Below are 115,343 nucleotides of genomic sequence, written 5' to 3' on the forward strand. Positions count from 1 at the left end.
GGGATTAAATTTATATGCCTATGTTCCAAACCCGCTGACGTGGATAGATCCGCTGGGGTTGAGTTGTAAAACAATAAAAACCAATAGTCGAAATGATGCGTTAAACCGTGCTCAACAACATGCACAAGTTCCAAGAATTTCTCGTGGCGGGCAAGATTTTAGTTTGAATGATTTAAATCCAACCAGCCGTGGAAATGGTTGGGGAAAAATGAAAGCTGATGGTGCTCAGAAATTAGGTCGCCATAATCCTAATGGGAAAAATTCCTGGTTTGAACATCCAGATGGGCATCCAGCAGATGCTGGGAAACTAAATATACCAGACCATCATTCAAATGGGCATGTTCATGCGATTAACACTAAAGGGGAAGAGGTTATATTTACATGGTAGCGAATGAAAGGTTAATAAAATTCCCAGTACCTGACTGGAATAGGGTCATTAGTTCAGACCTTGATTCAATAGCGTATTGTTTATGCTATCAATATGATTTTGGCCCAAATAACTTTGGGCCTTATGGGTTTAATACTGATAAATCATCTAAGATTATTCATGATCTCTTCCCTAATTTGTTTTTTTATAGAAAGAATGCCGAAAGTGATACAACTCGGTTAATTAGCACGGGGACGATCAATAGCAAAGGTATTTATCTATATGGTGACACTGAGAAAATCAATTTGTTGCAGATAGAATTAGATAAGTATTATTTATCCAAAAAGAAAAATGAGATGAGGCTGAAAAAAAACCTCAACCCTGAGCCTCTACCTTCTGAACCTGTATTATTGGGCCTGGAAAAAAAAAGTGAATATCGAAGCGATAGTATAAGGGCGGTAATTAACTCAGGGTGTGGTTTGTTTATACATCATCATTATATTCCTGAAGCAGGTGATAGTATTATACTATTCGATTGTTACCTCGAATCTTCTATAAAGAACACTGTATTAAACTATGATGTCGATTTTTTAGAAGTGGACTCAATCGATACTTTAAAAGCATGGTGAAATGTAAAAGCCGGAAAAATATCTCGATTTTCTCGGCATACTTTATGCGTTTAGTGTATTAAACACTCATCCTCCGGAGCGCCGCTTGCGCGGCGATCTTCATCTCCCGGCAAGCCAGTTTAACATCCCGCAACTGGCTTCGCAGGGCTTCCCTCTCATGTTTTAGTCCTCCAATTCGTAGCAGTCCAGAGCCAGCATAATACAGCCATCGGTTATTTTAACGGTGATATGTGCGCCCGTCTCAACCCCCTCCTTACGCAGACAATTACCCATAGGATTAATATTATGCCCCGGTTGGGCACATAGCTAACAAGGTGGGAAACGATAGCCTGAATCCTGAGCAGAACGCTGAACAGGTAAATCTAGCATGCGTAATATCGCCTCACCGGCCATGACGATATCTCCGCCGAACCGCAGTTCTATCGTTACAATCCGGCCTCCAAACTGCTGGATAGCGCGAAACGATACATCCTTAAATACATCATCGAGTACAACAACATCGGATGACCTCTTACTCATCATGGTGGATTTTCACCCAACGAATAAAGGTCCTCCGCTTACAGGGGAACTTTTACCAGACCGAATCATTAAATATTTACTTATTCCCAGTCTGTATTCTCCGCTCCACCGCAACCTTCCTCCCCGGACTCAGTACCAGCCATACCGCCAGACAGATCAGCACCCCACCTGCAAAAAATCCTTCAGACAGCGTTTCGTTAAGCAGCAGATATCCCCACAAAATCCCGAACGGTGGGATTAGAAATGTGACGGTCATGGTACGCAGCGGGCCGATGTCGGCTATCAGCCGGAAATACAAAATGTACGCCCATGCAGTGCAGACGAAGCCCACTGCCAGTACGCAGAGCCAGATCAGCGGTTGTGCCCACATCACCGGGGCTTCAGTCGCCGAGGTATAGAGGAAAAACGGCAGCAGGAACAACGTGGCACCAAGCTGGCTGCCGGTCGCCACCAGTTTGGGATCCAGACCGCCGCGCTCGGTTATCCAGCGGCGGGTCAGGAATCCGGCAATCGCATAACATCCGGTCGCCACCAGACAGGCGATCACTCCCGCCAGTAAATGTGTCAGCGATTCGGCGCTGCCGGTGGTGGTCAACAGCGTAATCCCCAGCAGTCCGAGCAGAACGCCGAGCGCTTTTTTAAACGTCACCGCTTCATGGAAAAACAGACCGCCGATGAGCACGCCCATCAGCGGCGTAGTGGCGTTGAGGATCGCCGAGTATCCGGCGGGCAACCAGCGTGCTGCCAGACAATACATCAGAAACGGCAGACCGGAGTTGATCACACCGAGCAGCAGCGAACTGCCGAATTTCTGCTGATAATTACGCGGCGTTCTTAGCACGGTAAGGATCACCGCCAGCCCGATGAACCCGAAGAGCACCCGCAGAAACGCCGTATTAATCGCCCCGAAAGCTGGTGCGGCGATGCGCATAAATAAAAAGCTGCCGCCCCAGATCGCCGCCAGCAATAACAAACGGCCATAATCACCACTTTTCATTCAGTTCCCCTGTTTAACATTGGCTAAAGCCTTATTTTTGATGGCGTGATGGACAGCATTTCCGGTTCAAAATCCCGCTGTTCAGTGTAGTTAAACCTGCTAATTGAGAACCCTCTTTTTCTTGCTTTATCATTCAGGAAAGCCCAAAGGCTGAAAAGGAATGTTCAACGTCACAATAAGTAATATTTTGGCATACCGCTCTTTTTGCCCCTCCCCGGATCTATAACCCGGCCAAAGGTGTGTGATAGGTTTATTACTTATCATCTAACTTTTCATTTTGCCGTTTTTCAGGACACACACCATGAGCCAAAGTAAACCGGATGTCGCACAACATCCGTCGAAGGACAGTGCAGCCAGTTCAGGGATCTCCGTCATTGCTTTACTGGTCGCCGCGGCTTTCTTCATGGAATTTATCGATGGCACGGTGATCGCCACCGCGCTGCCGCAGATGGCGTTGTCGTTTGGCGTTTCAGCGGTAGATCTCAATGCCGGGATGAGCGCTTACATGCTGACCCTGGCGGTGCTGATCCCGGCCAGCGGCTGGGCAGCGGAGCGCTTCGGAGCGCGTAACGTGTTTACCTTCGCGCTGGGCGTATTTACGCTGGCCTCCCTGTTTTGTGCGATGGCGTCAAGCGTCAGCGAATTTATCATCTTACGCATTATTCAGGGGATCGGCGGCGCACTTATGGTGCCCGTCGGACGTCTGACCGTGCTGAAAACAACGCCCAAACCTCAGCTGATCAAAGCCATTGCCACACTCACCTGGCCCGCGCTGGTTGCCCCCATTCTGGGGCCGCCGCTGGGCGGATTTATCACCCACTACGCATCATGGCACTGGATTTTCTACATCAACGTTCCGCTGGGAATTATTGCGATGATCCTCGCGTGGCGGCTTTTTCCGCAGGCACGTCCGCCGGAGCCGAAGCATTTTGATAAGCGCGGATTTTTGCTGACCGGCGTCGCGATGCTGTCACTGGTCACAGGTCTCGAGTTATTGAGTCAGGATCACATTCTGTGGATGACGGCCACGCTGTTGCTGGCGTTGGGCGTAGTGGTCTGCGTGCTGGCGATAAGACATTTGTATCGCGCTTCTGCGCCGATGGTGCATCTGGGAGCGCTGGTCATTCCGACCTTCCGGGTCAGCATGGGCGGCGGTTCGTTGTTTCGCGTCACCATCAGCGCCGTGCCATTTTTGCTGCCGCTGATGTTGCAGGTCGGGTTTGGGATGGATCCGTTCCACGCCGGGCTTTTGGTGCTGGCGGTTTTCGCCGGGAATCTGGCAATGAAACCGGCGACCACGCCGTTGATCCGGCGTTATGGATTCCGGCCAGTGCTGGTGGTAAACGGATTGCTGAGCGTTTTCTCACTGCTGTTCTGCGCCTTCCTGACGCCCGGCACGCCGGACTGGCTGGTGATGCTGCTGCTGTTTCTCGGCGGCCTGAGCCGGTCGATGCAATTTACTGGCATCAGCACGCTGGCCTTCTCTGACGTTCCCGCAAAACAGATGGCTGATGCTAACACCCTGTTCAGCACGGTCTTGCAGCTGTCGGTCGGACTGGGTATTACAGTGGGCGCGTTGGGTACGCGGCTCGGTGAGCAACTGGTGAATCATATGCAATGGCAGGCCGTGCCGGGCATGAGTTTTAAAATCGCGTTCGTGGTGATCGCCCTGCTGACGCTGATCGGCTGGCTGGATATGCTGCGATTAAAACCGGATGCGGGGGCGGCAGTGTCTGGTAAAGCATAAGGGAATTGTGAAGTTAATATGAACAGAACTTGATTTATTGAGTAGGTTTATATGACCACCCGGAATCCATTCACTTAACAAATACCTCATTATTTCAATGAGTTGATCATTTATTTTTTGTGGGTTTGTTCTCGTTTTTTGATTTATCTTCTCTTAATAAATTTTCCTGGAATTATCATGGATTGATGTTGAGTAAATTTACTCAACATCATGAAATATTTTTAATTTGATTTAAAATAATTCTACAAGGAGAGAATAATTATGCCATACGGTGACGAACGTCAGGGATTGATGCGCAGAGTCCAGCTGGAACAAAAAATATTGCAAAGTAGCCGGTTCTCAATCTACGCTCAGGCAGTCTATTGTGTTAATAAAATGTTGCACCATGCTAACGTAGGGATTTCTGAACAGGCATATGAGAGCATTTCGCGAAACATCAATGCCGTAGCTGAAGGGAGGCTTTTTGAAACCTCGGCTTCACTTTCGGAAGCCAGAGTATTCTCACGTGATACCGTGAATGCGTTAAAAGTCGGTGATTATAAATCTGCAGCCATCACGGCCAGCGGCGTAGTGGTAAATACGCTGGGCGGGCCGTTGTTTTTCGGAAATTACGATCGTAATAAACTGACCGCCATTGAACGCCATCTCTACGATAGTTTTCATTTGTAATCTGACGCGCATGAGTTTCTGATTAAACTCAGGATGACGGTAAAAATTCCGTCATCCTCTATTCCCCATCCCACGCCACAAACAGCCACCCTTTTAACCGCTTATTCCGCCGTTTGATTTCCCTTAAATCACTCAGAATGCTCGCATCATGCACCTTTTCTATGTGCACTTTTTGCAGACCAAAACCAACAAGGGTTACTCAGGCGTGGCAAAATCATTTTTACGCAGTGGCAGTCTCAACGACATCCTTGCGCTGGGCGAAAACGGGCAACCGGTTTATGCATCAGCCCTGCAATTACGGGAAACCTTACGCCTGCGTAAACAACCGTCGATTGCCGATTGTCTGGCTATTCCTCAACTGAATGAATCGGGCGATCGTCTCGACTGGTACTCTCCCCGCGAAGGCAAAGTGATTTCCTGGGCAGCGGCGACGGATGCGGCGCGAGCGTCGGCATTGCGTCATCTGGAAAACTGCCTCGACGGCGTCGCGCAAATCAGCAGTGCAGCCAAAGCCTCTGAAAAATCGGCCCTGCAGTTTTTCGGCGCGTTACTCGAAAAAGCCTTCCGTTTCCCGGATCAAAATCACGTCTATCTGGTCGGCGGCCAGCCGGTACTGACGTTCTGGGGCTTTGTCAGCCTCGATAACAGCAGCAATACCGACGCGTTCGCCTGCCTGCGCGAGACTTTGAAAGCCGAAGAACCGCTTCCTGCGTTCGCGATGACCGCAGAAACCGCGCCGATGGAAACGCCAGTTACGCCGCCTGCCGGGCCGGTTAACGGGGTGAAAACCATCGAGGCCCGCGCCGCCGAAATGGATGTGCCCGCGCCGGAGCCCGTGGTCGTTCGCCGTAAAGTCTCGCCACTGCTGTGGGCGTTACCGGTGTGCGCGCTGGTGTTGGCCGGTGCTGCCGCAGGCTGGATGTATTCGCGTACGCCTGCGCCGCAACCTGTCGTCGTGAAGGCTGAACCGAAACCTGAGCCGGAAGTCATCGCACCTAAGGCGATTGCAGCCGAACCCGAAGCGAAAGCCTCTGAAAACCCGGCACCACAAGTGAAATCTCCTGAAACGGTTCCTCTGCCAGTTGCGCCTGCGGCCGTGGTGGTGCCTTCGCCAGAACCGGTCGCCGAGGCCGAGAAAAATCCGGTGGTTGCAGAACCGGCTCCCACACCGGCGCCTGTCAGTAAAAACGCGCTGGTGATGCCGCCGGACGCTGTGAAAATCGGCTCGACGAAATTCCTCAACGGTAACTGGAATGTGATCGTGGATATCAAAGATCCGGTGACCGGCAAGCCCCCGGTGTTGCGTTATCAAATTAAAGAAGGTCAGGGTACGGTGAAAATCAGCTATGGCGCAGGGATCACCTGTCGCGCGGCAATCAACGCCGGGCTGATGCAGTCTGGCAATCTGGTGATCAACAGCCGATACCGCGCGAAATGCAGCGACGGTTCCCGCTATCAGATGCCGGAAATCAGCTGTACCCAGGGCGCGACCGGCGCTGCCGTGTGTCAGGGCCGTTACAACGGTGACACCGTGTATCCCATGACGATAAAGCGCGAAGGTAAATAACCCATGCTGGCAACCATTACTGATTTTAAACAAAAAATTACCCTGATTCAGGACAGCGGGATCCAGTTCCTCGACTTCGCGTTAAAACCGGTCTGGGACGATGCACTGCCCGCTAAGTTCGTGCGCAAAAGCGCCAACGGCCCGCTGCTGCGTCTGGATTACAACGCGCAAAGCGGTCGCCATTTCCTGCCGGGTCTCGACGGCGCTGCGCCTGAAGTGGTTCGCCCGGAGTTCAGTTTTTCGCTTGAGCAATCCCTAGCGTTGCTTGATCAGATCTGGCTTCCGCTGCCGTTTCTGCGCTTCAACCCACCGCGCACCTTCATGGCCGGGCCGGACAACTGGGCACGGGTGCAAATCCGTGCGCTGGATGTGCCCGAAGCCGATGGAAGCACGCACCGCGTGGTGATCGCGTTTGATACCCGCGTGGTGGCAGGCGATGACGAGCAGACGCAGCTGGCACCGACGCCGGATGACGTCAAAAACGGCATCAACTTTGCGCTGGCGTGGCATAACGAAGAGCTGCCCGATTTTCTCGATCAGACCTGGGTAGACGGCTGGTTGCGTGAAGTCTTCACCGAGCAGGCGGCGATCCGCGAACTGCGCGAAGTCCGCAACATCAAAGTGGCGCTGCGCGAATTTGAATATCAGGCGCATTACCTGAACGTGCTGGGGATGCTCGGCAGTCAGCTGGGCATTCCTGAGCTGAAGATCAACGGCGCGACCTTGCAGGAGCCGTCGATCAACGTCGATCTGATTCTGGACGTCGGCAATTCGCACACCTGCGGCATTCTGGTGGAAGACCACGTCGGCGAAACCGACGGCCTGAAACAAACCAGCGAGCTGCAACTGCGCGATCTCTCCCAGTCGCATTTTCTTTATAACGAACTGTTCGAAAGCCGCGTGGAGTTCTCGCAGGCACGCTTCGGCAAACCAAACTTCTCCGTGGAAAGCGGCCGTGATGATGCCTTTATCTGGCCGTCGATTCTGCGTGCCGGGCGCGAAGCCAGCCGTCTGGCGCAGTTGCGCGAAGGCACGGAAGGATCCACCGGCCTCTCCAGCCCGCGCCGCTACTTGTGGGATGAGGACAGCTACACGCCGGGCTGGCGTTTCAGTCAGGGCGGTCACGGCGCGGTGCAGGAACCGGTCGCCGCCGCGATGCCGCTGACGTTTCTGATTAATGATGAAGGCCAGCCGCTGTCAGATCTCGCGCCGGAAGATCGTCTGCCGGTGTTTTCCGCGCACTACAGCCGCAGTTCAGTGATGACGCTGATGCTGTCCGAACTGCTGGCCCAGGCGCTGATGCAAATCAACAGCCCCGCCCAGCGCGCCAAAATGCTGCGCTCTTCCGCGCCGCGCCAGCTGCGTAACATCATTCTGACCTTGCCTTCGGCGATGCCGAAACCGGAGCGTGAGATTTTCCGCCGCCGGATGCAGGAAGCGATTGGTCTGGTGTGGAAATCCATGGGCTGGCATCCGTCGGACGACGGTTTTAAAACGCAGGCCGACAAAGCTAAAAGCCGTATGCCGGTGCCGGATGTGCAGATGGAGTGGGACGAAGCCACCTGCGGGCAGATGGTGTACCTGTACAACGAAACGCAGGTGAATTTTGGCGGTCATACCGGCGAATTTTTTGCCAGCATGGCGCGCCCGGATCGCCAGCTGGCTGACGATGAACCTGTTGGCAAAACCCTGCGTATCGCTTCGATTGATATCGGCGGCGGCACGACCGATCTGGCTATCACGCAATACTGGCTCGACGACGGCATGGGCAATAACGTCAAAATTACTCCACGCCTCCTGTTCCGTGAAGGCTTTAAAGTGGCGGGTGACGATATTCTGCTCGATGTCATCCAGCTGTATATTTTGCCTGCCCTGCACGCCACGCTGAAAAAAGCCGGTCTGGCCAATCCTGACGGCCTGATGACCCGCCTGTTCGGCAGCGAAGGTCGGATGGACGGTCACGCGACGCTGCGCCAGCAAAGCACTTTGCAGATTTTCATTCCTCTGGCGCACGCGGTACTGGAAGTGTACGAACGTTTCGACCCGCTCGATACCCACGCAGAAATCGACGCCCCTTTCGGCGAGTTGCTTGAACAACGTCCGACACAAAAAGTCCTCGACTATCTGCACGGCGAGATCCAGCGCACGCTGCCCGCCGGTTCGCCGGTGTTCGACATTTTGCAGGCCCCGCTGGTGCTGAAACTCAGTAAGCTGCACAGCGAGTTTTTGTCCAACCGCATGAGCATCACGCAAAACCTGCGTTCGCTGTGCGAAGTGGTCTCGTTGCATGACTGCGACGTATTGCTGCTGACCGGTCGCCCTTCGCGCTTCCCCGGTATTCAGGCGCTGTTCCGCCACCTGCAACCGCTGCCGATCAACCGTATGCTGTCGCTGGATGGCTATCACACCAGCGGCTGGTATCCGTTCAATAAACTGGGGCGTATTGATAACCCGAAATCTACCGCCGCCGTCGGCGCGATGCTGTGTCTGCTGGCGCTGGATCTGCGGCTGCCGGGCTTCTACTTCAAAGCCGGTGATTTTCAACCGTATTCCACCGTGCGCTATCTCGGCATGCTCGATGGCAATCAGGCGCTGACCGATGACAACGTCTGTTACAGCGATATCGATCTGGACGCGCATGATTACAAACTCGACGGCGCGGCCAGTTTCCGTATTCGCGGCGCGATTTGTCTGGGCTTCCGCCAGCTGGAAAACGAACGCTGGCCGGCGTCGCCGCTGTACACCCTGTCCATTGCCGAGCCGGAACTGGCGCGTAAAGTGGCAGGCGACAGCGTGCTGCGCGTGAAACTGGCGGTAAAAAAGGGGGAAGATCACCCGACGCCGGAGTATTTCGACATCGCCAGCGCAGTGCTGGATAACGGCACCAAAGTGCCGTCTCATCACCTGCGACTTCGGCTGAACACACTGGGCGAGAGCCATTACTGGATCGACAGTGGGAGCGTATTCGTCTCATGACTTTAACCAACACGACCTCAGAAAATCTGAATGCCGGCCTGCTGGAACAGCAATTTACACAGATTGATGACACCATCGGTGATGCGCTGGAATGGGTGGAACTGACCCGCGTTCAGGCACCGCGTCTGGATCTGGAAGCCGATCGCCTGAATCTGCAACTTCAACGCTGCCGCGATAAAGCGCGCCGCCTGACGCAGGCGGCAAAACTCACGCAAACTCTGGGCTTTTACGGCCATTCACAGGCAGGCAAATCCTACCTGATTTGTGCGCTGGCGGCCGGTAACTATGGCCGTCTTGAAACCCGGCTCGGCGGCGTGACGCTCGATTACCTGACACAGATTAATACTGGCAACCGCGCCGCGCGTCTTGCGACCCGCTTCACCCGTCAGACCGAGCTGAAAGACCGCGCCTATCCGGTTCGCGTGTTGCTGCTCAATGAAGCCGATTTGGCGCGCATTATGGTTCGTGCCTTCCAGCCGGATGCGTTGTATCACGTGCCGGATACCCGGCAGATCACCGAGCATCTGAATACACTGGCGATGCATCGTCAGCCTTTACCGGTGCCGGGATTCAGTAGTGAGGAGATGATGGGATTGTGGGATTCCATGATTCGCCTCGACGCCCGCCGTTTCCGTCATCTGAATGCGCATTACTGGCCGGTCGCCGTGAAGCTCGCACCCTATCTGAACATCGACGACCGTGCGCGTCTGTTCTCTCTTTTGTGGGGCAATGTGCCTGCGCTGACCACGGCATATCGTCATTACGCCCACACGCTGCAACATCTGGGTGGCGCACAAAGTCTTCTCGCGCCGCTGGGCGTTCTGGTTGATGATGCTATGCAACCGGCTGACGGAATTTTCAGCCAGTCACCGGCCTATGATATTGAAATTTCGGTATGTCCTGAATTTAACGATCAAAGCGCTGCGCCAGTGACGTTGTCACTTGAAGAACTGACGATGCTGGCCGCTGAAGTGCAAATTCCCCTGCTTTCTCCCCCGCGTGAAGCATTGTTTGAAGAGATCGACTTATTGGATTTACCTGGCTACGGCGCGGCAGATGAAGAAATTGACGGCGAAGACGACATCACTCCGTTGTTCCGCGCCAAGATCGCCTATTTACCGGAGCGTTATACCGATCGCCATGAGATGAACATGCTGATGGTGTGCACCGCCGCCGATAAACGTGAGGACGTGGTGGCCGTGGGCCGCACGCTGGAGCACTGGGTCAAAGAGATGCACGGCGAAAACCCGCAGGTGCGCAGCCGCCGCAAACCGGGTCTGGTGTGGGTGCTGACGCCGTTTGACCGCCGTATGACCGAGTCAGTGCATTACGACGAGGCCGTGCAGCGCCACGTGGGTAATCCGGGCGATGCCTGGGGGGCGCTGCTGGCCATGGACGATCGCGGTTTACAACGCATGGCCGATTATCTGGTAGCGGAAATCCGTCCGGAAATTCGCCTTAACCGTCTGGCGGAACAGCGTGACGAACTACGTCGTGAACTGGGCGATAATCTGCTGGGCAGCTGGTATCAGGAAGGTGAAACTGCCGATCCGGCGCAGAAACAGCGTACCGTGCAGACGGTGATCAAAGCGCTGCAAACCCGCACCGGCGTTCACGGTGAGCTGCTGGAAAAACTGCTCCCGAGCCGCGACGAGCTGCACCGCATCTATCACGAACTGTCGGCACAGCCCGATGACACCCGCGTGCAGGATGACGCTGGCATCGAAAGTTTTGGCATCGGCATCAATATCGACCTGTTCGCCGAACAGCAGGACACGCAGGTCTGGCAGGAACAAACCGACGACGGCACAGCGTTTGCGCGTCAGGTACAACGATACTGGATCAACCATTTACGCAGCCTGCCGGAAAACGAACCGCTGATTGCACTGCTCGGCGTCGCCAAGCCTACCGTTGAATTACTGATGGAGGAGCTGATTACCGCCAGCTTCCGTCTGGAAATGGGCGAATCGCTGACCCGCTCGCTCGGCGGCGCACTTCCTGTGGGAACGCGTGAGCATGAACATCACGCTGACCGTCAGGTCTCGCGCGCGCTGACCGTGCTGGGTGATTTCGTGGCGTGGCTGGGCTTTGAGAAACAGAATGAGGCAGACAGACCGGATAGCCGCATTAATAAGGGGAATAAGATTTTTGCCAAACCGCAGAAAAGCGTCGCCAGCTGGAAATCCACCCAGCGACTGACCAAACTCTCCGCCACACCGACCAATTCCACGGCGTTTTACATCTACGACTGGCTGGTCGGCTTGCAGGAAAGCATCATGCGCAACGCCGGTTACGCCGCAGGCGGCGAAATCCCCGGCGCGCAGCGTGAACGGCTGGTGCAGATGCTGCGAGAGCTGAAAGCTTAAGACCTTAGTTCTACAAAGAAGAAGCCGGAGTTGAAAACTTCGGCTTTTTTTGCTCCCTCTTCCCGCACCGCGACTTAAGATATCTCCCTGGCGTTTCCCCTGTAATTGTTGAATGGATACAGACATCCGCAAACCCAAAATGCCGGACAATAAGATCGCCTAAACGGCTACAAAAAATCCTAAATATTCTGTAACTTTGGCCGATAGATTTCTCTTTCGGCCTTTTTTCAGTTTATTTGGGGAGTGATACGGATGTTGATAGGGATCGATTTAGGCACTTCAAACAGTGCGGTGTCCATCTGGCAGGACGGTCAGGCCGTGCTGATACCCAATGCCTACGGGCATAATCTGACGCCTTCGGTTGTCGGCCTCGATGATGACGGACACATGCTGACCGGTGCACCCGCCCACGCCCGCCTGTTCACACATCCCGATTTAACCCTTTCCAGTTTCAAACGTTTCATGGGCACCGACCATCAGTTCAGGCTCGGCAACCAGTATTTTCGCGCCGAAGAACTCTCCGCGCTTTTATTACGCAGCCTGAAGGCCGATGCCGAACAACATTGCGGCTGCAACGTTGAGCGCGCCATTATCACTGTTCCGGCCTATTTCAATGACATCCAGCGTAAAGCGGTCAAAACCGCCGGAGAAATGGCTGGCCTGCACGTTGAGCGGCTGCTGAACGAACCGACAGCCGCGTCGCTGGCGTACGGACTGGCGAATCAGCAGGAGCAAAAGTTTCTGGTGTTCGATCTGGGCGGCGGCACTTTTGATGTCTCTATTATCGATATGTTTGAAGGCGTGTTTGAAGTGCGCGCCAGCAGCGGCGACGTGTTCCTCGGCGGCGATGATTTCACCCGCAGCCTGGTCAGCTGGATGCTGGTACAGCATCCGCAACTCGATAAAGAGGATAGCGGGTTGCAGGGACGGCTGACGACGCTGGCGGAAAGAGCCAAACGCCAGCTGACGGCGCAGGATAGCGTCGACGTCAGCTATCAGCACGAGGGCGCGGCACTGAACTGGACAATCACCGCCGATATTCTGGCGCAGTGCTGCGAAAGCGCGCTGGAGCGGATGAAAAAACCGGTCATTCAGGCGTTGCGCGATGCCAAATTCTCTCCGGATCAGGTCGATCATATCGTACTGGTGGGCGGTGCAACGCGGATGCCATTGGTGCGTCAGGCCGTCGCGCGATTATTTGGCCGATTCCCTCGTTGTGACCTTCAACCCGATGAAGCTGTGGCAATAGGGGCAGGCATTCAGGCGGGGCTGGCAATGCAGGATCAGGCGCTCGATGATATCGTTCTGACCGATGTGATGCCATTTACGCTGGGGATCGAAATCGCACGCCGTAAAGGCGAAGGCTATGAAAGCGGGCATTTCCTGCCGCTGATCGAGCGCAACAGCTTTGTGCCGGTCAGCCGTGTGGAATCCATTGTCACAATCACCCCTCAGCAAAAAGTCATTGAGCTCGCTATTTATCAGGGGGAAGCCCGCCGGGTGACCGACAACATTCTGCTCGGTTCATTATCCGTGGATGTGCCGCCACGCCCTGCGGGAGAAATCACCGCAGATGTGCGTTTCACCTATACGCTCGACGGCATTCTGGAAGTGGAATGCAAAGTCGACAATACCGGTGAGATGCAAAAACTGGTGATCGAAAAATCCCCCGGTTCGCTGACGCCGGAGCAAATCTCCGCCAGCCTGCTGCGGCTGGAAAATATCAAACAGCATCCGCGCGAGCAACTGGTCAACCGCCACTTAGTCGCCGAAACGAATGCGTTTTATGAACAAAGTCTCGGCGACCAGCGTCGGTATATCGCCGATCATTTGTACCGCTTCGAAAGCGTGCTCGATACGCAGGATGCAAGACTGATTGCCGAAGCGCGCAAGGAGATTGAAGGCTTGCTTGAGTATCTGCGCAAGGAATGGGAGTAACGGCATGAGTATCTGGTCCGTTTTAGGCATCGACCCTACTGACGATCTTAGCGATATCAAACGCGCTTATGCCCGCAAATTGAAAACCACACGGCCTGATCGGGATCCTCAGGGATATCAGCGACTGAGAGAAGCGTTTGAAGAGGCGAAAAAATCGCTTTTTAAAGCTGATTTTTGTAGCAGTGCTGCTGATTTTGAAAACCCGCAATACGTCGACTGCTTTCAAACTACCAAATCTGAAAACACCTCCAGCTTATCGAAACAGGATATCGTCAGGCAGGTCGATGAAATCGTTACCTTGTTACTCACTGATGCGGTAGCCGGTTTTCAACGCCTTTATACTTGTGTATCTGGCGATCTGCAGGAAAATATCACGGCCCACGAGATGTTTAATCATTTACTCGCTGAGACGATGGGGAAAAGCGAAGGCATAACTTCTCATTTGCTGAAAAATGTTGCAGCTATGCTGGGCTGGGAAATCGATAACGTCCGTCCTGAGGGTATAACAAATGTTCAGTTACTGGCTATTTATGCCCAGATCGAGAAGACAGAAGCGGAACTATACTGGGATTCTCTTGCAACCCAGTCAGTGGTGACGAAACAAGAAAGCGAACGATTTAGGCTATTAAGTGTTGAGGGTGAAAAACTGTCATTTCGGGTAAGGCTCATTCCTGACTATGTCGGCAAGTTATATCAGGTTGTCGAGGAAATCAGTGCTCATCATCCCGTGTTGCTGCCGCGAATAAACTCGCAACTTATTCAGGATCTTTCCGGTCGCTGTTTTATGCTGGACTGGAGAAAGACATTTTTTATCGCGTTCTGGAGCATGGTGATCGCCATCGGGATGCGCCATGATGCGCATGTACTGCGTGACGCACCGATTATCGTCGCCATTCTGCTCATCTGCACAGTATGTAAAAGCCAAATAAAGCGAAGCTTCCCGCAAGCCCCCGCCCTCGTTCAAATATATGAAGCCCTTCTTTCACTGCTTATTTTAGCCACATTTGCTAAGATTTTCAGCGGACTGTATAACGAGTTGCATTTCATGAACGACGATCCGAGTCGCGGCCCCGTGCTATTTGCCATGCTCACTGCATTTTCACTATTTTGCATTTGGGCGATTTGTCCTCGCTACTGGCGTTGGTACAACCTCATCAGTAACAGCCTGATTGCCCTTGTCACATTTCCATGGAGGCAGGTAAAGAAACCTGGTTGGTTTTGGCGAATCGCCGTGTGCGGGATAATGCTCTATCTCTATTCTTGGTTAGTTACATGGGCGGTGGCATGAGTATCTGGTCCGTTTTAGGCATCGACCCTACTGACGATCTTAGCGATATCAAACGCGCTTATGCCCGCAAATTGAAAACCACACGGCCTGATCGGGATCCTCAGGGATATCAGCGACTGAGAGAAGCGTTTGAAGAGGCTAAACTGGCGGCGGAGATTTCTGCACAGAATGATTTTATCGAGGAATTTGAGGCTACCGAAGACGCCAGTTCTTCGCCGTGGAACATGCAGATTCACGTTGGGCCTCTTACGGAGAATACGCCGGTTATCGATACGTCGCTGGCGCAGGAAATACGCCTGACGGATACCGTAACGGACATTATTAATGGACTGATGGATGATGAAACCGAAGGCCTGAAACGCCTGCGGTCCACGCTTTCCGGCGAGGTATTGCAAAATCTGCGGCTGCTTGAAGTGTTCAGTCAGGCGCTGGCGGCTCAGCTGTGTGAGCGCGAAGGATTGTATTCGGCGCTGCTGATGAAAGTGTCCGAGGTGATGGGCTGGGATATTGACCACTATCAGCCTGAAGGGATTTCATCACAGCGTCTTGCTGCGCTTAATTATCAGATTGAGAAAACGGGCGCGAACTATTACTGGTCGCAGCTGGGAAAAAAGTATCAGGGTTCGGCACTGGACCGCCAGCGTTCACGGCTGCTGACCGTGGAAGGGGCGACCCTGCCGTGGTGGGCTAAGTGGATGCCGGATTTTCTTACGCCGCTCAATAAAGAGCTGAGCCACATCCGTATGCATTTCCCATCCCTTTTGCCACGTGTCAATTCTCAGCTGGTTAACAGCCTGGCTGAAACCCGGCTGGCGCTGACCTGGGGAACTGTGTTTCTGACCGGGTTCTGGCTTTTGTTGATCGTGCTGGGCACCCGCGACGATCCCAACAGATGGCGTGACCGCATAGCGCTGATTTTACTGGTCGGTATTTTTATACAGGGTTACACCTTGCTGGAACAGCGACTGCGCTATCGTCCGGGCATTATGGTGATGATTGAAAGCGGCTTTTCACTGCTGGCGATGGTAGTTCTGGTCAGAATACTGTTGGGCTTTTTCGAGACGTTCAAACCGGACGTTGGCAATCTTCAAATGGCGGTGACAAATTACGGCGTGCTGAGTCTGGTCGGTTTTTTTGTGCTGTGGATGATGGCGCCGAAAAAATGGAAGTGGTATGCAGTGCCGCTCAACGCGATGGTTATGCTGGTGACCTTCCCGTGGTACTTGATGGCTAGAGCAAGCGGTATGGCGGGCGTAGTGGCATTTGTACTGCTGCTTGGGATGTATTCACTGCTGATTGCTTTTGGTATCCGCTGACTAAACGGCAGGCTGATATTCTCGTCCGCCTGCCGTTGGTGTTACTCCGCTAAAATCCAAACACTCACACTGCCCGCTTCGCAGAAGAATTGCGCCGTGCCGTGCTCGTCGGTTTCGATGATGTCTTCACGATGTTCCAGCACATCCCGCCATTTCCTGTGTGCGAGATTTTCACCCAGTTCAATGGATTTCTCTCCCGCTTCGCTGTTGGACATCACTACCACGCAGCCCGGATGCTCTTCGGTTCCGCTGCGGCTGAACGCAATGCAGTTCGGATGATCAAAATAGTCCGTTTGCACGCCCCACGCATGGGTCTGTCGTGCCTTGATTAACGTCTCGAGCCCAGGAATGGCAGGCATATCGATGGTGTAATTATTGCCGTCATCGCCTTCATCTTCATAGGTGGCGCCCAATAAGTCGGGATAGAAAACGATTGGCACACCCTGTTCACGCAACAGTATCAGCGCATAGGCCAGCGGTTTGAACCACGGCTCGATGGGTGCTTCCAGCGACTGCAAAGGCTGCGTGTCATGGTTAGCGACCAGCGTCACGGCGTGCGCCGGATCGGCGGCCACCAGCGTGTTGTCGAAGATCTGCGTGAAGTCGAAATCCGCCCCCTGCTTTGACGCATGGTGGAAATTCAGCTGCAAGGGTGCGTCGAAGAGCATCGTTTTACCCTCGACCTGATCGATATAATTTTGCAGCGTCGGGACATCGTGCGACCAGTATTCGGCCACAATATACATGGGCTGCTCAGCTTGTGCCTGAATATGGTCGATCCAGTCTTTATAAAACCAGGCCGGAATGTGCTTGACCGCATCAAGACGAAAGCCGGTGCATTGCGTCTGATCGATTAACCAGCGCGCCCAATATTTCAGCTCCTCATTGACCGCGTTGTTACGGAAATCGACGTTGGCACCCATCAGGTAATCGTAATTACCGAACTCGTCATCAACCTGATCGTTCCAGCCACCGGCGGTATAATCGTTGACGATTTTGAAGATGCCGTTTTCGTCCGGATTTTCGATGTGATCAACGCCACTGAAGCAGTGGAAATCCCAGATAAATTTGGAGTACTGACCGTTGCGTACGGGGAATGTGAAACGCGTCCAGGCATCCGCTTCAATGACGTCATCGCTGATGTCTTCGCGGTTATCAATATTGACGCGGTTAACCTGCACGCGTTCTTTTTCGTCTGCACCCATTTTGTGATTAAGCACCACATCGAGGATAACGCCGAGCTGATGTTGTTTCAGCGCAGCAATGGCCGCCAGCAAGCCGTCTTTATCGCCATACTTGGTGGCGCGTGAACCCTTTTGATCGAACTCGCCAAGATCAAACAAATCATAGGTGTCATAACCGACCGAATATCCGCCGGAATCGCCCTTATATGCAGGCGGCAACCAGGCCGCAGTGATACCAATTTCTGCCAGCCACGCGGCTTTCTCCGCCACTTCCGGCCACAGCTTTCCGCCTTCCGGGTAATACCAGTGAAAAAACTGAAACAACGTAGGATTCTGCATTCATGCTTTCCATTCAGATGACCGGGAAATGAAGTATGGAGCAGGATTTGGAAAAATGCGGCGCAAGGCAAAAAAAAGCCGGTCAGTAAGGCTGACCGGCTTCATTTACTTCATCAAAAAATCATCCGTTGATTTCAGGATGCTGGTCGATCAGGTTCTTTCTTTTGGCCTGAAGTTCAGCAATCTGCGTATCAATATCTTCGATTTTCTGTTCGATATTGTCGTGATGCTCTTGCAGGATTTCCTTCGCTTCAGCACGGTCAGAAGCTGCCGGGGTAGCGCCTTTCAGCGGACGGTTGGCAGTTTCTTTCATGAAGACACCGGTGACCAGACCAATGACCGCGACCACCATCAGGTAGTAGGCAGGCATATACAAGTTCCCGGTCGATTCCACCAGCCACGCGGCGATGGTTGGCGTCAGGCCAGCAATCAGCACTGAAACGTTAAAGGCAATCGCCAGCGCGCTGTAACGGATATGGGTCGGGAACATCGCCGGTAAGGTCGAGGCCATCACGCCGATGAAGCAGTTGAGCAACACAGCGAGGATCAGAAGCCCAGCGAAAATAAGCCCGACCACGCCGCTGTTGATCAGAATGAAGCACGGGATCGCCAGAATAAACAGCCCCACGCTGCCGATCAGAATGAACGGCTTACGGCCAAAGCGGTCGCTCAGCAAGCCCATAAACGGCTGGACGAACAGCATACCGACCATGATGGCGATAATGATCAATACACCATGGTCTTCAGAGTAATGCAGGCTGTGCGACAGGTAGCTCGGCATATACGTCAGCAACATGTAGTAGGTGACGTTAGTCGCAATCACCATACCGACGCAGACGATCAGCGGTTTCCACTGTTTGGTCAGTATTTCGCGGAAAGAGACTCTCGGTGGCTCTGCAATGTCTTTACGGGAATCGCTGTCGATTTTATCGACGTGCTGCTGGAACGTCGGGGTCTCTTCCAGCGCATGACGCAGGTAGATACCGATCAGGCCCAGCGGTGCAGCGATGAAGAACGGAATACGCCAGCCCCACTCGAGGAAGTTCGCTTCACCGACGATGCTGGAAATCAGGACAACCACGCCCGCACCGAGGATAAAACCGGCGATGGAGCCGAAGTCCAGCCAGCTGCCGAGGAAGCCTCGTTTTCTGTCCGGAGAATATTCCGCAACGAAAATCGCGGCACCGGTGTATTCACCGCCAACCGAGAAGCCCTGCGCCAGTTTTGCCAGTAACAGCAAAATCGGTGCCCAGATGCCGATGGTGGCGTATCCGGGTATCAGTCCAATACAGAACGTACTGACTGACATGATAATAATGGTGACAGATAACACTTTCTGCCGGCCAAACTTATCACCCAGTGCACCAAAGAACAGACCGCCCAGAGGCCTGACGAGGAATGGCACGGAGAATGTTGCCAGTGCGGCAATCATCTGAATACCCGGATCTGCGCCAGGGAAAAACACCTGACCCAGCGCGAAGGCGACAAAACCGTACACCCCAAAGTCAAACCACTCCATCGCATTACCGAGCGCAGCAGCGGTGATCGCCTTCTTCAGCTTGGAATCGTCGATGATAGTAATGTCGTTAATTTGCATCGGTTTGACGCGTTTCTTTCTCAATCTGATCATGTACATCCCTTTTCTAAAATAACTCCACTGTGTAAAGCGTGAGGTATTTGTTCTGTACCCTTAATGTATTTCAGGCATCAATTGTTATTTACGAAACCATGACATTATAGAATGTTTTTTACAGAAGGGAAAAATGTGATCAACATTACATTTCTGGCAGCCTCTGCCTTCAGGGTGCCGCAGTAAGTGGTAATGTGTTTTCAATTTAATGAAATTACATTTCAATTAATAAATGAAAGCCAAAGAAAGGCTGATTTTATTGCCATTTATGAGGTGAATCATGGCGAAAGGTTCTCAGATTCAATTCAGTTTCCACACCGTTTCGGACCCGCAAACCGGTGCGCACGTCACTCGTCTGACGCCGCCCGATGTGCTCTGTCATCGCAACTATTTTTATCAAAAATGTTTTACCCGTGATGGCAGTAAGGTTTTGTTTGCAGGGGAATTTGACGGCAATCGCAACTATTACTTGCTGGATCTGAGCACCCAAAAAGCGGTGCAGCTGACCGAAGGTCATGGCGATAACACCTTTGGCGGATTCCTGTCTCCGGACGATCAATACCTTTACTACGTCAAAAATGAGCGTCGTCTGCAACGGGTAAAACTGGCGGATTTCAGCGAAGCAACGGTATATCAGGTCCCTGAAGAATGGGTCGGTTACGGCACATGGGTGGCGAACAGTGAATGCACCAGTCTGGTTGGCATTGAGATCCGCCGTGAAGACTGGACGCCGCTCTCAGACTGGAAAATCTTCCAGGCGTTTTACCACAGCAATCCGCACTGCCGCCTGCTGAAGGTGGAGCTGCTGAGCGGAAAATCCACCGTCATTCATGAGAAAAATGAATGGCTCGGCCATCCTATCTATCGCCCTTATGATGACAGCACCGTCGCGTTTTGCCACGAAGGCCCGCACGATCTGGTCGATGCGCGCATGTGGCTGGTCAATGAAGACGGCACCAATGTGCGCAAAGTGAAAGAACATGCGCCTGGCGAGAGCTGCACGCACGAGTTCTGGGTGCCGGACGGCTCCGCGCTGATGTATGTTTCCTATCTGAAAGGTCAGCACGATCGCCATATCCGCCGTTTCGATCCGCAAACCGGCGAAGATATCAGCCTGATGACCATGCCTGCGTGTTCCCATCTGATGAGTAACGAGACCGGCTCGCTGCTGGTCGGCGACGGTTCCGGTACGCCGGTGGATGTGAAAGACACCGCAAGCCATACGATTGAAAACGATCCGTGGCTATACATTTTTGATGCTAACACCCGGCAGTACGCCCAGCTGGTGACGCATAACAGTTCGTGGCGCGTGCTCGACGGCGACCGTCAGGTGACGCATCCACACCCTTCTTTCTCGCCAGACGATCGTCATGTTCTGTTCACTACGGATTACGAAGGATTACCCGCGCTGTACCTGGCGGAAATCCCCGACGCCCTGCTCAACTCATTACGTAAGGACTAACCGATGTTTATCTTTAAGAAAGACATTCCGTTGCAAGACCTGGGCGCCGGTGTCAGCCGTCGCGTTCTGGCACATGACGGCACCCTGATGGCGGTCGAAGTGTATTTTGAAGAAGGCGCGGTCGGCCCGATGCATAACCATGTGCACGAGCAGTTGACGTACGTGCTGTCCGGACGCTTCAAATTCACCATTGGTGAAGAGACTCGGGAAGTCTCGGCGGGCGATACGCTGTATAAAAAACCGTACATCATGCACGGCTGCGTCTGTCTGGAGAAAGGCGTACTGCTCGATACCTTTACGCCGCAGCGACAAGATTTTCTCTAATAGCTTGTCATTGCCCAAATAGCTTGTCATTGCTCAGTTTTGTTCGTAAAAAAAACCGCAACGTGGTTCCGCTGCGGTTTTTTCAGTTTGATAGACGTGAAAAGCACCTCATGGAGACGCTTTGGCAGCTCAAACTATGTCGTTAACTTATTTATCAGAGCGTACCGGTACCGCCGTCGGAACACCACACCTGACCTGAGGTATAACTGCTTTCATTCGAGGCTAATGCCACGTACATCCCAGCAATCTCAGCCGGTTGTCCCGGACGGCCCAGCGGTGCCTGCTCACCAAATTTCTCAACTTTCTCCTGCGGCTGGCCGCCTGAGGTTTGCAAAACAGTCCAGTATGGACCCGGTGCCACCGAGTTCACGCGGATGCCTTCCGGTGCCAGTTGTTTAGCGAGACCTTTGGTAAATGCCACAATTGAGGCTTTGGTTTGCGAATAATCGAGCAGATTATCACTGGGTAAAAATGCCTGTACTGAAGAAGTATTGATGATTGAGCTTCCGCGCGGCAAATAATCCAGTGCGGCTTTAGTGATCCAGAACATCGCATAAACATTGGTTTTAAACGTCGCGTCAAAGGCTTCGGTGGTCAGATCTTTGATCGAATTACAGTACTGCTGGCGACCTGCGTTATTCACCAGCACATCCAGCCCGCCGAGCTGCTCAGCGGCGTCTTTCACCAGACGCTGACAGAATTTCTCATCGCGAATATCACCGGGGATCGCCACAATCTTATGGCCTTCTTTACTCAACAGATTCACCACATCTTGCGCGTCCGGCTCTTCATCCGGCAGATAGTTGATGGCGACATCCGCGCCTTCACGAGCAAAAGCTATCGCCACCGCCCTGCCGATACCGGAATCTCCGCCGGTGACCAGCGCTTTACGCCCCTTCAGACGTCCACTCCCTTTATACGACGTTTCACCGTGATCGGGCACCGGGATCATCTTACTGACCAGCCCGGGGAACGGCTGTTTCTGCTGTTCAAAGGGCGGTTTAGGAAAGGTGTCGACGTGGGGATCGTTAAGGGAAACGGGGATCGTTTTATTGCTGTTCATACACAAGCTCCTTGTCTTAAAAACGTATGAAGGAACCCTAAGGGTAGGACAGAATCTTCCACGCGAGATGCATTAAGGATATTTCTGAGTTGGAAGGCCCGTTAGCCCGCCGGGAGGGAAACCCTTTCAATCATTTGCATTTCGACACAATTAATCGCCCCTCATATCAGGCCTTTTCTCGTTATCATCCTGACCTATCTGAAAAGAACAGGCTTCGTTGCAATAACAATGGAATGGCAGCGGGCGTTATGTTGATGGTTTTGAACGGGATACATTATGCGTCATTCTAAAATTATTATGTTGTCAGCTCTGGTCTTCTCCTCCGTGATGATGTTTACGCACACCGCTACTGCGGCGACCACGTCACATGAGATTAAGTCATTCTTCGACGACTCTACTGAATACAAAATTGGTGACGCCGTACCTGGCTTGTACCGCACCAAGCCGTATGAAATTGTGGACTGGCAGCAGCGTCACCTGCCAGCGCCGGATGCCGGCAGCCACTGGACATACATCGGCGGCAACTACGCCATGATTACCGACACCGACGGTAAAATCCTTAAAGCTGAATCCGGCGATATCTACTTCCAGTAATACGATTTCCGGTCATACAAAAAAGGCGCTTCCCGCAAGGTAAGCGCCTTTTTTTTTCTGCGATCTCAGGGTTTATCAGCTCAGAGTTCAGCAGCGCCGGGGTTATCGAACCCGACACGGCCAATGAAGGGTAAGCGCAGCGCGGGAGATTTAATATCCACGCCGAGATTCAGCCCCAGCACATTCACCTCAACGCCCTCTTCTACGCCCAGTGTGACACCCAGCAGCCCCAGTACGGATACCTGCACACCGCGCCCCGACGGCGGTAAACCTATCGGATTAGTTATCCCGCGGTAATCTTTGCCGATGGCATTCGATGGCAAGTCCAGCTGGAGATCCGGCACTTCGCGGCCAATGTGCGCCATAAAAGTGTTGCTGTTCGGGCCCGGCCACGCGTGATACGTCTGCGGGTAAGGGTAACGTTTAATGGCGGCTTCTATCTGCGGGATCATCGCCTGTGCTTCAGCCCCCCGGTGATCAACAAGTTTTCTCGGGCGCGAGCCAAACCAGTAGCCGTCAGGGATCGCGTAATCACGACGCACCACATTTTTACTGCCCCAGCTGATCACGTCGTAACGCGTGAACCGGGTTTCACCTTCACGTTTGAAGATAATCCACGGATGTACCGCCACCAGTCCGCGCCAGCCGTAAGTCGGCGCAGCGTAGATCTGCACAATGGCGGTACTTTTAAATTTCATCGGATCCGGCGCAATGCCGGCCGAATCACGTCGCGCCGTCGACCAGTTTTGCGCAGGCGCTTCTTTGGTCTGCGTCGCTTTGGCATAACTGTAGCCAAACGACAGCAGCAAAATGCAGACAAACGCGAGGCTGAACCATTTAAGGGTGATCATGCTTTATTCACCTGAGGGATTTGAGAGAAACCACAACATTACGCATTGCACATGGGGGTGGCAATGTGAAAATCGGGGGTGAGAGTTTACCAATGGTCAGGAACGATGGTTTGGCATAATTCGGGTCGGTCGACATAATAGACTGCAAATTTTTTCTCATGGCAAGATGTATAAGATGAAAACATGAATATTACGCTTAGCAATAAAACAACAATATAACCCAAAAAAAAGGACAGCAGGCTAAAAACCAACCAAAAACATAACACATCTTATATAAAAACCATTTTTTAAAGGTAGGTTTCTCTAAGTTTATTTTACGATGCACGTTCATATTTACACCTTTAATCTCAACTAAAATCAGATAAGCGAGGGTTAGGTTTCATAATATTCACTAAGTTTTTATTCTTCCTTGAATGACTGTGAAAAATTAGGGATTATGGTCACACAGCGTTGAGGATCAATTACATAATAACGCTTAAGGTTTTCTTGTGGGCAGTGAGTATAGGATGAGGATAACAATAAAAAATAAAAAACCCACATACCGATATAAGATATAACAACAGTAATTACACTAAAAATGAGAAATATAAAACCAATAACAGTTTGTTTTTTCGGGGGTATGAAACCTTTAGAGAAAAGGCCACGAAGTGAAAAGAAGAAACCATAGATAAAAAGTGGTACGCCTCCCACAATCACAACACTTTGACGTTCAAATTTTATAATATCAGACTGTCTGAAAAATGATCTGATCTGATAAACCTCATCACCAAATATTACGGAGATAATAAAACCAGCTGATAGCAAGGCCAGTAAAAACAAACACGATTTGTATAAAACCCAGCCTTTCACATTATACTTTACCATTTGCTTTACTCATAAAAATAATTCGTTAATTAATGAATTCGCGTGTTTAAAATTCCATTCAGTTATCTTTTGATACTCGATATATGTTTTTCGTAACTGTTTTTTAAGAGAAACTGATAATCCAAAATCGTCATCTTTTTCGTTTAATTTTTTGTTTAAGTAAAAACCAGCAACGATAACAACAGTTACAGTAAAAACTACTGGCGCACTGACTAATGTACATATTCCAGCTACAACCCCAATAACTACACTCGCCACCACAATCTTTGCCGCGTCCATGGTGATATCGCCGAGAAAATCCACCAGATCATAGTCGGATTTAAATATCAGTTCGATGGCACGCCACGCCAGCGAGGCAAAGATACAGAATTTTGTCCCTTTCATCAGGGCACTGCCCAGCCCGCGTATGCCGATCCCCATTTCCAGCATCTGCGGGTTATTGACGGCGTATCGGGTGCCTTCCAAAATCCGGCGTAGTCCGGGATGGCCAGTAATTTTTATGTAGGATTTGCCTTTGAAAGTGTATTCAATTGCCCTGATCCCCGCCGACTTCAGGCGAAACACAATATCACCTGCCGAGTTTCGAAAGGTCATCAAAAGCCCGATACTGCGCGTCCCCTCCAAAATGTCCTTGATATTACCCGGTGCAGCAATGTAACTAAAAAATGTGTCTGCACGCCCGAAAAGCTCATCGGTGACTTGCTGCGCTTCTTCTAATGTCAGCAACATGATGTAACGGTTTTCGGTAATAAAGCTGCCATTCATGGCAGCCATATCCCGTTGCATTGGATTCACACTTGGGAAAGAATTGAAAGATTCCTCACCCTGCAAAATCCGCTTGCCTTCATTTACCCGCCGCCAGTATTTCTTATCTCTGAGTTCTGACATATTTTCATCCCTGATTATAAAACCCGTTCATTCCATAAACTGTACGCGCTGGTGCCCGCAATACAGTGTTCCCAGGTGATCGTTTCATAGCTGAAACTAACTCTTTCCTGTGGTTCGGCCTCACCCTCGAGAATGCTGTGTGGAACAATAAAATCGATATTGGTGATCCGGGCACCCGTTAATTTCACCTTGAAATAGGCTTCGTTCATCCCTGTTTTGTTGGTGCGGTGCATTTCTAAATCACAAGTCAGAAGCTCATTCTCTGAAATGGCTTTTCCCAGCAGTGGTGTAGATTTATCTATCGGCTTCAGAATAGTGAGTTCGTGATGATTAACGTTCTGAGCGCGGGATAAGGTATGTTTAAGGCTGTAAACCATGATTTGGTTAATATGTCCAATTTGGGCTTTATTACCAATAGAGTCCATTGATGAACAACCGCCAGAGATCAATCCCTGCGTTTGTCCATTGAGCGTGAGATAAGTCAGGCTGGCCATGTAAGTCCCTTACAAGTGATGAGTGATAACATTTCAACTATGCAATCCGGACTTAATTTTGTTCCTGCCTTTTTGATAATGCAATGACTTTATTATTCTGCAAACCTGAGTATTTAAAAATATTCATGACATCAATAATGCATTCGACAAAGATATAATTTATCACTTTTAACTAACAGTGACGGATATATGATTATTTAGAAGGTAAATGGAAAGAGTAATGAAGAAAAGCCTGAACCCCCGATCGTTGATATCACTGGGGAATCAGGCTGTAAATCCGTGTGATCTGGTCGATTACAGAAATAACGATGTCGAATGATCGATAATCTGCATCTGTTCTTTATTCTTAGCACTCCTTTGCCCGTATTACCCGGCGGAATTCTGTAACCAATATGCGTAAGGCACTGGCAGTACCGATTCCGGCTGGCTGATGTTCAGTTCACGCGCGGCAAGGAATGGCCAGTGTGGATGAGTCAGCAGCGTGCGCGCGATTTTCCAGCGTCCCGCCGTATTCATCGGTACGTATATTGGTGTGAGGTGAGAGGAAGCTCTGGGCCAAAAAACCATGAGCGAAATGCAATTCCAGCCATTGAAAACCTGCGTCAACTGCGCGACGTGCCGCACTGGCAAAATTCTGTTGGGTTTGCTGAATATCTTCATGCGTCATTGCCCGAGGCACGTAGGCATCGCCGTGAATAAAAGGGATCGCACTTGGCGCAACCGGCACCCAGGCCTGCGGATCGTTTCTCTCCAGCGGCGCACCGCCCTGCCACGGCGGGGTGCAACCGGCTTTGCGCCCGGCGTGTCCGAGTTGGATGCCAGGTACTGCGCCCGCTTGCTTTATTGCAGATGCGGTTTTAGCAAAACCGTCAATGTGGGCGTCGCTCCACAAACCGGCGTCTCCCGGCGTGATACGCCCTTCCGGCGATACAGCCGTGGCTTCGACCACCAGCAGCCCAACGCCGCCGCGCGCCAGCATGGTGTAATGTGTGTGGTGCCAGTCATTAAGTAAACCGTCCTGCGCCTGATACTGACACATCGGCGATGCGGCGATCCGGTTACGGAGGGTGACGTCTTTTAGCGTAAAGGGTGTGAATAAAGTCGGCATAACGTTCTCTGCTTATCGGGAAGAAGTAAGAAACAGTATCGACTTTTTATCCGCCGGATATCTTGTCAGATCCGCCGGGATAATTGCCTGAAATGATGAATATCCAGAAGGACGTCGCAAACTCACTCTCGTGATGATAAGTTCTGTTCATCCTTCATTCTGCAATGTAAAGGCGGAAAAGTGTCAGATTTACGCCATAATATTGAAACTTCACCACTCGATTCATTATCAGCTGCAATAGGCAATATTGCCCAAAACGACGGTGACTTTACTACGGCTATCGGTGCTTTATCGTTGCATCGTCGCAATACACCGACGTCGCCGGTGCACTGTATTTATCAGATGGGGCTGGGCGTGGTCGCGCAGGGCGCGAAGCAGATCATGCTGGCCGGTAAACCGACCTGCTACCGTGCCGGAGAGTCATTGCTGACGGCTGTGGATTTGCCGGTAGTTTCGCATGTCACGCAGGCAAGTGCGGAGCAGCCTTTTCTCGGTCTGATGCTGGTTTTGGACCCTCAAACGGTGGCCCAGATGGCCGCCGTCATTCCCCCTGCGCTAGCTGTACGGGAAGCGCCAGTTACGCCTTTGTTGGTCGAACCGCTGGATCAGGCGCTGGCCGATGCCCTGCTGCGACTGGTTAATTTACTGGCTGAACCGACGCTGATTGCGCATGTTGCCCCGCTTATCCAGCAGGAGATTATCGTGCGCTTACTGACCGGCCCCTACAGCAGCCAAATGCGCCAAATGGCGACGAAGGGCACGTCGGGTCAGCAGATGATGAATAAAAATCTGGATGCCAGCAGCGCCGCGTTGTTTGTTGGCTATGAAAGCGCCTCGCAGTTCAGCCGCGAGTACAGCCGTGAGTTTGGGGAATCGCCGCTGCGGGATATCCGTCGCTTGCGTACGGAAGGGGAAAGCTGAACGCCATAAAAAAGGGGAGATATCACTATCTCCCCTTTGTAATTCACTGACTTAATGATTAATGACGCTGATGCGTGAACACCGGTTCAGGTTGAGTACGACGACCCAACATGCCCATTGCACCGGCCAGAACGGCTTCGACGATCAACATAAAGAAGGTGAACCAGCTGGCTTTAGCGGTCGCGGCAGCCGCTTTTTCACCGGCTTCACGGGCTTTCTGCTCAGCCTGCTTTTTCAGTTCTTCGTATTTCGCACGTGCCTGCTGATAGGTTTGTTCAGCCTGGCTCACAATCTGATCGACTTCCTGATCGCTTTTACCCGTACGTGCTTTGATGATATTTTTCAGCGCATCGCGGTCAGCTGCCTGGAATGTCGCTTCATTGCGCGAGATCAGACCTTTAATAAAGTTAGTCAGATCGGCATCAGCGGTTTGTGGATGGTTCGCGGTATCATTGGCCTGAGTCTGCGCATTATTCGCCTCACCTTCGGCTTTATTTTGCAAATTCTCTGGCTGTAATTCCGGCTTACCGGTCTGACGCAGCGTAGTTTCAAGTTCGTTCTGCAAACTGTCGAGATTAATATTATTCTCGCCCAGTTTCTCTTTTACCATCTGAGTCACCGGCGGCGCGGCGGCGGATATTCCGCTACCTAACGTTTGCAACCCGGAACCCACCACGCTCATCGCACCGCTCATCGCATTATTCACGACCACCAGCAGGAACCAGGCGCAGATCAGCGTGTTCACTCCGAACATCAGCAGGCCGTGCAAAGCACCTTCGCGCTGGGCCAGACGTCCGCTGGCATACGCACCGGCAGCAATAGAAATCAACATACTGGCGCCCGTCCAGATGGCGGCGCCGGTGCCAAGACCGTCCAGAGGATTTTGCTCTTTAAGCGGGTCAATTGTACTTGCACCCACGGCCGTACCCAATATCGATAACAGTAAATAGACCACCATCGAAATAATGACACCAGCAAAAATCGCGCTCCACGAAATACGCTTCAGTGGAACGTTGTTCACCGGCTCAACCACGGTATTATTGTAATGACCTGGTGCAGGGGTTGGGTTTTCAATCATTTTGATCTCTCCATTTATTACCAGACTTTTCGTTATAAAAATGCAAATCAGGTACGTTAAACTCCTAAGAACCACCGCTAAAGCCAGAATTAAATATAAAAGCTGACATCAGCTTAAATAAGGTTAGCTATAAAACGGGAAATTTCCTCTGTGCTGCCTGAAATTACGCAGACGTTTTAGCAAAAAATGTCAAAAACTCATTAAAAATCATTATTCATTCGCATTGAAACTATTTCGGAAATTTATTAATGAAGTGGGTTTTTCGGCGATGTTCACACAACAATATAAGGGGTTTATCTGCTACGTTTTGCCGCTCAGCGTCTACGCTTAGCTGCTACGGTAGGAACGATTCTCAGATAAATTCCTCATAAAATAAGGACAGATATGACTGACACATCAAAAGCACTCATCATTGGCGCATCACGAGGCATCGGCTTAGGCGTAGTGAACGTACTGGCGGAACGTGGCTGGCAGGTGACGGCGACCACGCGGGATGCGGTACCCGCGGGCAGCCCCGAATCGGCTGAGTGGGTGAAGCTGGATATCAACAATCCCGACCAGCGTACCGCGATAAAAGATGCGCTTTCGGAAAGCACATTCGATCTGATTTTCGTCAATGCAGGCGCATTCGGCCCGGCCAGTCAGGATGTGAATCAGGCCAGCGACGACGAGATTATCAGACTGTTCATGACCAACACCTTCTCGCCGGTGCGGTGCGCGACGGAGCTGCTGCCGCTGCTCAAACCGAAAACCGGCGTACTGGCGCTGATGACTTCGGAACTGGCCAGCCTGAACGAAAACGAAGTTGCCACCTATCCGCTCTACTCCGCCAGTAAAGCGGCGCTTAATATGCTGACCCGTCCGCTGAAGGAAGAAACTGAAAAGCACGGTCAGACGTTGTTGTCTGTCCATCCGGGCTGGGTGCAGACCGACATGGGCGGCGAGAATGCCACACTGACCATAGAACAAAGCACCACCGGTATTGTCGATGTGTTCGAAAAATGGCGCGGCAAAGGCGGCCATCACTTCGTTGAGTATTCCGGACGAGAGCTTCGCTGGTAAGCGAAGACCAAAGACACACTTTTATCTGATTTTATTTATAGCCATTTTGCGATGGCTATTTTTTTGATCTCACTTTTCATGATAAAACAGCCCGTCACTTTGTTAATTATTTGTATCCACAATAATTGCCGGGCTAGTTTGTAGCACAGTACAAAACAGACGCGGCAGCATAATCTATTCTTTCAGGGATTTACCATGCCATCACCCTCCGTGAATTCGGACTCGCTGTTACAACACCGTTCGTTTGTTGCATTCTGGGTAGCCCGCGCGTCATCCAGTTTTGGTTTTCAGATGCTGTCGATTGTCGTCAGCTGGCAGATTTATTCAATAACGGGCCGGGCGTTTGATCTCGGGCTGATCGGGCTGGTGCAGTTTTTGCCTTCCGTCCTGCTGGCGCTGGTCGCCGGTCATGTGGCGGACCAGTTCGACCGCCGCCGCGTGGTGCTGCTGGGCCAAATCGCCGAATGGGTGGCGATTGTCGCGCTGGCGTATCTGACCCTGACCCATCACGTTAACGAAGTCGTGATCCTCAGCCTGATATTTATTATTTCCACCGCCAAAGCGATGGAAGCGCCGTCGTTGCAGTCGATGCTGCCTGCGCTGGTGCCGCCGCATTTGCTGGCACGCGCGATGGCGGCTAACAGCGTATCCGGTCAGGCTGCGGCGATGGTCGGCCCGGCGCTTGGCGGTTTTCTGTATGTTGCAGGAGCCGGTGTCGCCTACTCGGCGTGTGCGGCGCTGTATCTGCTCTCCATCGTGATGGTCAGTCGTTTACGTTATGAACATACTCCGCCGCGCCGCGTGCCCGCGACCTTTAAAACGTTGTTCGCTGGTATCGGGTTTATTCGCAACCGCCCTGACGTGCTGGGCGTGATTTCTCTCGACCTGTTCGCCGTACTTCTCGGCGGCGCGACCGCCCTGCTGCCGATTTTTGCCCACGACATTCTGCATACCGGCCCGTGGGGGTTGGGTTTACTGCGCGGTGCGCCTGCAGTCGGCGGATTGATCGTCGGATTCTGGCTGAGCCACCGCGCGCTGAACCGCAACGTCGGCAAAATCATGTTCGCCGCCGTCGCCGGTTTTGGTGCTGCTACGCTGGTCTTCGCCTTCTCGACGTCCCTCTGGCTGTCGATGCTGGCGCTGTTCGCTCTCGGCGGATTCGATATGGTCAGCATGGTGATCCGCGGCGCGCTGGTACAGCTCGACACACCTGATGATATGCGCGGCCGCGTCAGTGCGGTGAATTCAATCTTCATCAACACTTCGAATCAGCTCGGTGAATTCGAATCCGGTCTGATGGCCGCATGGCTCGGCGCGGTGCCCGCCGCAGCGATCGGTGGCGTCGGAACACTGATCGTCGTCGGGCTGTGGATGACGTGGTTCCCCGGCCTGCGTAAACGACAGAAGCTGGAGAATGAGGTAGCGGTTTAATCCGTGGGGGACGAAATCCCGCACTGGCAAAATCCCAAATCCCCCAATATAATCAGCTCATTCATTCACCAACTTTATATAAGGAGGATTGCCATGCTGACCCGTGAATTGTTTTTAACTTCACTCGTCCTTAGCGATCGTCATTGCTCAAGCGTTACCGGTATCGTGCTGCGATAACCTGCTTGAGCGAAGCTAACTGACAATCTGAGAACTTCCCTCCGGCTTACCGGTTATCGTCGGCTTTTTTGACGAGAGGCATTTCTATGCCTGTAAACCTTGAGTAAGCATCATGAATACATCTGTAAATACATTACTTTCCGCGCAATCTGTCTCTTTCGACACGGCCTTCGGCTCTCTGCTGGCTGAGATTTCCTTCGGCCTGAAAAAAGGCGACCGCATCGGGCTTATCGGCCACAACGGCTGTGGCAAAAGCACATTGTTGAAAATCCTCAGCGGCGAACTGGCGGCCAGTTCCGGCACCGTCACCCTTTCCAACCAGTGCCTGATGGCACGCATCGAACAACATCTTCCCGCAGCACTTGCGCATTGTTCGCTGCTCGACGCCGTGCTCAGCCATTTGCCGGACAGTCTGGATCAGCCAGAGCGCTGGCAGGCACAAGTGTTGCTCGCCACGCTCGGTTTTGATGAAACAGCCTGGGAACTTACCGCCGGGACTCTCAGTGGCGGACAGCATACCCGCCTACTGCTGGCGCGGGCGCTGATCCGTCAGCCGGATTTGCTGCTGCTTGATGAACCGAGTAACCATCTGGATTTGCCCACGCTGCTGTGGCTCGAAGAGTTTCTGAAAAATTGGGGAGGCAGTTTTGTGCTGGTCTCCCACGACCGCAGCCTGCTGGACAACGTGACTAACTGCACCTGGATCCTGCGTGATAAAACGCTGCAATTTATTCGTCTTCCCTGCACGCAGGCGCGACAGGCGCTGGAAGAAAAGGATGCGGCGGATGCGCTGCGCCGCAGATCTGAGCAAAAGGAGATCGACCGCGTGGCGAAAAGCGCCAAACGGCTGGCGGTCTGGGGCAGCGTGTATGACAACGAAGGGTTGGCGCGCAAGGCCAAGCAGATGGAAAAACAGGTCGACCGGTTGAAGCAAGATCAAACTGAGGTCACCGCAGGCAATCTGTGGAAGCTACGTTTAAACGGTGAAGCCTTACCGGCAGATCGCGTACTGGCGTTGTCGAATCTGCATGTCCGCCCTGCGCCGGATGCCCCGGAGCTGTTTGAGCTGGAAGAAATGCGGGTAAAAAGTGGCGACCGTATCGCGCTGGTCGGTCGCAACGGCGGTGGTAAATCGTCACTTCTGCATACTCTGTGGCGGGCATTTTGCAATCTGGACAATGCGGAACCCGGCGTGGTCTTTCACCCGCGTGTACGCACCGGTTATTACGACCAGAGCCTGCAACAACTGCGTGACGACGACAGCCTGAGCGACGCGCTGGTACAGTTCGCTCCATTGACGGAAGAACAGCGAAAAATGGCACTGATTGGTGCGGGCTTTTCTTACATCCGCCATCAGCAAAAAGTCAGTACGCTCAGCGGCGGCGAGCGCTCGCGCCTGCTGTTTATTGGCCTGACGCTGGCGAACTACTCACTGCTGCTGCTTGATGAACCGACGAACCATCTGGATATGGAGGGGAAAGAAGAGCTGGCGGAGACGCTGAAAACTTTCAGCGGCGCGGTATTGCTGGTATCGCACGATCGGCGGTTTATCGAGCAAAGCTGTAACCGGTTCTGGCTAATTGACCAACATCGGCTCGGGGAATGGCATGACCTCAAACCAGTCTATGAGATTTTAGCCGGTGTTCCTCAAGGGACTACTCCCCTGCCCGCGACAGAGCAAAAACCGGAAACGGCGAAAGAGCAGGAAACGCAAGAGGAACGCCTGCTGGCGATGCTGCTGGAGCTGGAGGGCAAACTGGAGGAAGACCGTGCGCGTAAGCCGAAACACCAGAAACCGGAGTTGCAAAATCAGTGGCAGCGGCAAATCGCCGAACTCAGCGCCATGCTGGATTTAACCTGATGAGGGGGTGCAATAATAAAAAACCGATGTTAATCAGTCGCTAATATGAAGAAAGCCCCAGTAATACATCACCGGGGCTTTCAGGTTACTACCAATTTAATATTTAACATTCATCAACTTAATTACTTAACTCTACTTCTCATGATGCACATATTTTCACAGGATATATTGGTTACTGATTTACTGCTGTCCTCCTAGAGTTTTATGGAATAAGCGTTTCATCCTGCTAATTTCATTAAGACAATTCCTTAAGAGTTGACTTAATGAGTACATCGCCCTCGCGATATATACTCTTTGATGCGTTACCTTACTCTCTTCGCGACATTCTCGATTTCATACTTACGTACCCAATCGCGAACATTACTCTTAACAACAAGGCCTTACATCATCGCGTTGTGTTCCACATCATGCGATTGCTGTACTTAACTTCGAGGCCTGACATCCTCTTCTCACGTGACTAAGTATTTCAGCCCGGTGTTGAAGAACCCATCCAAAATATGTCGTGGCCTTCATCGCATCTATTTACTGCTGACTTACTTTGATACTCACTTCTCGGTAATACACGCCGGTTAATAAATCTCTTACTCATCTCCTCTCCAGCGTTAAGTTCTAATCTACTCGTTATAAACCGGGTGTCAACACTGTATTTTAGTACAGGTTTATATTTATTATTTATATTAGAAAACGTAATGAAATCTGTGATGTAAACCCATTTATTGATGTATTTTTAGACGGTTTTGAGTATCAGCCCCGAAGAGTCGCTTAATAAACAGGCAGATCGGACAGCAAGTTCAAAAGTATCAGGTAAGCGGATGTATTGCCCTGACGTACTATCACACTAGTTCATGGTGTACATGCATCGCCATTTGCACTATATTATCGCGCTTAAGGTCAGAGCCGCAGGATAAACGCACGGTAACTGCCTCCACAACTCATCCATTCTTTTACAGCAATTCTTGAAATGAATCGTGATAAAAGCCACGCGAGGAACCGCACTATGGCGACGCTTTCCACAGAAGCCCCACTCCGCTCCGTCTTTGGCGGCGCAATGATTATTGGTGGCACCATCATTGGCGCGGGCATGTTTTCGTTGCCGGTGGTGATGTCCGGGGCCTGGTTTTTCTGGTCAGTCGCCGCGCTGGTATTTACCTGGTTCTGTATGTTGCATTCAGGGCTGATGATCCTCGAAGCCAATTTGAATTACCCGATTGGATCCAGCTTCAATACCGTCACCCGCGATTTGTTGGGCAAAGGGTGGAACCGGCTGAACGGCCTCACCATCGCTTTCGTGTTGTACATTCTGACCTACGCCTATATTTCAGCGAGTGGATCGGTTATTCAGCATACGATGCGCGAGATGTCAGTGAACGTTTCCCCGCGTCTCGGCGGATTGCTGACCGCGCTGGCGGTGGCGTTTATCGTCTGGCTGAGCACCCGCGCGGTCAGCCGCATGACGGCTATCGTGCTCGGCGCGAAAATCATCGCGTTCTTTCTCACCTTTGGCAGCCTGCTGTGGCATGTGAAACCGGTAAATCTGCTTAACAGTGCGGAGATCAATCCGGGTTATATGCCTTATGTACTGGCGACGTTGCCTTTTTGTCTGGCGTCGTTTGGTTATCACGGCAACGTGCCAAGCCTGATGAAGTATTACGGCAAGAACCCGCAGGTCATCAAAAAATGTTTGCTGCTGGGCACGCTGATGGCACTCGGGCTCTATATCATCTGGATGCTGGGTACGATGGGCAATATTCCACGCCCGGCGTTTATTGGCATCGCCGAGCGCGGCGGGAATATTGATGTGCTGGTGCAGTCGCTGAGCCAGATCCTCAACAGTGAAGGGCTCGACTTACTGCTGACGATCTTCTCGAATTTCGCCGTCGCCTGTTCCTTCCTCGGCGTAACGCTGGGGCTGTTCGATTATCTGGCGGATTTGTTCAAATTCGACGACAGTAAAACCGGCCGCTTCAAGACCGCGCTGGTGACCTTCATCCCGCCGATGATTGGCGGCGTTATCGTCCCCGATGGATTTATTTATGCCATCGGTTTCGCCGGTCTTGCCGCCACGGTCTGGGCGGTGATTGTGCCTGCGCTGATGGCACGAAAATCGCGTAAACGCTTTGGCAGCCCGCGTTATCGCGTCTGGGGCGGCAATAAAATGATCGCGCTGGTGCTGGTGTTCGGCGTGCTTAATGCCGTGGTGCATATTTTATCGAGCGTGGATTTACTGCCTGTTTATCGTTAATAAAGAGTGGAAGAGAAAGCCCGTTCTGACGACGGGCAGTACTCATGCCACTAAATTCATGCCTCTGAAGACGCCGGATGCCGCCAGTGCAGCTTCGGCGCAAGATAACAGCGCAACTCCTGCGGCTGCTGCTCATTAATAAGACCGATCACCACCTCAAAACAGTGCATCGCCAGTTCGCGGCAATCCTGTGCGACGGTATCGATTTTCACGGAAAGGGAATCGTAGAGATAATGGTCGTCGAAGCTGCACAGATGGATATCACTTTCCAACAGCTTGTGCTGGCTCATATAGCGCAACACCCCTTCCATCAGCCCGCAAGACGCCACGTACAGTGCTTTTGGCGGCCTTCCGAGACGCGCACAGAGATTGGCAAACATCTCGTAGCCGGAGCTCGGATGGTAATTGCCGTACATAATCCACTCGGGTTTCAGCGTCACACCGGCGCGTTCTAAGCCGAGCTGATAGCCCGCCAGACGGTCGCGCGTCGGGGAAATGCGCGGCTGTCCGCCGAGAAAATAGAATTCATCAGAGTGATTTTTCGCCACACGGGCGACCAGTTCGGCGGAAGATTCTATGGCTTCACAGACCACCAGCGGCAGTTCGGTATCCTGCATATGCCGGTCGAACAGCACCACCGGCAATTGCTGGCTGATTTTGACGTATTCCGCATCATTGAGCATGCTCGAAGCCACGATCAGACCATCGACCTGACGCTGGATCAGATTGTTCACCACCATCGTTTCCTGACTGGTATTTTCATCCGTACAGGCGATCAGCAGTTGCATACCGTTTTCACGACACAGCGTTTCCAGCTCATTGGAACAGGCGGCGAAACCGTAGTTGGTCATTTCCGGCACCACCAGCCCCAGCGTATAGCTGCGCACCGCATTGAGAGAACGGGCGTGAATACTCGGCTGATAATGCTGCTCCGCCGCCACCGCGAGCACGCGATCGCGGGTGCTGTCGGAGATGCGAAACTTTTTGCTATGCCCGTTGAGCACCTGGCTGGCAGTCGATTTCGACACGCCAGCCAGTTCGGCTATGCCACTGATAGTGATGCGTTTGGTCTTTTTCACTGCGCCATATTCTATTGTCCGGAAAGGTTTTTATTCTAACACGCAATCCGTCAACGACCAGTGGCGCAGCGCAATCTGCCCCTCACCGCTGAGGGTTAACCGTGCCGGCAGTGCAGGAAAATAGCGTGAAGACATTACTGCATCACCCTCATTAATGAAGATCTCCACGCTGGAACTGTCGCACAACAGGGTGAGATGACGTAACGCGCCGCGCCAGACGCGCTGCTCCGGTTCGCCGGTGCGACGGTTTATACGCGAAAGTCGTAGCCATTCGCCGTCCCAGGCGAGCGTCATGTTTCCGCCCAGATCGGCGCTGAACGGCTGCTCAGTCCCGAGAGTGACTTCCGCACGTGTAATGTCCCACACCGGCGCGTCCTGCGCGATACCCTGCCAGGCCTGTTCTTCGCCGCGTAACTGCTGAAGTTCGCGCGCCGGACGTTGAATAATTTTACCGTTTTCAAGCGTCAGCTCGCGCGGACAGGTCATGGTGTGCAGCCAGCCCTGCCCGATGGTCGGCTGGTAAAACTCATCGCCGTCGGGGACGCCCATCCAGCCAATCAGCAGGCGTCGGCCGTCGTCAGTGTGCGTAGTTTGCGGCGCATAAAACTCGAACCCGAGATCCAGCTCGTGGAAATCGCCGTGCGGAAACTGCCCCGTGGCGTAGTCCAGCTGCCCGACAAAATACCCGGACTGGAAGGTATTCTGGTAGCGGTCGGGTTGCGACGCCAAGCCCTGCGGGCAGCAGATCAGCACGTCGCTGCCGGTGATGCTGAACAGATCCGGGCATTCCCACATGTAGCCGAATTCCCCCAGCCCGTTCAGACCGGAACCGGCGATTTCACCGAGCGATTCCCACGCCAGCAAATCGGCAGATCGCAGCAACAGCACCTTGCCTTGCAGGCTGAGATCCTGCGCGCCAAGCACCATGTACCACTGGCCATCGTGCCGCCAGACCTTCGGGTCACGCACGTGGCCGGTGTAACCGGCGGGCAGATCCAGTACTGGCCCGGTTTTCTCAAATTCACCGTGCCCGTTTTCACGCGCCAGACACTGAAAGGCCGTGCGGCTGCCGTCCGGATATTTCACGTTACCGGTATAAATAAGCGTCAGCTGGCCGTTGTCCACCACCGCTGAACCGGAATAGCAGCCGTGAGATTCGTACTCTTGCGCCGGTGCCAGCGCCAGAGGCTCATGCCGCCAGTGGAGTAAATCCGCCGAGCTCCAGTGCCCCCAGAACTTCGCGCCGTGCGCGCAGGCCAGCGGATTCCACTGATAGAAAAGATGATAGCGTCCGTTATGCTGCACAAATCCGTTCGGGTCATTGAGCAAACCGACCGGCGGCGCAAGATGCCAGCCGGGGCGGTACGGATCGCAGGCAGCCTTCACCTGCCCCGCCACCACGCTGCGCAGCGCCTGTTTCAGCAGACTGACTTCCGACATTATTCACTCTCCGTTTTGTATTTCAGCAGCAGGGAAAGCAGGAACGCGCTGCCGAAGGCAATCACTAAGCCGATGAGATAGCTGAGCATCGAACTGGCCTGCACAATCGCCAGCCCCGGAATACCCGTCAGGCCCACGGCGGTCATGTTGACGTGCATCGCTACTACCCATGCTCCCCCCAGCGCCCCCCCGGCTAAGGCGGCAATGAACGGTTTCATAAAGCGCAGGTTGATACCGAAAATCGCCGCTTCGGTAATGCCCAACATGGCCGAGAAGGCAGACGGCACGGCAATTGCTTTAATTTTTGCATCACGTGTTTTGAAGTATACCGCCAGACAGGCCCCCCCCTGTGCCACGTTCGCCATCGACCAGATCGGCAACAGGAAATTCACGCCGATGCTCGGGTTGCCCAGCAGCCCGGCTTCAATCGCGTGAAAGCTGTGGTGGATCCCGGTGATGACAATAACCGAATACAGCCCGCCAAAGATAAGCCCCGCTACCCAGCCCGCGTGGGTGATCAGCGTACTGAGGATAAAGGAGATGCCGTCGCCGAGCGCACGACCGGCCGGGCCGATAATCAGGAATGCGATAAAGCCGGAGATGATGACCGTGAGGAACGGCGTCAGGATCAGATCCAGCGCGTCGGGAATCACTTTGCGCAGACGCTTCTCGAGAAAGCTCATAAACCAGACAGCCAGCAGCACCGGGAATACCGTGCCCTGATAGCCGATCATCGCAATCTCCAGCCCGAAGAAATTCATGGTGTGGAAACCGCTGGCGACACCCCAGGCGTTGGTCAGCGCGGGGTGCGTCAGAATGCCGCCGAGCGTCGCGCCGAGGAAGGGGTTACCGCCAAATTCACGCGCGGCGGTGAAACCGATGAGGATCGGCAGAATAATGAACGCCGCCGAACTGAACATGTCGAGCATGATAAAAATCGCGCTCTCCGGGTTCGCCCAGCCGTAGGTTTTCACCATGCCGAGCAGCCCCATCAGCAGGCCGGAAGCCACGATTGCCGGAATGATCGGCACGAAAATGTTCGACAGCACCCGCGCGATGCGCTGGAACGGGTTCAGTTTTTGCGCCGCAATGTTAGCCGCTTCGGATTTGCTCGATTCACCGATGCCCGCCACTTTGATGAACTCGCCGTGGACTTTGTTCACCAGCCCGGTACCAAAAATAACCTGGATCTGCCCGGCGTTGCTGAAGCAACCCTTCACGCCTTCCACTTTTTCGATGGCGCTTTTGTTAACCAGACTGTCATCCACCAGCACCAGCCGCAGACGCGTCGCACAGTGTGCGGCGCTGGCGATATTGTCTTTGCCGCCCAGCAAAGGGAGCAGTTCTGTCGCAATTGCATTGATATTCATAATGTTCCTTGTCTTACCCTGTGTGACAGCGCCTGGGTAACTCAGGCGCGTCATGATGATTCAAACCCTGTTTATCAGAACCAGGTTTCCATCTGGATCCCGAAGTTCCACTGTCCACCGGAGGTGAACCCGTCCGTGCCGAACGAATCGCTGGAAGAATAGCTGTCCAGCTTGTGGCTCCAGTCCATATAACTGGCGAAGAAGCGGATTTCCGGACGGCTCAGCATGTCGCTGATATCGCCCACTTTGAACGTCGGCGCGAACGTCAGTTTGTAGAATCCGCCTTTCACGTTGTTGTTATCTTTGTAGCCCTGCGGATCGAGATCCATATACTGATAGCTGCCTTCATAGGCCAGTTCGAAGTTTTCGGTGATCTGCTGAATCAGACGGGTGTTGAAGGTCAGCCACTGGTAATCATCGCCGGAAACATAACGGTCTTTACTTTGCTGGGCGAGGATCGCCGGAGCGATACTCCAGTTTTTACTCAGCGGCGTGATGCCGTAGGTCGCCAGGCGCACAGTGCTGGCATCGTCGGTCAGATGTCCATCCGAACCGAGCACTTTCACTTCTGCCCCTAAGCCGTGCCCGTACAGCAGCGCGGTGGTCGATGTCCCTTCGCGCAGGCCGTAGAAGCTCTCGCCGTGGTACGCCAGCATCGTATGGAAACCGGTATCCGCCGCGTTAGTGATGCCCTGCGTGCCGGTGTTTTCACGATCCTGATTATTTTTGGCGCGTAGCCCGCTGACCATCCATTGGAACGGTCCGGCATAGTTATTCGCCGTGACAATGTAGTTCTCAATGCGCGTGTCGTCATCGCTGTTGTTGTTATCGTCGAGATCGTCAAAGTTGCGCCCGTAAAGCGAGAAGTTACTTTTCAGGTCCTCGCTCCACTTCACGTCATAAATCCCGCCGCCGGTACCGGCGAGGAAAATAATGTCGGAATCCAGAAAATGAATATCGAAGTTATCGCGGTCGAAGCGTTTTCCTGCCCACAGCGTCGAGTCTTTCCAAGGGCCAGTAAAGGTCGGCAAAGAGCCGAGTTCGACAAACGCCTGACGAATATTCAGCTCGCTGGTGGCACCGGTCCAGTCGTTGTAGCTGCGCTGCCCGTCCGCCAGCATCACTTTATAGCGTGAGGTCGCGCCGCTGGCCATTGTCTGGTTGTGCTCAAGATTGACTTCTACGTAAGTGTTATTTTCGTTGCCCAGACGCCCGACCGCACCGCCGGTTTGCCCGGCTGGCGTGACGTAAGGACCACTTTCTGTCGAAGTACCGGAATCATTCATGATGACGCCGGAACGCGCGTAACCGGTAAATTTAAATCCGCTGTTGTCGCTGTCACTGCTTTTGGTATTACTGGCTAACGTTTCAGTACGTTTAGCTACGTCGGCAGTTTGTTGCTGGGTGATTTCAGCCGTTTTGGCCACCTGCCGGGTTTGCTGTTCATTACTGGCGGTGCGTGTCTCGAGTTGTTTAACCTGTTGTTCTGCCTGCGTCGCGCGGGCTTCGGCTTTCGCAGCGCGGCTTTCAGCCTGCTGCAAACGTTTTTCCATAGCATTGAAGCGGGCTTCAATGGCACTGGCGGAAATGTCGGCACCCTGAGCCGCAGAAGAAAGAATAAGTCCAACAGCAACAGCCAGATAGCGAGGTTTCATCATCATTTTTATCCTTCAGAGGAAGCTTTATTATTATGAGTAAAACCGTTTAGCTAAATTGCTAAACTGGTTTTCCTGAGCACAATAATCACCTCCCCCTGCTTTAGGCAACGAAGATCTCTGCTCTTAACGTGGAATTGTGATCTTGCTGGCAATTCGTCACTAAATCTTAAAAATTCGTTTGTGCTTGATTAGCTAAACCGGTTCTTCTACTTTATCGGCAAACAGTTTATCAGGAAGTTAAAAAAGGGAATGAAGATGAAAAATCGGGTTTGGGTGTTGGGCGATGCCGTGGTGGATTTGATCGCCGAACAAGGCGACCGTTTACTGAAGTGTCCGGGCGGGGCACCGGCGAATGTGGCAGTGGGCATCAGCCGTCTTGGCGGTGACAGTGCGTTTATTGGCCGCGTGGGTAATGATCCATTTGGCGCATTTTTGCGACAAACTCTGGCAGATGAAGCGGTCAACACCGACTTTATGCACCGCGATCCGCACCACCGTACCTCCACCGTGGTGGTGGAAAACGACGCCGACGGAGAGCGTTCGTTTACGTTTATGGTGCGGCCGAGCGCCGATCTGTTCCTGCAATCTACTGATATTCCGGCGTTCAAAGCAGGTCAGTTTTTGCATCTGTGTTCGATTTCACTTTCCGCCGAACCTTCACGTTCATCGGCGTTTTTAGCGATGGCGCAGATAAAAGCCGCCGGTGGGCATGTGAGTTTTGACCCGAATATCCGCCACGATTTATGGCCGGATGAGAACCAGTTGCGCGAATGCCTCGAACAGGCGCTGTCACTGGCCGATGTGATCAAAGTCTCAGAGGACGAGCTGGAATACCTCACCGGTGAGCCGCTGCTTTCCGAGGGAATTTTGCGACTTTGCCAGCGCCACGATCCGCAGCTGCTGCTGGTCACCCAAGGCAAAGACGGCGTGTCGGTGTACCGCAAACAGGATGCCTCGCTGATGCAGTATCCGGCACCGAAAGTGAAAGCGCTGGATACCACCGGCGCGGGCGATGCTTTCGTCGCCGGTTTGCTGGCCGGGCTGGCGAACGACTGGCCGGTAGCGTCGGACGACGCGTGGCGCGACATTGTCCGTCAGGCACTGGCCTGCGGGGCGCTGGCGACCACCGCACGCGGCGCAATGACCGCACTGCCGGATGCGAGAGAGCTGGCTGAGTTTTGTGGTCAGGCGTTTTGATTGCGGGTGATAAACAATAAAGAGTGGCAGCGTCGCGGATAGCCCTGGCCGCCGCTTATTATTAAAATCAGTCAGCCGGATACCCGCAATGGCAAATTCTTGCTTTGCGGGTTTTTGAAGTTGAATAATCCCTTAGCATTTCACATGGTTCATCTGAAACAACATCGTTTTTATTAATTTTTATCTAAGCCTTTTCTGTTTATTCAGATTAAAAAGATAAAAAACCAGTATAAGCAGAAAGAGATTATGAAGGCACATCCTTTGCCTTCACTGGCTTACTATTAATATCATTCGGAACGAATTGGACCGTCGTTATTTGAATCAGTATCCTTCCAGCTGTTCTTTTCTTTGTCATTCAAATATAGCGTATAAACGGTGTAACCCTGCTGAAATGTCAGTACGTTACCCACATGATTTGTATCAGGAATTTCTTTGCCGTCGACGTAAACGGCATTGTTTTCGATATGAATATCCGCGACCTTCTTACCGTCTTTATGGCTTGCTATATAGTTACCTGCAAAGGCTGACAAGCTGTTTTTGGCACTCGTGACGGGTTTACTACCGAATCCCGCCTGGGCATTCTGCGCTTTGGTTTTGTGTATATCGCAACCTTGCAACTCCGATTGCCCGGTACAGCCAGAACGCTCGAGTTGCTGGCGATACTTCTCAGAAATAGCATTCGCAGGTGACTGGAAAAATACTACCAGCGTTAACGTTGCGAGAATTATCTTATACATCCTGTCATCTCCGAAATCTTATTTAATCAAAAAACACTAATATTTGGCTAATTGCACACAATATGAAGTATATCAGCAAAACGAAAAATTTCCGGAATACTCAGTAATCGGTGTATCCCACTTCATTACCACCAAACAACGTGGCCGGATCGCCAATTTTCGCCAGCGCCAGGTTCTCTTTCAGACGATACGGGAAATCCGGGTTCGCAATAAATGGACGGCCGAAGGCCACCAGATTTACAACGCCTGCAGCCAGAAGTTTGTCCGCTTTTTCACGGGTGTAATTACCCGCCACGATAATCGCGCCGTTGAAGGTAGCCCGCAGTGTTTCACGGAATTCATAGGGTACCTGCGGTGCGTCATCCCAGTCGGCTTCCGCCAGATGAATAAAGGCAATTCCCTTCCTTTCACACCAGGCTGCCAGCACCAGAATGGCTTCAATAGCCTGCGGATCGTCCATACCACGCTGGGTAATAAACGGTGCAAGACGAATACCGGTACGCTGAGCACCAATCGCATCACTGATGGCTTCCAGCACTTCCTGAGCGAAACGTACACGGTTAGCCATGCTGCCGCCGTATTCGTCGGTGCGTTTATTCGAGGTGCGACGCAAAAACTGATCTACCAGATAACCGTTGCCACCATGCACTTCCACACCGTCAAATCCGGCCTCTACCGCATGTATTGCCGCCTGACGATAATCAGCAATCACCCGTTGAATATCTTCGTGCGTCAACGCGCGGGGTTCTGGGCAGTCCAACATTTGCCCGACGCCTTTTTCATCTACCACCCATACCCGTGCGTCAGGAGACAACGCTGAAGGAGCAACGGGTTTACCGTCTGGATGAAAACTCTCATGCGACATCCGCCCCACGTGCCAGAGCTGAGAGAAAATTTTGCCTTCTGCTTGATGCACTGCCTCCGTGACCAAACGCCATCCGGTAACCTGCTCGGCAGAGTGAATGCCCGGCGTCCACGAATACCCCTGACCCTGGGGGGAAATCTGCGTCGCTTCCGTGATGATAAGGCCCGCACTGGCGCGTTGCTGGTAATACTTTGCCATCAGCGGAGTAGGAATATTACCCGGCTGCGCGCTACGAGACCGGGTCATCGGAGCCATCACAATTCGGTTTTTTAAATCAACAGCGCCAATACGGGTGGTATCAAAAAGGGTAGGTTGCGACATGTTTCTTCTCCTGCGAGTTAAGGTATGCCTTGACTTTACGTCCCGCAAGTCGCTTTGATAATGGCAGAAATAACTGATTGTCTCTTCAGGAAAACGGAATAATGGGCAAATTCGAAGACATCACATTGCTGATACAGGTCGTGGAAACCGGTGGATTAGCGGCAGCGGGCCGGCGAATGAACCTTTCCCCGGCCACCATGACAGCCCGGTTAAAAGCGCTCGAAGAGCGTTATCAGACCCGGTTGTTTAATCGCTCCACCCGCGCTATTGCGCTCACCCGTGCTGGCGAAGAGTTTTACCATGCCGCGCTTCGCGTGCTGGAAGAAATGGAACAGGCGGAGTCGAAACTGACTCAGCGGGAGGGCATACTCAGCGGCAGTCTGCGTATTTCAGCGCCATCAGATTTCGGGCGGCAATATTTATCCCCCGCCCTCCTCGATTTTTCCCGCCTTCACCCAGAAGTGAAAAGCTCCGTCTACCTGAGCGAGAGTGTGGTGGATTTGATTGCCAATCGTCTGGATATGAGTATTCGTTTCGGCAATTTGCCGGACAGCAATCTGGTGACAAAGTTTATACGCCCTAACCATCGGGTGCTGGTTGCTTCCACAGCTTATCTGGAAACCAGAGGTATTCCCCTGCATCCACAGGACTTATATGACCATCGCTGCCTGGTGATGGAACTGCGCGGCACGCTCACCAACGAATGGAGGTTTGAAGTAAATGGAGAGCCCAGCGTGATTCGCGTCACGCCGGCGATGGTTTGTGATGACGGTGCTCTGCTGCGTCAGTGGGTACTGGCAGGGGCGGGCATTGCCTGTAAATCCTGGTGGGATGTGAAGCGTGATGTGGAACAGGGGCGGCTTGCCGTCATCCTGCCTGACAGTTTTATCGGTTTCAGCCGTTACGATAAAAAACAGGTTGGCCTACAGTTTGTTTATCCACAGCGTCGTTTCCAGCCTCTGCAGGCCAGCACCTTCAGCACGTTCTTTATCGACTGGTTAGATAATGAGTAATGTGCTTTGACCCTGAATGACCTCAATCTGCAGGTTGCGGGAGCACGTCACTGACTGAGCACGCAAACGAAATCCCCGTTCAGAATGACATGTCACGCCAAAACGGGGAAAACAGTCCTTATTGGTGCCTGGTTAAACAGGTGTTTTCAGACGTGATGAAAAGTCATTACTTCGTCATGGTGACCATAATTGGCTTTTTCACGAATAATCCATAACTTAGCGCGCCCAGCATCAGTAAACCGGCGCCAAGAAAGAATACGTTGGTGAACTGGCCTGTCGCATCAAGAATAAGTCCGGTGACGATCGGAGCACATGCCGCCCCCAGGAAACCACCGAAGTTTTGAATGGCGCCCATTGATGCCACCTGTTCTTTCGGCGCGATGTCCGAGGCCAGCGTCCAGATGACGCCCTGTGGCAACTGCGAGAAGAAGTAGCCAATTGACAGAAGCGCGATGCTCAGCGTGGTGTTGTGCACAAACGGGATCGGCGCAACAAAACAGGCCGCAAGCGCGGCACCGGCCACGATCGGGACCTTTCGGGCAGTAATGGTTTTCACACCGCGGCGGATTAGACGGTCAGAAAGGGTTCCTCCGCACAATACTCCCAAAATCCCTGCAAAGAAGGGTATAGCGGCCAACCAACCCGTCTGTTTCAGGCTAAAGCCCAGCGATTTCTCCAGATATCCCGGCAGCCAGGTCAGGTAGACCCAAATAGTGAACATAATCGAAAAGTTACCAATTACCATGAACCAGGTGGTTCTGTGCTTGAATAACGCTCCCCAACTCGCCTTGTTGTTACCGTTAACCTTTGCCACTTTCGGTTGCTCTAACGCAGAATGAGCATGGATGACACTGTGCTCACGTTGCGTCGGATCGCGATAGAACTTAAGCCACACCAGCAACAGTGGAATGCCAGCCAGACCAATGGCGATAAACATTCCACGCCAGCCGAGGGTCAACAGCAGGATGGTTAGAATCGGCGGCGCAATCGCATTGGCAATCTGCGAACCGGTATTGATGATCGAGGTCGGCAGCGCGCGCTCTTTATCAGAGAACCAGCGATGGGTGATCTTGATCCCCGAAGTAAAAAAAGGAGATTCAGAGATGCCCAGCAGAACACGTAGCGCGTAGAACGTGGAATAACCATTCACAAAGCCGGCCATTACCGTGAAGGTGGACCATAACCCCGCGCCCCACGAAAACATCTTTTTAGGGCCAAAACGGTCCACCAGCCAGCCCGCTGGCAGGTTTGCCAGCGCATACGGCCACAGAAACGCTGACAGCAAAAGTCCCATTTCTGTCTGGCTGAAACCAAACTCTTTAGCAATGGTGGTATTGGCGATACTTAAATTGGCGCGGTCGAGATAATTAATAACCGCCGCCATTAACAAGATAAAAATAATACCCCAGCGCAAGCGTGAAACAACCGTAGCGGAATTTTCTTCCAAAGGAACATTATTAACAGGTAAAGTAGTGTCTTTCATGATTTTAATTATCCACTATTAGTTATTTTTAAATAGAGCATCATCAAACAGACTCAGGTAAATTTTAATCAAAGCTTTACGAATAAAAGACTCAGTTCAGCCTGCGCAATATACTCAACGCCTTTACAAATAATCGGACGAAAAAAGAATTTTTCACGCTCCCAATCTCTCAGACAACATACGAACATGATGAATAATTCTTTTAAGTTATATCGTCGGTCAGATTGCGGACAAGCCTGCAGCTTATCCGCTTACGCGATGAAATTATCGGTTTTACACAGCGGAGATTTTCTTTTGCCAAAGTGCTGTGCCGCTGTGGATCTGATCCAGTAATACGGTCAGACCCCAGAATTTATCCAGCACATTGTCTTTATTCACGCGACAAAATTCGCTGTCGAAGGTACCTAAGCGTTGATGATAAATTTTGGCATTTTTCGGATAGCCCAGCGTCTCAGTTACCGCACCCAGGGAGAGGAAAATAGCCAGCTCGTCGGCGATTTGAGGTTGAGTGGCGGCCTTGTGATACAGCCAGCTGTAAAGCTCAGGATGAAAATTGGTGAACACGCCACTGAATCCTTTAGACCCCGCCTGCATCGCCCGGTAAGCAATCGCAGCGTTAGCATTAATGATGTTCAACCGAGTATTCGCCACCAGCTTCACACGGCGGGTCACAGTTTCCAGATCGCAGCTCACGTCTTTAAGCACAACGAAGCGGCCTGAGTTGGCGCAGTAGGCCAGCTCTTCGTCTGTCAGCAGACGGCGATACGGCGCCGGGCATTCGTATAGGCCCAGCGGTAAAGACGCGGGCAGCACGCTCAGCAGCTGGTCCAACGTGGCGAAGAAGGTTTCGCTGCCCTGGTTTTTTGGATCAAGATGATTGGTGACCAGCACCAGCGCATCGACACCCGTTTTTGCCATCGCGCTCAGCTCGTTGATTTGATCGTTGATGTCGTCACTGATGTGTCCTGAGGCAATGACCGGAATACGGCCTGCGACGCGCTTCACCACAAATTCTGCGAGTTCAACACGCTCTTCTAACGTCAGAAACTGCATTTCGCTCGACTGGCAAACGGCAAACAGCGCATCAACACCTTTTGCAAGATACCAGTCGATCAAACGGGTCAGCCCCGGATAGTCGATTTGATTATCTTTGGTGAAAGGGGTCAACATCACCGGCACGATACCTTCAATAACTTTATTCATCACAACTCCTGTAATGCCCGCAGGCTGCATATGTAATCGATTATGGCCGCTACGTTTGTCACTCAGGTCAGCGACCACTAAGGAAACTCATCATGAACGCAATGCTTACCGCTGCGCCAAACGCGCCAGAACCTGCTCATGGTCAGGCATGTTCGATGCGCCTTCGCGCTCTACCGCCAGAGATGCAAACGCAGAGGCATAGGTCGCTGCCTGAACCAGGGTTTGCCCATTAGCAATGCTCGAGGCCAGTGCCCCGTTGAAAGCGTCGCCCGCCCCCGTGGTGTCAACACTCATCGCCGGGAAGGCCGGAATATACTGGAACTGATCGCCGTCGAGCAGCAACGCGCCGCGCGATCCCATTGTTATGATCACCCGTTTGGCGCCCTGGCTGACGATACGCCGGGCAGCCTCTTTGGCGCTGGCCAAGTCCTGCACTTCGATGCCAGACAGCTGCGAAGCCTCGGTTTCATTCGGGGTAATAAGATCGACGTATTCAAGACAATCAAGGGCATTGTTCGAAAATGGCGCCGGGTTGAGGATAACTTTCACCCCCAGCGCCTTTGCCAGTTTCATCGCACTTAACGTGGCGACAAAGTTGTTTTCCAGCTGCACCAGCAGCACGTCTGAATCTTCAAGCTCGGGTGTGATCGCAGCGACTTCATCTTCACTAATGGTGGTGTTGGCGCCGGAATAGATGGCAATCATGTTCTCGCCGTTTTCCTGCGAGACATAAATAATGGCGTTGCCGGTCGGCTCGGTATCCGACTGATAAAGGGTGAAAGAATGAATCTCCGAAGAGGTGAGATGATCGTAAGCAAACTGGCTGAACTGATCCTTGCCCACCTTGGAAACGAAGTGCACTTTAGCGCCAGCACGGCTGCCCGCTGTAGCCTGATTTGCACCTTTACCGCCGGGACCGAGCGTGCTCCCCACCGCCAGCAGCGATTCTCCTCCCTTAGGAAACCGTTCAACCTTCGCCACGATATCGACGTTAAAGGAACCCAGGATGCAAACCTTACCTTTCATAATCTTCCCTTTGTTCTGCTGTACAGCGTGTTTTCTCTTTTGAATCTGAAGCCGTTTTAGCAACACTTCAAATTTGTCGCCGGTGTCAGTAATAAGTTTCGACTGCAAGCTTCTGCGGCATACCCTCGCACCGCCGTGACAGCGCTGAATCAGTTTTTCAGCAGACAGGGCGTTCAGATCACTGCGAATGGTTTCTCTGGTCACGTTAAACAGGCAAGCTAATACCTCGACCTTCACCCGTTCGTGTTTATCCAAATACTCCAGAATTTGCTGCCGGCGCTCTTCAAGAAACATATTCACCCACCTTTTCTGAGTTAAGAATAAAGGCACTACGCTAACTAAAGAGTGATGGTGCTCATAGCTTGATTGTCAAAACGGAAGCAAACAAAAATGGCAACGTATGATTTCTGTAAGGGATGAATACTAAAATTCCTGTGATGAAGTTGACTGATGTTCATCTTAAGGGAAATAGGGTGTCATCATCCCTACATCAGTCAGGGATAATATGAAGGGTAGGAAAATGGAAAAGTCGGATAGATTAATGATCTCAGCAGTCACAAAAACAGAGGGACTGTGGTTGACTTGAATATTTGCTATTTTGTAATAATGATAAAGTCTCAATCTCTACCATTTACATAACTCATGCTAAAACAATATGGGTCACGCCTGACTGGCGAAGACGCATCGCATTAACGTTGTTTTACATTATGCCAAAGCGCCATGACCCTGCTCATTTTCAAGAACTACTTTTCAAAGAGCTACGCCCGACATAAAACGCCAGCACCTTCTGCGGTTCAAACGAAAAAATCACATATCCACGCCCGTTCAGTTCGAATTCACCGGCTTCAGTCATCGGATAATGACGGTGGATAAGCAAGGATTTGTGGTTTTCTTTATCGACAAACGCCACGCCGAGGGTGAATTCGTCTTTCAACGCATGGCAGATGTGCAACAGCAGTTTGGTCAGCAATCCCTGTCCGCGAAAATCCCTGCGCACGCTCACCGGGCCATAGAGGAAAATCTGATCGGCAGCGGCGGCACCGCTACTGAGTACTGCATTGTAAGCGGCCTGCGCTGCCCCATGTTTTGCCAGACTGCCGGGAATCGTCATCGCCACACCGGAAATGACAGGCTTCCCTTCGCGTTCCTCACGGCTGACAAACACGCCGCTGCCGGACTGAAACGCCGCAAGCATGTCGGTGTCCATCGCGCCCTGGGTAAACCCTTCTTCTTCGCGCTGCTGCGCCGTCAGGTTATCGCCTTTGGATTCACTCAGAATGCTGAGGATGGAGGGGATGTCATTGTGGTCTGATTTCGTGATTTGCATTTCGACGCATCGCCTTTATCGGAGTTGATGAGACGTTATTATGGCAAAAATCTGAAAATCTGGGGGAGAAGGTAAGTAAATCAGAGGGGAACGTCGTCACGCAGCCTGCTCTGCGTGTGGAAACAACAGGCCGCGATCTTCGGTAAGGTCGTTAACGTTACGCTTTGTGCACTGAAACAATTTCTTTGATGAAGGTGAAGTTAGAATTGCCGTGATCAGTTTTGATCGTCGGATAAATTCTTTCCCCTTTCTTCACAAAGCCAGTGACTTCGTGGGTTGAGCCGTTCTTGAGGGTAAAGCTGTCGCCAATGCTCATCGAACTTTCTACTTCGCTCATAACAATCCTTAACTCTTCTTACATGGAACTTCAAAAAACCAGGGTACTTCTAAACAGGTCGTTCAAAAAACCTGTTGCCGATCGATGGTAGGCCTTTATGGAGCAGGTAGCCAGAAAGGTTTCATTCTTCGTGTTTTACGCCATGTCGCAATGTTCCTGCGCCGGGGAGTTGCAGGTATGAATGCGGCGGTAGCGCCAGAAACAGCAGGAAAACTCTCGGATTCAGGCCACTGATGCCTATCCCTCTGATAAGCCTGCGCCCCCGTCGTTGCCCCTTGCGTCTTCGAGCGGCGTTAATCAACGCCGCAGAGAAAAGAATTATTTCAGGTCAGTATCGGCATTCAGCGGTTCGCCGGTGGCGTAGAACTGGCCGCCCGCGATGTAGTGCAGGCTGCGCAGGGACGGGTCAGCATCTTCGAAATGCCAGTGCCCGTCTTTGAAGACGCGCGTATCGGCCCAGGCGCCGACAATCTCGCCGATGAATAGATCATGCACCTGCTGATTGTGCGGCTCAGGGATCAGCTTACAGGCCAGCCACGCGGTGCAGCCTGCGACGAACGGTAAGTCGCCCTGACCTTCCATGCGGAACAGCTCCGTGCCGCACTTCGCCAGTTTATCGGCATCGTCACGCAACGTGCGGTTGCCGAGATCGTAGGTCATTTGCAGCTGCGCCACGGTGGGTACCTGAATCACAAAGACTCCGCTCTGCTCGATAAGCTCGCGAGTTCTGGCGATTTTATCCAGCACCACAGTCAGTTTTGCGGGTTTGAAATCCAGCCCGCACACCCACGAAGCGGACATCACGTTGTCCACGCCAGCATGATGGGCAGAAACCAGCGCGGTTGTGCCGTGGTTAATCAGCCGGTAGGCTTTTTCCAGCTCAACGGGAGCAAATTGTTCGGTCATTAGCGTTTCTCATAAGTGAGTCCGGCGTACAGAATCGCAAAACTCTGCTCTCAACACTAAGCATTCGGTGCGGCCTGACTCGGTTTAACGGATTTGCGCAGCAGATGGACGGTCAGCGCCAGCAGGAAAATCGCCGCCTGAATCAGCACGATGGTCGGACCGGTTGCGGCATCAATATAAAAGCTGATAAAGGTGCCGGTAACGGCGGCGGTCAGTGATGCCGTCACGGATACCGCGATCATCTTCGGCAGCGTTTTACACAACAGAAAGGCGGTAATACCGGGTGTAATCAGCATCGCTACCACCAGCACCACGCCTACCGCCTGCAGTGCAGCGACGATGGTCAGTGCCAGCAGACACAGCAGCGCGTAGTGGTAGAAACGCACCGGCAGGCCGATGACCTTCGCCTGCACAGGGTCGAAGCAAAACAGCATCAGGTCTTTGAATTTGATGACGATAGCCAGTGTCACCACAGCGGCAATGATCAGCGTTTGCAGCATTTCGCTGTCAGTCACTCCGAGCACGTTGCCAAACAGAATGTGGCTCAGATGCTGCTCAGTATTCACCCGCGAGAACAGCACCAGCCCGGCGGCGAACATACCGGAGAACACAATGCCCATGACAGAATCTTCTTTTACCCGACAATGCTCTTTGATGAAACCGGTGGCCACCGCGCAGAACAAGCCTGAACCGAATGCGCCGATGACCAGCGGGATCCCCGCCAGATATGCCAGTACCACACCGGGCAGTACCGCGTGAGAGATAGCATCGCCCATCAACGACCAGCCTTTGAGCACCAGAAAACAGGAGAAAATCGCGCAGACGATGCTGGTGGCGGCGGCGGTCAGCAGCGCCCGTTGCATAAAGTCGAAGCTCATCGGCTCCATCAGGACATCCATCCAGCTCATCATGCGCGACTCCCTGCCCGTTTAATGCGCAAATGATTCACCAGCCAGCCGTGTTTCGGCGCAAATAGAAAGGCCAGCAGGAAGACGGTGGTTTGCAGGCAGACGATCACACCGCCGGTTGCGCCATCAAGGTAATAACTCAGCCAGGCACCGGCCGCGCTGGTTACCGCGCCGATAATTACCGAGATAATCAGCAGATGGGAGAACCGGTCCGAGAGCAGATAGGCAGTGGCACCGGGGGTGATCACCATCGCGATAACCAAAATCGCGCCGACTGTCTGTAACGCCGCCACGCTGCATGCGCTGAAGATAGTGAAGAAGATAACTTTTAACCACAGCGGCGACAGGCCCACCGAGCGTGCGTGCGCTTCATCAAAAAATACCGCCAGCAGGTCGCGCCAGATGACACACAGCACCAGCAGGGAAACGCCGACAATGATTTGCACCTGCAAAATATCGGCGTCATCGATGCCTAAAATATTGCCGAACAGAATCGACTGAACGTTAACCGACGTCGGATTGAGCGACACCAGTAATAAACCCAGGGCGAAGAAGGTGGAGAACACAAAGCCGATGATCGCGTCTTCGCGCAACTTAGTGAAATGGCGCAGCAGTGTCATGGAGAGCGCCGCCAGAATGCCGGTGCCGAATGCGCCGATCGCGTACGGGAAACCCAACGCATACGCCCCCGCTACGCCCGGAACGACGGAATGCGACAACGCATCGCCCATCAGCGACCAGCCTTTGAGCATCAGATACGCCGATAAAAACGCACACACCGCGCCAACACCCGCACTGACCCATATCGCTTTCACCATATAGTTGTAGTGAAACGGCTCCAGCAAAAGGTCGATCATTTCACCCGCCTTACCGGCGAAACGGTTTCAGGCATGGTCTCTTTGCCGACCAGATAGCTGATGTTGCGTAGCGCGCCGCCAAAGGTGTTTTCGAGATTCTGATGAGTGAACGTGGTCTCGAGCGGACCGGCGGCGATCACCGTCCGGTTGATCAGCACCACGCGATCGCAGAAATCCGGCACGCTGGCAATGTTGTGCGTGGAGACCAGAATCAGATGGCCTTCTTCGCGCAGCTGGCGCAACAGTTCGATAATGGCGTTTTCAGTTTTGATATCGACGCCCGTGAACGGCTCGTCAAGCAGCATGACGCGCCCCTGCTGGGCCAGCGCGCGCGCCAGAAACACCCGCTTTTTCTGGCCGCCGGAAAGCTCGCCAATCTGACGCTGTGCCAGTTCAGTCAGGCCGACACGCGCCAGCGCCGACGCCACCTGTTTTTTATCCTCTTGCGAAGGAATACGCAAAAACGACATTTTGCCGTAACGTCCCATCATCACCACATCCCGCACCAGCACCGGGAAATTCCAGTCCACTTCCTCAGACTGCGGCACGTAGGCGATCAGGTTTTGCTTCAGCGCTTTGGCGACGTTGAGGCCGTCGAGCGTCACGCTGCCGTGCGTCGGCCGGATAATTCCCATGATGGTTTTGAACAGGGTGGATTTGCCGCTGCCGTTGACGCCGAGCAGCGCGCAAATCGAGCCGCCACGAAGGCGAAACGACGCCTCTTCAATGGCAGTGTGACCGTTGTTGTAAGTCACCGAAATGTTGTCAACGTCAAGATGCAGCGCGGTGTCACTCATTGGCCAAATCCTTCTGCGATGGTGCCCACCGTCACTTTCAGCAAATCAATGTACGTCGGCACCGGGCCGTCGGCGGTGGAGAGTGAATCAACGTACAGAACGCCGCCGTATTTCGCGCCGGTTTCCTTGCTGACCTGTTTCGCCGGTTTATCCGAAATGGTGCTTTCACTGAACACCACCGGAATATTTTTCTGACGCACCAGATCGATGAGCTTTTTCACCTGCTGCGGCGTGCCCTGCTCTTCGGCGTTGATCGGCCACAGATAGGCTTCTTTCAAATCATAATCTTTCGCCAGATAGCTGAACGCGCCTTCGCTGGTCACTAACCAGCGTTGCTGTGCCGGAATGTTAGAGAGGCGTTCACGCAGCGGGGCATCAAGTTGAGTGATTTTTTCGGCGTAGGTTTTGGCGTTACGGTCATAGGTCGCGGCGTTTTGCGGATCGTATTTCACCAGCGCGGCGCGGATATTTTCGACGTACACCAGCGCATTTTTTGCTGACATCCACGCGTGTGGATTCGGGTTGCCGAGATACGGCCCTTCCTGGATTGGCAGCGGCGCAATACCGTGGGTGACGGTCACGGAAGGCACGTTTTTGATATTGGCGAAGAAGCGCCCGAACCAGCGTTCAAGGTTAAAACCGTTCCACAGGATCAGATCGGCGGACTGCGTTTTGACGATGTCCCGCGGCGTCGGCTGGTAATCATGGATTTCCGCGCCGGGCTTGGTGATCGACTCAACGGTGGCGGCATCACCGGCGACGTTCTGTGCGATGTCCTGGATCACCGTGAAGGTCGTCACCACTTTGAACTTTTTTTTGTCTTTTTCCGCCGCCGTTGCGTTGCCGGTGATCAGCGCGACGATCATGCCAATCAGCATGAGGCGCAAACGAAACGGTGAGTGGCTGAGGTGTTTCGCGATGTTATGTCCATTTCCCATGAATTTTCTCCTGTCACTCGGTGCGTCAGTCGGCGGTTTATTATTCAGGTATAGCATAGGCTATACTCCATAGCCAAGGCAAAGTTTGCAGAAATTGGTAGATATGTGGAGTTGGTTTACAATGCGGTTCGTTGTCGCGGCTTAGCGGCGACGGTAAGAAACCGTTGAGCAAGAAAGAGGCAGGCGTTGTGAAAGAGAAAAAATTAAATCCGTTGCTGGATGTTGAAGAACACGCTCAGGGTTTTTTACAGGTGCGCGAGGCGCATCGCCGGGAATTAATGGATGATTACGTGGAGCTGATTTCGGATCTGATCCACGAATTTGGTGAGGCTCGTCAGGTAGATTTGGCCGCGCGCTTAGGCGTTTCTCAGCCGACCGTGGCGAAAACCCTGAAACGGCTGGCGAACGCCGGGCTGGTCCACCAGCTCCCCTATCGCGGCACGTTTCTGACGCCGGAAGGCGAGAAACTGGCGGCGGAAAACCGCGAGCGTCATAACGTGGTTGAAGCGTTTTTCATTGCGCTGGGTATCAGTGCAGAAACCGCCCGTCTTGACGCCGAGGGCGTCGAACATCACGTCAGCGATGAAACGCTGGAAGCCTTCCGCCGCTTTACCGCGCAAAAACAGGCCCAGTAATCCCCCTGCGGCACTCTTTGCCGGATTAAGCCCGCGCGTCGCCGGCGGCGTTGAGTCAGTCAGCCATGCTGCCAACGCCAGTGACATCCGTTAGATTACAGTTCCACCACATAATTATCCGCCGCAGCCGCGCAGGAATAACGCCCCAGGCTTTCGTGCCAGAATAATAACGTTTCAGCCATAAGGCCGTTTCTTCAAAAAACAAAAGGCTGCCCAATGTGGCAGCCTTTTCAATTTAACAGCGTCAGGTTTCAGGCCTGATCGAATGGCGCACGGCCATTTAGCCAGTCATCAATCACCTTCATTACGCCCTCTTCGCGGTTGGACGGCGCACGGTACTTCGCAGCCGCTTTCGCGGGCTCTGACGCATTCTCCATCGCGAAACCGTAACCGGCGTAGCTCAGCATTTCCAGATCGTTTCCGCTGTCGCCGAAGGTCATCACTTCTTCGTCGCGGATGTCATAACGTTGTTGGATCTTCTTCAGGCCGTTGGCTTTGTGATTACCGGTAATAATGAGATCGATTGAACCGTGGCCGCTGGTGACCGGCGCAACGATGTTACCAAGCTGCGCGGTGATTTCGCCCATCAGCGGATACACGTCGTCTTCCACGTAGCTCAGTGCGAATTTAAAGATGGTGTCATCAATGTGGGCGTAGGTCGGGATTTTATTCAGGCGGTGATAATAGTGGCGCATACGCTTGATGAACTCTTCATCGGTGCCCTCAAGCACATACGCCCCTTTTCTGCCGCATACCACGGTGTTGATGCCGGGCGTGCGACCAATCCACTGCAAAACGCCAGTGACCTGTTCCCGCTCCAGTTTTGCGCAGTACAGCTCTTGTTTTTTATCGACCACGTACGCGCCGCCTTCGGCAACGTAGGCAATCTGATCGTCGAGTTCATCGAAAAAAGATTTCAGCTGGTAATACTGGTTGCCGCTGGCGACAACAAATTTGATGCGGCGGCGCAGTAATTCCTGATACTGCTCGCTAAAACGTGCCTGATTATATTCACTATATTCATTCAGGAACGTGCCATCCATGTCGACGGCGATAAGTTTTACGGCCATTGCAGCTCCTACAGAGGTCAGATTTTAAGAAGTGATAATCGGAAAAAGGCTGGCGGTTTTCTTCACGCCAGCGCTTCAGTGTGACTCAGTTAATCAAAAACCATTAATATTTTAATTTATAGGCGCCGAAGGTAATGATGAGGAAAGCTGCGGCGACGCCTGAGAAAGCCACGTACAGGCTGGAAAGATGGGCGATAAAACCGATCAGCGCCGGGCCGCCAAGTACGCCGAGATAACCCAGCGTCGCGACCATCGCGACCGACATATTCACTGGCATCACTTTTTCCTGCCCGGCCAGCGTGATCAGTACCGGTACGATGTTCGCCGCGCCAATACCCACCAGTGCAAACCCGCATAGCGGCAGGATCCAGCCTGGCAGCAACACGACCATCAGATAACCGGCGATACCGAGAAGACCACCGACCACCAGTACGCGTTTGCGCCCCAGCGCACTGACAATTGCATCGCCGGTCATGCGCATCAGCGACATTGCGATGGCAAACACAGCAAAGCCCCAGCCAGCATGTTCCAGCGCCAGACCACGCTCACGCGTCAGGAACACCCCGCCCCAGTCGAGCACCGCGCCTTCGGCCATAAAACAGATCATCGCCATGACCGCCATCAACACCAGACGGAAGTTTGGCCGTGGTTTAGCCTTCCCTTCTACATGCTCCTCTTCATGCGCACCAAACGGCAGCAGCCCACGGAAAGACCAGGCAGTGACAAGGATCACCAGCGCGATGGCGTAAAATGTACTGCCGAGCGGCGTTACGCCCGCACTCAGCAGCAACGAACCGCCGCCCGCACCGGCGATACAGCCCACGCTCCACAAGCAGTGGAAACCGGACATCAGCGGCTTGTCCGCCGCCTGCTCCACCAGCGTCCCCTGCACATTCACCGCCACATCCGCCAGACCAATGCCCATGCCAAAGATAAACAGGCTCAGCGCCAGCAGCCAGATATCGCTGAACGTTGCCAGCAGCGGCAGCATCAGGCAATACAGCACGACAGAGGCGATGATCACCCCACGGCAACCAAACCGGCCGATAAGCTTGCCGGAACCCAGCATGGAAAGCAGTGAACCCGCACCGAGACACAGTAATAGCAGGCCGAGATCCCCTGCTTCAGAATGCGTGCGCAGTTGCGCATAAGGCACGAGCGCCGCCCACAATCCCATCGCCATGCCGGTAACAAAAAAGATTGCCCGTGTGGCAACACGTTTAACCGGGCTCCCGACGTGCGCTGTGGTATTGGGTAGTTCAGATGACAGTGACAATAGTGTTTCCCCGCTGGCCTGATGAGTTTTTAAAAGTCTTTTAATAAGTGCTGAGTATATTGGCGGCAAAGAAAGAAAGTCAATGCATGCGCCGGTCAGACACTGAAAGCGACGTGACGATTGTAGTTGTTCAATGTGAGTTCAGTGATGCCTTGCAGGTAATCCTGACGCATTGACGGCCGGTAAACCAGTTCAGGCATATGCTGCGCGGGGATATGAAGATGGCAGCGTTCGAGCAGATCGTGGATCAACGCTTCGCTGATTTTCGGCCCTGAAAGCGCGATAGTGGCCGGGTTAACGATCGCGGCGAGCGAGACGATGACTTTGGCCAGTTCGTCTGCCACCGGTAGCTTATCCATATCCGTAAAAGGCAGATTAGAGACCTCGCCGGCAAACTGGCTCGCGCCCTGCAAAACCTGCCCGTTGATCACTATTCCGCAACCGAGACAGGGCACTTCCGGCTTGAAGATGTACCCCACTGGCGCGGTGACCTCCGTGCAGCTGCTGCGATAAAATCCGTACGCGGTGTAGTTCATGTCGTTATCCGCCTGTACGTATATCCCGAACCGCTCCCGCACCTGTTGCTCCACCGGCACACCGGCGAAAACGCTGATATCACAGGTCGCGACGGTGCCTTTAACAACCACACCCGGCAGCCCGATCCCGGATGCTTTGATGTTCGGAAACTCCCTCAGAATACGTTGGATTAGCTGATAAAATGTCTCCAGCTGAAGCGGAATAAAACGCTCTTCGCCCTGCGCCAGACAGCCTCCGGTCGCCGAATTTACCGTCCAGATGATCTGCGCCGCAGCGTCACTGCCCTGCGCGTAAATACTCAGCACCGAGAAGTAATCCGGATTGTAGGCATACCGCTGCGCGGGCCGCCCGCCACGTGAGACTTCGCGTTCCAGCGCCAGCACTTCGCTATTACTACTCAGTTCATTCAACACCGTGCCGCAGGTGGCAATACTAAGCCCGGTTGCGACCGCGAGCTCCGCTTTTGTTGCCGATCCCAGTGATTTCAAGGCATGGGTGACCAGCACCACATTATTGATTTTCATTTCACGGGTTGTACGGTTTAACGGAGTGATCATGGTGCCTCGGACGGAACGTAAATAAGGGTGGCTAATTTAGCATAAAGTGGCGGAATTCATCTTTCCCCGGCGAGCCTGACAGCTTCAGTTTCAGGAACGCCTTCATGTGAACCGGCGGTGAAGCATGCCACGGTCAGCGAGTCTTTCACATCAGGAAAATGATAGACCGCGTTGACGCAGGAAGGCCCGCCGCCCGAATGGCCGATCGCGCGACCCGCCTGCGCCATTGCACCCATCATCAGCCCGATGCCATAACCGCATTCCGTCCACGGCCGCCCATCAATCGCTCCGCCGAGCGGATAACGGACCTGCATTTGGGCAAGTGTCTTCGCACCGACAAGCCTTCCTGAGAACAGACCCTGCAAAAGTTTTGCAGCGTCCGGCACGTTACCCGTCAGACATCCGTGATACACCCAGCCCGGATGATAATGTCCGGCGGCGTCGCAATGAAGTTGTGAGAATTGCTCAGGCGTCGTCGCCAGCGCGATACTCTTCAGCCCAAGCGGCTGGCAAATTATCTCATCTGTCAGACGTGAGAAGTTCAAACCCGATGCGGCCTCAATATGCTCGCGCGCCAGCATGTACCCCACATTGGAATATGCCCAGCCTTCTCCCGGATTGAACAATTGCCCCCTGGCCATCACCGCACTAAGCAACTCATCCCGTGACCAGGGCGCTTCACCCGCAGCGACGGCATCGTGATAGGATTTCAGGATTCCATAATCCGGCAATCCTGAAGTGTGCGCCAGCAGTTGGCGAAGCGTAAAAGGTTCGCCAGTCAGCGTTGAGTCCAGGTTTAGTACACCGCTCTCACTCAATTTGAGTGCACAAATCGCGATCGCCGTTTTGGTAAAGCTCCAGTAGGGAAAAAGTGCAGATTCACTTCCCTGCCCCCACTCCTCGCCGGAAGCCGAAATACAGTAACTGTGAAAGGTGGTCATGAGTGGATCTCCTTAACCGGATAAGTTTATGTATTCATTGATCACGGTTCGTATAATGATTTCAAAAAAGTCACCGGTATTGGTTTCTCACCTTATATCCATGACGCGATTCAGTGCAACTGCACCGATTGCTTTGGGGTGGAGAGCGGGATCATCATCCCTTCTGTTTTCGTCATCAGCGTACAGTGGAACTTTAGATAAGCCTTTTTACGCAAAAGCCCCTGCGGCATTGACCTCCACAGGGGCTTTCATATGACATCGATATCACAGTAACTTATTTACCAAGAATGTTATTCACGGCAGCGGTGTGGCCTGCTTTGTCTTTCGCGCCAGAGATCACCTGAATTACGGTGAATTTTTTCTCGCCGGCAGCCAGTAAGGTAGCCTGCAGAACATCTTTACCATCCATCTTATCAGTGGCTTCGATGTGGTCGACTTCCAGCCCTTTGACGTTTTCCATCTTTTCGCTGGTCACGGTGTAGCTTGGTGAAGCCTGCTTCTGTTTATCCTTAATAGTTTTCATACCCTCAAGGAAATCAGCATCGCTGGCGGCGCGGGCAACCAGCGGAATGTCATCTTCGCCAATCAGCAGAACGCGTTTTTCTTGCTTGCTGACGTACATTTTACCCGGACCACCGCCCGGCACAGGCTGCACTTCATAACCTGTCAGGTTGAATACCTGTTTGCCGTTGAGCAACGTCACAGTTTGGGTCGTGGCTGCGGCTGCCGGTGCTTTCACTTCCGCAGCGGTAGCCAGCGTGGCTGCGCCGCCAAGTGCCGTCAGCAGGCACAATGAACCCATCAGATTGATTGATTTTCTTAACTTCATGTAGAACTCCCTTCTTCCTGTAAAATTCTCTGTATGGATGACCCTGCAATAATGTGCGAAGTATCCATAATATAGAGAGGGTTATTTCATCAGATCGCGAATACATATTCCCGAGCCGACTAAAAACAAAATAAGTGGCCAATACCGTACCGGGATAAAAAAGAATTTATGCGTTCTTTCCGGTTCAAACATCGGCTGACTGTCGGTCATCTTTGCCACGTACGCCAGGAGCTTTTCCTGCTTGATCGCATAGACAAAAATGCAGCACAGAATAGATGCCAGTATAAATGTAGCCCCAGTTGCCCATAAATGCGCAGAAAAATAACCTTCCTGCCAAATGATATCGACAATCCATTTTAAAAATACGTAGGCAATCGAAATCAACACGGCGATAAAAAACCCTACTCCGCTCCACACTATCATGGCTGATATCCTTGAGTTTCAAATCAAATAATGCATAATCTCTTTCAAAATTAGCGTATTTTTTCGATGATGGCGAGGAATTCTTGCATGCTGATATATCGCGGCGCCGGTATTATGACCCTTTTACTGCCAATGGTTACTGTACTATTGTTAATGTGGTTATGGCCCGATCCGGGTGTAAAAAAGGGTGATGTGTCCTTAATGCAGTTCCTGTTGGGCGTAGGTATTGGCGCGGCCATAAATACGGCTATTGGATTGATACTCAACAGAAAAAATCACGATATTGGTGTTCGTCACCACTTCTTTTATATTCCCATGCAGTGGCCTTCACTCGCTTTAGTGCTGGTTTGCAGCATTATTGGTTTTATAAAGCACTGAATATTTATGGCCAGCGGACATAATGGTTATCCTCTTCGTTTCCGGCACCGAATCATTCTGATGAATAAAACCTAACTCAAATTACCCTCGCCGTTTCTGAAAAATTGCAGACTGCAACCGAAATACATCATATTCACAAGGTAAATAATCCGAAAAATAAATAATAGCTTGTCGCGACGGGTAAAATATCGTCTTATAGCAACGTTTCACAATTCATTAAGTGAATATAGCTGATGCACGCCAGAGAAGGATCTCGAGCATTTCCCCTTATGCCGTAAATCTTTCTTTCGGTATTGCCTGATATAAGCAGCTTGTCCCTCCAACAGACAGTTAGCGAGTTTCTATTTTGAATAAATTAACGGCATTGAAAAAAGGTTATGCAAAGGTATTCTTCTGGCTTCTGATCACGCTATTTTTGATCCCCGCCATCACGCTGGTATTTGCTGAATACGGCAGTAATCAGCTTAATCAGCAATATACTCAGATCTTTATTGATGACGCCCGCGGGCAAAATCAGGACGTCGGTAAACTGACGGATTTCCTGCAACAAAATCCGCCTTCCAGCGTCTGCGGCCCCGTGTCGGAAGATCTGCTCGATTATAAAAATGCGGTGTGCGCCGAGAAGTCCGAACTGTGGCAATTCTACATGATGGACAAAGTGTCATTCTGGACGCTGATCGCCAGCGCTGTTGTGCTGCTGATGGTGTTGCTGTTCAGTGCCCTCGCTTTCAGGAATCGCCAGGGACAACTGCTGAGCCTGATGCTGGCCCGTCATTTCCTGATGCTGGCCAGTGCGCTGGAAGTGTTAGTGCAAGGTGCGATGCTGGTCTGGCTCTCGTTCTGGGGCACGGCTTTCTTCACGCAAACCTACTATCCGAAACTGGTGATGGCGGTCGGCCTGCTGGTGCTGGCCGGGATGTTCTACATGATCAAAGGCATCTTTAAAAAGCTGCCGCGCGAAGAGGGTATTGAAGGTGAGGTCGTGACGCGAGACGCCGCGCCCGCGCTATGGGCACGTATTGATACGCTGGCGGCCAAAGTCGGCACCACACCGCCTGACCATATCATTGCCGGCATTGACACTAACTTCTATGTGACTGAAGCGCCGCTGTCCGTCAACGGGCATCCACTGAGTGGCCGCAAGTTGTACGTCAGTATTCCCCTGTTGCGCCAGCTTACTACCGCACAGGCAGACGGCGTGATGGTGCATGAGCTGACACATCTGCATGAAGGTGATACCGCATCAGGCGCGCTGCTCGGGCCGAAGCTGCACCGTTTTGATATGTATACGCACCTGATGGGTCAGAACGTCGCGACGCTTATCGTCTTTTATCCTCTGTGCCTGTACCGCATGTTGTTTGAACTGGCATGGCAGCGAAACAGCCGTGAACGTGAGTTCATCGCCGACCACAGCGCAGCGACGCACACCACGCCTGCCGCGATTATTGAATCACTGATTAAAATATCAGCCTATGCCAGCTATCGCAGCGAAGTTGAACGCACCCTGTTCGATAACAAAACCCTGCATGAGAACGAGTTGGGGATCAGCAAAGCGATAGCCGCAGGCCTGCCGCAACACGTCAGCTCACCAGACTTTATCAGCCTGATGCGCGAGCAGGATGTACCGCACCCGTTTGACTCCCACCCGCCGCTGACGGAAAGAATGCGCAACGTCGGTTACCACGTGGAAGAGTTGGGCTATACGGCGATTGCCGCTGAACCCCCTGCTGAAAGCTGGGTGGATCTTATGCCGGTTGCCGAACAGATTGAGCTGCAGCTGTGGCAGAAGTATGAGCGTGACTTCTCATCGGTACATGAGGAAAGTCTGGCATGGCGTTATCAGCCTGAAGGTGAAGAAGAGACGGCGCTGGTACTGAAACATTTCCCGCCAGTGGCCTTTACGCTGAAAAATGGTTCTCAAATCGAGATCAACTATCAGGGCGTCGTGAAGCCAGATACGGGGGAATTACTGGAGTGGGATAACGTGAAGAACATCAATGTGATCCGCCAGTTCGGTACTGAAGTACTGTATCTGCAACACGTCCAGCCGAATGCGCAGGGGAAAAAGCGCAGTGAGATCCGTCTGCCAGGTCTGAAAAAGGAAATTGAAGGGTTTAAAAATACGCTGGGCTACTACTGGCATCGTCACCAGACGGTGCGTGCGTTACAGCAAGAGGAAGAGGCTGCCGCTGCGCAAAGCTAAAATCCGGTAACGAAAAGCCCCGCTGAACGCCTTGTGAAATGCGTTCAGCGGGGCTCTTTTATTTCATCAGGCCGCTTTAACCGCGCGAACCTTCTTAGGTTTTACAGCGTCTTCGGCGTGTTCTGCATGTTCTGCATGTTCTGCAACTTCCGCGTCTTCAACGTGTGTCTCTTGTGCTGTCTGAGCGTCGACCTTTACGTCGGCCGGTGCAGTTTCTGCTTCAGGCAGTTTGCTGGTGCGCAGGATGTGCTGAACGGTATCTTTCTGCTCGGCAAGGTGCAGCGCAATATTTTCCGCCAGAACCTCATCGATCTCAATTTCGCTCTGTAACAGCCAGTCAGTAAAAGTATCCGCCATGTCGAGCATTTTGTCGTAGGCGTCCGCTTCTTTCTTATTGGCAAATGTCATTTTTTCTTCACCTTTTCTGACGACAACAAATTTTGTTTCAACAGCCATGATTCTCACTCCTTATACTGTAATTATATACAGCATATCAACAATAGATGACGTTGACATCATACATTTAAATTTTTACGTTAGTATTTTAACGGGCTCATTATACGGTGATATCAATGAAAGATGTGCAATGCTGGACGAAAGACGGGTACCTCATCACCACTGACGTTGAAAAGATGGATATTTCAGCCATTCAGCATTATCTGACCCGTTCGACCTGGGCGGCAGGTATTGATGAACAGACCGTGCGCGATGCCATCGACAACAGCCTGAATTTCGGGTTGTTCGACGAAAATAAGCAGATTGGATTCGCCAGATTTATCACCGATTACGCCACCTTTGCCTACCTGTGCGATGTGTATGTTCTGGAGAATTATCAGGGCAAAAATCTGGGGGGATGGTTGGTGGAGTGCTGTCAGTCACACCCGGTTACCGCGCGATTACGTCGCATGATGCTCTTTACCACCACTGCGCCGTGGCTTTACAAGAAGTTTGGCTATGAGCCGGTCAATACGCCGGATTACGCGTGGGCGATCGCCCGTCCTGACATCTATCTCAACAAACAATAGATTCTGTACTTCTGACGCCCGAACCGCAGGCGTCAGAATTTCACCTTTTACCAGAAAACGTCTCCCGGACTTTAGAACGTCTCCCAGTTTCCTTCGTCACTTTTGTTCGCCGGTGAAAGCGCACGGCCAGACGACAGTACAGGTCTTTTCAGCGGCGATGGCTGACGCACAGCGGTATTTACCGCCGCAGCGCTGACTTTAAAGATGCTGATCGACTCCGCCAGACGCTCGGCCTGCTCGTTCAGCGAGTACGCCGCCGACGAGGCTTCCTGCACCAGCGCGGCATTCTGCTGCGTCACTTCATCCATCTGCGTGATGGCTTTGTTGATCTCTTCGATTCCGGTGCTTTGCTCATGGCTGGCGATTGAAATCTCGCCGACGATATCCGTCACGTTCTTCACGCTGGACACCACTTCTGCCATGGTGGCACCGGCTTTAGCGACCAGTTGCGTGCCGTTATCGACTTTCGATACCGAATCGTCGATCAGTACTTTGATTTCTTTCGCCGCAGAAGCAGAGCGTTGCGCCAGATTGCGCACTTCCGAAGCTACAACCGCAAAACCGCGCCCCTGCTCACCGGCACGGGCAGCTTCTACCGCCGCATTCAGCGCCAGAATATTGGTCTGGAAGGCGATGCCGTCAATCACAGAAATGATATCGACAATTTTGCGTGAAGAAACGTTGATTCCCTCCATAGTGCTGACCACCTGCCCGACCACTTCGCCCCCTTCGACGGCCACGCGTGATGCCCGGGCCGCCAGCTGATTAGCCTGACGCGCGTTATCAGCGTTCTGTTTTACGGTGGCGGTCATCTGTTCCATCGCCGAGGCGGTTTCTTCCAGCGAGCTGGCCTGCTGCTCGGTGCGTGAGGATAAATCCAGATTCCCGGCGGCGATCTGGCTGGACGCGCTGCTGATAGCCTGCGTGCCTGAACGGACCTCAGTCACAATGCGCAGCAGGTTTTCATTCATATTTTTCAGCCCCTGCATAAGCTGGCCTGTTTCGTCAGAAGAGTTCACACGGATGTCCGTAGTCAGGTCCCCGGCGGCCACGCTTTCAGCCACCTGTACGGCGGTACCCAACGGACGGATGATCGAGCGGGTCAGGAAATAACCCAGGATCATGGCCAGCAGCACGGCAATCACCGAGAAGATCAGCGTCAGCTGAATCGCCGTTTGACCATCAGCGACGGCTTTTTTCCCTTCGGCCTGCAACTGCGAATCCTGAGAATCAGCAAAAGCGGTGGCCAGCCCCAGATAGGCATTCTGTGAGGTAGTCAGTTTACGCAGCACATATTCGGTGGCGCCTTGCATATCACCGGCGCGGGCCAGACCAATCAACTGTTCCTTTCCGGCTTCAAAAGCATCACTGGCATCCTGCAACGCTTTAATTTTTTGTTTTCCGGTTGGCGTGGACTGAATCGCGGCAATTTTATCCATCGCCAGATTGGTTTTTTTGATGGTGTCATCAAGTTGCAAATAACGTTTCTTATTTTGCTCGGTGTTTTTCGTATCAATAACGATTCCGCGCAAAAACTTTATTTGATCATTCACGCCGTCACGGACATCAAATGCCAGCCGGACTTTTACATAACGATCGTTGATAATTTGTTCGATACTGCTGTTAATGCTGCTTATTTTGATAACGGCAGTGGCACTGACGATGATGAGAAGCAGGATGATGAGGCCGAATGCGGCACCCAAGCGGCTGCCCACCCGCATATTGTTGATCAGTTTAAACATGTTATTTCCCTTATTTCCGGGCCAATAAAAAACAAATACAATGAAAATAATTCAATATATTGATGATTACATAGCGGGACTACTTTCTAATGATTATTTAATTCACATGAGTTATCGGTATCAATAAGGGGAACTTTAGGCGGGATATTTAAGGGAAAGTGTAAAGAGAGGTGAATGAATTTATAACGTTACTGAACAAAATAACGTTATAAACAGAGATTACGTTTCAGGGCAGCCGGTGAGCAAAAATACCGACGCCACCAGCGCCGGGAGGGTGAAACAGTGCACGTTACGCAACATCATTCTGCCTTGTGATCAGGCAGTCAGGGTTTCTTCCAGCCAGCCGACGCGCATTTCTGGCACCGAACGCAGCAGTTCGCGGGTGTAATCATCCAGCGGTTCAACCAGTGTAGAAATGACCGGCCCCTGACGCACAATCCTTCCCGCTTTCAGTACCGCCACTTCGTCCGCAATTTCGCGCACGACCTGCAAGTCATGGGTAATAAACAGATAGGAGATACCGGTGTCCTGCTGGATTTTACGCAGCAGCGCCAGCACGTCGCGGGCGACCAGCGGATCGAGCGCAGACGTCGGTTCATCACACACAATCAGTTTCGGCTGCGCCGCCAGCGCCCGTGCAATACAGACGCGCTGCTTCTGACCACCGGAAAGCGCAGAGGGAAAACGCTGCGCCAGTTCAGCATGCAGTCCGACCTGCGCCAGCAATTCCCTGACGCGGGTGTCGCGCTGGCTGCGGTTGAGATCGGAAAAGCAGGACAGCACGCGGGCGATCTGGCTGCCGACCCGTTCTTTCGGATTCAGTGCGGTATCCGGGATCTGATGGATCAGCTGCACGTCGCGCAGTTGCGCACGGCTGCGCTGCCGCAAACTGGCCGGCAGTGTTTGATTTTCCAGACTCACTTCTCCGGATTCCGGGCTGAGTAGCCCGCAAATCACTTTACCGAGCGTCGATTTCCCCGAGCCGGATTCGCCGATCACCGCCAGCGTGCGGCCGCGCGGCAGGCTCAGCGAGACGTTCTGCAAAACGGGCTGAGCGTGATAACGGGCGCTGATGTTATCGATAAACAGCGCAACCGGTGCCTCGCCGGTTTGCGGCATTTTTTCTTCGCCCTGTGCATGTAAAAGGCGGCGAGTGTAATCCTGCTGCGGTCGTGTCAGAAGCTGTTCTACCGGCGCCTGTTCCACGGTTTTACCCTGCTGCAATACCATAATGTGATTGCTGATTTGCGCGACAACCGCCAGATCGTGACTGATATAAATCGCCGCCACGCCGGAAATGCGGATGACATCGCTGATGGCTTTCAGTACGCCGAGCTGTGTGGTGACATCCAGCGCAGTGGTCGGCTCATCGAAAATCAGCAGTTCCGGCCCTGCGCACAGCGCCATGGCGATCATCGCGCGCTGTAACTGCCCGCCGGAAACCTGATGCGGATAGCGCTGATAAAACTGTTGCGGCTGCGGCAAACCGAGCAGTCCGAACAGTTCGATGGCCTTTGCCTGCGCCTGCTGGCGGTCATACACCTTGTGCTTAAGCGCCGCTTCAATCACCTGTTCACCCAAGGTGATCGCCGGATTAAAGGCTGCGCCTGCGGACTGCGCCACATAGGCAATATGCCGTCCGCGCACCTGCCGCAAGCGGCGGTCAGACAGCGTAGTCAGCTCCTGCCCGTTGAACATAATACTGCCGGATTCAATGCGCATCCCCTGACGGCAATGCCCGAGGATCGCCAGCCCGATGGTGGATTTCCCCGCACCGGATTCACCAATCAGCCCCAGCACTTCACCGCGTTTGACGGTGAAAGAGACATTATCGACTAACGTGCGCGGGTTTTTACCGGCGGAAACAACAGACAGTTTTGTTACGGTTAACAGGCTCATCCTTTTCTCCCCCACACGCGGGTGGTACCGCTCATCAGCCAGTCCGCCACGGCGTTCACCGCCAGCGCCAGCACGGCAATCGCGCCGCCGGGAACCAGTGCCGCCCAGACGCCAAACAAAATGCCGTCCTTGTTATCACGCGCCAGCCCGCCCCAGTCGGCGGTCGGTGGCTGAATGCCTAATCCGAGGAAAGACAGCGCCGAAAGGAACAGCAGAATAAAGATAAAGCGCAGGCCGAATTCGGCGATCAGCGTCTGTAGCGCGTTAGGTAAAATCACATGCCAGAGGATCCACCCGAGGCTTTCGCCGCGCAGGCGTGCCACATCGACAAACTCCATCACGCCGATATCCACCGCCAGCGATCGTGCCACGCGCAGCACGCGGGTCGATTCCAGCAGACCCAGCACCAGCGTCAGCACCGGAATCGTTTTCGGCAGCACAGCGAGGACGATCAGCGCCAGAATCAGCGTCGGAATGGCCATCACGATGTCGTTACAGCGAGAAATGACCTGATCCAGCCAGCCACCGCGCAGACCGGCGATAAACCCCAGCGTGCAACCGACCGCAAACGCCACCAGCGCCGCAAGCGCGGTGACGCCGAGCGAGACGCGCGTCCCCCAGATCAGCCTTGAGAGCAGGTCGCGACCGAGATTATCGGTGCCCAAAATGGCGTTTGGCCCCGGTAAATCCCAGGACATGCCAAGCGTTTGATCCGGCGCGTGCGGTGCCAGCCACGGCGCGAAAATCGCGATAAGAATAAAGAGACTCAGCACCAGCAGACCGAGTATCGAGGAAGGTTTTAAAGCAGGCATTGCAGCAATTCCTAAAAGTCAGCGGTTGTGACGTAAACGCGGATTGGCGACCAGCGCCATCACATCTGCCAGCAAATTCAGCAGGATATAAATCCCGGCCAGCAACAGCGCGCAGTCCTGCATCACCGGAATATCGCGTTTGCTGATACTGTCGACCATGTATTGCCCGAGCCCCGGATACACAAAGACATTCTCGACAATCACCACACCGACCATCAGATAGGCCAGATTGATCGCCACGACGTTGATAATCGGGCCGATGGCGTTCGGCAGTACGTGACGCCAGAGAATGCGCGACGGTGCAAGCCCTTTCAGCAGCGCGGTATCTACGTAGGCTGAGCTTTGCGCGGCAATCAGCGCAGCGCGGGTCATGTTGCTCATGTGTCCGAGAATCGCCAGCACCAGCGTGGCGCACGGCAGGGAAATCGCCGAGAGTTTGGCAGCCAGCGGCATGTCTGCCGTGATGCTGCTGTGGCTCGGCGCCCACGCCAGCGTGATAGCAAAAATCAGGATCAGCAGATAGCCGGAGAAAAATTCCGGCAGCGCCACGGTAGCGCGGGTGACGGCGTTAAGCAGCGCATCTACCCAGCTGCCGTGATAACGCACGGAGATAAAGCCGATTAAAAGCGCCAGCGGAACGGCGATGGCGGCGGTGCATCCGGCCAGAAACAGCGTGTTACCCAGGCGGGTAAACAACGGGCCGCTGATGGCTTCACGGGTGGAAAAACTGGTGCCGAAATCGCCATGCAGAATGCCAAACAGCCAGCTCAGATAACGGCTGATCGCCGGTTTATCCAGCCCGAGTTGCAGGTTCAACTCGCGGATAGCATCAGGCGTGGCGCTCTGACCGAGGATCGCCGTCGCGGCATTTCCCGGTAACAATTGCACTCCGGCGAAAATGAGCACGGAGACCGCCAGCACGATCAGCACGCCGTAAAACAGGCGCACCAGCACCATGCCGAAAAGCGACGAATGGAGGCGCGAAAAACGGCCCGCAGGCCGTTGAGTTGTATTTGGTGAGGACAAATCAGACATTATTTTACCCGGCTCAGCCTTCGATCCAGACTTTCTCTGCCGCGCGGTTACCACTGAGCGGCATTCCCGGAACGGAAGTGAACCCTTTGATTTTTGACGAACAGCCGTCGAGCGCATCGGCGTAAAGCGGAATGATTTCACTGCCCTGATCGACCAGCATCACCTGAATATCATGGTAAATCTGCTTACGGCGGGTTTCGTCCGGCTCACCGCGCGCGGCTTTCACCATCGCATCAAAGGCCGGGACGTGCCAGGCAGACTCATTCCACGAAGACTGGCTGGTGAACACTAAAGAGAGCAGCGCATCGGCGGTCGGACGGTTTGCCCAGTTTGATGACACAAAGGCTTTCTTCTGCCAGATGTCATTCCAGAACGCATCGTCCGGCACGCGCACGACGTTAAGGTTGATCCCGGCTTTAGCGGCAGATTGCTGATAAAGCTGACCGGCATCAACAGCGCCCGGAAAACCGGCGTCGGCGACGTTTAGCGTCAGCGGGCCACTGAAGCCAGATTTCTTCCAGTGGAACTGCGCTTTTTCAGGGTCATACGGACGCTGCGGAATATCTTTGGCGAAGTAACGGTTTGACGGGAAGATTGGATTGTCATTTGCCACGCTGGCGTAACCGCCAAGCACAGTATCAATAATTTGCTGGCGGTCGATGGCGTATTTCAGCGCCAGACGGCCATCGATATTATCGAACGGTGCCAGATTCGACAGCCCAGGGAAGGTATAAATCATGCTGTCTTTGGCACGCACCAGCTTCAGATTTGGCATACGTTCGATACGGCTGACAATGCGCGGGTTCACGCGGTTAATGAGCTGCGCGGAGCCGCTGACCAGCGCCGCAACGCGTGCGGTGGAATCGTTCATCGCCAGCGTTTCGACCGAATCCACGTGGCCGCGTTCGCTGTTCCAGTAATTTGGATTGCGTTTGGTCAGCGTGGTCACGCCCGGCTGGAATTTTTCCAGAATGAACGCCCCGGTGCCGATGCCTTTGTCGAAACTTTCGTTTTCGGCGGTGATCGCAAAATGCACGGCACTCAGCAACCAGACAAATTCGACGTCCGGCGCGGTCAGTTTAATGGTGACTTCATGTTCGCCGGTCGCTTCAATCGAGCTGGCGGTTTCCAGATAGCCTTTCACCGGCGACGTGGATTTCTCGCCACGGTGGTGATTCAGGGAATACACCACGTCTTTTGCGCCGAGCGAACGGCCGTCGTGGAACTGCACACCCTGACGGATTTTCAGCACCCAGGTTTTACTGCCATCGGTCGATGCCCAGGATTCGGCCAGCGAAGGCGCAAGTTTGGCGCTCTCGTCGATTTCTACCAGATTGTTGAACAGCTGCGAGCCGACAAAGTACATGTAGGTTTCGAACCAGAACGCCGGATCCAGACGGTCGGTGCTGGAGGCATTATCGACGCCCACCACTAAGTGACCGCCCTTCTTTGGTTTTTCCACTTCGGCGGCAAAGGCTTTGCCCAGCCAGGTAGAACTGGTGGCGGCTGCAATGGAAAGTGCCCCCGCACTTTTAATAAACGAACGACGATCGATCATGTTTTATCCCCTGTCACTGAGGGCATCCGCCCTCAAGCTCTGATTCAATAATTTTTATTTTTGATGATGCTAATTGCTGAACGCCTGTTTCAGTGCCGCAATGTGTTCCGGCCCGATACCGCAGCAGCCGCCCACCAGCGTCGCGCCCTGCGCCACCCAGTCCTGGGCGAAATCCAGATAACCCGCAGGATCCGTATCCTGACGCAATTTGCTCAGCCCTTCGTTGGCACCGCGTTGGTTGTCTGAAGGCTCGAAGGCGTTGGCGTACACGCCGATATGCAGCGAGGAATTTTCTGCGTTGAGCGCAGCGCATGCGGCCTGCACCGCAGCAGCCATGACTTCCGGGCGGCTACAGTTGAATAAAATTGCGCTGGCGGATAGGCGCAATACCGCCGCAACCGCCTCTTCGATAGATTCACCGGAGCGCAGATGCGCGCGGCCCTGTTCATCCAGCTGATCCTGCAAGGTAAACGAGAACCATAGCGGACGTGGGTCATCGCCCAGCACATCACGCACGGCTTCCACTTCAGCCACCGAACTCTGGGTTTCTGCCAGCCAGATATCCACGCTGTCGGTCAGATTATCCACCAGCACGTTGAGTAATTTTTTCGCGGCTACCGGCTCGAACAGATCCGGGCGGTAAGAGCCCAGCACCGGAGGAAGAGAACCGGCCACTTTTACCGGCGTCTGCGCGGCATCGGCGGCTTCACGCGCCAGCTTGCCAGAAAGCGCAATCAGCGCCGCACCCTGCGCAGCAAATACCGCGTCGCTGATATGAAAAGGCACCACGGCGTAGCTATTGGTAGTAATCACCTGAGAACCGGCGGCAATAAAGGCATCGTGCGCGGCGCGGACAAAATGCGGAGCTTCAATCAGCGCCAGCGCCGACCACTCAGGCTGACGAAACGGTGCGCCCATGCGGGCCAGTTCGCGACCCATGCCGCCATCGAGGATTTGAATGTTATTGATCATTGTGTCGTCACCTGGTGTTTTTCGTAAGCGAATCAACGTCCGCTTCGGCGTTTCCCGAAAGTTGGCTCCACTCTACAAAACGAACGTTTAGATGTCTAGATTTCTTAATGGCTAAACTATGCGAAATTCATTCGTTGTGTTTATTGGTTGCGATAATCATATAAATAAACGCGATACCAGAAACCCATTCTATGGGCTTTTGTAACAATTATTTCGCTTAAGTCTCGCTAATATACAAACTCCATCTTTTCTGCGCCTTTTCCCAATTCCGCCACGAAATTTACCTTTGTTATATTTATTTACACCTGAAAGCTCAATGCGTATTATTCTCATTCGCTTTATTGACTACGCACCTGCATCCCCCTTCCATCCTGTGTTTTCGCGGGCCTGGCGGATGTTTAAGCGAGGCAATCACGCGAAAAAAATAAAAGACAGTGGCGAAGTAAAAACAGTATCCAAAAAATAAAATAATCGTTTGGAGAATCACAATGTTGTCCGTTTCAGGGATCCATCCAGTTCAGTCAGCGCAGAAGCGAAATAATGCAGGCCGGAAACTTTCACTTTCCGTGATTGCTCTCTTTGTTTCTTCTTCCCTACATTCCGTCCACGCGGCAGAAACCACGGCACCCAAGGCTGCCGACGATACGGTGGTTGTAACCGGTCAGACCGGCGGTAATGACACCGGCAGCACCGAGCAGGATTACAGCGTTCCGGTTACCGCCGCAGGCACCAAGATGCTGCTGACGCAGCGCGATATACCTCAGTCAGTCACCATTATCAGCAAACAGCGTATGCAGGATCAGCAACTGCTGTCCCTCGGTGACGTGCTCAATAACACTACCGGCATTTCGCAAAGCGTGGCCGATATGGATCGCCGTACCTATTACTCGCGCGGATTCCTGATCGACAACTATATGACTGACGGCATTCCGACAGTCTTCGAACCGCGCTGGAATCTGGGCGATGCTGAATCAGATACCGCATTGTATGAACGTATTGAAGTGGTGCGCGGCGCGACCGGCTTGATGACGGGCCCTGGTAACCCTTCCGCGTCAGTGAATATGGTGCGTAAACACGCCGACAGTAAAGAGTTTACCGGCAATGTATCCGCCACCTACGGCAGCTGGAACAAACAGCGTTATGTCGCCGATCTTTCTACGCCACTGAGTGAATCCGGCAACGTGCGTGGCCGTCTGGTAACCGGCTATGAAGACAAAAATAGCTACGTCGAACGTTACGGCGCCACCAAGAAATTCGTCTACGCCGCCGTAGATGCGGATCTGACCGATTCGACCCTGCTCTCCGCCGGTTACGAATTCCAGCAAAATGACACCGACAGCCCGACCTGGGGCGGCATGCCGCGCTGGTACATCGACGGCAGCAAAACTGATTACCGCCGCGGTTTCAATTCAGCGCCAGACTGGGCGTACAGCAATAAAGAGACCAAAAAACTCTTTACCACGATCAAACAATCGTTCGATAACGGCTGGACGCTGACCCTGAACGGCACGCATAACGAAACGATGATCGACAGCAAAATGCTGTACATCGACGGTTATTTCGATAAAACCACCGGCGCGGGCGTCTCTTCTTACGCCGGTTATCCGGTCGTAGGTGGCACCGGTTATAACACCGGCAAGCGTAAAGTGGATTCCGTCGATACCTTCGCCAGCGGGCCGTTTGAGCTGTTTGGCCGCGAGCATGAGCTGATGACCGGTCTCAGCTACAGCAAACAGCAAAATACCTACTACAGCGCCTTCGCCAATATCTCCACCGAAGAGCTGGGTAATTTTAACAATTACAACAGCCAGTTCCCTGAAACCGACTGGGGCCCGCGCTCCCTTGCGCAGGAAGACGTGATCCGCCAGAAATCCGGCTATATCGCCACCCGTCTTTCTCTGGCGGATCCGCTGCACATGATTTTGGGCGCACGTTATACCAACTGGAATTCGCACACGCTGACGGATCAGATCGAAAAGAACAACATCACGCCGTACGCCGGTCTGGTGTTTGACATCAACGATAACTGGTCGACGTACGCCAGCTACACCTCGGTGTTCCAGCCGCAGACCTACCGGGATATCAACGGCGCTTACCTGTCGCCGGTGATCGGCAAAAACTACGAAGCAGGCGTGAAATCAGACTGGTTTAACAGCCGTCTCACCACCTCGGTGTCGGTGTTCCGTGCAGAGCTGGATAACGTCGCACAATCCACCGGCCGTGTTATTCCGGGGACGCAGGATTATGCGTATGAGGGTAAAAGCGGCACCGTGAGCCGTGGCGTTGAGTTTGAAGTAAATGGCGCAGTGACGGACAACTTGCAGATGACCTTCGGCGGCACGCGTTACGTGGCCGAAGATGAAAATGGTGATGCGGTGAATCCGGAACAGCCGCGTACCCAGTTGCGTCTGTTCACCCGTTACCGGTTGCCGCAGTTGCAGGATCTGACCGTCGGCGGTGGTGTGAACTGGCAGACTCACGTCTGGAGCGATGTCGCTGGTCCTGATGGCGATGGCACCCGTCATGCCGAACAGGGCAGTTACGCGCTGGTTAACCTGTTCAGCCGTTATCAGGTCACCAGACAGCTTTCCGTGCAGGCGAACATCAATAACCTGTTCGATAAAGAATATGACACCAGCGTGAACCAGTATGTCGTGTATGGCGAACCGCGTAACGTGTCGGTCACGGCAAACTACAGCTTCTGATTTTTCTTCTTATATAAATACGGCGACCGGCATGATCAATCTGCCAGTCGCCGATATTCCGCCTGGGAACCCATTCCAAACCGACCCGACGCTTTTTATCCACGCACCGAAAATGGCCGGATGAGAAATATTTTAACTGTCTCTTCGGTCAACGTTTTTTAAACAAGTTTTACGAAGATCACTTTCTATTTCCCCTACAAACACATTCTATGCTCACCGATTATCCGCCAGAGTAATGTGCCGGACGGCTCGCAGGCAGCGCTGGCAGCGTGACTTCGCCTGTTGGGAAAGGCGACGAGTAAAACTCGCACTGTTTCGTCGCGAATTTTTTTAGCTATCCAGTTAAAATATAAATACGCGAAGCGTTATATTGCACAAAATAAAGGCAATGGCATCTAAATAAACCAATTATAATTTTACTCAAGCTATACTCCACGTAAGAAATAGTTAATTATTATTTACTGCAATTTCCCCAACAGTACACAAAGAAATTATTAAAAGCACCCGGCAATATAATAGATTACGCACCTGTCGATGCCAATAATGATATCTCCGCCGACGTTCACAGCCTGATTATTGAAAGTCATGGCGACATGTATTTTTCCAAACCAGATGGTATCGACCCGAAAACCCCGGAGCTGACGGCGGTGTTTATCGACCATTTTTGCTGAGGTGAAATTTAATTATACTTAATACTATATTCAGCCATTCAATATTCGCCCATTTCATCAGGCAGACAATGGTGATCAATCAGATATCCAATAAGTTATTAAGATGTTTAAAAACACTCCCAACGCTGAATATATATTCATCCTATGAATGTATGATTCCTTAAAAATACTTACTATTAGTCATTAACGTAATCATAACAGTCCAAAATTGGACAGGATGAAAAATTGCATAGGAAGAAAAAAATCTAGATTGATAAAATTTTTATGGTAGCCTTACTTACTTCACTGAGCGTTAAAGATAACTCAATCATTTTACGTAGATGATAAAAGTTAATGTCAGCAATCAGGAAAATAACGTACTACCATCATGGCCAACGGCAAAAAACAACAAATGTTATATTTTATTTAGCGAAGTTAGAAAATATTATCATCTAGAGTTTTTTGTGAAAACCCAGGCTTTTAAAATAGTAAATACGTTCGCTCGTAAACAACGCTTTATAACGTTTAACAATTGACTTATTACACAAGTCAAATAATGCCGGATAAATCTATGAGTAATACACAACATAAATTAGATAAAGCAAGACCACCACGCGTGCAAATCACCTATGACGTTGATATCGGTGATGCACAAACGGTAAAAGAACTCCCTCTGGTTCTCGGCGTGATTGGTGATTTCACCAAAAGTGATGACGCCCTGCGCGAGCGGAAATTCCTCAACATCGATAAAGATAATTTCAGCGGGATCATGTCGTCGATGAAACCAGAAGCCGAGTTCCTGGTGGAGAGCACGTTACCTGAGCACGAAGGAAAACTGGCGGTTTCGCTGACCTTAAACAGCATGGAAGATTTCTCCCCGGACAATATTGCCCGTCAGATTGACCCTCTGCGCAAACTGATTGAATTGCGCGAGCAACTGTGCGACCTGCGCAACCGTGCGGCCAGCAATCAACGCCTCAAAGAGCAGCTTTCAGAAATGCTGGAACAACAAAGCCCTGCCTCTTTCGACGTGAATAAAAACCTGGGAGACGAAGAATGAGTGCTGAACAAATCCTGAATGCCTCTGCCGGACAGGCGTTGAGCGAAGATTACCTGGATAAAATCATTGATAGCACCCAGGCCATCCGTCGGGAATCTGATCGTGGACGCATGAAATCCCAACTGAACAACTTTCTTGCTGAAGTGGTTTCCGGCGCAGTCGTGGTCTCAAGTGATCTGATCGGCAGTATCGAAGACCGTATTACCGCCATTGATGAGCTGCTCTCCAGCCAGATCAGCCTGATCATGCACGCGCCAGAATTTCAGAAAAAAGAGTCTTCATGGCGTGGTCTGCACAAACTGGTGCAATCGAGCGTCACAAACAACACCCAAATTCGTCTGCTGCAATGCACCAAACAAGATTTGCTCAAAGACTTCAAGTCAGCGTCCGACTTCGATCAATCTGTGCTGTTTAAAACCGTCTATGAAAGCGAATACGGTACCTTTGGTGGCGTTCCCTTCTCTGCGTTTATCGGCGATTTCCAGTTCGATAACACCCCTCAGGACATTGAACTGCTGGAGCAGATTTCCCACGTTGCCGCTGCCGCCCATGCGCCATTCCTGAGTGCTGTTTCACCGGGTATGTTGTCGATGACCGATTTCTCCGAGATGCCGCGCCCGCGTGATATGGCGAAAATGTTCGACACCACCGATTACGCCCGCTGGCGCTCATTCCGCCAGACCGACGACAGCCGCTACATTGGCCTGACGTTGCCAGCAGTCCTGGGCCGTATGCCGTATGGCGCCAAAACGGTTGCTGTCGAAACCTTCGGCTTTGAAGAACAAATCCGCGAAAACGATGTGGGTTCCGACTATCTGTGGGTCAATTCTGCTTATGAATTGGGGGGGCGCATTCTGGAGTCCTTCGAAGAGTATGGCTGGTGCGCCGCCATACGTGGCGTAGAAGGCGGCGGTCTGGTTAATGCCCTTCCGGCCTATAACTACGTGTCAGAAAGCGGCGAGCGCGTCATGCAATGCCCGACGCAAGTCGCCATTTCAGATCGCCGCGAGAAAGAGCTGTCCGACCTTGGCTTCATCCCGCTGGTGCACTGCAAAGGCACAGATTATGCCGCATTCTTCGCGGTGCAGTCCGTCAACAAACCGCGTCAGTATAACTCCGATCAGGCCAACGCCAACGCACGGCTGTCAAGTCAGCTTCAGTACCTTATGGCGACGTCGCGCTTTGCGCATTACCTGAAATCTATCGTTCGTGACAAAGTCGGCAGCTTTATGTCGCGCAGCGCATGCGAAGAATATTTGCAGGAATGGATCATGCAATACGTGGTCGCGTCCGATAACGTCGGGCCGAAAACCAAAGCGCGCTATCCGCTTCGTGAAGCGAACGTAGAAGTTATTGAAGTGCCCGGTTTCCCAGGCACCTTCCGCGCTATCGCTTATTTGAAACCTCACTTCCAACTGGAAGGATTAAGTATGTCACTTCGCTTAGTCGCAGATTTACCTGCCGCGGCAAGTGCTTAATTATTAACATAAAGGAAATAAAAAATGTCAAAGTTAAAAGACTGTCAATTCATTAAAATCACTATCGACGGCAAAGATGTGGCCGGTTCAAGTGAAGAAAAAAAATATATAAATTGGATGGAAGGTTTTGCTCCAAAGGGTATAACCAGCTACGCCTACGATGATGGTGCGGGATTTGAATCAGTCCATTTGTCCGTTCTGGCGACGAAAGACACCAGTACTTTGTTCGAGAAATATTTACAACGTGGTTATAAAAATATCAACATCACCACTGTTTATCGTGGTTCTGATAAGCATAACAAGGATTATGAAATCCAGCGTACTGTGTTCGAAGATTGCCATTTTCTCGGCATGGGCTTCCATAAGGGCGAAGATGGTTTATTTATAGACTTTACCTTCAGTTTTACTGGTTCGGTCGAAGTCACCTTTAACGTACCGAACGCTAAGGCAACCGGTCTGGATAAAATCGGGCCAATCAACTACGGCATTCCCGAAAAAACTCACCTGTAATCAATTTATTATTAGGCAGTGCGCAAGCACTGCTTTCCTTAACATGAGGTTTCAAGATGCCATCTTTATTACTCCGCCTGAGTGATAATAATCCCCAGGCTGAAGAAGATTACCGGACTGAAGACAAAAGCACCTGGTTGCTGAGTGAGCTTAAGATGCTTTTTTCTTCACGTTCGCGTTTTTCTTCTATTGAAACTCTGCCGCTGGTGAATGCATCGGTCTTAAATTACGGCATCAATGAATCAGTTTCACAAATTCAGGAAGCTGACCACCGGAAAACCGTTATTGAGGAGCGCATAAAAAAGACGTTGCATCGCTTCGAACCGCGATTAAGCGAAGTGACGATCATCACCAAAACCAATAATCCTTCTAATGTCATTTTCGAAATAAATGCTTTGTACAACACATTGCCGATGAAATTTGAACTGGTGTGGGATGACTGCACAGGTAAGTTTTATTTCGATGAATAAGCTACTGTCTTATTACCAGAAGGAATTGACCTTCCTGAAACAGCATGGCAAAGCCTTTGCCAGCCGTTTCCCTAAGATTGCCCGGCGTTTGGGCATGATCGAGGGCCAATCCGAAGACCCGCATGTTGAACGCATCATTGAATCTTTTGCGTTACTCACGTCGCGCATTCATCAGCGCTTAGACGACGATATGCCAGAGCTCACTGAAGCACTGCTCACCACCATCGCCCCGCAGTTTTTACGGGCGATGCCGTCAACCTGTATCGTTGCCATTGAACCCAACCGGCAAACCAGTGGCATTACCGATAAAAATAACATCGCCGCAGGTGCCTCGTTGTTTTCCCGGCATATCCAGGACGCTGTTTGTCAGTTTCAGACCGTTTACCCCGTCGTTCTGTTGCCGCTGTCGGTAGATCAGGCCCGGTTACGGTTTGATGAAGAAGACCTTAACTGGCATCTGCACCTTAGTTTTCAGGTCTGGTCCGGTGCTACGGTGGCCGGCGAATCTCTGCGCCTGTTCCTCCATGGTTCCAGTAATGCGGTCAACATTCTTTACACCCTGCTGTGCTCTGAGATTAGTCAGCTCAGTGTTCATCAGGGTGAGGCGTTTTACCCGCTGAAGAGTACCGACATCAGACCAGCAGGGTTTGCGCATGGAGAGGGGCTTATCGCACAGGATCCGCGCGTGGCGCCCATCCATGCGCTGATGCAGGATTATTTTTTCTTTCCGGAAAAGTTCTATTTCCTGGATATCAAGTTACCGAACACTTTTCAAGCCACCGCCAATTCTGTGTTTAGTTTTGAAATGGTGTTTAACCGCACACACCTGAATCAGCCTCTTGAGAGGCTGACAAAGATTATCGATGCCTCTTTCTTCAGACTCAACTGCACACCGGCCATCAACCTGTTTGCACAACGCGCGGAACCGATCACCCTCGCGGAAAACACCGCAGAATACCCGGTTATTCCTGATATCCGCAGGCAGCAGCTGATTGACGTCTGGGCCATCAACCATGTGTTTATTCAGGGCAAAGCGGAACAGGAACGCACGATGGTTCCCGTCCAGCCGCTGTTTGGTATCGACCACTCGCGCATCGAGGGTGACGCAGGCATTTACTGGCAGAGTTTTCAGCGCGAAACCATGAATGCCGCAGGCGCGGAGCGTAAAGTGTTTATCGCCTTTGCCAACCGGAGCATTCAGCCCACTGTGCCGAAAGCCGACATCGTCACTCTCAGTTTAACCTGCACTAATCTGGCGATACCGACCCTGATGAATAACGGCCACCCAGACGGAGATTTTGATTCCGATTTGCCGCTGGCCGGGTTGAAGATAAGCGCGCTCAACCGCCCGACGCGGCCCATCCTGCCGCCTGATAAAAGTGCCATTCGCTGGCGCCTTATTTCACAGCTTTCCCTTAACCATATGCTGCTGAGCGGCAGTCAGGGCGTGCAGGTGCTGCGTGAAACGCTGATGCTGTACAACTTTCACGATCTTCCGTCGATCACCCGCCTCATTAACATGATCCTTCATCTCGACGTGCAGCCGATCACCACCCGGCTGGTGGCCAGCGATCCGCAGACGCTGGCGCGCGGCATTGCGCTGACGCTCACCTTTACTCATGACGCGCTGAACGAACCGGAATATTTTCTGCTGTGTTGTTTTCTGGATCACTTTCTCGGGCTGTATGCGCCAGTCAACAGCTTCACCCGCGTCACGACGTTGATTGAAAATGAAGAACACACACGGCGCATCTGGCCGGTACGGGCAGGGAAACTGTCATGGATTTAACACGCATCACCAGCCGGTTCAATTTCTATCAACAGGTGCGCACGCTGCTGCACAAGCTGCGTGGCAGCGAAATTTCCGAGGCGGACACGCTGGATACTCAACTCCAGATCATTTCCCCCCTTTCCCTTGATGCCCCCGCAGGCCAGATTGCCAGCATCGAGCAGACAACGCCTGACGATCCGCTGCGCATGACCGTGTGGCAAAACGGGCTGACGGGTGCGCTGGGCGCCTTACCGACGGTCTACACCGAATGGATGATAGAACGTCAGTATCGCTATGGCGACCATAGCGCCAAAGCGTTTCTGGACATGTTCAGCCACCGGCTTTACTGCCTGGATTACCTGGCATGGCAGAAAAATCATCTTTATGCCCTTGCCGAATCGCAAACTCAGTCGCCCTTACAGCAGGCGACACTGGCACTGACCGGTTTACTGACGTCGCACTCCGTGTCCGGCGGGGAAAATTACGCCCATTTATTCTCTTCACCGGTCCGATCGCTGGTCAATCTGGAAGTGTGGCTCAGCCATTACTACGGCGTTCCTGTGCATATCACGCCGTTCACTGGCGGCTGGAAAACCGTTGAAGAAACCGAACATTGTCGGCTGGGAAACCCGGGGCAAACCCTGGAAACCGCCCCGATGATTTGCCGCGTACGCTGGGAAGTTCAGTCGCACTTTGATGTCACTTTCGGGCCGATGGAGCAGGAACATTCACAGCACTTCATTCCGCAGGGCAAGTTTTATCAGGAAATCTGGGAACGCATTCTGGAATACGTTGGGCCGGGGCTGGATTTTTCGATTCACCTCAGCATCAGCAGCGGCAACAGCCCCCCCGTGGCGCTGGGTCAAGGTCAGCTTGGGTTAGATATTTGTATCGGCCAGCGTGACCCCGCCGCCCTGCGCCAGGTTTGTCTGCCGCTGCCTGTATAAGTCAGCGATACCGCCGGATGTTGCGATCAGCTCGCCATCACGGAGCACCTTAAAAGGAAGATGATAATGTTATTAACCACACAGCTAAGAGACATGCAGAAAAATCACTTCCTGCACTGGAACGGCAGCGTTGCCTCTGATCTATTACTGTTGTCAGTCAGGGGCCGCGAGACGATTTCCACGCCTTTTTGCTATGAAGTGCGCTCCCTGACGGCACTTGATGAGAAAGGAATTGCTGCATTGCATGGCAAAGCGATCTCCTGCCAGATTGGCGACGGTTCAAACAATCTGCCCCAGCGTTATCTGCACGGGATCGTGACCGAAACCCATCGTGTTCGACATGCTGATAATGAGACGGAGTGCGTTTTTAAGCTGGAACCGGCTTTTGCATTGCTGCAGATGGGGCGATCGACGCGCGTTTGGCAAAACATCACCGTACCGGATCTGGTCAGCAAACTGCTTGGTGAGCACAAAATCAACCAGGTGGAAATGCAGCTGCGTAATACCTATGAGAAACGGGAATATTGCGTTCAGTACCGTGAATCCGATTTCGAATTCATCAGCCGTCTGCTGGAGGAAGAAGGCATCTCCTACTTCTTCAAACATCAGGAAAATCAGCACCAGATGGTACTGGTCGATCAGCCTGCCGGACATCCCTCTGCCAAAGCAGGCACGCTGCTCTGGCACCATCAGGGGAAAATCCTCACCCCCGGCAACATCGACCGCTGGTCGGTCAGCTCAACGCTCATCCCCGGTGAAGTTACGCTGTCTGGCTACAACATGCAGAAAGCGGCGGCGGTGGCCGACAACCAGGATTCAGCGTCTAAAACGCAAAGCATCGATCATCTGAAGTTTACCGATGTCACACCGCTCGCCGAACGTGCGCAGCTCACCAGTAAAGCCAAAAATGCGATGGAGGCGTTTGAAGCCAACGGCCAGCTTTACGACGCGTCAGTTAACGCCTTCTGGCTGAGCTGTGGCGAAGTGTTCAGCCTGACTGGTCACCCGACGGACGATGACAGTTACCGCATTCAGTCTCTCAGCCTTGAGGCGACCAATAATCATGAAGATAACGCGGGCGGCTATCACTGTGAAACGCAGTCCCTGCGCAACAGCGTGAAGTGGAAACCGGTTTGCACCCGCTTTGCGCCGGAAATCGCTGGCGTGTTGATCGCCAAAGTGGTTGGCCCGTCTTCCGAAGACATTCACACCGATGAACACGGTCGTATCAAAATCCAGTTTCCATGGGACACCGAAAATAGAAATGACGACACCAGTTCATGCTGGGTGCGCATCTCCCAACCCTGGACCGGCAGCAAATTCGGTTTTCAATTTATCCCTCGCATCGGCAGTGAAGTGCTGGTCAGCTTTATTCAGGGAAACCCTGATTTCCCGCTAGTCACCGGCTCGGTCTACAACGGCCAAAACAAACTGCCATTCGCATTGCCGGATGAGAAAACCGAATCCGGCTTCGCGACGCGAAGCACCAGCAAAGGCGGCATGGAAGACGGCCACCGGCTGAGCTTTAACGATAAGAAAGGTGAAGAAAAGCTGACGATCACAGCTCAAAAAGACCTTCTACTGACGGTGAAAAATGACGTCACCAGCGACGTGACGCACGAAGTCAAAAGTAAAATCGGTGCGAACCGCGATACAGAAATCACCAAAGGTAATGACACGCTGGTGCTCAAACAAGGCTCGCTACATATCACTCTCAACAAAGGCGATATGGAGCAAAAAGTCACCGGTAACGTCACCACCAGCCTGAGCAACGGCAACTACTCCCTCACGGCAACCGGCGGCAGCGGCAAGATCAAAACCGACAAAACCTGCGTGATCGAATCCACGCAATCCATTGAGCTGAAAGTCGGTTCAAACAAAATCGCGATTTCGCCCAGCGGCATCACCATCAGCGGCACGATGATCAAAATCGAAGGCTCGGGCACGGCTGAACTGAAAGGTGCGATGACCACGGTGCAGGGCAGCGGCATGACGCAGATTAAAGGCGGCATCATCAACATTGGCTAAGGAACATGGGTTAAGGAAACAGCATGTCTGATTACGGTTATCCCCCGCATCACCCGGCGGCAAACGGGCAAAACGAGTCGCACTTACAGAGTGCCGACGACCGGTGGGAAGAAACGCTCACCCTGCTGGTGCAGCGAGCCGAACCGCAAGCACTATGCCTGTGGCTGCTCCGCTGCCTGCGCCTTATCGCGCACCCCGCCAGCGCGCAGCTGTTGGATGAAATGCAGCGCTGGTATGCACAGCCCGATGAAAAATTACGCTGGCAGATCTTCCGCCACGCCGAAATTTTGGGTTTCGACACACCGGCGGGTGCGCTTGCCCTGTCGCTGTTTTGGTCGCAGGGCAGCATGAGCCCTGAAGGTCTGGAGCCTGTCTATCCAGAACCGCACCTCAGCGCCGAGATGCGCCGCTGCGTGTTACTGATGCTGGCAACGCATAACACCGACAATCCCGCAGACGGCGCACGCCGCCTGCTAGAGCAATGGGCTCATCAGGAGAAAGCGTAATGGCACAACCCGCAGCACGCGTTTCAGACATGCATGTCTGTCCGATGGTCACCCCCGGCTTACCGCCGATCCCGCATGTGGGTGGTCCGATCCTCCCACCGGGTGTGCCAACGGTGTTGATCGGCGGAATGCCCGCGGCCACCGTCGGCTCCATGGCGGTCTGCGTGGGGCCGCCGGACAGTATTGTCATGGGCAGCTTCAAGGTGTTGATCGGAAATAAACCTGCCGCCCGCATGGGTGACAGCTGCGCCCACGGGGGCACCATCGTCATGGGCTGCCCAAAAGTTCTTATTGGATAGTTCTGTTTTTATTGGATAAAAGAAATGTCAGCAATGCAACCCGATATAGCCACTCTGTTGGTCCCCATAAGCCCGGAAAATCCGGCAGGGATCAACCTGGAATATGAACAAATTTATGATGATATCCGTCAGGCGCGCGAGAGCGATGCGGAATATCTTCCGCAGGATGAATGGACAATCGCTGAACCGCGCCGTGCGGACTGGCATAAGGTGCGCAAGCTGTGCATTACGACACTTTCGCAACAGAGCAAAGACCTGCAGGTCAGTTGCTGGTTCGTGGAAGCCCTGACCCATTTACAAGGTATTGAGGGAACAGAAACGGGCTTTCATTTTCTGAGCGAATTCATCACTCATTTCTGGTTTCAGTGTTGGCCAGAGCTGGATGACGACGGCGCCACGTTCCGCTACGGCAAGCTCGCCCGCCTCGATCGCGATATCAGCCAGGCCCTGTATACCCGCCCGCTGCTCCGGTCACCGGAGTCTACCCTGGCGCACTGGCATAAAGTGCTGGCGTTTCAACATAAAATCGCTACCTGGCCAGACTCCCGCGACGATCTGATCGCCGAAGAAGGCGACCTGAGCATGGAGACGTTCGATGCGCTCGCCGCTGCGTTTTCCTCCATTGAGATCAGTCAGCAAGCCGGTTGCCTTGAACGCCTGCAAACACAGCTCGACCGGCTGGAATCCTGTTATTTCTCGCTGAGTCAGGAAGAGTCTCACGCCATGTTTGCCCAGACCCGCCAGACCCTGACCGACATTGCGGATTTTCTGCAACGTCTGGCGCAGAAGGCTATCCCTCTTGGCGGCGAGTCGATAAACCTGAACTTCACCAGCGTGACGCAGGATCCCAGCGCGTTTGAGACGGCGGAACTGTATCAGGCACCGCCCAAAAATGAGCCTCTCTCGCGCGATTTAGCCATTCGTCAGATGCTGTCTATCGCCCACTTTTTCCGCCAGACCGAACCCTCCAGTCCGGTGCCGTTCCTGATGGAGCGCGCGGCACGCTGGGCCAACATGACACTCACCGAATGGCTCGAAGAGATGGTGACCGACAGCAGCAGCATGCGTGAAATCAACAACGTGCTAACAGGACAGCAAGAGTGAAAGCCCTCAGCGCAACATTATTACTGTTGATCACCAGCATCCTGCTTAGCGGCTGCTCGGGGGATCAACCCAATAAGGCCTCTGCCGAACAGCAGGCCATCAGTCAGGTAGCCGCGCCGTTTGCGCAGGGCGCGATCGCCCTCAACATCACGGCAGAGCCGGGTCTGAACAGTTGGAATGAAATCGCCAACAGCTGTACCGTGCTGGTGATCCAGGCGCAAACGACCAGTGCAATCAATAAGATCCTGTCCAATCCGGCGCAGCTGAAAAACCTGTTTAACGGCGCAGGTGCCGAAGAAGACATCCTGAAAGTGGATCGCTATCCCGCGATGCCCGGTCAGCAAACCACCCTGCACATCGACCGTAGCGAGAATGCACGTCAAGTGGCGATCGTCGCCGGATATTACCCATTCCCGAAAAAGCAGCATATGGCGTTGGTCAGCATCCCGGTTACCGCGACCAGCACCGGCTGGTGGACTAAAAAATGGTCCGCACAGTTATCCCCGCTCATCCTCAACGTCACGCTCGGCAGTCAGAGCATTACGAAGCTGACGAATAATTCATCGCCACAAGACGTTCTGTCGCCAGCCGACACTCAGGCAGTACAGAATTCGCCTGATAACGCCCCCGTGAAGGGAGAAAAATAGTATGTATCCTGAACAGCAACAGATTTACTGGTACTCCGGTTTGTATCTGCAACCTCAGCATTTTCAATCGGTAGATCTTCACCACAGCTACATGCTGGCACAACAGCGTCAGCTGGCGCAGCCTTGGAACGTCGGCGTGATCCAGTGCGACATCAATCACGATACGATGGTGGATTTTACGCTCAAAATCGACCAGCTTCGCCTGATCCTGCCCTCCGGCTATTTTCTGGAATATCCGGGCAATTGCCTGATCGAACCGCGTCAGTTTCGTGACGCCTGGAAACAGCGCGAGAAACCTTTTCGCCTTTGGCTGGCGCTCCGCCGTTTCGATCCCGGCCATACGAACGTCAGCACCGGCACCAGCAGCCGATGGATCAACCATGCTGATGACGGTGTGATGAAGGACGTTTATCACAATGGTCCGGAAAGTGCCGTGCCGCGCATCGCCTACAACGTCCGTATCCTGAGCGATGAAGAGAAAGAAACCGCGGTCGATTGCGAATGCCTGCCCCTGCTGCAACTGCGTTATGACAATGACCGCGTGATTTTCGATCCACGTTTCAGTCCGCCAGCGGTCACGCTTGCCGGGTCGCCGGCGCTCAAAACGTTGCTCGAAGGGTTGCGCGCAGAACTCAGCAGCCGCGCCCACAAACTCGAAGAATATAAACGTCCCGATCAACTCAGTAACGGCAGTAAAAGCGCCGGTGACATCACGCAGCTCTTGGCGATGCGCTCGCTCAACCGCGCGCTGCCGCTGCTTGAACATTACTGCCTCGCGCCAACCATTCATCCGTGGCAAATCTACGGCCTGCTGGTGCAGCTGGTGGGGGAGATTTCGTCCTTTAACGACATGTGTTCGTTCACTGGCGAATGGCTCGACGGCGGTGCATCACTGCTGCCTTACGATCACTACCACCTGATCGACTGCTTTAACAGTGTCAAAAAAACGCTGTTCGCCCTGCTTAACGGGCTGGCGCTGGAAGACAACACTTACATCACCCTGAAATCCGACGAACAAAGAATTTATCGCGGTGAGTTATTACCCGGAAAAATGCCACCTGCCAGTCAGGTACTGTTGCTGCTGCGGTCGGAAAAACTGGCGTCATGGCACTTAAGTTTTGCTGCCGGTAACGAATTTAAAATCGCCCCGCAGAATGCCATCAGCGCGCTTATTCAGCACGCACTGCCGGGCATCTCCTCAACCTGGGCGAACCCGTCACCGCGCGGCGTGCCCGATCGCAAAGACTCCTGCTACTTTGTGCTTAACCAGCATGAAGAGGCGTGGAAACGCGTCGAACTCCAGAAAAGTGTCGCCTTTTACTGGGCCGATGCACCAGACGACTTACAGGTGCAACTGGTCTTTATGGTGCCATCAGAATGAAACTCCTCGACTGCTATCTGCCGGTGTTCAAACTTGCAGCCCAATTCGCGCATCAGCCGGAACTTTTTGCCGATTACGACACTTTCCGCGCACTCTGCCTCTCCCGTCTCGAGGAGGCAGTGCAGGAAGCTGAGTACCATGACATTTCCGATTTCGAGCGGGATCAGGCATTTTTCGCTGTGGTCGTCTGGCTCGATGAAACCATTCTGTGCTCGGCACAGCCCTTTGTACAAAGCTGGCGCTACGATTTGCTGCAACGCAAATACTTCCAGACCTCCATCGGCGGGGAAATGTTCTTCGTCCGGCTAGATGACCTGAAAGAAGAACATCAGCAGGCGCGCTGCGTGTTTCTGTTTTGTCTGCAAAACGGATTCCACGGGAAATACAGCGCCGTGCAAGACAGTCAGGCGCTCACCGCGCTCATCGACCAACAGCGTCAGCTGTGCCTGCCGCAAGACTGGCAGTCGTGGCCGAACGACGCGCCGCTCACGCCGGTCAACGTCAGGAAACGCTCGCTCGCATCGTCAAAATGCAACGCTGTCCTTGCGGCTCTGGGGCTGGCGGTGCTTTACGCCACCCTGGTGCTTCTTCAGACCCTTTATTTTTCATAAGAACGTATGTTAAAAAAATTATTCGTCTTTGCCGGATGGCTGCTGTTGTTATGTCTGCTGTTCCTCTTCTGCTGCACCCTCGGGCTTTGGGGCGAGTGGAGTACGGTCACCATTTTCGCAGTCTGGCTCAGTATGCTGGTTGCAGCCATGTTGCTGTGGAGCGCGCTGCTCTGGCTAACACAGTTGATTAAAGAGAAAAAAGCACACCGCTTTTTCCAAAAATTTCGCCTTTCGCGCCGGGAATATGTGCTGTTCGAGCATTGGAAATCCGGCGCGGCGGTGGTGAAACGTATTCAGCGCAAACGCCCGCCGATCCCCTGGTATTTGCTGCTCGGCGACCGCTGCGGCAAAACGTCATTACTCGCCGGTTCCGGCCTGCCGATGTTCTCAAGCGAAGAGCAAGACAATACCGTGGTCCCGACGCACACTTTACGCTGGTGGTTTTTCCGCAACGTCTGCTTCCTCGACCTGTCCGGCAACTTCCTCAACGGGACGCCGACTTTCCACCGCGCCTGGGGGAAAATGGTCGGTTGGATCGCGCGCGCTCCCGCTCCGGCTGGCATTCTGATTGGTCTGTCGATCACCGATCTCATCAATGAAGACGTCAGTGCATTGCATGAAAAGGCACGCAAAATCCGCGCGCAAATCGAACCTCTGGCGCGCAAGCTGAAGCGCCAGCTGCCGCTCTACATTATGGTCACACAGTGCGATAAATTTCCTGCCTTCAGCCTCTGGACGAATCAGCTTTCCCCTGCTCAGCAACAGCAGGCGCTGGGATATTACTGGCCAACGCCGCCGGAAATCGACGGCAAAGACGTCTCGACGCTGCTGCCGCTTTTTACCGCGCTGAAGAAGGGATTCGATCTCGCTCGCATCAGCATGGCCGGCGCGCCCGTTTCGGCGGAGGCTAACGCCGCACTTCTCGCGTTCCCAGAATCTTTCGCCCAACGGGAAGAGCCGCTGCGGGTTTTCCTCGCATCACTGTGCGAACCCAACGCCTACTTCACCCCGGCTACGCTCGGCGGCGTGTGGTTTACGGCCAGTGAGCAACAGGATAAAAACAAGAGTCGCCGCACCACATCCTTTGTTCACGATTTGCTGATGCACCATCTTCCGACGTTCAGCGCCACCCGCGAAGTACAATGGAATCACAACAAAAGGCTGCGCGTTGTCGTGGGTCGTGTGTTGCTGCTGGGTTGCGTGCTTGCGCTGGGTTACAGCGCGCTGAAAAGTACAGAGCTGATGGAACGCGACACGGCGGCCCTGCCCCCGTCTGAACTGGCTGATTTGCTGATAAAAAACGAAACGCATCGCGCTTCACCACTGGTTTACCTGCCTTTTGCGCACGTGCTTAACCATCAGCATCAATGGATTGAACAGCGTTTGCGCAGCAAGCTCACGTCTCAACCGATAGACATCGACCAGCAGTTCGCTGCGTATGAACAGCAATTTTTGACCGCGCCGTTGCAAACCCAGCGTCAGATGGTGATCAGTCTGGCTCAAACGCTGCTTACCCGTCAGGCAATGCGTGACGATGCCACGCTGGCGGCGCTGAGCCTGCGACCGGCAATCCCCGACGCCCTGCGCCTGGACGCCATCGATCCATCGGCATCCCCGCACGCGCGGCTGGCACTGGAACGCTGGGAGATGCAACAACCCGCTGGCGCAACCCATCTGGCGGCGCTGCATCGCCTGTTGTCAGCGCTTATCAATGATGACCGCTCGCTGGCATGGCTGGCCGCGCCAGATGATAGTCTGCCTGCCGTTCAGGCCAGCGATTATTGGCCGCAGTTGCCAGCGACGCTGTCCGGTATCTGGACACGTCAAGGCGAAGCGCAGCTCGCCCAATGGGTAAATCTCATCGCGCAAGCGGGGGCCAGGACGCATTCTGAACCTGCGCTGCAACAATTTATGCAGACGTTGCCCACCCTGCGCCAAAACGCCTGGCGCGGTCTGATGCTCACCGTGAGCCCGTCGGTTCAAAATCAGCCGCCTCGTTCGCTGTCGCAAAACCAGCTGATTGCGATTGGTCAGGGGCAAAGTCCGGCGATGCAATTCGCCAAACGCGTCGCGCAAGAACTCGATGATATTCCGGCACAAAATGCCCAGCCCTGGCTGAGCGAACTGCGGCGGTTACAAATCCTGCCGTCGCAGGCGGCAGAAAACCCGACCCTGAAGAAGGTGCAGCAGGTTGACGCCACATTGCGCGGCGGGCTGACCAAATGGTTACGTGGCGGGAAACTCGCGGCTGTTACTCCTTCCGTCACGCCACAAACCGGCGCATGGAAGAAATGGCATGAATCTCTTAATGCGGCCACCGGTCTGGCACTGAATCAGGCTGCACTGAGTCCGGCGCTCACTGATGGGCTTTTCGTGCCACAGGCGGATGCCAAGAATATTAATCCACTGGTGAGCCTGTTTGCCAGCTTTGAACAGTTGCGCAAAATGTCAGAGCCACGCAGTCAGGAAATTGGCGTGGAAGCGGTGTGGTCGCTGTATCAAAGCGACGCCAGCGCGCTGCTGGGCCATGCGCTGTCCCGCTCAGGCTGCTGGCTCAATGAACAGTGGCAAAGCAAGGTGCTGTGGCCGATGCGTAAAAATGCCCAAGGGGAGGATTATGACGCCCAACAGACGCTGACATGGCAGTACCTTGCCGACTTCGTTCGTGGCCCGGCCAAAGGTTTGCTGGTGGTTAACGATCAGGAGCCGCAGGCCGGTGAATTCCAGGGCCAGACGCTCCCTCTGACCGAAGAGTTCGTGAGCATTGCTCGTCACCTGCTGAACCCGGAAGACGTACTTGACGTCCCGCAACGCCAGAACACGCAAAACGCCGACCGACTGTCAGTGCTTAACGATCAGATTGTACAACTGACCCAGCAGCAAAAAGCGCTGGAAACCAAGCCGTACAACGTCAGCATCATCAGCCAGCCGGCGACCGTACCGGAAGGCGCACGCCTGATCCCAATCGGTTCCCGCCTGACGCTGGAATGCCAGAGTGGGGTCAAAGTGCTCGACAGCATGAATTTTGCCGAAGAGACACAGTTCACCTGGCTGCCGGGACAATGCCAGAGCGTGAAGCTGGAAGTGAAATTCCCTAACTTCACCGCCACCTACCGCTATACCGGCAGCAGCGCATGGCCTGATTTCCTCGACGTATTTGCCCATGGCGAAGCGTTGATCGATGCCCATGATTTTGATGATAACGCGCAGGCCATGACGGCGTTGAACATCAAACATGTCTTGCTGCGCTTTAAGATCTCCGATCAGACGTCGCTGCAAAAAGCCTGGATGGACTGGGCAAAAATTGATGACCAGATCGCCGATCTGCAAGAACAAAAACAAGCGCTGGAAGGGCAACAGAAAAGCCAGCAACCATCGGCCGCTCTGCGTGGACGACTCTCCGAGCTGCCTGAAAACGCGGCTGATTGCCAATAATTTACGATAAGAGATATTTATGAGTAGCTATTTAAAACACATCGTCGACAAGCTTTCCCCGGAAAGCCGGGGCTGTCTGGATGCTGCCGTCAGTCAGGCGATTTCGCGTACCCACCATGAAGTTGACGTTGAGCATCTTTTACTCGCGATAATTGTCCGCCACAGCAGTCTGATGGAAACCCTCAGCCTGGGCGCAGGATTACGTTCTGACGTCCTGCTGAGCTCCACGCAGCAAACACTGAACACCTTGCGCAGCGGCAACAGCCGCGCGCCGGTTTTCTCCGACGGACTGGTTCAGTGGCTGGAAAAAGGCTGGCTGCACGCCAGCGCGGGCTGGGAGCAAACGCAGATGACACCTGCGGCGCTGCTGGCGTGCCTGCTTGATGAAAACACTGCGCCAGAGCTGGCCAGTGGGGTGCGTAATGCTCTGAACTGCAAGCGGGATGCGGCAGATGAGTTACTGCTTGACGCCTGCCAGACGGCAGAAAGCCGTACGCTTTCTCCGGAACAAACCAGCCAGACCGCGCTCGGCAAATTTACCCGCAACCTCAGCGAACAGGCGCGCAACGGACAGCTGGATCCGGTGCTGGGGCGCGAAGCGGAAATTCGTCAGATGATCGACATTCTGCTGCGTCGCCGTCAGAACAATCCGATCCTGACCGGCGAACCAGGCGTCGGCAAAACCGCGCTGGTGGAAGGTCTGGCGCTGCGCATCGCTGCGGGTAACGTGCCAGACGTGCTGAAATCTATGGAGGTGCTTACGCTGGATCTCGGTCTGCTTCAGGCGGGCGCCAGCGTCAAAGGGGAGTTTGAGAACCGTCTTCAGGGGCTGATGAAAGAAATCGCCAGCGCCCCGACGCCTGTCATTCTGTTTATCGACGAAGCCCATACTCTGATTGGCGCAGGCGGTCAGGCCGGGCAAAACGACGCGGCCAACCTGTTGAAACCCGCACTCGCGCGCGGTGAGTTGCGCGTCGTCGCGGCCACCACCTGGGCGGAATACAAAAAGTACTTTGAGAAAGATGCCGCGCTAACCCGCCGCTTCCAGCTGGTACAAGTCGCAGAACCCGGTATCGACAGCGCCACCGCCATGCTGCGCGCCATCTCCCCGGCCATGTCGCGCCATCACGGCGTACTGATCCTCGAAAGTGCGATCCACGCTGCCGTGACGCTTTCCAGCCGTTACATCGCCGGGCGGCAGCTGCCGGACAAATCCGTCAGCCTGCTTGATACCGCCTGCGCCCGCGTGGCGGTTTCCCAGTCCCATCATCCGAAAGAGATTGAGGACATCAACGCCCTGCTCGCCAATCTGTACACCGAGCGCGACGCGCTGCAAAGAGAAGGTCTGCACGAGAAGCGGCTTGCCGCGCTGGCCCTGCGGGAAAGTGAACTGCTGGCCGATCTCGCCTATCTCCAGCCACTGTGGGAGCAGCAAAAAGCACTGGTGCAGCAATTGCAGGAAAGCAGTGACGAGAGCGCCATCGCCCAGTGGCGCGGCGAACTGGCGCAGTTACATGAGACTCACGCGCTGGTGTTTGAGTGCGTGGACGCCGCCTGTATCGCCGACGTCGTATCCGGCTGGACGGGCGTGCCACTCGGACGCATGGTGGAAAAAGAACATCAGCAGTTGAACGAATTGCTTCAGCGGCTGGAACAGCGCGTCATCGGCCAGCGCCACGCGCTGTCGACCATCGCCACGCAAATACGCATCAGCCGCGCCAATCTTAACGATCCGCTGAAACCGACCGGCGTGTACATGCTGGCAGGCTCCTCCGGTATCGGTAAAACCGAAACAGCACTGGTACTGGCGGAGTTGCTGTACGGCGGCGAGCAAAGTCTGGTGACCATCAATATGTCGGAATACCAGGAAGCGCATAGCGTCTCAGGCCTGAAAGGCTCCCCGCCGGGCTATGTGGGTTACGGTCAGGGCGGCGTGCTGACCGAGACGGTGAAACGCAATCCATACAGCGTCGTCTTGCTCGACGAGGTGGAAAAAGCCCACCCGGATGTGATGGAACTGTTTTATCAGGTGTTCGACAAAGGCGTGCTCGAAGATGCCGAAGGCCAGCTGATTAATTTTCGTAACACACTGATTATCATGACATCCAATCTGGCGAGCGCGAAGATCACTACGGCCTGCGCCGAGGGCAACGTCTCTGCGGAAGCACTTTGCACGCTGATCCGCCCGGAGTTCGAACACGTCTTCCGCCCGGCCCTGATGGGTCGCGTCACGCTGATCCCTTATCTGCCGCTGGATCCAAAAACGCTGGCGCAGATCATCAGGCTAAAACTGGACAAAATTTGCCAGCGATACCACGCTGCCAGCAACGGCGAAGTACAACTGAGTTACAGCGAGAGCGTGGTTTCATGGGTCGCCGGGCTATGTCAGGTGAATCAGAGCGGTGCCCGCGACATCGACCAGGTGCTGAACCAGCATACGTTGCCGCTGCTGGCTGACCAGTTGTTGCAGGAAGAGAAGGGCATCAAAGGCGGCCTGAAACTGGGCGTCAGTAAAGACAAACTTGTGACGTGGAAAAGCCATGACAAAGATTAATTCTTCCGTGACGCCAGCCGATGTAAAAATCAGTTGCCACGATCCCCGTCATCATCAGGAGTTTTTGCTGCTCAGCAACAGCGTTAACGGCTGGAAAGGCCACGTTCACGACCGTTCATGGTGGCTGACGCAGGAAAACCAGTGTCTGGAGATCTTTCAGCGCCACGGTTATGACCTGCAAAGCGGTGTCTGGTTTTGTCTGATCAGTTGCCAGCGCCACGGCTGGGCGGGGATGGCCAACGCCACCTTATTACTGGCCGAAGCCTTTGGCAGAAAACAGCGTCAGTGCTGGCCACCTTTAGCGGCCACCGATCTGCGCCAACAAATCATCGAGTGGTATTGCACTCATGCCGCGACCTGCGTGTACGGTTTGCCGTTAAACAGTGCCGAAATCGACACCCTTACTCAGCTTGAAGGCGCGGTGTCAATGATGCTCGAACATGCACTGAACCTGCAATCGCGCAGTCAGGCGGCGCTGCGAAATCTGCTCGATTACCTTCAGTCAAGCCGGCAATCGCTGCAAAAACGGGCGCTGACCGTAAAACCTTCGGTTCCGGTTCCGACCCCTACGCCATTGCCTTTCGTGCCCGCTCCGCAACCCATTCCTGCGCTGACTCTGCTGCCTGCGCCGCGCCCATGGAGAGCCTGGATAACTGGCAGCATGGCGGGTATAGCCCTGACGCTGTGTGCGGTAAGTGTGACTCACTGGATAGAACAACCTTCGACGGCGATAAGCTTAAACGCTTTCTGGCCGGGCAATCCGTTATCTGTACGCTGGCAAAACCGCCTCGCCGAACAGACTGCCAGCCTGCCGACGATCAACAGCTGGGCGATGGTCAACAATCAGCTCAACGATCTCGAACAGCGCCTGCTGGATGCCGAGCAAAAGCGAAAATCCTATATGACGATTTCGGAACTAAAAACCGCGATTTATCAGATGCGGCAGACGCTCCAGCAAGGCGGTCAACCGGTGATGGCACAGCTTGATGATGTGCAAAGAAAACTCGATAAAAAACAGCCGGTCAGCGATGCAGAAATCAAAGCGATCTCTCAGCGTCTGGAGGCATTAAATAGCCGGTTGACTCAGTTGGCAAATAGACAGTAGAGCGTACCGTTATTTAACAGGGCAACGTGTCGGAATGTATCAGACAACGTTGCCCTGAATCTTTTCAGTCGGTATTTATGAACGGATTACTTCAGATTCTCTTTAAAGAATGACGTCAGTTTAGCGAAGGGGATCAGATCGGTACGGTCGTAAAGATCGACATGACCGGCACCCGGAACGATATACAGTTCTTTGGGCTGACCCGCACGCTTATAAGCATCTTCACTGAATTCTTTGGAATGTGCCCGATCGCCGGTAATAAACAGCATCGGACGCGGAGAAATCGTTTCGATGTCGTTGAACGGATAGAAATTCATGAACTTCACATTGCTGGTCAGCGTCGGGTGCGTGGTCAGCTGCGACGAAGACCCCTTAGGCGTGTATTCGCCGCGCGGCGTACGGTAAAAATCGTAGAACTCTTTGGCAATCGGTGGAGAATTTTTATCGATTTTATGCGGCGTACCGCTGGTGTATTTGATTTCACCGCCGGTGAATTCTGCGTAACGTTGTTCAGCAGCTTCGGCAATAATTTGCTTGCGCTGTTCCAGCGTTAATGAATTATTAAGCGCGTGGCGGTTCGCCGATCCCATGTCATACATGCTGACCGTCGCAATCGCCTTCATGCGCGGATCAATTTTCGCCGCGCTGATGACAAAACTACCGCTCCCGCAGATCCCCAACACGCCGATACGATTTCTGTCGATAAACGAACGCGTGCCGAGGTAATCCACCGCCGCACTAAAATCTTCCGCGTAAATATCCGGCGCGACGGCGTTACGCGGCTTTCCTTCGCTCTCGCCCCAGAAAGAAATATCAATCGCCAGCGTCACAAAACCCTGCTCTGCCAGTTTCTGTGCATACAAATTTGAGCTCTGCTCTTTTACCGCCCCCATTGGATGACCGATAACAATGGCGGGATGCTTGACGTTCTGATTCATCTCTTTCGGAATGAAAAGATTCCCGGTGACATTCATCTGATACTGGTTTTTAAACGTCACCTTTTGCTGCGTCACTTTATCGCTTTTGTAAAAATTATCTGCACCGTTCGACATATCCGCAGCAGTGGCCGCAAACGAGCTGATCAACAATCCTAACAACATACTTAGAGCTCTCATGAGAATATCCTCAGTAGGTTTCGTGAGTGGGCATCCGTTCGCCCGTGTAAAAAAACGTCCGCCGTCAGTGCGACCGGCGGGAAGTGATAAAAGTCAGGGTGGCCGCCAGTATCAGCAACACGCCGCTAAGGCCAAACGTGCTCTGCCAGCCCATGTGGTCAAAGGCCAGTCCGCCTGCGGTAGAGCCCAGCGCGATAGAAAGCTGCACCACGGCGACCATCAGCCCGCCACCTGCTTCTGCATTGTCAGGAAAAGTTTTAGCCACCCACGACCACCATCCGACCGGTGCCGCCGTTGCGACTAATCCCCATAAACCAAGCAGCGCGATCACCCGCCACAGCGTGTGTCCGGACAGCATCAGCATTGCGGCAATGACCGCCATCATCAGCGGGATGGCGATGAGCGTCGGGTAAAAGCCAGCGCGCAGAAAGATGCCGATGACCAGCGTCCCGATAAAACCGGCAATGCCGAGAGTCAGCAAAATAAGCGACAGTGTTGAGACGTTGACGCGGGTCACCGTTTCGAGGAACGGGCGCAAATAAGTGAACAAGGCAAACTGGCCCATAAAGAACAGTCCGCAAGCCGCCAGGCCAAGAGTGACCAGAGGGTTACTGAGCAACCTCAGGACATTGCCTGGGGGTTTTTCACCCACTGCAGGTTTCATTGACGGCAGACTTACCCACTGCCAGATAAACGCCACCAGCGCGACCGGCACGAGGCAAAAGAAGGCGCCACGCCAGCCCATCACCGAGCCCAGATAACTGCCGAGCGGCGCGGCAATCACCGTCGCCAGCGCATTGCCGCCGTTGAAAATCGCCAGTGCGCGCGGTACCTGGTCTTCAGGCACCAGCCGCAGAGCCAGCGCCGCCGACATCGACCAGAATCCGCCGATAACGACGCCAATCATTGCGCGTCCCACCATGTAGGTCAGGTAATCAGGGGCGAGGGCAATCACCGCGCCGGAAATGGCCATCAGCACCGTCAGCCCTGACAGCAGCGCCTTCCGGTCGATGTTTCCTGCCAGCCGTGATATCGACAGGCTGGTCAGCACCGCCAGTACGCCGGAGATGGCAATCCCCTGTCCGGCCAGCCCTTCGCTGACGCCAAGATCGCGTGAAACCGGTGACAGCAAACTGACGGGCATAAACTCCGAGGCGACCAGTGCAAACACACACATCGTTATCGCCCATACACCATTCCAGTGCGCGGTGGAGCGATCGTTCGCTATTGGCTCTTCTACCGTAGTCGTCACTTTTTAATACCTTTTTAAATTCTGCCTGATGATTTTTAAGCAAGCCCGGGGCGGTCTTTATTCAGGAAATAAAAACTGAAATAACAAGACGTTATTGGGAGGATCTGAAGACACGAGATTCTGCATTTTTCACGTTTCTGCTTGCTGAGAATTCTACAGGGCGGGTATAGTCTGACTAGGTAATGAATCCTTAATGGGGTTATAAGCTGTGCTTATAAATCGAAATCAAAGCAGGTGTAATGAAGCGTAATCTCAATGATCTGATGGCATTTGTGACCGTCGCGCGCGAGGGCAGTTTCACCCGCGCGGCCGCTAAGCTTGGCGTGACACAGCCCGCCCTCAGCCAGACGATCACCGCACTCGAAAATCGCATGGATATTCGGCTGCTGACGCGTACGACGCGAAATGTTTCGCCGACGACTGCGGGCGAGCGTCTGCTACAGGCGATTGGTTCCAGGTTTGATGAGATTGAAGCTGAGCTGGATATGCTGACCGAGATGCGCGATAAGCCTGCCGGTACGGTGCGCATCACCTGCGGCCCTCACGTTCTCAATACCGTCCTGTTACCCAAACTGTCGCCGTTATTGCGTAAATATCCTGATGTCCATCTCGAGTTTGATGCTAACCACGGTTTTCGCAACATTGTCGCTGACCGGTTTGACGCCGGTGTACGGCTGGGCGACACCATCGATAAAGATATGATTGCCATGCCCATAAGCCCTCAGCTGCGCATGGCGGCCGTGGCTTCCCCTGAGTATTTCAGTTCACATCCGCTCCCGCTGACGCCGCACGATTTACTGGATCACAACTGCATGAATATGCGGCAGGCGACGTCCGGGGGGCTTTACGTCTGGGAATTCGATAATGAAGAGGGGCCGGTGAATGTCCGGGTTAACGGGCAACTGACGTTTAACACTTCTGCGCCCATGGTAGACGCAGCCTTAGCCGGGCTGGGTATCGCATTTTTACCGGAAGAAGAGTTTGCCCCCCACCTTGAGGAGGGCCGCCTGATCCGGGTTCTCGATGCGTGGTGTATTCCCTTCCCTGGCTATTACCTCTATTACCCCAGCAGAAAACAGCACTCTCCGGCATTTTCGCTGGTGATGGAGGCGCTGAAACTGGCGTGATCTGAGTCTCTGGCAAGGTACTCAGTGACTTTCCCGCACCTTCATTCCCCTACGCAACTGCGCCACATCTTTAAGCGGAGGCAGGCCGAAGAAGCGGGCGTAATCGCGGTTGAACTGCGGCACACTGCGATAACCGACTTCCTGCGCCACGTAGGTGACGCTTTTTTGTCGCCCCAACAGCATTGTTCTGGCGTGCAACAGCCGGACACGTTTCTGGTACTGCAACGGGCTCATGGCGGTAACGGCTTTGAAGTGACGATGAAACGCCGAGACGCTCATCGCCTCCCGTTCGGCCAGTGATTCCACTAAAAACTCTTTGGCAAAATTGTGCCGCAGCCACTGGATGGCGTTGCTGATCCGCGCCAGCATGGTGCCCGGCGAGGCGATGTCACGCAGCATCCAGCCGTGCGGCCCTTTCAGAACGTGATAGAGAATTTCGCGCTCAAAACCCGGCGCAAGTGCGGGAATATCGTCAGGGGTTTTCATCAGACGCAGCATTCTCACCCACGCATCGAGCATTTCCGGCGTCACCGACGCCACCGAGAATCCGTCTTCCGGCATGTTGTTCATCACCGACTGAGGTAAACCCTCCAGCAATGTCGCTACACGCTGAGGATCAATGGTCAGGCTCACCGCCAGATAAGGTTCGCCGGTGGTTGCGGGATGCACTTCACCCACCGCAGGTAAATCCACCGACATCACAAAGTACGAGGCCGGATCATAGTCGAAGATCTTCTGCGCCACCGTCATGGTTTTACTGCCGGTAAGGATCAGATTGATCATCGGCTCATAGACTGCCGCCAGCGCCGCCGCCGGAATTTTGCCCTGCACCATCGCTACACGCGGAATGCCTGTCTCCGTCCGCAAGTTCCCGGCGTGTGCGGCCAAAGCGCGTAGTTCGTCGAGCTGAGACTTTAGATCCATATTCTGACTCCCCGAATTATCGTTGTGGAGAGCCTAAAGCAGAAACAGGCAAGAATCGAGCAGGAACGCGGAAGCCGCCGCGCCCTCAATCCCTTAGTCTTACTGCACACAAACAAACCGGCAGGAAACATCATGAAAGTTATTCTTATCACAGGCGCCAGCAGTGGCATCGGTGCCAGCACCGCCCTTGAGTGCGCAGCGCGCGGCATGGGCGTGATCCTCACCTGGCACCGCCAACCACAAGCGGCTGATGACGTGGTCCGCCAAATCGAAAATTCGGGCGGTCAGGCCGTAGCGGTACAACTCGACGTTTCGCGTTCAGAGACTTTCCCGGCATTCCGCGCACAACTGGAAACGTTGTTGCCCCGCCACTGGCATCGTTCTGATTTTGATGTGCTGATCAACAACGCCGGTTTTGGACTGTTTAATCCGATTGAAACCGTGACGGAAACAGAATTCGACAGTCTTTTCAACGTGCATCTGAAAGGACCGTTTTTCCTGACGCAGACGCTGTTGCCGTTACTGGCCGAGGGCGCTCACATCGTAAATGTCACCAGCGCAACGACCCGCGTTGCCACATCGGGCGTCGCGCCTTATGCCGCGTTCAAAGGTGGACTGGAAGTACTGACGCGCTATATGGCAAAAGAATTCGGTCAGCGCCGTATCCGCGCAAATTCCATTTCACCCGGAGCAATCCGTACAGGGCTGGGCGGTGGCCTCAACGATGAGTTTGAAGCACTGCTGGCTTCGCAGACCGCGCTCGGGCGCGTTGGTGAGCCGGAGGATGTCGCGCTGGCGATTGCCGGGCTGATTTCAGACGACAGCCGCTGGATCAATGCGCAGTCTATCGAAGTCGCCGGTGGCTACCATATTTAAGATTTAAGGAGATTCTATGCTCGATCACATTTTTATATCCGTCAGTGATACCGCCCGCTCGGTGGCGTTTTACACCGCCGCACTGGCACCGCTCGGCATTACCGCCCGCGTCGATTACGACGGCAAGGACGGCCCACCGGGGCATCCCGACCTCAAGGGTTTCGGGGCGAATGGCCGGATATTTTTCTGGTTGCGGGAAGGTAAAACGGCGGGCGATGCGACACATGTCGGATTTGTCGCCAACAGTGAAATGGAAGTGGATGAAGCCTACGCCGCCGCTATTCGCGCGGGGGCAAAAGATAACGGGGCACCGGGCGTACGGCTTCATTACGATCCGCGCTATTACGCCGCCGGGATTATCGACCTGGACGGCTACACCCTGGAGTTCGTGCATAAAAGCTGGCAACACGGGTCATAATGCGCGGTTAGCCTCACGCACAAAATCAATAAACGCCTGCAAAGGCGCGGGGATCAGGCGGCGGTCGTTGTAGTAAAGATACGGCCCGGAGAACGACAGCCACCACGGCTGCAATATTGCCTCAAGCTGACCGCTGGCGATGGCGGGCTGTAACCACTCTTCGAAAAGATAGATGATACCCGCACCGGCAATGGCGGCTCCCACCGCAAGGTCTACTGCGCCGCCGACGCTGACCACCAGCGGCCCTTTCACCTCTACGCTGAGGCTCTCGCCTTCGCGCTCAAACTCCCACGGCGGCATCACGCCACTGGCAAAGCGGCCGCGTAAACACCGGTGTTGCATCAGCTCGCACGGATGCGTCGGCCGCCCATGTACATCGAGATACGCCGGGGAGGCGGCGGCGGAAAAACGCTGGATACGCGGCCCGATGGGAATGGCGACTACATCCTGCTCGAGCCGTTCGTCATAGCGGATCCCGGCATCGCAGCCGTCTCGAAACACATCCTGCACGTTACTTTCAGCGACAATTTCCAGCTGAATATCGGGATAACGCCGCAAAAATTCCGGCACCAGCGCGGGCAAAACCAGCCGCGCGGCGCTGACCGGCACATTCAACCGCAGCGTGCCGCCAGGCGTATTGCGATAACGATTGAGGGCATCCAGCGCAGCATCCACTTCGTTCATCGCCGGTAACAGACGGTCAATCAGCGCCCTGCCCGCCTCGGTCAGCACCACGGTGCGCGTGGTGCGGTGAAACAGCCGGATACCGAGCTGCTGTTCCGCACGGCGCACCGCATCACTCAGCCGCGACGCATTGCTGCCGGTCACCCGCGCAGCCTCGCGAAATCCTCCGGCTTTCGCCACTTCCACTACTGCGTGCAGCAGGGCGATATCCATCGACATTGTGCGTCACCTCGTACAGTTTGTCCTGATTTGAGCGGATAGTTGCACAGCCAGTTCCCCGATACAATCAATGAACACTCACAGGAGAACCCCATGTCAAAACCTACAATGACTTACCGCCTCGGCGACCGTGAAGTTGGGCGCTTAGGATACGGCGTAATGCAGCTGGCTGGCCCTGGCGTTTTCGGCCCGGTGAAAGACGAAGCACGGGCGATTCAGGTACTGCGTGACGCCGTGGCCTCTGGCATTAATCACATTGATACCAGCGACTTTTACGGCCCGCATTACACTAACCGGCTGATTAAAAAGGCGCTGCATCCCTATCCCGACGATCTGTGCATCGTCACCAAAGTCAGCGCCCGTCGCGATGAAAAAGGTGGCTGGATCCCGGCGTTCAGCCCGGAAGAGTTGACTCAGGCGGTGGAAGATAACCTGCGAAATCTGGGACTGGACAGCATGGAAGTGGTGAACCTGCGCAGTATGCTCGATATCCATAAACCAAAAGAAGGCTCACTGGAGCCGCAGCTGGAAACGTTGATTAAGCTGAAAGAGCGCGGCCTGATCCGTCATATCGGCCTGAGCAATGTGACCGCCAGACAGGTGGCCGATGCCCGGAAAATGACGCCGATCGTCTGCGTGCAGAACATGTATAACCTCGCCAATCGTCAAGACGAGGCGCTTGTCGATCAGCTGGCAGACGAGGGGATCGCCTATGTGCCGTTCTTCCCGCTCGGTGGATTCTCGCCGTTGCAGTCCACGCAGCTCAATGAAGTGGCCGCCGAACTTAACGCGACGCCTATGCAGGTCGCCCTCGCCTGGTTGCTTAAACGTTCCCCCAATATTCTGCTGATCCCCGGCACCTCCTCGCCGCTGCATTTGCAGGAGAATCTGGCCAGCGGTCAACTGACGCTGTCCGATGACGTGATGGAAAAACTGAACGGGATGGGAAGTTGAGCGAAAACAGGGGATTGGGGGTGGAGTAAGGCATCGACATCGCCATTTTCCGTGTAGAACGGGGACACATACTCTAACGGACTCACTCTGTAGTTATGTCTTTCATAGCCAAAATTATGAATTGTGACCATAAACTGTCATCAAACAATGTCATCTTTCAAACGTGGTTCATTTACAGACTTATTTTCTCTGATGACATATATTGTCTATATAACAGATAGTTATGGGTAAGTTACTTTAAAGGAATATGTAATGTATCTTCATAAAAAAATGATTTTGGCTCTGACACTGTCCTCCCTTTCTGCCATGACCTGTGCGGCATCCCTCCCACTCTCTCCGCAAATCATTGCCCACCGTGGGGGAACCGCCGACGCCCCTGAAAATACAGTCCCGGCAATCAAACTCGCGCTTGAGAATAAAGCTGATGCTGTGTGGATCACCGTCCAGCTTTCGAAAGATGACATTCCCGTGCTGTACAGACCTTCAGACCTGAAGAGTTTAACGGATAAGAAAGGCGCTGTTTCTCAATATACAGCCAAAGAGTTGTCGCAGATGGACGCTGGCTGGGCATTTGGTACCGAAACCAGTCATCCCTATCGCGATAAACATATCGGTGTTCCGCAGCTGGAGTCCGTTCTGAAGACTTTCCCGACGACGACGTTTTATATCGACATCAAAACACCGGATGCGGATCCTCAGCAAATGGCCGCTGCATTGAGCAAGGTCTTGCAGGAGACTCACAGCCTGCAAAGAACGCGTATTTATTCCACAGACTCACGCTATCTCAGCGTGCTTCCCGCTACGTTGCCGAAATTTGAAAGCCGCGACATGACGCGCACTGCGCTGGCGAATATCACAATGGCGCATCAATGCCAGATCAAAGCGGATAAACAGCCGCGCTGGTATGCGCTTGAAATGAAAAGGGAAGTGGAAGTTGTCGAAAAATACACATTAGGTGAGGCACGTTCAAAAGCCACGCTGGTGTGGGATAAAGAAGCGATGGACTGTTTCCGCTCGCAAGGCGAGGCGCACATCATCTTAATTGGCATAAATGATGAAGCGGATTATAAACAAGCGAAATCACTGGGCGCGGACGGTGTGCTGGTAAACTCTCCGGCGCTGTTTAAAACGCTTCCTCGTTGATAAAAAAGCCGGAAGTTCCCCCACGAAACTTCCGGCTCTTACATCACAACACTTTACTTAAGAACTCTTTGGTACGCGGATTGGTCGGCGCGGTAAACAGTTGTGCCGGTGGCCCCTGCTCCTGAATCACACCCTGATCGATAAACACCACGCGGTCCGCCACTTCGCGGGCAAAACCCATTTCGTGAGTGACGATCACCATGGTCATACCTTCAAGCGCCAGCTGTTTCATCACCGCCAGTACTTCGCCCACCAGTTCAGGATCGAGCGCAGAAGTTGGTTCGTCGAACAAAATGATCGACGGTTCCATCGCCAGCGCACGGGCAATCGCCACGCGTTGCTGCTGGCCGCCGGAAAGACTGGAAGGCCAGGCGTCGATTTTGTCGATAAGTCCGACCTTTTGCAGCAGTTTTTCAGCACGCGACACCGCTTCAGCTTTCGACAATCCTTTCAGCGACATCGGTGCCATAATCAGGTTTTCCAGCACGGTCATGTGCGGAAACAGATTAAAACGCTGGAATACCATCCCGACGCCCGAACGCAGCGTGTTCAGATTGGTTTTCGGATCGTGAACCGCATAACCATTAACCACCACTTCGCCGCCGTTGGGTTTTTCCAGCGCGTTCAGGCAGCGCAGGAAAGTGCTTTTCCCTGAACCAGACGGGCCGATGATGCACACCACTTCTTTCTCTGCGATATCACACGAAATGCCGCGCAAAACGTGGGTTTCACCGAACTGTTTCTGCAAATCCTTAACGTGAATCACTTTTGCCAAACCTCTTTTCCATGTGTTGAACCAGCAGCGAGAGCAGGAAAGTCAGAACCCAGTACACCAGTGAAATGGTCAGGTAGGGTTCCCAGTAGGTGGCGTAAGCGCCTGAAACGGTACGCGCGGCGTAAGCCAGATCGGCCAGACCGATTGCCGAGGCCAGCGAGGAATCTTTCACTATCGCGATGGCGTTATTGCCCAGCGGTGGCAAAATGCGGCGGAACGCCTGCGGCAAAATCACTTTGCGCATCGTTTTGCCCCAGCCCATGCCCAGCGCGCGCGAGGCTTCCATCTGACCGTTGTCGATCGACTGAATACCTGCGCGGAAAATTTCTGACACGTACGCCCCGGCATTCAGGGTGATGGCGACGACGCAGGATAGAAATGCGCCGTAGTCGGATCGCAACATACGAGCGAAATCTGAAGACATCAGGCCGTTGGTGACCAGAATACCGTCGCGCGGGTTGATAAACAGCGGCACCAGCGCAAAGTGGACCACCATGATCTGCACAAACAGCGGTGTGCCGCGAAAGGCGCTGACGTAAACCCTCACCGGCCACTGCACGGCAAAACGCAGAATGTGTTTCCACGGGCCATCATCGGCGTGTGCCATCCGGCCAAGACCAAGCAGCAGCCCCCACGACGTCCCTAAAATCACGCAAATGATGGTGCACTGAATGGTCATGAGCGCGCCTTGCACAAACAGCGGCGCATATTCTGAGATTATCTCCCAGCGAAATCCGGTCATACCTGTCCTTGTTCAGGGGCTTTACAGCCCCTTGTCATGATGATTATTGCGCTGGAAGCGTTGGAACGTTGTTATCGAACCATGTTGCGTAGATTTTTGCGTAGGTACCGTCAGCCACGATTTTCTTCAGACCGGCGTTGATTTTGCCCAGCAGCTCGGTGTTGTCTTTCGCCACCGCGATCCCGAAATACTGACGTTCAAACTTGCTGTCCGGCACCAGTTTCAGGGCTTTCTCAGGATGGGATTTAATGTAGTACTTCACCACCCCAACGTCGCCGACTGCCGCGCCGATGCCGTCTTCTGCCAGCTCCTGCAACATCAGCGGTGTGTTATCAAAGCGTTTGATGTCGGTGCTGTTTTTGCCGAGCGTGTCGGAGACGACGATGTCGCCGGTGCTGGAGTTCACCACGCCAACTTTCTGGCCTTTCAGCGCTGCCACGGAATCCACTTTAGACGCCTCAGGTACCACGATGGACTGCTCAGCCGGGAAATACGGCGCGGAGAAGTCGACCATCGCTTTACGCTTGTCGGTAATGGTGATGCCGGAAATGATGATGTCGCGATCGCCGGAATTCAGCGTCGCAAAGATGCCTTCCCACGGCGTATTGACCAGTTTGATGTCAAAATTTTCCGCTTTAGCAATGGCCTTGATAATGTCGATATCAAAACCTTCCAGCTGTTTCTGGCTGTTTTCGTATTCGAAAGGACGGTAAGTGCCGCCGGAGCCGACCACGTAAGTGGTTTGCGCCGCAAAGGCTGATGTGATTAAAGACGAAAGCAGACACCCGGTGAGAATTAAGGACTTAAGCATGGTCACTCCTGTGTGATTGTGTTTTTATGCATATAATTTGCATAAAAATACACAAATTGACGAAGCGCTTCAACTTAAAGTTGTGTGGCGTGTTAAAGGCTGCAAAGAAGATTGTTCCGAGTTCCCTACCGCTGCATTCATCTCACAGGCCAGATCGGGTATATTGGTACGCAGATCACAAAAATCCCTCAAAGGAAGAAACCGAACTATGCGTTATCGTTTTACCCTTGCTGCCGTTGCAGCCGTTTTTGCACTGACAGGATGTGCAAAACCGAAAACCGCAGACCAGGCACCGGCTTTCGATTTCGGTTCGACGCGCGTGACCGTAACGCATATCCCGACGAAAACCGATGATGGCACCAAACTCTACGTGACCGTCGATGGCAAAGATGCCGGCGCGCTGGGGATCGGCGAAAGTCTCGAAGTGCGTGTGCCGGAAGGCTCGCATAAAGTTGGCGGCTATGCCCGTTCACTGATTGGCCGCGTAACGATTTCACCTGTTGACGTCACCACCTCGAACGACGCCATCAGCCACGTGACTTATTCGGTAGCCGATCTCAAACCGACGTTCCTGGTTCGCGCGCAAACCCCAATCCCGAAACCTAAGGCAGAAAGCATCCCGCTCGACCCGATCCCAACTCTGCCGAAAATTGAAATGGAAACCCCGGCAGCGGCCGAACAGACACAAGCTGAAACGCCTGTAGCAACTGAAGCGCCGCAGCCGACGCAGGCAGCAACACCTGCCGCGCCGGTAACTACACAGCAGGCGCAGACCGCAGCCCCCGTGACGACTCCGCCGACGCAGACTGACACATCGGCGACGTCAAAAGTCACTGAAGTGACGCCGACCACTCAGTCGCAGACCACGCAAACATCGCAGGAGTCTAAAACGCCGGAAGTCACTGAACTGACGCAGGATCCGCAGGCGTAGTTCTCATTCTCCTCACCGTGGGTTCACAATAAACCCACGGTAATATTGCTCAAAACTTCACCACTGCCCCAAGCTCAATCACCCTGTTCGGCGGAATATGAAATTGCTCCGGCGCTCGCAGGGAGTTGCGTTGTAACACCTGGAACAGCTTGCCACGGGCTTTTAAATACCATGGACGCGGTTCGCCGAGGGTGAACGTATCGCGCGACATAAAGAATGATGTCTCGTTCATCGTGCACTTCAGCCCTTCCAGCCCGCAGCGGTAAAGAATATCTTCCACATTCGGTTTTTCGCGCCAGCCATAACTTGCTACCACGCGCCAGAACGTGGGTGAGAGCTGCTCGATAGTCACTCGCCGGACGTTATGAACATAGGGCACATCCGTCGTGATCATGGTCAGCAGGATCACTCTTTCATGCAAAATTTTGTTGTGTTTGAGGTTGTGTAACAGCACCAGCGGAACTTCATAGAGACCCCGGGACATCACCACGGCAGTGCCGGGAACACGTTTAGGCGGCGCTTTTTCGAGTGAAACAATAAGAGATTCCAGCGCTTCGGGATCCTGACGCAAACGGCGTAGCAGCCGCGAACGCTCGGTTTTCCACGTCAGCATAATCACCAGAATGGTCAGGCCGATCGCCACAGGCAGCCAGCCGCCGGAGAACAGCTTGGTCAGATTGGCGGCAAACAACGGCACATCAATCAGCAGCAAAAGTACCGTCACCAGCCCGCCCACCCAGCTTTTCCATCCCCAATTTTTCACCATGACAATGCCGATCAGCAAAGAGGTGATAACCATCGTACCGGTGACCACAATCCCGTAGGCCGACGCCAGATTGCTTGAGTGTTTGAAGCTGAGGATGGCGATCAGCACTGCGGCGTACAGCAGCCAGTTGACCACCGGAATGTAGATCTGCCCGGATTCGACATCGGAGGTATAGATGATGCGCATCGGGGGTAAATACCCTAACCTTACAGCCTGACGGGTCAGGGAGAAGACGCCGGAAATCACTGCCTGAGAAGCAATAACGGTCGCCAGCGTGGCCAGAACCAGCAACGGGATCAGCGCCCAGCCGGGTGCGAGCAGGAAAAATGGGTTCTGAATGGCTTCGGGATGACTAAGCAGCAAAGCGCCCTGTCCGAAGTAGTTCATCACCAGCGACGGGCCGACCAACGCAAACCACGCGATACGGATCGGTTTTTTTCCAAAGTGCCCCATATCGGCGTAAAGCGCCTCGCCGCCGGTAACTGACAGCACCACCATACCCAGCGCAAAGAATGACACGGTTTTGAATTCGACAAAGAAATGCAGCGCCCAGTAAGGGTTCAGCGCCTGAAGAACATCAGGATTACGCACTACGCCACCGATACCCAACACGCCTAAGGTGATAAACCACAGCACCATCACCGGCGCGAAAATTTTCCCCACGCTGGCGGTGCCATTTTTCTGGATGAAAAACAGCAATGTCAGCACCGCGATCGAAGCTGGAATGATGAAACGGTCGAACGAAGGCGAGATGAGCTCCAGCCCTTCAATGGCAGAAAGCACCGAGATAGCGGGCGTGATGACGCCGTCCCCGTAAAAGAAACTGCCGCCGACCAGCCCGAGGAACATGATCAACGGTACCCAGCGCGGGCTCAGATTGCGCACAGCGAGCGACATCAGGGTGAGGATGCCCCCTTCGCCATCGTTATCGGCGCGCATCACGAAGATGATGTACTTGACTGACACCACCAGCATCAGCAGCCAGAAAATTAGTGACAAAAATCCGAACAAAGAGCTTTGGGTCAGGGTGATGCCCGCCTGTCCGGTCAGACATTCCCGTAGGGTATAGAGCGGGCTGGTCCCGATATCCCCATAAACGACGCCGATGCAGGCTACTGTCGCACTGAGCAGTGACGACTTATTTTGTATTTGTTTCATGAGTCTTCGCCATGTTTTAGGGCAGCATGTGCCGCCCCATTCACGGAGTATAGATGCTGCTACCTTCTTTCCCCCTAAACCCACTCACTATCTTTTGTTGAGGATAGGCAAAAAATTAAGACAACCTGCATAAATCAAAGAGCCGGTAAATTCCTATGCTAACTCACCTTTTTCTTACTCTTACCCTAATACCCTTTCTAAATTGAAGCCTTTTCACACAAATATAGCCTGTGCTAACATTTTTAACCAATACTATAACTGATTGAATATTATGGTTTTTTTATTTTATCTTTTGTGGCAAACTGCACGCCTCTTTTAATAAAGCACCTTTTGATTTGCGAAAGGTCTGACTGGCCTGTTTTATGCAATTTTATACGATCATTATTCTGGCGTTTGGGATGTCAATGGATGCCTTCGCGGCGGCAATCGGCAAGGGCGCAGCCCTGCACCGTCCTCCGTTGAAGGAAGCATTACGCACCGGGATTATTTTTGGCGTCATTGAAGCCATCACGCCGGTGATCGGATGGGCAATCGGCCTGGCAGCGTCGCAGTTCATCATGGACTGGGATCACTGGGTGGCGTTCACCCTTCTTTTAGTGCTGGGTTTACGCATGATTTGGGAAGGGTTCAGAAAGGATACTGCCGAAGAAATCGAGGTGCCCCGCCGCCATGGTTTCTGGCTGCTGGTGACGACGGCCATTGCCACCAGCCTTGATGCCATGGCCGTCGGTGTCGGTCTGGCGTTCCTTCAGGTGAATATTATTGTGATGGCGCTGACCATCGGTGCCGCCACGACGATTATGGCCACCTCAGGCATGCTGCTGGGCCGCTTTCTCGGCGCAGCGATTGGCAAATGGGCTGAAGTGCTCGGCGGCGTCGTGCTCATCGGCATCGGCTCCTCGATCCTCGTCGAACATCTCGGGTTACTGAACTGACATCCCGGCACTGACAGGTCTGGAACGATAAAAGGGAACTCAGGTTCCCTTTTTCACGTCTTACGCCTGCATCCTACCCCTTCTCTTTGCGCCGCTGAAACCGGTAACCCCCTGAATGTCTCATTAATACACTGCGCTATCTGCGGCGGTTCCCGATCCAGCCCGTCTTTCACTGGGTTCAGTCCTGCTTCAAGTGCAGTCCCTTGCGCATTTACGTTTTTGCGACCTGCCTCACGGTGAGATTTCAAAATTAAGAATAATTTTGAGCCTATAACCTCCTATCTAATTGATAATAAATACATTTATTTCAATTATGATTGTCTTGAAATATCACTTTCTGATAAATGCTTCTGCCGCACAGTTAAGGGACTCACAGCATGCCACTCAACGGAACCCGCTTTACCTTCACCGCAGGCACCGCGACGCGCGACACCTTCGCCGTCGTCAGCTTTCATCTTTCCCAATGTTATTCCGAACTTTTTACCCTGAACGTGGTGCTGGTGAGCAGCGACCCGGCCGTCGGCGTCGATAAAGTCCTGGACGAAATGGCGACGCTCACCATCTGGCAGGGCGATGAGATAAAACGGCGGGTGCGCGGCATTGTCACTTTTTATGAGCAGGGGGACACCGGCAAACACCAGACGCAGTACCGCCTGACCATCCGCCCGTATTTCTGGCGCAGCTCCCAGCGGCAAAACTGCCGCAGTTTTCAGAACCTGAACATCGTCGCCATTCTCGACCCGTTGCTCAGGGAGATGGGCGTGCTTAAACACGACGCGCTGTTTCGCTCCAGCCACAACTGGCGCGAGTTTTGCGTCCAGTTTATGGAAAGCGATTACGATTTTATTTCGCGGCTGCTGGCCGAAGAGGGGATTTTCTTTTACGAGGAAGAGTTCCTCAAGGCCAACGATCAGAAGCTCACCTTCGCGGACAACTGCAGCGCACTGATCAGCATCGGCGCGTTTGCGTATAACCCGAACGCCGCGTCTGAAGCGGCCACCTACTGCATCAACAACTTCCGCCGCACTGCGCAGGTTCGCCCTTCCAGGGTCATCACGCAGGATAACAGCGGTAAATACGGAATAACCCGCAACGATCAAACCAGACAATATCTCGACCTGGCCTCATGCTGGGTAGCTATTTTGATAGCGATCCGATGCTGGCGCCTTGGGCAAATGTACGACTAAATAATGCTGCGGAGGATGTTACCAGCCTTGATTTACTGAGAGACGATTTAGCACCAGCTTTGCAAAAGAGTATGGGAAATGACCTGTCAGTTTATTTGATGCGTTTAAACGATCTTGCCGGTCGTGACGTCGATGATCTTACGGTAATTACTCACGAGGCAGATATTCCAGATGTCGTTAGGGGTTAATATCCAGAACGTCATGAGTAATTAGCCGAAGGTACACTCTAGCGCTCCGAGCATGGTGGAGGGAACGTCCCGCCTGTAATGCAAAAGTGGCACGATGCAAATCAGAAAATTGTATTGGTCGGCCACAGCTGGGGAGGTGACCGGGTAATCTGTTTGGCAGAAGACAATACAAGTATCCCCATTGAATTGCTGGTAACGCTTGACCCTGTTTCAAGAGGTAAGAGCGGTAAACAAACAAAACCCGTAAATGTTAAACGCTGGATGAATATATATGTAGATTATAAATTTGCTGATTACAGTAGCCCGAATGATATTGCACGAGCTGGTGGGGCCTGGGAAGAATGTTCATGTGCTGATATGAACAAAGCAATTAATGTTGGAGAGATTCAAAATGAGAGTGGAAGAAAAATAATTTCAAAGATAAACGATTATGGGCATGCTAATGCGAGAGAAATGTTCCTGGAGGTTGAGAATTATGTTAACAAGATTTAGTTCTATTTTTTTGTTACTGAGTTTTTTTCCTCTATCTGGTTGCTTGTATGGTGACCAGGAAGGAATGGCAATGGATGCATTTAGTAGAAATGCAAGAAAATATTGCGAAACAAAAAATCACTTTTCATGCTTAGCTTATAGTACTTGTTATAAGAATGTGTATTCGAAAAATTTTAAAAGAAATTCTGCAGATATGGCTCTTATGGATTGGGCTATGCCAGAAAAACCGCATAAAGAAAATGAGTTTGGCGAACGTGACTATAGCAGCATGATGGAAAATATTAATAATAAAATGCTTGAGGCGGAAAATAATAACCACCATCATTTATCAGTTAGTTACGCTTATATGCTTTATGCCCATAATGACTGTGCAATAATCATCGGCGATAAGAAATATGATATTTCTTTATATGAAAAAGAAATTCAGGATGAAATTAACATTAATAAATAATAAAAAGTAGATTACTTGTCATTATAAAAAGTATTTTAAGAGCGAATTACAATAATCTTAAGCATTTACATACAATTAGGAAGATACCTATGCCATATTTAGCCTTAATTCTAAAAGGTGATAAAACCACCCATGGTGGAACCGTTTTAGAAGGGTTTGAACAGGTAACATGTTTGGGAATTCCCGTTGCAGGCGTCGGGCATAAGGTTGCCTGCCCGATGTGCAAAGGAATTTTTCCCATCAGGGAGGGAACGCCGCAGACTTCATTCAGTGGCGTAGCAGTCGCTGTTGAAGGGATGGAAACCGCCTGTGGCGCAAAGTTAATGGCTTCACAGCGGATTTTCACAGCATAAATATGTTAATGGGCTGATAATTCGCCGCCATAACTGTGGCCGACCAGAATCGTCGGGCCGTTTTGCATCGCCAGAATACGTTTGGTCGCTGCAACATCTTCCGGGAAGGAGGTCATCGGTTCCTGAACCAGTGTCAAGTATATCCGTCGTGCATCAGGATCTCGCACACCTGACGCCAGCCCGAGCCGTCTACAAATGCGCCGTGAACCAGCACAATATTTTTTACTGATGCAGCCTTTGAAGCAGAAGTTTTTTTTGCCGAAATTAATATCGGCGCCAAGGGATCCATAACGACAGCCGCCGGTTTTGCACTGGATCAACACGACAAAGGACTGGATCTGGCTGGATTTCACGAAGGAATTAATGGGTGTTTCGAGTTTGTGGCGGATGTAGATCGTGGGAGTAAAGATGAAAAGGAAGATAAATTCTTAGAGAAAAAAACACAGGTTGAATGGGAACTTGCAGAACCTCTAAGAGCAGTTGATTCCCCATTACGTATAAATTTGTATGGTAAGTCTAGGGTCACAACAAAACCCGTAATTACCCCAATAATACAGGTCCAACCTTGGGGGTTAGGATCTAATCAAGATTGGGGGATTTAATTAATAACTGAACGTCATTTTAGACACAAACCAGAGGTTTAAATATGAAATTACTTACTTTTATTTCAGTAACTTTATTAATGGGTGGAACTATGGCCTTACCTGCACATGCTAGTGAAACAACACTAAAAATCCGTAGTTTGTTTAATATAAAACAGGCATACTGCTCAATTAAAACAAATGGTGTAAAAGGATTAGATAACAGAAAATCTGCTTATCATGGTCGCGGAGGGGGTATTTCAAGCACTAACTCATTACTCTTCCTGGAAAATGGCGAGAATGAAATAAGTTTAGAAATCGGAGCGCTAGGTTGGTTTTCCGATCAAAACCTTGATAATAGTGAGAGAGGGAAGTTCGATGCATTGTCAAGCTGCAAATTAGAGTTGGTGCGTTTTGAGGGCCAAAAAAAAATAACTCTTACTACATTAAATGTTACGGTAAACAAAGATGGACTGCCAGATATAACTTCCGATAATAATGCAGTTATCACTAGACAGAAAATTATAGCAGAACAAGTAGTTCCTGGCCATATTGATCCTGAATATTTCGGTGAGAGATACTTTCCTGAGAACATGGTGTTATATGAATTTTCTGAGAAAATTATTCTCACTGGAATTCCTGAGTGGGCGTGGACAAAAGCAACGCCTTACACGGGTAGTGAAGAGCAAATTAA

The 115,343-nt window shown here is 52.9% G+C and carries 98 protein-coding genes and 4 pseudogenes (1 of these 102 running past the window's edge); 54 read left to right on the forward strand and 48 right to left on the reverse strand.

Translation table 11 applies throughout. From position 1 onward, the window contains the following. A pseudogene (locus ACMHLI_RS17990) lies at positions 1 to 388 on the forward strand (hypothetical protein); the annotation flags it as partial. Next, complete coding sequence (locus tag ACMHLI_RS17995) at positions 382 to 996, forward strand: hypothetical protein (protein WP_413530640.1); 615 nt, start codon at positions 382 to 384, stop codon at positions 994 to 996. The pseudogene ACMHLI_RS17990 and the gene ACMHLI_RS17995, both read left to right, overlap by 7 nt. A 595-nt stretch (positions 997 to 1,591) precedes the next feature. Here ACMHLI_RS17995 and ACMHLI_RS18000 read toward each other — a convergent pair. Further along, the gene (locus ACMHLI_RS18000) at positions 1,592 to 2,512 is read right to left on the reverse strand and encodes a DMT family transporter (protein WP_413530641.1); all 921 of its coding nucleotides are present in this window, start codon (positions 2,510 to 2,512) and stop codon (positions 1,592 to 1,594) included. A 301-nt stretch (positions 2,513 to 2,813) separates the two neighbouring features. Here ACMHLI_RS18000 and ACMHLI_RS18005 point away from each other — a divergent pair, with 301 nt between their 5' ends. From ACMHLI_RS18005 to ACMHLI_RS18040, 8 genes are all read left to right on the forward strand, one after another. After that, the gene (locus tag ACMHLI_RS18005) at positions 2,814 to 4,259 is read left to right on the forward strand and encodes an MFS transporter (RefSeq protein WP_413530642.1); all 1,446 of its coding nucleotides are present in this window, start codon (positions 2,814 to 2,816) and stop codon (positions 4,257 to 4,259) included. Between the two features lie 261 nt (positions 4,260 to 4,520). Then, the gene (locus tag ACMHLI_RS18010; protein ID WP_413530643.1) at positions 4,521 to 4,928 is read left to right on the forward strand and encodes a hypothetical protein; all 408 of its coding nucleotides are present in this window, start codon (positions 4,521 to 4,523) and stop codon (positions 4,926 to 4,928) included. 205 nt (positions 4,929 to 5,133) lie between these two features. Continuing rightward, positions 5,134 to 6,495: an SrfA family protein gene (locus ACMHLI_RS18015; RefSeq protein WP_413530644.1), complete on the forward strand. Its 1,362-nt coding sequence runs from the start codon at positions 5,134 to 5,136 to the stop codon at positions 6,493 to 6,495. A 3-nt stretch (positions 6,496 to 6,498) separates the two neighbouring features. Further along, complete coding sequence (locus ACMHLI_RS18020; RefSeq protein ID WP_413530645.1) at positions 6,499 to 9,471, forward strand: virulence factor SrfB; 2,973 nt, start codon at positions 6,499 to 6,501, stop codon at positions 9,469 to 9,471. After that, complete coding sequence (locus tag ACMHLI_RS18025; protein WP_413530646.1) at positions 9,468 to 11,837, forward strand: virulence factor SrfC family protein; 2,370 nt, start codon at positions 9,468 to 9,470, stop codon at positions 11,835 to 11,837. Before ACMHLI_RS18020 ends, ACMHLI_RS18025 begins: the two co-directional genes overlap by 4 nt. 252 nt (positions 11,838 to 12,089) lie before the next feature. Beyond that, positions 12,090 to 13,775 (forward strand): Hsp70 family protein, encoded by a 1,686-nt coding sequence (locus ACMHLI_RS18030; protein ID WP_413530647.1) that lies wholly within the window; start codon positions 12,090 to 12,092, stop codon positions 13,773 to 13,775. 4 nt (positions 13,776 to 13,779) lie between these two features. Continuing rightward, on the forward strand, positions 13,780 to 15,063 hold the full coding sequence (locus ACMHLI_RS18035) for a J domain-containing protein (RefSeq protein ID WP_413530648.1): 1,284 nt from the start codon (positions 13,780 to 13,782) through the stop codon (positions 15,061 to 15,063). Then, the gene (locus ACMHLI_RS18040) at positions 15,060 to 16,379 is read left to right on the forward strand and encodes a J domain-containing protein (RefSeq protein ID WP_413530649.1); all 1,320 of its coding nucleotides are present in this window, start codon (positions 15,060 to 15,062) and stop codon (positions 16,377 to 16,379) included. The genes ACMHLI_RS18035 and ACMHLI_RS18040 overlap by 4 nt, the downstream gene beginning before the upstream one ends. Positions 16,380 to 16,420: 41 nt before the next feature. Here ACMHLI_RS18040 and amyA read toward each other — a convergent pair whose 3' ends face one another. Together amyA and proP are read right to left on the reverse strand one after the other, a co-directional pair. Next, positions 16,421 to 17,902: an alpha-amylase gene (gene amyA, locus ACMHLI_RS18045; protein WP_413530650.1), complete on the reverse strand. Its 1,482-nt coding sequence runs from the start codon at positions 17,900 to 17,902 to the stop codon at positions 16,421 to 16,423. 121 nt (positions 17,903 to 18,023) lie between these two features. After that, positions 18,024 to 19,529, reverse strand: coding sequence for a glycine betaine/L-proline transporter ProP (gene proP, locus ACMHLI_RS18050; RefSeq protein WP_413530821.1), 1,506 nt, complete (start codon positions 19,527 to 19,529; stop codon positions 18,024 to 18,026). A 283-nt stretch (positions 19,530 to 19,812) separates the two neighbouring features. Between proP and ACMHLI_RS18055 the strand changes: the two genes are divergently transcribed. Both ACMHLI_RS18055 and ACMHLI_RS18060 read left to right on the forward strand, forming a co-directional pair. Next, positions 19,813 to 20,994 carry an oligogalacturonate lyase family protein gene (locus ACMHLI_RS18055; protein ID WP_413530651.1) on the forward strand — a complete coding sequence of 394 codons (1,182 nt, stop codon included), beginning with the start codon at positions 19,813 to 19,815 and terminating at the stop codon, positions 20,992 to 20,994. A gap of 3 nt (positions 20,995 to 20,997) precedes the next feature. Then, complete coding sequence (locus ACMHLI_RS18060) at positions 20,998 to 21,318, forward strand: cupin domain-containing protein (RefSeq protein WP_413530652.1); 321 nt, start codon at positions 20,998 to 21,000, stop codon at positions 21,316 to 21,318. A 154-nt stretch (positions 21,319 to 21,472) separates the two neighbouring features. Here ACMHLI_RS18060 and ACMHLI_RS18065 read toward each other — a convergent pair whose 3' ends face one another. Then, positions 21,473 to 22,381, reverse strand: coding sequence for an SDR family oxidoreductase (locus tag ACMHLI_RS18065; protein WP_413530653.1), 909 nt, complete (start codon positions 22,379 to 22,381; stop codon positions 21,473 to 21,475). Between the two features lie 276 nt (positions 22,382 to 22,657). On the opposite strand from ACMHLI_RS18065, the gene ACMHLI_RS18070 reads away from it, so the two are divergent. Beyond that, positions 22,658 to 22,975 carry an RcnB family protein gene (locus ACMHLI_RS18070; RefSeq protein WP_413530654.1) on the forward strand — a complete coding sequence of 106 codons (318 nt, stop codon included), beginning with the start codon at positions 22,658 to 22,660 and terminating at the stop codon, positions 22,973 to 22,975. A gap of 80 nt (positions 22,976 to 23,055) precedes the next feature. On the opposite strand, the gene ACMHLI_RS18075 is transcribed toward ACMHLI_RS18070, so the two are convergent. The 5 genes and pseudogenes from ACMHLI_RS18075 to ACMHLI_RS18095 all read right to left on the reverse strand — a co-directional run. Further along, positions 23,056 to 23,826, reverse strand: a complete 771-nt coding sequence (locus tag ACMHLI_RS18075) for a DUF3750 domain-containing protein (protein WP_413530655.1) — start codon at positions 23,824 to 23,826, stop codon at positions 23,056 to 23,058. A gap of 399 nt (positions 23,827 to 24,225) precedes the next feature. After that, a complete protein-coding gene (locus ACMHLI_RS18080; protein WP_413530656.1) occupies positions 24,226 to 24,690 on the reverse strand; it encodes a hypothetical protein in 465 nt (154 codons plus the stop codon). Positions 24,691 to 24,699: 9 nt separating this feature from the next. Beyond that, positions 24,700 to 25,578 (reverse strand): hypothetical protein, encoded by an 879-nt coding sequence (locus ACMHLI_RS18085; protein ID WP_413530657.1) that lies wholly within the window; start codon positions 25,576 to 25,578, stop codon positions 24,700 to 24,702. Positions 25,579 to 25,592: 14 nt separating this feature from the next. Beyond that, positions 25,593 to 26,072 carry an Hcp family type VI secretion system effector gene (locus ACMHLI_RS18090; protein ID WP_413530658.1) on the reverse strand — a complete coding sequence of 160 codons (480 nt, stop codon included), beginning with the start codon at positions 26,070 to 26,072 and terminating at the stop codon, positions 25,593 to 25,595. A 484-nt stretch (positions 26,073 to 26,556) separates the two neighbouring features. After that, positions 26,557 to 27,180: pseudogene (locus ACMHLI_RS18095) on the reverse strand (NADH:flavin oxidoreductase/NADH oxidase); the annotation flags it as partial. A 180-nt stretch (positions 27,181 to 27,360) separates the two neighbouring features. Between ACMHLI_RS18095 and ACMHLI_RS18100 the strand changes: the two are divergent. Next, positions 27,361 to 28,101 (forward strand): AraC family transcriptional regulator N-terminal domain-containing protein, encoded by a 741-nt coding sequence (locus ACMHLI_RS18100; protein WP_413530659.1) that lies wholly within the window; start codon positions 27,361 to 27,363, stop codon positions 28,099 to 28,101. A 58-nt stretch (positions 28,102 to 28,159) separates the two neighbouring features. Here the strand turns inward: ACMHLI_RS18100 and ACMHLI_RS18105 are convergent, their stop codons facing one another. Next, positions 28,160 to 29,179 carry a hypothetical protein gene (locus ACMHLI_RS18105; RefSeq protein WP_413530660.1) on the reverse strand — a complete coding sequence of 340 codons (1,020 nt, stop codon included), beginning with the start codon at positions 29,177 to 29,179 and terminating at the stop codon, positions 28,160 to 28,162. A gap of 384 nt (positions 29,180 to 29,563) precedes the next feature. Between ACMHLI_RS18105 and ACMHLI_RS18110 the strand changes: the two genes are divergently transcribed. From ACMHLI_RS18110 to mtr, 4 genes are all read left to right on the forward strand, one after another. After that, complete coding sequence (locus tag ACMHLI_RS18110) at positions 29,564 to 30,241, forward strand: SDR family oxidoreductase (RefSeq protein ID WP_413530661.1); 678 nt, start codon at positions 29,564 to 29,566, stop codon at positions 30,239 to 30,241. Between the two features lie 195 nt (positions 30,242 to 30,436). Continuing rightward, positions 30,437 to 31,672, forward strand: a complete 1,236-nt coding sequence (locus tag ACMHLI_RS18115) for an MFS transporter (RefSeq protein ID WP_413530662.1) — start codon at positions 30,437 to 30,439, stop codon at positions 31,670 to 31,672. A gap of 289 nt (positions 31,673 to 31,961) precedes the next feature. Further along, positions 31,962 to 33,710: an ABC-F family ATP-binding cassette domain-containing protein gene (locus ACMHLI_RS18120; RefSeq protein ID WP_413530663.1), complete on the forward strand. Its 1,749-nt coding sequence runs from the start codon at positions 31,962 to 31,964 to the stop codon at positions 33,708 to 33,710. Between the two features lie 997 nt (positions 33,711 to 34,707). Then, on the forward strand, positions 34,708 to 35,952 hold the full coding sequence (mtr, locus tag ACMHLI_RS18125) for a tryptophan permease (RefSeq protein ID WP_413530664.1): 1,245 nt from the start codon (positions 34,708 to 34,710) through the stop codon (positions 35,950 to 35,952). A gap of 56 nt (positions 35,953 to 36,008) precedes the next feature. Here the strand turns inward: mtr and ACMHLI_RS18130 are convergent, their stop codons facing one another. The 4 genes from ACMHLI_RS18130 to ACMHLI_RS18145 all read right to left on the reverse strand — a co-directional run bounded on the left by ACMHLI_RS18130 (position 36,009) and on the right by ACMHLI_RS18145 (position 41,502). After that, on the reverse strand, positions 36,009 to 37,031 hold the full coding sequence (locus ACMHLI_RS18130; protein WP_413530665.1) for a LacI family DNA-binding transcriptional regulator: 1,023 nt from the start codon (positions 37,029 to 37,031) through the stop codon (positions 36,009 to 36,011). Positions 37,032 to 37,061: 30 nt separating this feature from the next. After that, on the reverse strand, positions 37,062 to 38,471 hold the full coding sequence (locus ACMHLI_RS18135) for a sucrose-6-phosphate hydrolase (protein ID WP_413530666.1): 1,410 nt from the start codon (positions 38,469 to 38,471) through the stop codon (positions 37,062 to 37,064). After that, positions 38,471 to 39,841, reverse strand: coding sequence for a sucrose-specific PTS transporter subunit IIBC (locus ACMHLI_RS18140; protein WP_413530667.1), 1,371 nt, complete (start codon positions 39,839 to 39,841; stop codon positions 38,471 to 38,473). Before ACMHLI_RS18140 ends, ACMHLI_RS18135 begins: the two co-directional genes overlap by 1 nt. A 74-nt stretch (positions 39,842 to 39,915) precedes the next feature. Beyond that, the gene (locus tag ACMHLI_RS18145; protein ID WP_413530668.1) at positions 39,916 to 41,502 is read right to left on the reverse strand and encodes a carbohydrate porin; all 1,587 of its coding nucleotides are present in this window, start codon (positions 41,500 to 41,502) and stop codon (positions 39,916 to 39,918) included. 252 nt (positions 41,503 to 41,754) lie between these two features. On the opposite strand from ACMHLI_RS18145, the gene ACMHLI_RS18150 reads away from it, so the two are divergent. After that, the gene (locus ACMHLI_RS18150; RefSeq protein WP_413530669.1) at positions 41,755 to 42,696 is read left to right on the forward strand and encodes an aminoimidazole riboside kinase; all 942 of its coding nucleotides are present in this window, start codon (positions 41,755 to 41,757) and stop codon (positions 42,694 to 42,696) included. A gap of 287 nt (positions 42,697 to 42,983) precedes the next feature. Here ACMHLI_RS18150 and ACMHLI_RS18155 read toward each other — a convergent pair whose 3' ends face one another. Both ACMHLI_RS18155 and ACMHLI_RS18160 read right to left on the reverse strand, forming a co-directional pair. Further along, complete coding sequence (locus ACMHLI_RS18155) at positions 42,984 to 43,433, reverse strand: hypothetical protein (protein ID WP_413530670.1); 450 nt, start codon at positions 43,431 to 43,433, stop codon at positions 42,984 to 42,986. A gap of 100 nt (positions 43,434 to 43,533) precedes the next feature. Then, complete coding sequence (locus ACMHLI_RS18160) at positions 43,534 to 44,619, reverse strand: alkene reductase (protein WP_413530671.1); 1,086 nt, start codon at positions 44,617 to 44,619, stop codon at positions 43,534 to 43,536. A 101-nt stretch (positions 44,620 to 44,720) separates the two neighbouring features. On the opposite strand from ACMHLI_RS18160, the gene ACMHLI_RS18165 reads away from it, so the two are divergent. Then, positions 44,721 to 45,632 carry a LysR substrate-binding domain-containing protein gene (locus ACMHLI_RS18165; protein WP_413530672.1) on the forward strand — a complete coding sequence of 304 codons (912 nt, stop codon included), beginning with the start codon at positions 44,721 to 44,723 and terminating at the stop codon, positions 45,630 to 45,632. Between the two features lie 166 nt (positions 45,633 to 45,798). On the opposite strand, the gene ACMHLI_RS18170 is transcribed toward ACMHLI_RS18165, so the two are convergent. The 10 genes from ACMHLI_RS18170 to ACMHLI_RS18215 all read right to left on the reverse strand — a co-directional run bounded on the left by ACMHLI_RS18170 (position 45,799) and on the right by ACMHLI_RS18215 (position 55,354). Next, positions 45,799 to 47,115: an MFS transporter gene (locus ACMHLI_RS18170; RefSeq protein WP_413530673.1), complete on the reverse strand. Its 1,317-nt coding sequence runs from the start codon at positions 47,113 to 47,115 to the stop codon at positions 45,799 to 45,801. A gap of 273 nt (positions 47,116 to 47,388) precedes the next feature. Continuing rightward, positions 47,389 to 48,318 carry a dihydrodipicolinate synthase family protein gene (locus tag ACMHLI_RS18175; RefSeq protein ID WP_413530674.1) on the reverse strand — a complete coding sequence of 310 codons (930 nt, stop codon included), beginning with the start codon at positions 48,316 to 48,318 and terminating at the stop codon, positions 47,389 to 47,391. A gap of 105 nt (positions 48,319 to 48,423) precedes the next feature. Then, a complete protein-coding gene (gene rbsK, locus ACMHLI_RS18180) occupies positions 48,424 to 49,638 on the reverse strand; it encodes a ribokinase (RefSeq protein WP_413530675.1) in 1,215 nt (404 codons plus the stop codon). 442 nt (positions 49,639 to 50,080) lie between these two features. Continuing rightward, positions 50,081 to 50,671: a hypothetical protein gene (locus ACMHLI_RS18185; protein WP_413530676.1), complete on the reverse strand. Its 591-nt coding sequence runs from the start codon at positions 50,669 to 50,671 to the stop codon at positions 50,081 to 50,083. A 157-nt stretch (positions 50,672 to 50,828) separates the two neighbouring features. Continuing rightward, positions 50,829 to 51,008, reverse strand: a complete 180-nt coding sequence (locus ACMHLI_RS18190; RefSeq protein WP_413530677.1) for a hypothetical protein — start codon at positions 51,006 to 51,008, stop codon at positions 50,829 to 50,831. Between the two features lie 318 nt (positions 51,009 to 51,326). Further along, positions 51,327 to 51,914, reverse strand: a complete 588-nt coding sequence (locus ACMHLI_RS18195; RefSeq protein WP_413530678.1) for a flavin reductase family protein — start codon at positions 51,912 to 51,914, stop codon at positions 51,327 to 51,329. 56 nt (positions 51,915 to 51,970) lie between these two features. After that, positions 51,971 to 52,825, reverse strand: a complete 855-nt coding sequence (locus tag ACMHLI_RS18200) for a metal ABC transporter permease (protein ID WP_413530679.1) — start codon at positions 52,823 to 52,825, stop codon at positions 51,971 to 51,973. After that, positions 52,822 to 53,679 (reverse strand): metal ABC transporter permease, encoded by an 858-nt coding sequence (locus ACMHLI_RS18205; protein WP_413530680.1) that lies wholly within the window; start codon positions 53,677 to 53,679, stop codon positions 52,822 to 52,824. The genes ACMHLI_RS18200 and ACMHLI_RS18205 overlap by 4 nt, the downstream gene beginning before the upstream one ends. Next, positions 53,676 to 54,476, reverse strand: a complete 801-nt coding sequence (locus ACMHLI_RS18210) for a metal ABC transporter ATP-binding protein (protein WP_413530681.1) — start codon at positions 54,474 to 54,476, stop codon at positions 53,676 to 53,678. Before ACMHLI_RS18210 ends, ACMHLI_RS18205 begins: the two co-directional genes overlap by 4 nt. After that, a complete protein-coding gene (locus tag ACMHLI_RS18215; protein WP_413530822.1) occupies positions 54,473 to 55,354 on the reverse strand; it encodes a metal ABC transporter substrate-binding protein in 882 nt (293 codons plus the stop codon). Before ACMHLI_RS18215 ends, ACMHLI_RS18210 begins: the two co-directional genes overlap by 4 nt. A 248-nt stretch (positions 55,355 to 55,602) precedes the next feature. On the opposite strand from ACMHLI_RS18215, the gene mntR reads away from it, so the two are divergent. After that, positions 55,603 to 56,049, forward strand: coding sequence for a manganese-binding transcriptional regulator MntR (mntR, locus tag ACMHLI_RS18220; RefSeq protein ID WP_413530823.1), 447 nt, complete (start codon positions 55,603 to 55,605; stop codon positions 56,047 to 56,049). 251 nt (positions 56,050 to 56,300) lie between these two features. Here mntR and ACMHLI_RS18225 read toward each other — a convergent pair whose 3' ends face one another. The 4 genes from ACMHLI_RS18225 to ACMHLI_RS18240 all read right to left on the reverse strand — a co-directional run bounded on the left by ACMHLI_RS18225 (position 56,301) and on the right by ACMHLI_RS18240 (position 60,430). Next, positions 56,301 to 57,119, reverse strand: coding sequence for a Cof-type HAD-IIB family hydrolase (locus ACMHLI_RS18225; RefSeq protein ID WP_413530682.1), 819 nt, complete (start codon positions 57,117 to 57,119; stop codon positions 56,301 to 56,303). 103 nt (positions 57,120 to 57,222) lie between these two features. Beyond that, positions 57,223 to 58,395, reverse strand: coding sequence for an MFS transporter (locus tag ACMHLI_RS18230; RefSeq protein WP_413530683.1), 1,173 nt, complete (start codon positions 58,393 to 58,395; stop codon positions 57,223 to 57,225). 95 nt (positions 58,396 to 58,490) lie between these two features. Continuing rightward, positions 58,491 to 59,489, reverse strand: a complete 999-nt coding sequence (locus ACMHLI_RS18235) for an ROK family protein (RefSeq protein ID WP_413530684.1) — start codon at positions 59,487 to 59,489, stop codon at positions 58,491 to 58,493. A 56-nt stretch (positions 59,490 to 59,545) separates the two neighbouring features. Further along, on the reverse strand, positions 59,546 to 60,430 hold the full coding sequence (locus ACMHLI_RS18240) for a serine hydrolase domain-containing protein (RefSeq protein ID WP_413530685.1): 885 nt from the start codon (positions 60,428 to 60,430) through the stop codon (positions 59,546 to 59,548). Between the two features lie 39 nt (positions 60,431 to 60,469). Between ACMHLI_RS18240 and ACMHLI_RS18245 the strand changes: the two are divergent. Further along, positions 60,470 to 60,631: pseudogene (locus ACMHLI_RS18245) on the forward strand (hypothetical protein); the annotation flags it as partial. Positions 60,632 to 60,704: 73 nt separating this feature from the next. Here the strand turns inward: ACMHLI_RS18245 and ACMHLI_RS18250 are convergent. Both ACMHLI_RS18250 and ACMHLI_RS18255 read right to left on the reverse strand, forming a co-directional pair. Continuing rightward, a complete protein-coding gene (locus ACMHLI_RS18250; RefSeq protein ID WP_413530686.1) occupies positions 60,705 to 61,259 on the reverse strand; it encodes a hypothetical protein in 555 nt (184 codons plus the stop codon). An 81-nt stretch (positions 61,260 to 61,340) separates the two neighbouring features. Then, positions 61,341 to 61,682: a hypothetical protein gene (locus ACMHLI_RS18255; protein WP_413530687.1), complete on the reverse strand. Its 342-nt coding sequence runs from the start codon at positions 61,680 to 61,682 to the stop codon at positions 61,341 to 61,343. 87 nt (positions 61,683 to 61,769) lie between these two features. Between ACMHLI_RS18255 and ACMHLI_RS18260 the strand changes: the two genes are divergently transcribed. Together ACMHLI_RS18260 and ACMHLI_RS18265 are read left to right on the forward strand one after the other, a co-directional pair. Continuing rightward, complete coding sequence (locus ACMHLI_RS18260) at positions 61,770 to 62,060, forward strand: hypothetical protein (RefSeq protein ID WP_413530688.1); 291 nt, start codon at positions 61,770 to 61,772, stop codon at positions 62,058 to 62,060. A gap of 346 nt (positions 62,061 to 62,406) precedes the next feature. Continuing rightward, positions 62,407 to 64,263 (forward strand): M48 family metalloprotease, encoded by a 1,857-nt coding sequence (locus ACMHLI_RS18265; protein ID WP_413530689.1) that lies wholly within the window; start codon positions 62,407 to 62,409, stop codon positions 64,261 to 64,263. 66 nt (positions 64,264 to 64,329) lie between these two features. On the opposite strand, the gene ACMHLI_RS18270 is transcribed toward ACMHLI_RS18265, so the two are convergent. Continuing rightward, on the reverse strand, positions 64,330 to 64,719 hold the full coding sequence (locus ACMHLI_RS18270; protein ID WP_413530690.1) for a YebG family protein: 390 nt from the start codon (positions 64,717 to 64,719) through the stop codon (positions 64,330 to 64,332). Between the two features lie 116 nt (positions 64,720 to 64,835). Between ACMHLI_RS18270 and ACMHLI_RS18275 the strand changes: the two genes are divergently transcribed. Further along, complete coding sequence (locus tag ACMHLI_RS18275) at positions 64,836 to 65,288, forward strand: GNAT family N-acetyltransferase (RefSeq protein ID WP_413530691.1); 453 nt, start codon at positions 64,836 to 64,838, stop codon at positions 65,286 to 65,288. Positions 65,289 to 65,359: 71 nt separating this feature from the next. Here the strand turns inward: ACMHLI_RS18275 and ACMHLI_RS18280 are convergent, their stop codons facing one another. The 6 genes from ACMHLI_RS18280 to ACMHLI_RS18305 form a co-directional block, all read right to left on the reverse strand. Next, complete coding sequence (locus tag ACMHLI_RS18280) at positions 65,360 to 67,030, reverse strand: methyl-accepting chemotaxis protein (RefSeq protein WP_413530692.1); 1,671 nt, start codon at positions 67,028 to 67,030, stop codon at positions 65,360 to 65,362. A gap of 315 nt (positions 67,031 to 67,345) precedes the next feature. Further along, entirely contained in the window at positions 67,346 to 68,929 is a 1,584-nt protein-coding gene (locus ACMHLI_RS18285; protein WP_413530693.1) for an ABC transporter ATP-binding protein, read from the reverse strand. Then, positions 68,926 to 69,741, reverse strand: coding sequence for an ABC transporter permease (locus ACMHLI_RS18290; protein WP_213052748.1), 816 nt, complete (start codon positions 69,739 to 69,741; stop codon positions 68,926 to 68,928). Before ACMHLI_RS18290 ends, ACMHLI_RS18285 begins: the two co-directional genes overlap by 4 nt. 18 nt (positions 69,742 to 69,759) lie before the next feature. Next, positions 69,760 to 70,698: an ABC transporter permease gene (locus tag ACMHLI_RS18295; RefSeq protein WP_413530824.1), complete on the reverse strand. Its 939-nt coding sequence runs from the start codon at positions 70,696 to 70,698 to the stop codon at positions 69,760 to 69,762. 91 nt (positions 70,699 to 70,789) lie between these two features. Next, on the reverse strand, positions 70,790 to 72,331 hold the full coding sequence (locus tag ACMHLI_RS18300) for an ABC transporter substrate-binding protein (protein WP_413530825.1): 1,542 nt from the start codon (positions 72,329 to 72,331) through the stop codon (positions 70,790 to 70,792). A gap of 72 nt (positions 72,332 to 72,403) precedes the next feature. Beyond that, a complete protein-coding gene (locus ACMHLI_RS18305; RefSeq protein WP_413530694.1) occupies positions 72,404 to 73,306 on the reverse strand; it encodes a homocysteine S-methyltransferase family protein in 903 nt (300 codons plus the stop codon). 488 nt (positions 73,307 to 73,794) lie between these two features. Here ACMHLI_RS18305 and fhuE point away from each other — a divergent pair, with 488 nt between their 5' ends. The 17 genes from fhuE (at position 73,795) to ACMHLI_RS18390 (ending at position 96,567) form a co-directional block, all read left to right on the forward strand. Beyond that, the gene (fhuE, locus tag ACMHLI_RS18310; RefSeq protein ID WP_413530695.1) at positions 73,795 to 76,011 is read left to right on the forward strand and encodes a ferric-rhodotorulic acid/ferric-coprogen receptor FhuE; all 2,217 of its coding nucleotides are present in this window, start codon (positions 73,795 to 73,797) and stop codon (positions 76,009 to 76,011) included. A gap of 1,221 nt (positions 76,012 to 77,232) precedes the next feature. Beyond that, positions 77,233 to 77,721 (forward strand): type VI secretion system contractile sheath small subunit, encoded by a 489-nt coding sequence (gene tssB, locus ACMHLI_RS18315; protein WP_413530696.1) that lies wholly within the window; start codon positions 77,233 to 77,235, stop codon positions 77,719 to 77,721. After that, complete coding sequence (tssC, locus tag ACMHLI_RS18320) at positions 77,718 to 79,199, forward strand: type VI secretion system contractile sheath large subunit (protein WP_413530697.1); 1,482 nt, start codon at positions 77,718 to 77,720, stop codon at positions 79,197 to 79,199. Before tssB ends, tssC begins: the two co-directional genes overlap by 4 nt. A 24-nt stretch (positions 79,200 to 79,223) precedes the next feature. Then, positions 79,224 to 79,709, forward strand: a complete 486-nt coding sequence (locus ACMHLI_RS18325) for a hypothetical protein (RefSeq protein ID WP_413530698.1) — start codon at positions 79,224 to 79,226, stop codon at positions 79,707 to 79,709. Between the two features lie 56 nt (positions 79,710 to 79,765). Then, a complete protein-coding gene (gene tssE, locus ACMHLI_RS18330; RefSeq protein ID WP_413530699.1) occupies positions 79,766 to 80,179 on the forward strand; it encodes a type VI secretion system baseplate subunit TssE in 414 nt (137 codons plus the stop codon). After that, positions 80,172 to 81,968: a type VI secretion system baseplate subunit TssF gene (gene tssF, locus ACMHLI_RS18335; RefSeq protein ID WP_413530700.1), complete on the forward strand. Its 1,797-nt coding sequence runs from the start codon at positions 80,172 to 80,174 to the stop codon at positions 81,966 to 81,968. The genes tssE and tssF overlap by 8 nt, the downstream gene beginning before the upstream one ends. Continuing rightward, positions 81,959 to 82,897 carry a type VI secretion system baseplate subunit TssG gene (tssG, locus tag ACMHLI_RS18340; RefSeq protein WP_413530701.1) on the forward strand — a complete coding sequence of 313 codons (939 nt, stop codon included), beginning with the start codon at positions 81,959 to 81,961 and terminating at the stop codon, positions 82,895 to 82,897. The genes tssF and tssG overlap by 10 nt, the downstream gene beginning before the upstream one ends. 66 nt (positions 82,898 to 82,963) lie before the next feature. Further along, positions 82,964 to 84,925: a type VI secretion system Vgr family protein gene (locus tag ACMHLI_RS18345; protein ID WP_413530702.1), complete on the forward strand. Its 1,962-nt coding sequence runs from the start codon at positions 82,964 to 82,966 to the stop codon at positions 84,923 to 84,925. Positions 84,926 to 84,948: 23 nt separating this feature from the next. Continuing rightward, entirely contained in the window at positions 84,949 to 85,431 is a 483-nt protein-coding gene (locus ACMHLI_RS18350) for a DUF6931 family protein (RefSeq protein ID WP_413530703.1), read from the forward strand. Continuing rightward, positions 85,431 to 85,730: a PAAR domain-containing protein gene (locus ACMHLI_RS18355; protein WP_413530826.1), complete on the forward strand. Its 300-nt coding sequence runs from the start codon at positions 85,431 to 85,433 to the stop codon at positions 85,728 to 85,730. Before ACMHLI_RS18350 ends, ACMHLI_RS18355 begins: the two co-directional genes overlap by 1 nt. A 33-nt stretch (positions 85,731 to 85,763) precedes the next feature. After that, positions 85,764 to 86,834 carry a type VI secretion system protein TssA gene (gene tssA, locus ACMHLI_RS18360; RefSeq protein WP_413530704.1) on the forward strand — a complete coding sequence of 357 codons (1,071 nt, stop codon included), beginning with the start codon at positions 85,764 to 85,766 and terminating at the stop codon, positions 86,832 to 86,834. Further along, positions 86,831 to 87,481 carry a type VI secretion lipoprotein TssJ gene (locus ACMHLI_RS18365; protein WP_413530705.1) on the forward strand — a complete coding sequence of 217 codons (651 nt, stop codon included), beginning with the start codon at positions 86,831 to 86,833 and terminating at the stop codon, positions 87,479 to 87,481. The genes tssA and ACMHLI_RS18365 overlap by 4 nt, the downstream gene beginning before the upstream one ends. 1 nt (position 87,482) lies before the next feature. Next, positions 87,483 to 88,862 (forward strand): type VI secretion system baseplate subunit TssK, encoded by a 1,380-nt coding sequence (gene tssK / locus ACMHLI_RS18370; RefSeq protein ID WP_413530706.1) that lies wholly within the window; start codon positions 87,483 to 87,485, stop codon positions 88,860 to 88,862. Then, a complete protein-coding gene (locus tag ACMHLI_RS18375; protein ID WP_413530707.1) occupies positions 88,859 to 89,473 on the forward strand; it encodes a DotU family type IV/VI secretion system protein in 615 nt (204 codons plus the stop codon). The genes tssK and ACMHLI_RS18375 overlap by 4 nt, the downstream gene beginning before the upstream one ends. 6 nt (positions 89,474 to 89,479) lie before the next feature. After that, positions 89,480 to 92,908 (forward strand): type VI secretion protein IcmF/TssM N-terminal domain-containing protein, encoded by a 3,429-nt coding sequence (locus ACMHLI_RS18380; RefSeq protein ID WP_413530708.1) that lies wholly within the window; start codon positions 89,480 to 89,482, stop codon positions 92,906 to 92,908. A 19-nt stretch (positions 92,909 to 92,927) separates the two neighbouring features. Beyond that, positions 92,928 to 95,462 (forward strand): type VI secretion system ATPase TssH, encoded by a 2,535-nt coding sequence (gene tssH, locus ACMHLI_RS18385; RefSeq protein WP_413530709.1) that lies wholly within the window; start codon positions 92,928 to 92,930, stop codon positions 95,460 to 95,462. Then, positions 95,449 to 96,567, forward strand: a complete 1,119-nt coding sequence (locus ACMHLI_RS18390) for a VasL domain-containing protein (protein WP_413530710.1) — start codon at positions 95,449 to 95,451, stop codon at positions 96,565 to 96,567. Before tssH ends, ACMHLI_RS18390 begins: the two co-directional genes overlap by 14 nt. 86 nt (positions 96,568 to 96,653) lie before the next feature. Here ACMHLI_RS18390 and ACMHLI_RS18395 read toward each other — a convergent pair whose 3' ends face one another. Together ACMHLI_RS18395 and ACMHLI_RS18400 are read right to left on the reverse strand one after the other, a co-directional pair. Further along, a complete protein-coding gene (locus ACMHLI_RS18395; RefSeq protein ID WP_413530711.1) occupies positions 96,654 to 97,682 on the reverse strand; it encodes an alpha/beta hydrolase in 1,029 nt (342 codons plus the stop codon). 64 nt (positions 97,683 to 97,746) lie between these two features. Beyond that, positions 97,747 to 98,934, reverse strand: a complete 1,188-nt coding sequence (locus ACMHLI_RS18400) for an MFS transporter (protein WP_413530712.1) — start codon at positions 98,932 to 98,934, stop codon at positions 97,747 to 97,749. Positions 98,935 to 99,173: 239 nt separating this feature from the next. Here ACMHLI_RS18400 and ACMHLI_RS18405 point away from each other — a divergent pair, with 239 nt between their 5' ends. Next, entirely contained in the window at positions 99,174 to 100,061 is an 888-nt protein-coding gene (locus ACMHLI_RS18405) for a LysR family transcriptional regulator (protein ID WP_413530713.1), read from the forward strand. A gap of 21 nt (positions 100,062 to 100,082) precedes the next feature. Here the strand turns inward: ACMHLI_RS18405 and ACMHLI_RS18410 are convergent, their stop codons facing one another. Further along, on the reverse strand, positions 100,083 to 100,985 hold the full coding sequence (locus ACMHLI_RS18410; RefSeq protein ID WP_413530714.1) for an AraC family transcriptional regulator N-terminal domain-containing protein: 903 nt from the start codon (positions 100,983 to 100,985) through the stop codon (positions 100,083 to 100,085). Positions 100,986 to 101,117: 132 nt separating this feature from the next. On the opposite strand from ACMHLI_RS18410, the gene ACMHLI_RS18415 reads away from it, so the two are divergent. Further along, complete coding sequence (locus tag ACMHLI_RS18415) at positions 101,118 to 101,861, forward strand: SDR family NAD(P)-dependent oxidoreductase (protein WP_413530715.1); 744 nt, start codon at positions 101,118 to 101,120, stop codon at positions 101,859 to 101,861. Between the two features lie 16 nt (positions 101,862 to 101,877). After that, on the forward strand, positions 101,878 to 102,279 hold the full coding sequence (locus ACMHLI_RS18420; protein ID WP_413530716.1) for a VOC family protein: 402 nt from the start codon (positions 101,878 to 101,880) through the stop codon (positions 102,277 to 102,279). On the opposite strand, the gene ACMHLI_RS18425 is transcribed toward ACMHLI_RS18420, so the two are convergent. Then, positions 102,274 to 103,182, reverse strand: a complete 909-nt coding sequence (locus ACMHLI_RS18425; RefSeq protein ID WP_413530717.1) for a LysR substrate-binding domain-containing protein — start codon at positions 103,180 to 103,182, stop codon at positions 102,274 to 102,276. The genes ACMHLI_RS18420 and ACMHLI_RS18425 overlap by 6 nt on opposite strands. 93 nt (positions 103,183 to 103,275) lie before the next feature. Here ACMHLI_RS18425 and ACMHLI_RS18430 point away from each other — a divergent pair, with 93 nt between their 5' ends. Further along, positions 103,276 to 104,136 carry an aldo/keto reductase family oxidoreductase gene (locus ACMHLI_RS18430; RefSeq protein ID WP_413530718.1) on the forward strand — a complete coding sequence of 287 codons (861 nt, stop codon included), beginning with the start codon at positions 103,276 to 103,278 and terminating at the stop codon, positions 104,134 to 104,136. Between the two features lie 252 nt (positions 104,137 to 104,388). Beyond that, positions 104,389 to 105,279, forward strand: coding sequence for a glycerophosphodiester phosphodiesterase family protein (locus tag ACMHLI_RS18435; protein ID WP_413530719.1), 891 nt, complete (start codon positions 104,389 to 104,391; stop codon positions 105,277 to 105,279). Between the two features lie 43 nt (positions 105,280 to 105,322). On the opposite strand, the gene ACMHLI_RS18440 is transcribed toward ACMHLI_RS18435, so the two are convergent. Genes ACMHLI_RS18440 through ACMHLI_RS18450 form a run of 3 tightly spaced genes read right to left on the reverse strand, consistent with a single transcriptional unit; the run spans position 105,323 to position 107,607 of the window. Next, complete coding sequence (locus ACMHLI_RS18440; protein ID WP_413530827.1) at positions 105,323 to 106,045, reverse strand: amino acid ABC transporter ATP-binding protein; 723 nt, start codon at positions 106,043 to 106,045, stop codon at positions 105,323 to 105,325. Further along, complete coding sequence (locus tag ACMHLI_RS18445) at positions 106,032 to 106,796, reverse strand: amino acid ABC transporter permease (protein ID WP_413530720.1); 765 nt, start codon at positions 106,794 to 106,796, stop codon at positions 106,032 to 106,034. The genes ACMHLI_RS18440 and ACMHLI_RS18445 overlap by 14 nt, the downstream gene beginning before the upstream one ends. 43 nt (positions 106,797 to 106,839) lie before the next feature. Further along, complete coding sequence (locus ACMHLI_RS18450; RefSeq protein WP_413530721.1) at positions 106,840 to 107,607, reverse strand: basic amino acid ABC transporter substrate-binding protein; 768 nt, start codon at positions 107,605 to 107,607, stop codon at positions 106,840 to 106,842. A 208-nt stretch (positions 107,608 to 107,815) separates the two neighbouring features. On the opposite strand from ACMHLI_RS18450, the gene ACMHLI_RS18455 reads away from it, so the two are divergent. Next, on the forward strand, positions 107,816 to 108,538 hold the full coding sequence (locus ACMHLI_RS18455; RefSeq protein ID WP_413530722.1) for a hypothetical protein: 723 nt from the start codon (positions 107,816 to 107,818) through the stop codon (positions 108,536 to 108,538). 49 nt (positions 108,539 to 108,587) lie between these two features. Here the strand turns inward: ACMHLI_RS18455 and kup are convergent, their stop codons facing one another. Continuing rightward, the gene (kup, locus tag ACMHLI_RS18460; protein ID WP_413530723.1) at positions 108,588 to 110,462 is read right to left on the reverse strand and encodes a low affinity potassium transporter Kup; all 1,875 of its coding nucleotides are present in this window, start codon (positions 110,460 to 110,462) and stop codon (positions 108,588 to 108,590) included. 362 nt (positions 110,463 to 110,824) lie between these two features. Here kup and mntP point away from each other — a divergent pair, with 362 nt between their 5' ends. The 5 genes from mntP (at position 110,825) to ACMHLI_RS18485 (ending at position 114,068) form a co-directional block, all read left to right on the forward strand. Next, positions 110,825 to 111,397: a manganese efflux pump MntP gene (mntP, locus tag ACMHLI_RS18465; RefSeq protein ID WP_413530724.1), complete on the forward strand. Its 573-nt coding sequence runs from the start codon at positions 110,825 to 110,827 to the stop codon at positions 111,395 to 111,397. A gap of 377 nt (positions 111,398 to 111,774) precedes the next feature. After that, entirely contained in the window at positions 111,775 to 112,584 is an 810-nt protein-coding gene (gene vgrG, locus ACMHLI_RS18470) for a type VI secretion system tip protein VgrG (RefSeq protein ID WP_413530725.1), read from the forward strand. Between the two features lie 266 nt (positions 112,585 to 112,850). Beyond that, positions 112,851 to 113,264 (forward strand): hypothetical protein, encoded by a 414-nt coding sequence (locus tag ACMHLI_RS18475; protein WP_413530726.1) that lies wholly within the window; start codon positions 112,851 to 112,853, stop codon positions 113,262 to 113,264. Continuing rightward, positions 113,248 to 113,715, forward strand: coding sequence for a hypothetical protein (locus ACMHLI_RS18480; protein ID WP_413530727.1), 468 nt, complete (start codon positions 113,248 to 113,250; stop codon positions 113,713 to 113,715). Before ACMHLI_RS18475 ends, ACMHLI_RS18480 begins: the two co-directional genes overlap by 17 nt. Positions 113,716 to 113,804: 89 nt before the next feature. Next, entirely contained in the window at positions 113,805 to 114,068 is a 264-nt protein-coding gene (locus tag ACMHLI_RS18485) for a PAAR domain-containing protein (RefSeq protein WP_413530728.1), read from the forward strand. A 17-nt stretch (positions 114,069 to 114,085) separates the two neighbouring features. Here the strand turns inward: ACMHLI_RS18485 and ACMHLI_RS18490 are convergent. Beyond that, positions 114,086 to 114,357, reverse strand: a pseudogene (locus ACMHLI_RS18490) (alpha/beta fold hydrolase); the annotation flags it as partial. A 357-nt stretch (positions 114,358 to 114,714) separates the two neighbouring features. On the opposite strand from ACMHLI_RS18490, the gene ACMHLI_RS18495 reads away from it, so the two are divergent. Further along, a protein-coding gene (locus tag ACMHLI_RS18495; protein ID WP_413530729.1) for a hypothetical protein crosses the window boundary here: on the forward strand, positions 114,715 to 115,343 show its 5' portion. Its footprint extends 373 nt past the window's final position; 629 of the gene's 1,002 nt are visible here — the first part of the coding sequence; it begins with the start codon at positions 114,715 to 114,717; the stop codon falls past the right edge of the window.

The organism is Rahnella inusitata, assembly GCF_965118895.1.
Taxonomy (GTDB): domain Bacteria; phylum Pseudomonadota; class Gammaproteobacteria; order Enterobacterales; family Enterobacteriaceae; genus Rahnella; species Rahnella inusitata_A.

What these genes read in the sequence shown, in the direction of transcription:
- ACMHLI_RS17995 (WP_413530640.1), top strand. Translation starts at nt 382, where the DNA reads ATGGTAGCGAATGAAAGGTTAATAAAATTCCCAGTACCTGACTGGAAT.
- ACMHLI_RS18000 (WP_413530641.1), bottom strand. Translation starts at nt 2,512, where the DNA reads ATGAAAAGTGGTGATTATGGCCGTTTGTTATTGCTGGCGGCGATCTGG.
- ACMHLI_RS18005 (WP_413530642.1), top strand. Translation starts at nt 2,814, where the DNA reads ATGAGCCAAAGTAAACCGGATGTCGCACAACATCCGTCGAAGGACAGT.
- ACMHLI_RS18010 (WP_413530643.1), top strand. Translation starts at nt 4,521, where the DNA reads ATGCCATACGGTGACGAACGTCAGGGATTGATGCGCAGAGTCCAGCTG.
- ACMHLI_RS18020 (WP_413530645.1), top strand. Translation starts at nt 6,499, where the DNA reads ATGCTGGCAACCATTACTGATTTTAAACAAAAAATTACCCTGATTCAG.
- ACMHLI_RS18025 (WP_413530646.1), top strand. Translation starts at nt 9,468, where the DNA reads ATGACTTTAACCAACACGACCTCAGAAAATCTGAATGCCGGCCTGCTG.
- ACMHLI_RS18030 (WP_413530647.1), top strand. Translation starts at nt 12,090, where the DNA reads ATGTTGATAGGGATCGATTTAGGCACTTCAAACAGTGCGGTGTCCATC.
- ACMHLI_RS18035 (WP_413530648.1), top strand. Translation starts at nt 13,780, where the DNA reads ATGAGTATCTGGTCCGTTTTAGGCATCGACCCTACTGACGATCTTAGC.
- ACMHLI_RS18040 (WP_413530649.1), top strand. Translation starts at nt 15,060, where the DNA reads ATGAGTATCTGGTCCGTTTTAGGCATCGACCCTACTGACGATCTTAGC.
- amyA (WP_413530650.1), bottom strand. Translation starts at nt 17,902, where the DNA reads ATGCAGAATCCTACGTTGTTTCAGTTTTTTCACTGGTATTACCCGGAA.
- ACMHLI_RS18055 (WP_413530651.1), top strand. Translation starts at nt 19,813, where the DNA reads ATGGCGAAAGGTTCTCAGATTCAATTCAGTTTCCACACCGTTTCGGAC.
- ACMHLI_RS18060 (WP_413530652.1), top strand. Translation starts at nt 20,998, where the DNA reads ATGTTTATCTTTAAGAAAGACATTCCGTTGCAAGACCTGGGCGCCGGT.
- ACMHLI_RS18065 (WP_413530653.1), bottom strand. Translation starts at nt 22,381, where the DNA reads ATGAACAGCAATAAAACGATCCCCGTTTCCCTTAACGATCCCCACGTC.
- ACMHLI_RS18070 (WP_413530654.1), top strand. Translation starts at nt 22,658, where the DNA reads ATGCGTCATTCTAAAATTATTATGTTGTCAGCTCTGGTCTTCTCCTCC.
- ACMHLI_RS18075 (WP_413530655.1), bottom strand. Translation starts at nt 23,826, where the DNA reads ATGATCACCCTTAAATGGTTCAGCCTCGCGTTTGTCTGCATTTTGCTG.
- ACMHLI_RS18080 (WP_413530656.1), bottom strand. Translation starts at nt 24,690, where the DNA reads ATGGTAAAGTATAATGTGAAAGGCTGGGTTTTATACAAATCGTGTTTG.
- ACMHLI_RS18085 (WP_413530657.1), bottom strand. Translation starts at nt 25,578, where the DNA reads ATGTCAGAACTCAGAGATAAGAAATACTGGCGGCGGGTAAATGAAGGC.
- ACMHLI_RS18090 (WP_413530658.1), bottom strand. Translation starts at nt 26,072, where the DNA reads ATGGCCAGCCTGACTTATCTCACGCTCAATGGACAAACGCAGGGATTG.
- ACMHLI_RS18105 (WP_413530660.1), bottom strand. Translation starts at nt 29,179, where the DNA reads ATGATTGAAAACCCAACCCCTGCACCAGGTCATTACAATAATACCGTG.
- ACMHLI_RS18110 (WP_413530661.1), top strand. Translation starts at nt 29,564, where the DNA reads ATGACTGACACATCAAAAGCACTCATCATTGGCGCATCACGAGGCATC.
- ACMHLI_RS18115 (WP_413530662.1), top strand. Translation starts at nt 30,437, where the DNA reads ATGCCATCACCCTCCGTGAATTCGGACTCGCTGTTACAACACCGTTCG.
- ACMHLI_RS18120 (WP_413530663.1), top strand. Translation starts at nt 31,962, where the DNA reads ATGAATACATCTGTAAATACATTACTTTCCGCGCAATCTGTCTCTTTC.
- mtr (WP_413530664.1), top strand. Translation starts at nt 34,708, where the DNA reads ATGGCGACGCTTTCCACAGAAGCCCCACTCCGCTCCGTCTTTGGCGGC.
- ACMHLI_RS18135 (WP_413530666.1), bottom strand. Translation starts at nt 38,471, where the DNA reads ATGTCGGAAGTCAGTCTGCTGAAACAGGCGCTGCGCAGCGTGGTGGCG.
- ACMHLI_RS18140 (WP_413530667.1), bottom strand. Translation starts at nt 39,841, where the DNA reads ATGAATATCAATGCAATTGCGACAGAACTGCTCCCTTTGCTGGGCGGC.
- ACMHLI_RS18145 (WP_413530668.1), bottom strand. Translation starts at nt 41,502, where the DNA reads ATGATGATGAAACCTCGCTATCTGGCTGTTGCTGTTGGACTTATTCTT.
- ACMHLI_RS18150 (WP_413530669.1), top strand. Translation starts at nt 41,755, where the DNA reads ATGAAAAATCGGGTTTGGGTGTTGGGCGATGCCGTGGTGGATTTGATC.
- ACMHLI_RS18155 (WP_413530670.1), bottom strand. Translation starts at nt 43,433, where the DNA reads ATGTATAAGATAATTCTCGCAACGTTAACGCTGGTAGTATTTTTCCAG.
- ACMHLI_RS18160 (WP_413530671.1), bottom strand. Translation starts at nt 44,619, where the DNA reads ATGTCGCAACCTACCCTTTTTGATACCACCCGTATTGGCGCTGTTGAT.
- ACMHLI_RS18165 (WP_413530672.1), top strand. Translation starts at nt 44,721, where the DNA reads ATGGGCAAATTCGAAGACATCACATTGCTGATACAGGTCGTGGAAACC.
- ACMHLI_RS18170 (WP_413530673.1), bottom strand. Translation starts at nt 47,115, where the DNA reads ATGAAAGACACTACTTTACCTGTTAATAATGTTCCTTTGGAAGAAAAT.
- ACMHLI_RS18175 (WP_413530674.1), bottom strand. Translation starts at nt 48,318, where the DNA reads ATGAATAAAGTTATTGAAGGTATCGTGCCGGTGATGTTGACCCCTTTC.
- rbsK (WP_413530675.1), bottom strand. Translation starts at nt 49,638, where the DNA reads ATGTTTCTTGAAGAGCGCCGGCAGCAAATTCTGGAGTATTTGGATAAA.
- ACMHLI_RS18185 (WP_413530676.1), bottom strand. Translation starts at nt 50,671, where the DNA reads ATGCAAATCACGAAATCAGACCACAATGACATCCCCTCCATCCTCAGC.
- ACMHLI_RS18190 (WP_413530677.1), bottom strand. Translation starts at nt 51,008, where the DNA reads ATGAGCGAAGTAGAAAGTTCGATGAGCATTGGCGACAGCTTTACCCTC.
- ACMHLI_RS18195 (WP_413530678.1), bottom strand. Translation starts at nt 51,914, where the DNA reads ATGACCGAACAATTTGCTCCCGTTGAGCTGGAAAAAGCCTACCGGCTG.
- ACMHLI_RS18200 (WP_413530679.1), bottom strand. Translation starts at nt 52,825, where the DNA reads ATGATGAGCTGGATGGATGTCCTGATGGAGCCGATGAGCTTCGACTTT.
- ACMHLI_RS18205 (WP_413530680.1), bottom strand. Translation starts at nt 53,679, where the DNA reads ATGATCGACCTTTTGCTGGAGCCGTTTCACTACAACTATATGGTGAAA.
- ACMHLI_RS18210 (WP_413530681.1), bottom strand. Translation starts at nt 54,476, where the DNA reads ATGAGTGACACCGCGCTGCATCTTGACGTTGACAACATTTCGGTGACT.
- ACMHLI_RS18215 (WP_413530822.1), bottom strand. Translation starts at nt 55,354, where the DNA reads ATGCTGATTGGCATGATCGTCGCGCTGATCACCGGCAACGCAACGGCG.
- ACMHLI_RS18225 (WP_413530682.1), bottom strand. Translation starts at nt 57,119, where the DNA reads ATGGCCGTAAAACTTATCGCCGTCGACATGGATGGCACGTTCCTGAAT.
- ACMHLI_RS18235 (WP_413530684.1), bottom strand. Translation starts at nt 59,489, where the DNA reads ATGATCACTCCGTTAAACCGTACAACCCGTGAAATGAAAATCAATAAT.
- ACMHLI_RS18240 (WP_413530685.1), bottom strand. Translation starts at nt 60,430, where the DNA reads ATGACCACCTTTCACAGTTACTGTATTTCGGCTTCCGGCGAGGAGTGG.
- ACMHLI_RS18250 (WP_413530686.1), bottom strand. Translation starts at nt 61,259, where the DNA reads ATGAAGTTAAGAAAATCAATCAATCTGATGGGTTCATTGTGCCTGCTG.
- ACMHLI_RS18255 (WP_413530687.1), bottom strand. Translation starts at nt 61,682, where the DNA reads ATGATAGTGTGGAGCGGAGTAGGGTTTTTTATCGCCGTGTTGATTTCG.
- ACMHLI_RS18260 (WP_413530688.1), top strand. Translation starts at nt 61,770, where the DNA reads ATGCTGATATATCGCGGCGCCGGTATTATGACCCTTTTACTGCCAATG.
- ACMHLI_RS18270 (WP_413530690.1), bottom strand. Translation starts at nt 64,719, where the DNA reads ATGGCTGTTGAAACAAAATTTGTTGTCGTCAGAAAAGGTGAAGAAAAA.
- ACMHLI_RS18275 (WP_413530691.1), top strand. Translation starts at nt 64,836, where the DNA reads ATGAAAGATGTGCAATGCTGGACGAAAGACGGGTACCTCATCACCACT.
- ACMHLI_RS18280 (WP_413530692.1), bottom strand. Translation starts at nt 67,030, where the DNA reads ATGTTTAAACTGATCAACAATATGCGGGTGGGCAGCCGCTTGGGTGCC.
- ACMHLI_RS18285 (WP_413530693.1), bottom strand. Translation starts at nt 68,929, where the DNA reads ATGAGCCTGTTAACCGTAACAAAACTGTCTGTTGTTTCCGCCGGTAAA.
- ACMHLI_RS18290 (WP_213052748.1), bottom strand. Translation starts at nt 69,741, where the DNA reads ATGCCTGCTTTAAAACCTTCCTCGATACTCGGTCTGCTGGTGCTGAGT.
- ACMHLI_RS18295 (WP_413530824.1), bottom strand. Translation starts at nt 70,698, where the DNA reads ATGGTGCTGGTGCGCCTGTTTTACGGCGTGCTGATCGTGCTGGCGGTC.
- ACMHLI_RS18305 (WP_413530694.1), bottom strand. Translation starts at nt 73,306, where the DNA reads ATGATCAATAACATTCAAATCCTCGATGGCGGCATGGGTCGCGAACTG.
- fhuE (WP_413530695.1), top strand. Translation starts at nt 73,795, where the DNA reads ATGTTGTCCGTTTCAGGGATCCATCCAGTTCAGTCAGCGCAGAAGCGA.
- tssB (WP_413530696.1), top strand. Translation starts at nt 77,233, where the DNA reads ATGAGTAATACACAACATAAATTAGATAAAGCAAGACCACCACGCGTG.
- tssC (WP_413530697.1), top strand. Translation starts at nt 77,718, where the DNA reads ATGAGTGCTGAACAAATCCTGAATGCCTCTGCCGGACAGGCGTTGAGC.
- ACMHLI_RS18325 (WP_413530698.1), top strand. Translation starts at nt 79,224, where the DNA reads ATGTCAAAGTTAAAAGACTGTCAATTCATTAAAATCACTATCGACGGC.
- tssE (WP_413530699.1), top strand. Translation starts at nt 79,766, where the DNA reads ATGCCATCTTTATTACTCCGCCTGAGTGATAATAATCCCCAGGCTGAA.
- tssF (WP_413530700.1), top strand. Translation starts at nt 80,172, where the DNA reads ATGAATAAGCTACTGTCTTATTACCAGAAGGAATTGACCTTCCTGAAA.
- tssG (WP_413530701.1), top strand. Translation starts at nt 81,959, where the DNA reads ATGGATTTAACACGCATCACCAGCCGGTTCAATTTCTATCAACAGGTG.
- ACMHLI_RS18345 (WP_413530702.1), top strand. Translation starts at nt 82,964, where the DNA reads ATGTTATTAACCACACAGCTAAGAGACATGCAGAAAAATCACTTCCTG.
- ACMHLI_RS18350 (WP_413530703.1), top strand. Translation starts at nt 84,949, where the DNA reads ATGTCTGATTACGGTTATCCCCCGCATCACCCGGCGGCAAACGGGCAA.
- ACMHLI_RS18355 (WP_413530826.1), top strand. Translation starts at nt 85,431, where the DNA reads ATGGCACAACCCGCAGCACGCGTTTCAGACATGCATGTCTGTCCGATG.
- tssA (WP_413530704.1), top strand. Translation starts at nt 85,764, where the DNA reads ATGCAACCCGATATAGCCACTCTGTTGGTCCCCATAAGCCCGGAAAAT.
- tssK (WP_413530706.1), top strand. Translation starts at nt 87,483, where the DNA reads ATGTATCCTGAACAGCAACAGATTTACTGGTACTCCGGTTTGTATCTG.
- ACMHLI_RS18375 (WP_413530707.1), top strand. Translation starts at nt 88,859, where the DNA reads ATGAAACTCCTCGACTGCTATCTGCCGGTGTTCAAACTTGCAGCCCAA.
- ACMHLI_RS18380 (WP_413530708.1), top strand. Translation starts at nt 89,480, where the DNA reads ATGTTAAAAAAATTATTCGTCTTTGCCGGATGGCTGCTGTTGTTATGT.
- tssH (WP_413530709.1), top strand. Translation starts at nt 92,928, where the DNA reads ATGAGTAGCTATTTAAAACACATCGTCGACAAGCTTTCCCCGGAAAGC.
- ACMHLI_RS18390 (WP_413530710.1), top strand. Translation starts at nt 95,449, where the DNA reads ATGACAAAGATTAATTCTTCCGTGACGCCAGCCGATGTAAAAATCAGT.
- ACMHLI_RS18395 (WP_413530711.1), bottom strand. Translation starts at nt 97,682, where the DNA reads ATGAGAGCTCTAAGTATGTTGTTAGGATTGTTGATCAGCTCGTTTGCG.
- ACMHLI_RS18405 (WP_413530713.1), top strand. Translation starts at nt 99,174, where the DNA reads ATGAAGCGTAATCTCAATGATCTGATGGCATTTGTGACCGTCGCGCGC.
- ACMHLI_RS18410 (WP_413530714.1), bottom strand. Translation starts at nt 100,985, where the DNA reads ATGGATCTAAAGTCTCAGCTCGACGAACTACGCGCTTTGGCCGCACAC.
- ACMHLI_RS18415 (WP_413530715.1), top strand. Translation starts at nt 101,118, where the DNA reads ATGAAAGTTATTCTTATCACAGGCGCCAGCAGTGGCATCGGTGCCAGC.
- ACMHLI_RS18420 (WP_413530716.1), top strand. Translation starts at nt 101,878, where the DNA reads ATGCTCGATCACATTTTTATATCCGTCAGTGATACCGCCCGCTCGGTG.
- ACMHLI_RS18425 (WP_413530717.1), bottom strand. Translation starts at nt 103,182, where the DNA reads ATGTCGATGGATATCGCCCTGCTGCACGCAGTAGTGGAAGTGGCGAAA.
- ACMHLI_RS18430 (WP_413530718.1), top strand. Translation starts at nt 103,276, where the DNA reads ATGTCAAAACCTACAATGACTTACCGCCTCGGCGACCGTGAAGTTGGG.
- ACMHLI_RS18435 (WP_413530719.1), top strand. Translation starts at nt 104,389, where the DNA reads ATGTATCTTCATAAAAAAATGATTTTGGCTCTGACACTGTCCTCCCTT.
- ACMHLI_RS18445 (WP_413530720.1), bottom strand. Translation starts at nt 106,796, where the DNA reads ATGACCGGATTTCGCTGGGAGATAATCTCAGAATATGCGCCGCTGTTT.
- ACMHLI_RS18450 (WP_413530721.1), bottom strand. Translation starts at nt 107,607, where the DNA reads ATGCTTAAGTCCTTAATTCTCACCGGGTGTCTGCTTTCGTCTTTAATC.
- ACMHLI_RS18455 (WP_413530722.1), top strand. Translation starts at nt 107,816, where the DNA reads ATGCGTTATCGTTTTACCCTTGCTGCCGTTGCAGCCGTTTTTGCACTG.
- kup (WP_413530723.1), bottom strand. Translation starts at nt 110,462, where the DNA reads ATGAAACAAATACAAAATAAGTCGTCACTGCTCAGTGCGACAGTAGCC.
- mntP (WP_413530724.1), top strand. Translation starts at nt 110,825, where the DNA reads ATGCAATTTTATACGATCATTATTCTGGCGTTTGGGATGTCAATGGAT.
- vgrG (WP_413530725.1), top strand. Translation starts at nt 111,775, where the DNA reads ATGCCACTCAACGGAACCCGCTTTACCTTCACCGCAGGCACCGCGACG.
- ACMHLI_RS18475 (WP_413530726.1), top strand. Translation starts at nt 112,851, where the DNA reads ATGCAAAAGTGGCACGATGCAAATCAGAAAATTGTATTGGTCGGCCAC.
- ACMHLI_RS18480 (WP_413530727.1), top strand. Translation starts at nt 113,248, where the DNA reads ATGTTAACAAGATTTAGTTCTATTTTTTTGTTACTGAGTTTTTTTCCT.
- ACMHLI_RS18485 (WP_413530728.1), top strand. Translation starts at nt 113,805, where the DNA reads ATGCCATATTTAGCCTTAATTCTAAAAGGTGATAAAACCACCCATGGT.